A 115,343-nucleotide genomic window follows, 5' to 3' on the forward strand; every position below is an offset into this window, starting at 1 on the left:
TGGTACCTCCTTAGATATAAGATTTGGCGCTGTTGTCTTCCACAGAGAATCCGGCTGTGTAATCACGTAAATAGAAACGTCAGAGCGTTAACAAACTGATTAACAGTAATAGACGAAAAGCTGTGGTCTGAGTCACCTCGTACCAGTCAGAGCTGTAATAAAATAGACACAGATCCACAGCGCCTTAATAAATATATCAGATAGAGATTAGATTACCCAGTAGAACCTGGGAGAAAGGAAAAAATCCAATCATCAAAACTGATAATTGGATTATACGTAATTAAATGAGAAACTATAGTTACAAAGGAAAATGGGAAAAGCTACTGACTCCGGAAATAGTGAAAAAGCTAACTCTTATTAACGAGTTCAAAGGTGAGCAAAGATTATTCATTAAAGCCCACAAGGATGAATTAAAAGAACTATCAGAACTTGCAAAAATTCAGAGCACAGAGGCTTCAAATAAAATCGAAGGTATCTTTACCTCTGATGATAGATTTAAAAGCTTAGCACAGGCAAAAACAACTCCGAGAAATAGAAACGAGTCAGAAATTGCAGGATATCGAGATGTGCTTAATACGATTCATGACAGTTATGAATATATACCGATTAGTGCCAGTTACTTCCTGCAGTTACATCGAGATTTATATAAATTTGTTGCAAAAAATGATGTTGGTAAGTTCAAATCCAGTGACAATATTATTCGAGAAACGGATGAAAAAGGAAATGAGCGATTAAGATTTCGCCCGGTACCGGCTTGGGAAACACCGGCTGCTATTGATGAATTATGCAAAGCCTATGCGGATGCAAAAGAAGAGATTGATCCATTGATTTTAAATGCGATGTTTATTCTTGATTTCTTATGTATTCATCCATTTAATGATGGCAATGGAAGAATGAGCCGATTGTTGACTTTGCTTCTTCTATATAAAACTGGATTTATAGTTGGCAAATATATCAGTATCGAAAAAATTATAGAAGAATCAAAAGAGACCTATTATGAGGTGCTTCAGGATAGTTTAGTAGGCTGGCACGAGAATGAGAATGATTATAAGCCCTTTGTTAATTATATGTTGGGAGTTATAGTAAATGCTTATAAAGAGTTTGAATCAAGGACGGAACTTGTTACAAACCCGAATCTGACAAAGTCAGATCGGATTCGAGAGATTATAAAGGATCATATTGGAACGATTACGAAGGCAGAACTTTTGGAAATGAACCCGGATATAAGTGATACAACGGTTCAGAGAACATTGGCTAAGCTTCTAAAGAATAATGATATAAAGAAAATCGGTGGTGGACGCTACACGAAGTACACATGGAATACGGAGGAACAGTAAATGATTACAGGTGAATTAAAGAATAAAATCGATGGACTTTGGGATGTGTTTGCAGCAGGCGGACTTGTAAATCCATTGGAAGTAATTGAGCAGATTACATATCTTATGTTTATCAAAGATTTGGATGATGTAGATAAAAGAAAAGAAAAAGAAAGTGCTATGCTTGGACTTCCTTATAAAAGTATCTTTGCAGGTGAAGTAAAAATTGGAGATCGTACTATCGAAGGAACACAGCTTAAATGGTCTGTATTTCATGATTTTTCAGCTGGAAGAATGTATGCGATAATGCAGGAATGGGTATTCCCATTCATTAAGAATCTTCATAGCGACAAGAATAGCACATATTCTAAATATATGGATGATGCTATCTTTAAGTTTCCAACACCACTTCTTTTATCAAAGGTAGTAGATTCCCTGGATGAAATATATGAAATTATGAACTCTACTTTAGTCTTAGATGTTCGTGGTGATGTATATGAATATTTGCTTAATAAGATTGCATCTGCAGGAAGAAATGGTCAGTTTAGAACACCTCGTCATATCATCCGTATGATGGTAGAAATGGTAGAGCCAAAGGCGGATGATGTGATTTGTGATCCGGCTTGTGGTACCTCAGGATTTCTTGTTTCTGCTGCAGAATACTTAAAGGAGACTAAGAAAGAAGAAATCTTTTTTGATAAAGATAAAAAGGAACATTACATGAATTCCATGTTTAATGGTTTTGATATGGATAGAACCATGCTTCGTATCGGTGCTATGAACATGATGACACACGGTATCGACAATCCCTTTATCGAATATCGCGATAGTTTGTCTGATCAGAATGCAGACCATGATAAGTATTCATTAATCCTTGCAAATCCACCTTTTAAAGGAAGTTTGGATGCAGATGCTGTTTCCGGGGATTTGCTTAAGGTATGTAAGACAAAAAAAACAGAGCTTTTATTCTTGGCTCTCTTCCTTCGTATGTTAAAAGTTGGTGGAAGATGTGCATGTATCGTTCCGGATGGTGTACTTTTCGGTTCATCCAAAGCACATAAGGATATTCGTAAGCAGGTTGTAGAAGAAAATAGATTAGAGGCAGTTATTTCTATGCCTTCAGGTGTGTTCAAACCATATGCCGGAGTATCTACTGCTATTCTTATCTTTACAAAGACCGGTCATGGCGGAACAGACAATGTATGGTTCTATGATATGACTGCTGATGGTTACAGCCTGGACGATAAGCGTACACCAGTTAGTGAGAATGATATTCCAGATATTATAGAACGTTTCAAGAATCTGGATAAAGAAATTGATAGAGAACGTACTGATAAATCATTTATGGTTCCAAAGCAGGATATCGCGGATAATGATTACGATTTATCTATCAATAAGTATAAAGAAGTAGTTTATGAGAAGATAGAGTATCCGCCAACATCTGAAATTATGGCTGATATCCGTGAAATAGAGATGGAGATTGGCAAAGAGATGGATGAGTTGGAGAAACTCCTTAATATTTAGAAAGGAAAGGCAAGTCTTAAACAAATTGAGATTTGTCGAGGTAACGAGGAGTGCCGTTCCAAGGTGGCATACACGCGAGGGAAGCTTGCTTACCAAAGCGTGTATGCCATCTTGGAACGATAGTCCGACAGGACGCATGAGCATGAAGCCCGAAGGGCGGAATGCGAATGGGCACGATAGGTTACCGAGTGAGGGATGATAGATGGAGTATATTTTTGAAGAAGTTCTTGAAATAAAGAATGGTAAGAATCAAAAAGCTGTTGAAAACCCTGATGGTAAATATCCTATCTATGGTAGTGGTGGCATTATGGGGCATGCAGATGATTATATATGCGAACCAGATACAGTAATAATTGGTCGAAAAGGTAATATAAACAATCCTATATATGTTGATGAACCTTTTTGGAATGTAGATACTGCTTTTGGGTTACAAGCAAAAAAAGAAGTGTTAAACCCAAGGTATTTATTCTATTTTTGCAAAAAATATGATTTTGAGAAACTTAATAAAACGGTTACTATACCAAGTTTGACGAAATCAGATTTGTTAAAACTAAAAATAGCTATTCCAACTATAGATGAGCAATCTGATGTTGTAAAAAAGCTGATTAAGTTGGAAAGTGTGATTGACTTAAGAAAGCAGGAATTGAGCAAATTCGATGAACTCATCAAAGCCCGATTTGTCGAGCTCTTTGGTGATCCTGATATTAATTCTAAAGGATGGGACGAATGTCCATTATCAGAAAAGCTTGATGTCGTCGGAGGATATGCTTTTAAAAGTGACCAGTTTGATGAAGAATATGGTGTTCCAGTTCTCCGCATAGGGAATATAAATGCAGGTTATTTCAGACCGGTTAACTTGGTATTTTGGAAAGAAGATGATGCTTTGGAAAGATATGTCATGTATCCTGGTGATTTGGTTATGTCTCTAACAGGTACTGTTGGCAAGGACGATTACGGTAATGTATGTATCCTAGGTAACGAATACGAAAAATATTACCTTAATCAACGTAATGCTAAGCTTGAGATTAAAGATGGTATTGATAAATTCTATTTATCAGAGCTATTAAAATTTGAACAGATTAAGAAAAGATTAACTGGTATAAGTAGGGGTGTACGACAGGCCAATATTTCTAATAAAGATATTCTTAATTTAGTTGTGCCTATACCACCTATGGAGATACAAAATCAATTTGCCGAGTTTGTAAAACAAGTCGACAAATCAAAATTTGCAGTGCAGAAAGCATTGGATGAAACTCAATTACTATTTGATAGTTTAATGCAAGAGTACTTTGGATAAATAAAGACTATATAAGGATGCTAGAATCGCACGATTCAATATTATCGTGTGACGATTGAAAAATTGTAGTTGTAAGAGAAAGACGTAAGCCCATCTTCTTGACCTGTTGGTCAAGAAGCATCGCTCGCAGGCTCGCTTAATCAAAAATAGCCCTAACTTATACGCCTGTGGACATTGTGTAAGACGTCGAGTTGCGTATATTCGTAGCCAATGCAGTAGTGGTTGAAACAGGAAGCTCCGACTTCTATAAGTCGGAGTAGTTCACGATAAAAGAGTATTTGAAGAAAAAAGAATTATAACAAATTGAATGAGAATATTAAAAGTATGGAGAGGCTTGGAATTTAACAAATTGTTATTTGTTGCTGTAATTATATTCCAGAATAATCGACCAGGGAGATATTGAAATGAATGAATCAGAACTATATAAAGAACTTGGAATACTGACAAAGGATAAGAGCAAATGGGCAGAGAATATACAATACGTTTCATCTCTTCTCAATCATGAGTCTGCGAAGATACAGGCTAAAGCATTATGGCTGCTTGGTGAGATGGGCCTTGAATATCCTGATTCCATTCAAGATGCAGTGCCGATGGTTGCTTCATTCTGTGATAGTGAGAATGCTCTTTTAAGGGAGCGCGCGGTAAATGCACTTGGCAGAATTGGGAGGGGCAATTACAATTTGATTGAACCATATTGGTCGGATTTGTTTCGTTTTGCCTCTGATGACGAACCTAAAGTACGCCTGAGTTTTATCTGGGCTTCTGAAAATGTTGCTACGAACACTCCGGATATTTATGAGAATCATATGTCAGTATTCGAGTCACTCCTGCATGATATTGATGACAAGGTCAGAATGGAATCTCCAGAAATTTTTCGAGTACTTGGAAAACGCAGACCGGAGTTTGTCATTCCTTATATAGAGCAATTACAAAAGATGGCGGAAACAGATAGCAATCGAGTTGTTAGGATACACAGTCTTGGAGCAATCAAGGTGACAACGTCAAAGTAAGTTATATTTGAACGCAGTGTAAGCAATCCCCCGCTTCAAAAGCGTAAGCTTTAAGCGGGGGTATAAGCTTACTAGTGTCAGAAGGGGTTAAAGCCCCTTCTGACAGGTGGCACAAAGTGCCACTGCGTTCATGAGGAAGTAGCGAAGCGGATTCCGAATGTCCGCTTTAAGTTAATTGCACAACTTCAAGTTTACACGGCTGGGACCCTGCCGTTATAACAGGCCAAAATACATATATAGGAGGAATATTATTATGTGGAACATGATTTGGCCATTAGTGTTAATCGTCGGTTCAAACTGTTTTTACAACATCTGTACTAAATCAATGCCCGAGGGGACAAACACATTTGGCGCGCTTACGGTTACATATCTTGTCGGTGCAGTACTTTCAGCAGTACTGTTTGTGGTGAGCGTAAAACCAGCCGGCGTATTAAATGAAATCAGTAAGATAAATTGGACTTCGTTTGTTCTTGGATTGGTAATCGTTGGATTAGAGGCGGGATATGTGTTTCTGTATCGAGCCGGATGGAAAGTTAGTAATGGAGCACTGACAGCAAACATTTGTCTTGCAATTGCCTTGATAGTTATAGGTTTTCTTCTTTATAAAGAATCCATATCTATCAAACAAGTGGCAGGAATTGTTGTATGTGGATTTGGGCTGTTCTTAATCAATGGATAAGCGACAAATTCAAGTTTGCTGAAATAATTATATTCCAGCATAATAGACTAAGATAAACTGCGATTTGTTGAGCTCTTTAACTATTTATTTATAGTGTTACGGCATAATTGTGATGTTGCTAATTAAAGTTATATATGGAGATAATAGGATGAAAAATAAAGAACTTTTAAAGAGAGTAGGTTACGTTGTATTAATTTGTTTATCATTTTTTGTTGCTACATGGTATTTTTTTGAAAATAATAAAATCTGCACTATATGCTGGATTGCCATTGGTTCAAAAAATGTATATGATTTAGTCCACCGAATCAAAAATTCAAAGAAAGAAGATTAAGAAACAAATTCAAGTTTTTTGCCAGAAAGAAGTCTATAGAGGAACTGGTAGATGAATTGGCAGAATGTTGGTTAGAGCTGGAAACGTATCGTAGTCGAGATATATAAATGGGGTGGTTATATGATAACAAATTTTGATTATTTAAAAAAAGAGCCAAAGTTTAACAGGTTTGCTGATGTGGCGATTTCTGCGGAGCGAATTATTCTTATGGACCCGGAGGCTAGTATTATTAACAGTCGGCGTGCTATGGAATTTGCTTTAAAATGGATGTATTCCGTTAATAAGGAACTGGAGATGCCGTATCAGGATAATCTACAGAGTTTGATGAATGCGGAAGAGTATCGCCAGATTATCGGACCGGATTTGTGGAAACGAATGGACTTTATTCGTAGATGCGGGAATAACGCTGCACATAGTAGAAAGAAACTTGGACGGGATGAGGCAATGCTTTGCCTTGAGAATCTGTTTATTTATTTGGATTATATTACTTATTGCTATTCAGATTTATATGAAGAGCGAGTATTTAATCCAAATCTTATTACGGAAAGAGTAAAGAAAGCAAAGGAAAACCGTGAACAGGCGGAAGCTACAAAAATTGAACTCCAGAAGGAAATTGAAAGATCTGCACAAAAAGATATTGATTTACAGAAGCTTTTTGAAGAGAATGAGTCTTTGAAAGAGGCTTTGTCTACCCGTCGTTTGGAAAGGCAGCAGACTTATGTTCCAAAACCTCTTGATTTATCAGAATATAAAACACGTAAGATTTATATAGATTCTATGCTCATTGATGCAGGATGGACGGAGGGCAAGGATTGGGTTAATGAGGTAGAACTTCCTGGAATGCCAAATAAATCCGAAGTCGGGTTTGCGGATTATGTTCTTTATGATGATGCCCACAAACCACTTGCTGTTGTAGAAGCAAAGCGTACTTGTGTGGATGTAGCTAAGGGGCGTCAGCAGGCAAAACTCTACGCTGATATTTTAGAAAAAGAATATGGTAGGAGACCGGTTGTATTTTTGACAAACGGTTTTGATACAAGAATTATTGATAATCAGTATCCGGAAAGAAAAGTGGCGGAGTTTTATTCAAAGCGTGACTTGGAGAAGTTGTACAACCTTCAGTCTATGAAGACCAGTTTGAACCATGTTTTTGTAGATAAGGAAATTGCTGGACGTTATTATCAGGAAGCTGCAATTAAAGCTGTTTGCGATAGTTTTGATGATAATAATCGAAGAAAAGCACTTCTAGTCATGGCAACAGGTTCCGGTAAGACGAGAACTGTTATCGCTTTGTGTAAGGTTCTTTTGGATGCTGGATGGGTGAAGAATATTTTATTTCTTGCAGATCGTAATTCTTTAGTTACACAAGCAAAAAGAAGTTTTGTAAACTTGCTTCCGGATTTGTCATGTACAAACCTTTGCGAAGAGAAGGATAATTACAATTCCCATTGTGTTTTTTCGACGTATCAGACCATGATGGGATGCATAGATTCTGTTAAGGATAAAGAAGGAAAACTTTTTACAAGCGGACACTTTGACCTTGTAATCTGTGATGAGGCACATCGTTCAATCTATAATAAGTATAAAGATATCTTTACTTACTTTGATGCTCCACTGGTAGGCCTTACGGCAACACCTAAAGATGAGATTGATAAGAATACCTATGAAATTTTTGAACTGGATAATGGTGTACCTACATATGGATATGATTTGGCACAGGCTGTAAAGGACGGATATCTTGTTGATTATATGTCTGTAGAGACGAAATTAAAATTCATCGAACAGGGTATCAGCTATGCAGATCTTTCTGAAGAAGAGAAGGAAATCTATGAAGATACTTTTAAAGATGCATACGGAGATTTTCCTGAGAGAATTAATTCTTCAGCATTAAATACATGGCTTTTTAATGAAGATACCATTCGCCAGGTGCTTCATATTGTGATGCGTGATGCCTTAAAGATAAATTATGGCGAGAAGATAGGTAAGACAATTATCTTTGCAAAGAATCATTCCCATGCGGAAAAGATTTTGGAAGTATTTAATAAAGAGTATCCGAATCTTGCTAAGGGAGCAAATGGACAGGCTTTCGCAAAGGTGATTGATAACTATATGACCTATGCCCAAAGCGCAATTGATGAGTTCTCAGATGCAAAAAAACTTCCGCAGATTGCTATTTCAGTAGATATGCTTGATACCGGAATTGATGTACCGGAAGTTTTGAATCTTGTCTTCTTTAAGAAGGTTATGAGTAAAGCGAAGTTTTGGCAGATGATTGGTCGTGGTACCAGACTTTGCCCAGGACTTGTTGATGGAGAAGATAAGAGTAAATTTTATATCTTTGATTTTTGCGGAAATTTTGAATTTTTCCGAATGGGAGAAGGACGTCCAACAGCAAATATGATTGCACTACAGGGAGCGGTATTTAATCTGGAATTCCAAATTGCGTATAAACTGCAGGATATTAATTACCAGGTGGATCGTTTGATTGAGTATCGTAATCGTTTGGTTAAAATGATGACTGGAAAGGTTAAGGAATTAAATCGCGAAAATTTTGCCGTTCGTCAGCATATTAAGTATGTGGATTTGTATTCTGTTGAGAGTAATTATCAGAATCTTTCATATGAGGATACAAAATTAGTGCGTGAAGAACTGGCACCGCTGATTTTACCAGATAATGATGAGGCGTCAGCGGTTCGTTTTGATGCATTGATATATGGGATGGAATTAGCTCAGTTGGCAGGTCGTAAGTATGGTCGTTTAAAGTCAGACTTGTATGATAAAGTAGGCGGTATTGCGTCTGTAGCGAATATTCCGCAGATTTTGGCACAGAAGGATTTGATTACTAAGATTCTTCAAACAGATTATGTGGATCGTGCCGGCATCGATGATTTTGAACATATCAGAGAAAACTTGCGTGATTTGATGAAGTATTTGCCGAAGAAGAAATTTCGCTATGATACTGATTTCACAGATGATATTTTGGATACCCAGTGGAATGATTCTGAACTTGAAAATGATGAATTGAAGAATTATAAGGAGAAGGCTAAGTATTACATTCGTAAACATCAGGACAATATTGTAATTGCAAAGCTTCGTACAAACCAGCCACTCACACATTTTGATGTGGAATCATTGGAAGAAATCCTTTGGAAAGAAGTTGGTACTAAGGAGGATTACGAGAAGGAATATGGTCAAAAGCCTTTAGGTGAATTTGTCCGTAGTATCGTTGGAATGGATATGAATGCAGCTAAGGAAGCTTTTTCAGAGTTTCTTGAGGATACAAATCTGGATAGCAGACAGATTTATTTTGTAAATCAGATTGTAGAATATATCGTTCACAACGGTATGATGACAGACCTTTCAGTACTTCAGGAATCGCCGTTTACAGATCAGGGAAGTGTAGTTGATATCTTTACTGATTTGACGGTATGGACTGGAATCAGAAAGGTAATTGAGAAGATAAATGCAAATGCGGTAGCGTAAAAATGGCTTTATTATGGAGAGCTTACATCAAAGTTGCCTAGGATTTTTGAAAGATATCTTTAAAGAAGCAAATATTTTTAGAAAATAGAGATGAATACTTGATAGGAGCAGAATATAATGAAGTTTGAGTTATTACCGGTTGAAGACAAGGATTTGGCAGATTATAAACATGATAGTGGATAATATTGATAACCGGGAGTTCCTGCGTGAGCTGGTCGAGAGCATTTGGGAGGAACTGCCGGAGAAGAAAAAGAAGAAATAATTGCATTGGCAACTATTGCATCATTGGCGTAGTTATTTTTTGGGGTGGCACTTTTGCTCAATAGATTGAAGATTGTCACTTGTGCTCCACTGAGGATGCGGACAAAATCCTGGGTCAATTTTAAGTATAAATCAACATCATCCAACATCAGATAACATTGCAATTACCCTTATGTTATTGTATAATATAACGTGCTTTTTTAGAGCTTTTTACTAAAAAATGAGCCACCTGAATATAAAAAATTTTAGGCCATTATAAAATCGTTATTACCATGAATCTGTATGTTCATATTACAGAGGATGAAAAGCACAGAGAGATTGATCTCGTGGCTGACGCGTTAAAAGTGGTATAAAACTTGATGCGAAATTTAAAACCGTGGCACTCGATGTGGCACTCGGTCGAAAAGGCAAAACGCTCAAAGCCCGTAAAATCAAGGAAATTTAAAGGAGATATATAAGATATGAAACTAGGAATCGTAGGACTTCCAAATGTAGGAAAAAGTACATTATTTAACTCTTTAACAAAAGCCGGAGCTGAATCAGCCAATTACCCTTTCTGTACCATTGACCCAAATGTTGGAGTTGTAGCAGTACCGGACGAAAGACTGGATAAACTGGCTGCTTTATATGATTCAAAAAAAGTAACCCCTGCCGTTATAGAATTCGTTGACATAGCAGGTCTTGTAAAGGGAGCATCTAAAGGTGAAGGACTTGGAAACCAGTTTTTATCAAACATCAGAGAAGTAGATGCTATAGTGCATGTAGTAAGGTGCTTTGAAGATACAAATGTAGTACATGTAGATGGAAGCATTGACCCTATGAGGGATGTGGAAACTATTAATTTGGAGCTTGTTTTTTCCGATATAGAGATTTTAGAAAGAAGAAAAGCCAAGGTAGTAAAGGCTGCCCGCATGGACAAAACACTTCAAAAAGAGGAACAGCTTCTTGAAAAATTAATAAGCCATCTTGAAGAAGGAAAACTTGCCAAGTCATTTGTTTGCGAAGATGAAGATGAGGAAGAGATTTTATCTACTTACAACCTCTTGACCATAAAACCTGTTATTTTTGCTGCAAATGTAAAGGAAGAAGACCTTTCAAATGATGGAGAAAATAATGAAAATGTAAAGAAGCTTCGTGAATATGCCGCAACGGAAGGCTGCGAAGTATTTGTTATATGTGCCAAAATCGAAGAAGAGATTTCTGAGCTTGATGATGATGAAAAGGCAATGTTTTTAGAGGATTTAGGCCTTGCGGAATCAGGTCTTGATAAACTTATAAAAGCAAGTTATTCATTACTTGGACTTATTAGTTATCTTACATCAGGAGAAGATGAGACCAGAGCCTGGACAATCAAAAAAGGCACAAAGGCTCCACAGGCAGCAGGAAAGATTCATACAGATTTCGAAAGAGGATTTATCCGTGCAGAGGTAGTGAATTATGAAGATTTATTAAGCTGTGGTTCATTGGCGGCAGCTAAAGAAAAAGGTGTTGTAGGAATTGAAGGAAAGGAATATGTCGTAAAAGACGGAGATGTTATTCTTTTCAGATTTAATGTATAAGCAAAATATGAGGGAAAAATATGAAGTGTCCATTTTGTAACAGTTCCAATATAAGAGTATTGGATTCCAGGGGTAATGAGGACAATAATTCCATAAGAAGGCGTAGAATTTGCGAAGATTGCAATAAACGTTTCACTACTTATGAGACCATTGAAAAAATTCCGGTAATTGTCATAAAAAAAGATGAAACCAGAGAAGCTTATGACCGTTCAAAATTAATTGCCGGACTTTTAAGGGCATGTCATAAAAGGCATATCAATATTGACCAGATTAATCAGTTGGTAGAAAAAGTAGAAAACGAAATTTACAATTTAAGATGCAAGGAAATAGAAAGCAGAGCCATAGGAGATATGGTTTTAGATAAGCTTAAGGATTTGGATGCTGTAGCTTATGTAAGATTTGCATCTGTTTATAAAGAGTTTCAGGATATCGATTCCTTTATGGAAGAGTTGAAAAAAGTAAAAATGAAACAAAGCGATTAGACTACATATATATCTTTGGTACTAAAGTATTTTGAAAAAGATTCCGATATTTGTTACGTGAACGCGAAGGGATTATAAAATAAATAATACCTATTCATTATAAATTTTTGTAATTTTAGAAAGAAGTTGTTAACGTGAGAATTTCAGGAAGTAGTTTTAATAATCAATTTAATATGGAAAACATCAGAAATGCTCAAAAAGATACCCAGAACTTTAATGTGGGAGATGTAAACGAAACAGCTTCTGTAGAGATTAAGGTTCCGGAGGTATTCAAGAACGAGAGCCAGTCAGATGATAAGGATTTTCTTTATTCAAAAAAACGGGATAATCTGGATATAAGCAGTCTTTATCATTACAAAGAATTTGAACTGATAGGAAAGGACAGCGATATTTTCTTATTAGATAAGGAAAAATTCATTTCTGATGTAGCTAAAGACCAGGTACTTTCTTCATATCAGTATTTTGTACAATCAAGTAATATAGAAGGTAAGAATAATGCCTTCTCAAATAGTTTAGAAGATTTTATCATAAAATAAAAGTATAACATTAAAGATTTTTAAGCATAGCAAATTATTCTTGCTATGCTTTTTTCGTATAAAACTTATAAAAAAAATACCGATTAAAATGTTATATGGTTTGAAATTTAATAAATATAATAGTTTTATTAAACAGGGAGGAGCACAATGGAGAGTACAAAAAAATCTAGAAAAAAGAAAAAAATCGAGTCTAATGTATCATTTAAAGACAGTATAAAAACCAAACTTATTTTTATAATGATTCTTCTAGTAGCAGTTCCTTTAGCTATCGCTATAATAATCAGTTATAATAATTCAACAAACAAGGCACAAAATGACGCTTTGGAATTATTGAAATCTCAGGCAAATGAAGTGGAACTAGAATATTCAAATGTTATTAATCAGAATGTTGTAGCACTTTCTGCTTTTGCCAATGCAAAAAGTACAAAAGACTTTATTTCGAATTATGGTACTGACAAGCAGCTAGTCAGCGATGAAGAAATCTGGAATGAATTTGATAAAATAAATGAAAGTATTAACGATGGTAATACAAGTATTTCTATGTGTAAATCAAGTGGTGACCAACTTATTAGGGCAGACCACAAAGAAGGTTCTAGTATAGCTGATAGAGATTATTTTCAAGATTGTGTTTCAACAGGAAAGCCTGTAGTTTCAAATCTTGTCGTATCTAAAAGTACAGGAAACCGTGTAACGAATATTATTGTACCGATTTTTGATGAAACTGGTAAAAAAGTTATTGGAACCGTTCATAGATCATATAATCTTGCAAATCTTCATAATTTTTTAACTGAGCATGTAAGTGATGGTTATATTGTAGACAGAAATGCTATTGTTGTTGCCCATGCGCAATTTGAAATATCTGCTGATGATGAACCTTTGGATATGTCTTCGGCAGAGTATATGACATCTACTGAATCCTCAGGGCTTATAAGTATGGATTTTTCCGGAGTTAAAACACATTCTTCCTGGGTTAAAGAGCCGGTTTCAGGATTTATTGTAGCAGTATCCAAAACAGAAAACGATATAATGGTAGCTGCAAATAAAGCGGCGTTAATAGTTCTTATTATAGGAGCAATTCTTGTTGTTGTGGCTATTGGCTTATCATTTTTAATTGCAAAAAACTTTACTTCACCTATATATTCTGTTGAGAATGCTCTTAGTGGATTGGCAGATGGTCGATTTAAAAAGATTTTAGTTTTTAATAATCGAAAGGATGAATTTGGCGAAATAGTTCGTAGTACAAACTCTGTTATTGACAGATTAAGCAGTATTGTTGCATCAATTAAGAATTCTGCAATGACTGTTACTGATTCTTCTGAACAGTTAGCTGATATGACAAACCAGATTGCAGCCACTACCGCAACAGTTTCAAATGCGGTACAAGAAATAGCAACAGGTGCAATACAACAAGCAGAGGAGATTCAGTCTGCCGCTGATAATGTTGGTAAGATTACAGATGCTGTTGTAGGAGTTCAAAACTCTGCTGAAAATATGGAAAATCTTGCAGGTAAAATGAAGAAAGCCTCACAAACCTCCAGCAAATCCCTTCATAATTTGCAGGATTCTAGTGGTGATATGACAGCAAAAATAGAAGAGATAGCAAAAACAATTGCTGCTACCAAGGATGCTGTAACAAGTATTAATGAAAGTGTAGAAGGAATTTCAGGAATTGCGTCCCAGACAAATCTTCTTTCACTAAATGCATCAATTGAAGCAGCCCGTGCCGGCGAAGCAGGAAGAGGTTTTGCAGTTGTTGCCGAGGAAATCAGAAAGCTTGCTGATGACTCAGATAGTATGGCTCAAGACATCAGAAAACAGATGGATGTATTGTTAAAACAATCAGAGGCTGCAGTTGCCGCTGCGAATCTTGTAAAACAGGGTAATTTAGAGCAGCAGGAGGCTATCGGTGGAACCCTTGAATCAGTAAATGGTATGATTGAGGACATTGATGGTACTGTGGTTGGCGTTCATGATATTGCTGGTGGTGCTACAACCTGTGTTCAGTCTAATGATGTAGTATCAGATGCTATGTCATCACTTTCAGCGATTTCAGAAGAAAATGCAGCTTCATCAGAAACCACTGGGGCATCTGTTGAGGAACTTTCAGCTACAGCTACAACCCTTGCGATTTCAGCAGAAGAATTGAAAAAAATTGCAGTTAAATTAAGAACAGAAATCTCATTCTTTAAGGATGATACAGCAGAATAAAAATGATATTCTTTTAATTATAGAAAAAACTTGAAAAAAAACATTCTATATTATAAAATGATAAGGTATGTTTTGAAATTATCTTAAATAATTTTGTTGACCAAAACCTCCTTAAAGAGGAGATTTGGGTAGATTCGTAATAATTAAGGAGGAATATCTAAATGATATCAGCTGGTGATTTTAAAAACGGTATCACAATCGAACTTGATAATTCAATTTTCCAGATTATCGAGTTTCAGCATGTAAAACCTGGAAAGGGTGCTGCTTTTGTAAGAACCAAATTAAAAAATATAATTAGTGGAGGAGTTGTAGAAAAGACTTTCCGTCCTACAGAAAAATTCCCACAGGCAAGAATCGACAGAAAAGAGATGCAATATCTTTATTCAGATGGAGATCTTTACAATTTCATGGATATTGAAACTTACGAGCAGATTGCTCTTGATAAAGAGACAATCGGAGATGCTCTTAAATTTGTTAAGGAAAATGAAAATTGCAAGATTTGTTCCCACAATGGTAATGTATTTGCAGTTGAACCACCTCTTTTCGTAGAACTTCTTATAACACAGTGCGAACCTGGATTAAAGGGTGATACAGCTACAGGTGCTACAAAGCCTGCTGTTGTTGAAACAGGAGCTCAGGTTTTAGTTCCACTTTTTGTAAATGAAGGCGACACAATTAAGATTGATACACGTACTGGAGATTATTTATCAAGAGTATAAAAAATATAATTTGTTATAGACATTCCGGTTTTTCCGGAATGTTTTTTTTGCAAAAAAATAAAAAACAAATATTAAAACTTTCTTATATTTTCATGACTACTTCCTCAAATGTATAGATAGATAAATTTACAGCCGATAAAAATATTGATGATTTTACTGATTATATTAAAATAATTGGGAAGAGGATGAGTGTATGAAAGCTATAGCGGTACTTGCAGCAAACGGAAAAGTTGCCAAAAGAATCATTACCGAAGCAGTTAACAGAGGTCATTTTGTTATTGGCTATGGGATTCAGAAGAAAAACTATACGGATGCAAGAATCTATATTCAAAAGACTATTCTCGAAATGACTCCTAAAGATATGGAAGGTTTTGCAGTTGTAGTTGATTGTTACGGCCCTCAAAATCCCAGAAGTATCACAAGACACAGAGAAATAATCAATCATTTGTGCGATATACTTGCCGGTACGGATACTAGGCTTATTATAATGGGGGGAGCAGGCTTACTTTATTACAATAAAGCAACGGGCAAGATGCTGGCGGATGTTCCAAATTATCCAGAGCATAAAAAATACATTACAAAACAGATGGCAGCTGCATTAGAAGATTTAAAACAGAGAACGGATGTAAACTGGCTTTTTATAAATCCCGCCATAAAATTTATGGTGGAAGGTGAAAGAACCGGAAAATACATCTTGGCAGGGGATGAAATTAGACTGAATTCTAAAAGAGAATCAATTATTTCATATAAAGATTATGCAGTAGCAATGGTAGATGAAATCGAAAGATGCAGGTTTAACAGAGTAATGATTAGCGTTTTAAGAGAATAGAGAAAAATCCCTTTAGAAAAGCAAAGGCCAATCTAAAGGGATTTTTGTTTGGTTAGGTAGACACATAAATGTATTAACTATTTAGATAATTGTTGATTTTTGTTTGCTGTAGAAGCTTCTTCCATAATCAGAAACTTCCTCAGCCATCCATTTATTTTTTTTGTCGGTAATCGGATCGCCAATGGCACCTAAAGCACCGGCGCACCAGCAATAACCGCCACCCGGAGCGTATGCATCAATGGCATCCCTTACTGTCTGCTTAAATTCTTCTTCACCGATGTTAGGATCGGCAACTTTTCCTTCAAAGTCCCAGCCACCGCAGATAGCCAAAGAATTTCCATATTTTTCCTTAATAGCCTTAAGATCATTAGTGGTCTGAGCCGGGTTCCAGGCAACCACACCAAAATCAATCCAGTCGTCAATAAGGTCCTCACAACGGCCACAGCAGTGCATTTCAATAGGAATTCCACGCTTTCTTGCAACTTCTGCCTGTTTTGCATGAGCAGGTTTAATAATATCCCGATATGTTTGAGGTGAAATGAAAGGCGAAAGTTTTGTGGCTGTATCATCTGTAATATTTAAAACATCAACATTATAATAATCGATACATTTTTCAGCCACATCAACATAAAAATCAGCCATGTACATAATAAGTTCCTTGCATTCCTCCGGTTCTTCGCTTAAAGCACACAGGCCTTCAGTAAAGCCCATAAAAGCCATAAGTTCCTCAAAATAGCCAATGTTTAAAGCAAAAATAGTAGCTGTGTTTTTTTGGTCAATATCAGCCATTTCAAGATCTTTTTTTGCCATAGCCTCCCAGTCAACACCTGAAAGGTCAGGTGCTTTAATAACATCACGCCATTTTCTAATATCATCAAGAATAAACTGACCCGGCTTTGGAAGAGAGGCCATTCCTGTGCCTTCTGTAGCCACAAACTCTACTCCCCAGCAGTCAAAACCCCCTGTTGGTGTACGCTTTTCGTTTAAAACTCCCGGTCCTACATAGCTTGAAGCCAGTCGTTCAAGATCCTGAGGCATCATTCCCGGTAACTTTCCAAAGGAATAAGTTGGGACCCACTCAGGGCATTCACCCTTGTAAAGTCTTAGAAAGTTTTCCCTTTCCGTTAATTGTGCCATATTTAATACCCCCTTTTTCTTTATGCGGCCTTTACCCCCATAAATGCCTGCACTAATATTTCCTTTTCTTTACAAAATATTTTAGCACCGGGAAATTTTATTTAATATGTCATGGCAGAATAAAAATGCACATAAAATACAAATGATTTTTGTACGAAGAATACATTAAAATTAAAAACTACATTAATAAATAGATTTTAATTCCGAAAGATATATAGTAGAAGTTTATATAAAAATATTTGTTTTATAGTATTTCTATGCTATAATGATAGTTCGAAAAATAATCTAGACAGTATTTTGTAATCATAAGTGGTGGATTATTTTAAGACTTATCCGGGAAAAATGAAAAGGAGTATGAGTTATATGATAGGAGAAATATTTGATGACAATTATAATCTTATTAATCTGTTTTTTTTATTCAGCTTTTTAGGATGGCTTATGGAAACCATAGTTATTAAGGTACAGACCGGAGTTCTTGAAAACAGAGGCTTTGCAAAAGGTCCGTTTTGCATAATCTACGGTGTGGGAGCTTTTGGAGCCATGATCTTTTTTACACCAATCGCAAATAATACCCTGGCACTTTATATCGTGGGAGCGATTACTGCTACGACCTTTGAATATCTGGTTGCCAGATTAATGATAAGACTTTTCGGCGATTTCTGGTGGGATTACAGTTACAAAAGATTCAACTACAAAGGAATCCTTTGTCTTGAAAGTACCTTAGGATGGGGACTTGTGGCAGTCATCATAGTAGGATTTTTGTTTGACTATCTTTTAAGTCTTGTATCAAAAATGCCTATGGATATCGGAAAAGTATGTGCTTTGATGTTAATTATCGGATACGGCACAGACTTTTTCTTCAGCTACAAAAAATCCAGAAAAAATCATAAAGAAGAACTTGAAAATGAAGAAAATATTTCTGATAATAATGATAGAATAAGGTTACTTCATTTGTTCAAGTAAATAATGATGTGGGACCTTTAAGGTCCCTTTTTAATTGTATTGGAGGAAATAATGGGAATGCTTTCAGACTATCATTTACATTCTGATTTTTCGGCAGACAGCCAAGAAAAGCCGGAAAATCAGATTTTACAGGGAATAAAACTGGGATTAAAACATATGTGTTTTACGGACCATGTAGATTATGATTATCCTTTAGACGAGATATTTGAATTTGACATGGAAGAGTATTTTAACACCTTAAATGCCCTTAAAGAAAAATATAAAGACCAGATAGAAGTGCATATAGGAGTTGAGCTGGGACTTCAGCCTCACTTACAAGAAAGATATGACAGGCTTCTTTCGTCATATCCTTTTGACTTTGTAATCGGATCATCCCACGTGGTAAAGGGCTTTGACCCCTATTATGGTGAATATTATGAAGGAAGAACAGAATACGAGGCCTATCATGAATATTTTGAATATGTCTTAGAAAATATAATGGCCTTTGATAATTTTGATGTATATGGACATATTGATTATGTTGTAAGATACGGTCCAAACAAAAATGCTGATTATTCCTACGAAAAATATTCTGACATTATAGACAGGATACTTCAAAAGCTCATAGAAAAAGGCAAAGGAATAGAATTAAATACCGCAGGTTTTAAATATGGCCTGGGACATCCTAATCCCACTGAAAAAATAATTGAAAAATACAGGGAATTAGGAGGAAAAATTATTACAATCGGTTCCGATGGACATAAGACAGAGCATTTAGGTTATGACTTTGAAAAAGTGCCTAATATTTTAAAAACAAGCGGATTTAATTATTATAATGTATTTAAAAACAGAAAGATTGAGACTATTTTGCTGGATTCTTAAAGATTTCATTAGTGATTAATTTTTTTCGTTTAATTGATAATTTAGTAAAAAAGCCGAATTGCTAATATTTAATTTGTACTAAATGGAAAAATTACAATAAATGCTTACTAAAATAGGAGTTTTAACCGATACAATATACGTGGCATTGTTAGTTTTTTGACAATTCCAAAATTATATACTTAATTTTTATTTAATTTCACCTATTTTGCTTGAAAGTATAATAAAAGTTTTGTAAAATGATATCGGTTGGTTAGTTTTAATTTCTACACCAGTTTAAACAAATTTCTTATAGTTCACAGGAGGAATGAATTATGGCAGTTAGAGTAGCAATTAATGGCTTTGGACGTATTGGACGTTTGGCATTTAGACAGATGTTTGATGCAGAAGGATATGAAGTGGTAGCAATCAATGATCTTACAGATACAAAGATGCTCGCTCATCTTCTTAAATATGACTCGTCGCAGGGTAGATATAAACTTTGTGACAAGGTTTCTTATAAAGAGGATTCAATTGTTGTAGATAATAAGGAAATCAAAATTTACAAGGAAGCAGATGCTTCAAAACTTCCATGGGGAGATTTGAAAGTTGACGTTGTACTTGAGTGTACAGGATTCTATACCTCTAAAGAAAAATCAGAAGCCCATATTAAAGCCGGAGCCAGAAAAGTTGTAATCTCTGCACCTGCAGGAAATGATCTTCCTACAGTAGTGTATAATGTAAATCACAAAATCTTAAAAGCAGATGACACAGTTATCTCAGCAGCTAGTTGTACAACAAACTGCCTCGCACCTATGGCTGATGCTTTAAATAAATATGCACCAATTCAGTCAGGAATTATGTGTACAATTCACGCTTACACAGGTGACCAGATGACTTTAGACGGTCCTCAAAGAAAAGGCGACCTTCGTCGTTCTCGTGCAGCAGCTGTTAATATCGTACCAAACTCAACCGGTGCAGCTAAGGCTATCGGACTGGTTATTCCTGAGTTAAACGGAAAACTTATCGGATCTGCACAAAGAGTTCCTGTTCCTACAGGTTCCACAACTATCCTTACAGCTGTTGTTAAGAAAGCAGATGTTACTGTAGAAGGAATTAACGAAGCAATGAAAGCAGCAGCTAATGAATCCTATGGATATAATGAGGATCAGATTGTATCATCAGATATTGTTGGAATGACATATGGTTCATTATTTGATGCTACACAGACAATGGTATCTAAGATTGCAGACGATCTTTTTGAAGTTCAGGTAGTATCCTGGTATGACAATGAGAATAGTTACACAAGCCAGATGGTTCGTACCATTAAATATTTCTCAGAGTTAAAATAATTAATTACTGATTGGAAACTCATTGAAGGGGTTCGGATATTTTTATATAGCCGAACCCGTTTTGTCGCAAAGGAGATTTTAGTATGCTTAATAAAAAAACAATAGATGATATTGATGTAAAGGGCAAGAAAGTTCTTTGCAGGTGTGATTTTAATGTACCTTTAAAAAATGGAGAAATCACTGATACTAACAGAATTGTAGCTTCATTACCGACAATTAAAAAATTAAATGAAGGTGGAGCAAAGCTTATATTATGCTCCCATTTAGGTAAGCCAAAAGGAGAACCAAAACCGGAATTATCATTGGCTCCCGTAGCAAAAAAACTTTCTGAACTTTTAGGAAAGGATGTTGTATTTGCAGCTGACAATGAAGTAGTAGGTGCCAATGCGAAAAAAGCAGTTGAAGAAATGAAGGACGGAGATATTGTCCTTTTGGAAAATACAAGATATAGGGCAGAGGAGACAAAAAATGGCGAAGCCTTCAGTAAAGAATTAGCCAGTCTTTGCGATATTTTTGTTAATGATGCTTTTGGTACTGCCCATAGAGCACACTGTTCAAATGTAGGAGTTGCATCTTTGGCGAAAGTATCCGTTATTGGATATCTTTTAGAAAAAGAACTTAATTTCCTTGGAAATGCAGTTGATAATGCAAAGAGACCTTTTGTTGCGATTTTAGGTGGAGCAAAAGTTGCAGATAAATTAAAGGTAATTTCCAATCTTTTGGAGAAATGTGACACCCTTATTATTGGTGGTGGTATGGCTTATACTTTCTTAAAGGCTCAGGGATATGAAACAGGAAGCTCATTAGTAGACGACACTAAGATTGATTATTGTAAAGAAATGATTGAAAAGGCTAAAAGTCTTAACAAGAAAATGCTTCTTCCTATTGATACAGTAGTTGCCAAGGCTTTTCCGGATCCTATTGATGCTGATATAAGTGTAGATACCGTGGATGTAAAAAGCATACCTTCAGACATGATGGGACTGGATATTGGTGATAAAACCATTGAACTTTATGGAAACGAAATAAAGAGTGCCAAAACAGTCCTTTGGAATGGACCTATGGGAGTGTTTGAAAATCCTACCCTTGCAAAGGGAACAAAATATGTGGCAGAGGCTCTTTCAAAGATTGATGCCGTTACCATTATAGGTGGTGGAGATTCTGCCGCTGCCGTTAATCAGTTAGGATATTCAGATAAGATGACCCATGTTTCAACAGGTGGTGGTGCTTCTTTGGAATTCCTTGAAGGAGCAGAATTCCCTTGTCTTAAATTTGCACAGGACAGATAAAATAAATAAAATATAAAAATTATTATTTAATTGCCAATTAAATATAAAAAATATTTTAATATGGCCGAAATAATTATTAAGAAAGGGACATGGAAATAATTTCATGTTTAGTGAAAAAAATGGCAAGAAGAAAAATTATAGCTGGAAACTGGAAAATGAATAAGACTCCTTCTGAAGCTGTAGCTTTAGTAAAAGAGCTTATTCCATTAGTAAAAAATGACGAGGTAGATGTAGTTTTTTGTGTTCCTGCAATTGACATCATTCCTTGTATTGAAGCAGCTAAAGGAACCAATATAAACATCGGTGCCGAAAATATGTATTTTGAAGAAAAGGGAGCCTATACAGGAGAAATTTCCCCTGAGATGCTTACAGATGCCGGAGTTTCTTATGTTATTATAGGACATTCCGAAAGAAGAGAATACTTTGCGGAAACCGATGAAACAGTTAATAAAAAAGTTCTTAAAGCTTTTGAACATGGACTTACACCTATTATCTGCTGTGGTGAAACATTAACTCAAAGAGAGCAGAATGTAACCATAGATTTTATCAGACAGCAGATTAAAATCGCATTTTTAAATGTTTCAGCAGAAAATGCAAAGAAGGCAGTTATTGCCTATGAGCCAATTTGGGCTATCGGAACAGGAAAGGTAGCCACATCAGACCAGGCAGAGGAAGTTTGCAAAGCTATTAGAGATTGTATAAAAGAAATCTATGATGAAGCTACAGCAGATGCCATAAGAATTCAATATGGTGGAAGCGTTTCAGCAGCATCAGCTCCGGAGCTTTTTGCAAAAGAAGATATTGACGGAGGCCTGGTAGGAGGTGCGTCATTAAAGGCTGACTTTGGTCAAATAGTTAATTATAAATAGGAATAATTAATATAAAAAACAAAGATCCCTAAGGGGAGTTAATGATGGGAACTAAGCATATGCTTACAAAAAAAACTGTTGCAGCAAGAATACAGGTACTGATACCTTAAGGTGGTTACGGATTATTAAAAAAATAATTATTACTACCTGTCTGGACGTAGGAACCAAATCTTGTTGTAGCAGTTTTTCCCTTTTAAGAAAAAATTTAAAATAATTAATTTAAGTTAAAAATTTAACATTATTATCAGAGAATTTAAAAGCTTATCCGATAATATTTTTTAGTAGAGGAATAATATGTTTATTTTTAAGCAGAATGTGATAAGATATCTGTAACAAAAGAAAATAACTTATAAAAAAGATTTTATATGGGAAAGGAAAATGAGCATGAAAAAAACAACAGTTTTATTGATAATGGATGGTTTTGGATTAAATGAAAATCCAGAACATAATGCTGTATATTCTGCAAAAACCCCGAATCTAGACAATCTTATGAAAAATTATCCCTTTGTAAAGGGAAATGCCAGTGGATTAAATGTTGGTCTGCCGGATGGACAAATGGGTAATTCAGAAGTAGGTCATCTTAATATGGGAGCCGGAAGAATTGTCTATCAGGAGCTGACAAGAATTACAAAAGCCATAGAAGATGGAGATTTCTTTGAAAACAAGGTGCTTTTGGATGCCATGAATAATGTAAAGGAAAAATCTTCAGCTTTACATATTTTTGGACTTGTTTCTGACGGAGGAGTTCACAGCCATAATACCCATCTTTACGGTTTACTTGAAATGGCAAAAAGAAACGGTATAGAAAAAGTGTATGTTCATGCATTTTTAGACGGAAGAGACACTCCACCATCATCAGGAGCCGGTTATGTGGAGGAATTGTGTAATAAAATGAAGGAAATAGGTGTAGGAAAAATTGCCACCGTATCCGGAAGATATTATGCAATGGACAGAGATAACCGTTGGGAAAGAGAAGAAATAGCCTACAAGGCCATAGTAAAAGGCGAAGGAAAAACCCATACCGATGCTGTTGAAGCTATAAAGAAATCCTATGACGAAGGTGTTACCGATGAGTTTGTAGTACCGGTTGTTATTACTGAAAATGGTAAGGCTATAGCCAATGTAAATGATGGTGATTCAATAGTATTTTTCAACTTCAGACCTGACAGGGCAAGACAGCTTACAAGAGCATTTTGTGCCGATGATTTTACGGGATTTGACCGTGGAACCAGAAAAGATGTTAAATATGTATGCTTTACAGAATATGATGTTACAATTCCAAACAAATCTATTGCCTTTGAAAAGGAAACAATAATTAACACTTTAGGAGAATACCTTTCATCTTTGGGATTGACTCAGGCAAGAATAGCAGAAACAGAAAAATATGCTCATGTTACATTTTTCTTTAATGGTGGTGTAGAAGAGCCAAACAAGGCAGAAGACAGAATACTGGTAAATTCCCCTAAAGTTGCCACCTATGATTTAAAACCGTCCATGAGTGCTTACGAAGTATGTGACAATGTTACAAAATCAATTCTTTCAGGAAAATATGATGTAATAATTACAAACTTTGCTAACTGCGACATGGTAGGTCATACCGGAGTTGAAAAGGCAGCGATAGAAGCAGTTGAAACAGTGGATACCTGCGTAGGAAAAATATATAATGCCATAAAAGAAAACGGCGGAACCTTATTTGTTTGTGCAGACCACGGAAATGCCGAGCAGATGATTGATTATGAAACAGGTGAAAGCTTTACGGCTCATACTACAAATCCTGTACCTTTCATTCTGGTAAATTATGATAAAGATGTAAAATTAAGAGAAGGCGGATGCCTGGCTGATATTGCACCGACACTTTTAGAAATAATGAATATTGAAATTCCTAAAGAAATGACCGGAAAATCACTTATTGTAAAATAAATTCATGATAATAGGCTTTAACTCAGTTGGAATTTTTTCAACTGAGTTAAAACTTTTTGTGTTTAAGGGAGGAAAAATTGTGTCAAAAAAAGAATGTTTTTTTTACAATAGTAGTGATAAAGTTACTAAAATTGCAGGATATTGTTATATTCCCGATGGTGAAATAAAAGCTGTATTACAAATATGTCATGGTATGATGGAGTATCTTGAAAGATATGAAGAATTCATATTTTATTTGGTAGAGAAAGGCTTTATGGTGGTGGGAAATGATCATTTAGGTCATGGAAAAAGTATATTGGACAAGGAACATTTGGGATATTTTTGCCAGGAAAATCCGGAAAAAGTTCTTGTAAAAGACCATTATAATTTAAAGAAATATATTATTAAAAATATGGCTGACAAAGTAGATTTTAATAAAATTTGCTGGTTTAATCTTGGTCATAGCATGGGTTCATTTATTTTAAGAAGATATCTTACCCACTACGGAAATGAATGTGACGGGGCTATTATTATGGGAACGGGAAATGCAGACAAAACAAGTGTCACTCTTTCCATGTTTCTTTTAGATTCTATAGAAAAAGTAAAGGGTGGAATGTATAAAAGCAAAACCCTTAATTCTATAGCTATGTATGGTTTTTCAAAATATTTTAAAAATTCAAAGAGTTCAACCAGCTGGCTTACCCACAATACAGATGAGGTGAAAGCTTATATGAAGGATCCTTTATGTAATTATCTTTTTTCAGTAAATGGTTTTAAGACTATTTTGAAAATGCAGATAAATAATGAAAACAGAAAATCTCTGGAAAAAATCCCTAAGGATTTACCTGTATTTATAGTATCAGGAAGTGATGACCCCGTTGGAAAGATGGGGGTTGATCCTATTGATTTATTTCATCAATATAAAGACCTTGGAATAAGGGATATTTCCCTTAAACTATATGAGAACAGCAGGCATGAATTATTACATGATATTGATAAAGAAGAAGTTTATCAGGACTTATATGAATTTTTGGAAAGGCATAAAAATAAGTAAAATCAAGGTATTTACAAGAAAATATGTAGATGTTATAATCGACAGGGCAGATTTTTAACCGGTAAATGTATTGTATCATCAAGGGTTTATACCAAGGATGAATGATAGCAGGAGGTTTACACAAGTGAATAATATTTCAAAAAAGACTGTACGCATGGTTCAGCTTGCACTTTTTGCCGCAATCGTAGTATTGTTGGCTATGATACCGGGGTTAGGTTATATTCCGGTAGGAGCTATTAACGCAACCACAATCCATATTCCGGTAATCATCGGATCAATTTTATTAGGACCGATAGATGGAGCAATCTTAGGATTTGTTTTTGGATGTACAAGTCTTATCAATGCAACTTTTAACCCTGGACTTACTTCATTTGTATTCTCACCATTTTATTCTGTGGGAGAAATTCATGGAAGTTTTGCAAGTCTTATTGTTTGCTTTATTCCAAGGATTCTTATTGGAGTAGTTCCTTACTTCGTATTTAAGCTTCTTAGAAAAGCATTAAAAAATCTTAAGACCGGAGGACTTATTCCTTCACTTACAGTAGCAGGAGTAGCCGGATCTTTAACAAACACAATTCTGGTTATGGGACTTATCTACATCCTTTTCGGTGCTCAGTATGCACAGGCTCTTGGAGTAGAAACAGGCGCATTATTAGGATTGATAATGACAGTAGTATTTACAAACGGAATAATAGAGGCTATCGTTGCAGCCATAATTGCAACGGCTGTTTGCAGAGTATTCTTTAAATCACAAATCTTAAGTGATGAAGTGAGCATAAAAGGAAGTATGACTGCGAAAGCAAGATAAAAGGATATCAAAATAGGGATAAAATCTGCGCTAAGAAATTATAATATAAAATAAAAAATACATTTACTAAAAAAGCGTACAGCACCCTTAAAAGGAGGCTTGCGCTTTTTTCTTTGCTAAAATGACGGAAAATGATTAAAATATAATTATCAAAAAATTTTTATTGTTAGTGCAAATATTATATCCAAAGATTTATATATACAGGAGGGAGAAATGATTTTAGCTGTATCCATTGAAAATTCTGAAATTGTTATTGGTTGTTTTAATGAAAAAGAGCTATTGTTTAAAGAGTGTTTTTCAACAGATTTATTAAGAACTGATTTTGAATACGCAATGCAAATTAAAACATTGCTGGAACTTTATAAAATAAAACTTGATGATATAGAAGGTGTTATAATATCTTCAGTGGTTCCCCCTATGTATGAAAAAATAAAAAAATCCGTTCAAAAATTAATAAAAGCCCCTATAAAAACAGTGGGCCCGGGGATGAAAACCGGAATCAATATTTTAATGGACAATCCGGCTCAGATTGGAAGCGATATGATAACTATGGCTGTAGGAGCTTTAAAGAGTTTTCAACCTCCTATTGTTGTAATAAATCTCGGAACTGCAACTACTCTTTCCGTAATAGATGAAAAAGGAAATTATACAGGGGGAATGATAATGCCGGGAGTTCAGATTTCCATGGAGGCATTGGTGAAAAACACATCTCAGCTTCAAAAAATAAGCATGTCAAGTCCTAAAAAACTCATAGGAAAAAACACGGTACAATGTATGGAAAGCGGGATAATTACAGGACATGCCGCATCAATTGACGGTCTGATAGACAGAATAAAAAAAGAAAAACCAAATGAATATTCTCTGGTTGCCACGGGAAGTTTTGTAAACTGGATAATTCCTCATTGCGAAAACAATATTAAAATAGATGAAACTCTTTTATTAAGAGGTTTAAAGGTAATATTTGATAAAAACAGACGATAAAAAAATTGAAAAATGATAAATAAAAGGAAATAAAAAGATGTTAAAAGGTAAAACAATAATATTAGGTGTAACAGGAAGTATAGCAGCTTATAAAGCAGCAAACATAGCCAGTATGTTAGTAAAGCAACATGCAGATCTTACTGTTATTATGACAAAAAATGCTTTAAATTTCATAAATCCCATAGTATTTGAAACTTTGACGGGAAATAAATGCTTAATAGATACCTTCGACAGAAATTTTCAATATTCTGTAGAACATGTATCTCTAGCAAAAAAAGCCTCTGCCTTTGTAGTAGCTCCTGCATCAGCAGACATTATCGCAAAAATGGCCTATGGAATCGCAGATGACATGCTGACAACTACCATTTTAGCCTGCAATTGCACTAAAATAGTGGCACCTGCCATGAATACAAATATGTATTTAAATCCCATTACTTTAGAAAACATTCAAAAGCTGGAAAATCACGGTTTTAAATTTATTACTCCGGCATCCGGGATGTTAGCTTGTAAAGATGTGGGAATAGGAAAACTGCCTTCTGAAGAAGAAATTGTTGAAAGAATTTTATATGAAGTTGCATTAAAAAAGAAATTTGAAGGAAAAAAAATACTTATTACAGCAGGTCCCACAATAGAAGCCATTGACCCTGTCAGATTTATTTCAAATCATTCTACGGGAAAGATGGGATTTGCACTTGCAAAAATGGCATCATTTATGGGAGCTAATGTTACCTTGGTAAGTGGTAAGGTTAATCTGAAAACGCCTTATGGTGTGGAAAGAATAGACATTGAAAGTGCAAAAGATATGTATGAGTCTGTGGTTAGTCGATTCGAGGAATATGATATTATTATAAAAGCAGCAGCAGTAGCAGATTATACCCCGGCACATTACAGTGATGAAAAAATAAAAAAGAAAGACAGTGATTCTGCTTTAGCGCTGGTAAGGACAAAGGATATTTTAAAATATCTTGGGGAACATAAAAAAGAAGGACAGTTCATATGTGGATTTTCCATGGAAACAGAAAATATGTTAGAAAATTCTAAGGAAAAACTTCTAAAGAAAAATGCAGATATGATTGTTGCAAACTCCATAAAGCAGGAGGGAGCAGGCTTTGCAGGTGATACCAACATAGTCACAATAATAAGTAAAGATGAAGTCGTAGAACTTCCGATACTTTCAAAGGAAGAGACTGCCCTTGAAATTTTATATAATATAGAAAAACATCTTGCAAAATAATTTAATGTATGATATCATGATGAAGGTTGTGAGCATGTAGTAGGTGTGTGCGTGTTCCAATTTTATATTCTTATAAGAATATGAGTCAAAAAGAGGTTCGGAGGTGTGAATTAGTTAAATGATAAGAACAATACTTTCAGTTATTTTTATGTTAATATGTGTAGCACTTACAGTAGTTATTCTTATGCAGGAAGGAAAGACAAATGGCCTTGGTTCTCTTGGTGGAGGCATGAGCAATATGGATACATACTGGAGTAAAAATAAAAATCGTTCTATGGAAGGAACCATAGTAAAAGTTACAAGAGTTCTTGCAGTTTTATTTTTCGCTCTTGCTATCGTATTAAATCTTAGTGTTATCGGATAAAGACAAATAAAAGACTTATTAACCCCTCAGTTTTTGAGGGGTTTTCTTAATAATAGGACTTACTCTTTAATAGGATAAAGGAGGAAATATTGGATAAAAAGGAATATAGTAGAAGAAAAAAAATCATTTACAGTTTCATTTGTGATAAACTTTATACTCCTATGAAACTGAAAGAATTATGTATTTTTTTTGGTATAAATAAAGACGGTAGAGACAGCTTTAAAGAAATGTTAGATGAGCTGTGCCTTGATGGAAAAATAGAACTTACAAAAAGAGGAAAATATGTAAAAGCCAAAGAAAAAGAGATAATCGGAACCTATATCCAAAATCCCAGAGGCTTTGGTTTTGTTGAATTTGAGGAAAGTGAAGAGGATATTTTCATTCCTCCTGATGAAATAAATGGTGCCTTTAATAAGGATAAAGTAGTAGTAAAAATTCTTTCTTCTCCTGAGGGAAAAAGAGTTGAAGGAAGTATAGTTCGAATAGTAGAAAGAGCTATTATAAAAGTTGTGGGTGTTTTTCAAAAGAGTAAAAATTTTGGCTTTGTAATAGCTGATAACAAGGCTTTTTTAGAGGATATTTTTATACCAAAGGAAAAATGCAATGATGCCAAAAACGGGGATAAAGTGCTTGTGAAACTTACTTCCTATGGAGGTAATAACAAAAAGCCTGAAGGGGCAATTATAGAAATTCTTGGAAAAGCAGGTGACAAAGGTGTAGATGTTCTTTCTATATTAAAGGACTATGATGTACCTGTTGAATTTCCTGAAAAAGTTTTAAATCAGGCAGGGCGTGTATCAAAAGGTCTTTTGGAAGAAGATATGTATGAAAGAAGAGACCTTCGTGATATAATGATGGTTACAATAGACGATATTACCGCCAAAGATTTAGATGATGCAGTTTCACTAAGTTTTGACGGGAAGTATTATGAATTGGGCGTGCATATTGCAGATGTTACCAATTATGTTCAGGAAAACTCTGCTCTTGATAAAGAGGCTTTAAAGAGGGGAACCAGCATTTATCCTGTGGATAGGGTAGTTCCGATGCTTCCCCCGGTTCTTTCTAATGGTATCTGTTCCTTAAATGAAGGAGAGGATAGATTGGCTTTAAGCTGTCTTATGAAAATTGATACAAATGGAAGTATATTAGATTCAGAGATAGTAGAAAGCGTAATAAATGTAGATAGAAGAATGACCTATGTAAGCGTTTCTCAGATTCTTGAGGGAGATGAAAACGAAGCCTTAAAATATAGGGGATTTGTGGAAATGTTTAAACAAATGTCTGAATTATCTGATATACTTAGAAGGAAACGACATGACAGAGGTGCCATTGACTTTGATTTTGCTGAAGCAAAGATAATTTTAGATGAAAATGGAAAAGCAAAAGATGTTATTACCTATGAAAGAACAAAAGCGTCAATGATAATCGAAGATTTCATGCTGGCTGCAAATGAAACTGTTGCAGAGACTTTTTATTGGCAGGAGCTTCCTTTTGTATATAGAAATCATGACAAACCGGATAATGAAAAGCTTAACTTTTTAGCTTCCTTCATTGGAAATTTTGGCTTTTCGATGCATATTGGAGAAGAGGTTCATCCAAAGGAAATTCAAAAATTAATGGATAAAATTGAAGGCTGTGAGGAGGAAGCTTTAATAAAAAGACTCACCCTAAGAAGTATGAAGCAGGCAAAATATACCACTTCAAACAGTAATCATTTTGGACTTGCAGCTAAATATTATTGTCATTTTACCTCGCCAATCAGGAGATATCCGGATTTACAGATTCATAGAATAATAAAGGAATGCTTAAGAGGAAAGTTAAATGATGCCAGAAAGCTTCATTATGAAAATATATTGGATGAAGTTGCAGCAAAATCCTCAAAAGCCGAGAGACAGGCTGAAGAAATAGAAAGAGAAGCCGTAAAAATGAAAAAAGCCGAGTACATGAAAAAACATATTGGCGAAGAATACGAAGGCGTAATCAGTGGAATGAACCGGGTTGGTATTTATGTGGGACTGGAAAATACCATTGAAGGAATGATACATGTAAATGATATGATAGATGATTATTATGAATTTTATGAAGACAGATATGAAATGGTAGGAACCGGTGGAGGCCGTTGCTACAAATTAGGCCAGAAAGTTAAAATAATAGTAAGTTCAGCTGATACACATTTACGAACTATTAATTTTGTATTTGCCGGGTAAAGGGAAAAGAGCTAAAAAAAGATTAGAACATTCCTTTTAAAAAAACTATAATACAATGGAGGTTATGATGGAAAAGAAAAAAGATTCAAATAAGCTTATTGCCAACAACAAAAAAGCTTTTCATGATTATTTTATAGAAGATAAGTATGAGGCTGGTATTGAGCTTCATGGAACAGAAGTAAAATCCATGCGAATGGGTAAATGCAGTATTAAAGAGTCTTTTATAAGGATAGAAGACGGTGAAGTTATAATATACGGCATGCATGTAAGTCCCTATGAAAAGGGAAATATATTTAATAAAGACCCTTTAAGAGCAAAAAAACTCCTTCTTCACAAAAAAGAAATATTAAAAATAGAAGGGAAAATAAAAGAAGCAGGATACACTCTTGTTCCCTTATCTGTTTATTTTAAGGGAAGTCTTGTAAAGGTAAGTATAGGAATAGCAAAAGGTAAAAAACTATATGACAAACGTCAAGACATTGCCAAAAAAGACCAAAGGCGTGAAGCTCAAAGGGATTTCAAGATTAGAAACCTTTAAATACTTAAAAAATAGTAGCCTGGAACTTTTACGTTCCAGGCTTAGTGATTTTTAGAAAAAGTAATATGAGATAATTAATTATCCAAACATTTCTTTTGACATTTTGTCGATTTCTTTGTCAACAGCCGGATATACTTCCGGGAAAGTTGAAAAACTAAGTCCGTGGGATGTACATGGAATAAAGTATAATTTTCCACAATCCCTGCAAAGCTGGTCTGTTTCTTTGGCGATTATTTCCTGTGACCAGTCAGCTTTATCCACGATACCATTATCAATACCTCCCATGAAAGTGATATCTTTTCCGTATTCTTTAACTAATGAAGGTAAATCATTTACTGACATGCATCCTTGCCATACATCTATTCCCATTTCAATCATAGAAGGCACTAAAGTTGCAGAATAACTGTCATTGTGGTGAATGATAAGTTCAATGCCATGTTCATGATAATAATTGTAAACTTTTTTATAAGGTTCAAGATAAAATTCTCTAAACATATCTACACTTAAAAAGGTTGACCTTTGTGTCCCCCAATCATCATGGTGGAAGATGGCATCCGGTTTCATATATTTACAGATTTGTTCAGCATATTTTAATTCCCAATCAGTAATATATTCAATAAGTTCATGCATAGCTTCAGGCTCTTCATAGAAATTAATAAGAGTATTTTGAATTTCGCATAAATAATGACACATTTCAAAAATACCAGGGGCCACAAAAGCAGCTACAAATTTTTCTTTTCTGTCAACCTTGGCTGCTTCTTCCTGGCAGGTTTTCCAATCAGCTTCTGTATAATTTATATCAGGAGCTTTTACATACTCTCTCCATTTTGTGATATCAGGGCATACAAGATGCTCTGGATCATGCATTGGGAATGCACCTGGAGTGCCCGCCGGCCACGCATTGTAATATCCCCATCCACATTTTACAGGATCATCTCCTGGCTTTTCAGGCATGATCGGATACTGTAAATGATAGGGTGAGGATAATAAAATTTCCAATGCCTCGTACTGTTTTACGAATCGATCCGGATTACCGCCTTTGATAACTTCCATCATGTTTTCTCTTGGTGTTAACATAATTTTTCCCTCCAATTCATCAAAAATGACTTACACAAATACAAAATGTGTAAAAATTCGCTGATACTATTTAACCCCTTGAAAATAGCTTATATAAGGATTATATTATATGAATATAAAGAATGTAAATTCCGTAAAAATAAGGAATTAAAAATGAATATTAGTATATTTTATAGGAATAAAAAAGTGGAATATGAAGATACCGGTTATTTTAATAAAAGACAATCTTGACATCAAATTAAAATCAGATAAATACATATTAGATAGCAATCCCAAATGCTATTTTCAGGCAATGCCTTATGAGAAAACTATAGATTTAAACGATGATACCATCTATATAATAAAAAAAGATGAGTTAAGTGGTGAGATAGAAAATAAATGTCTTATAGTTATTGGACAGCCTTCTGAACATATTTTTGATAATAACGAAGTGTTTTACACTACGGATTGTATAGACAAGTATGAATTGTTTTCGAAAATAGCTTTGATTTTTCTTCATTATAACAAATGGGAGGAGGAACTTAATCAGGTCTTAAAACACAGTAGGTCTTTTAATGCTTTATTTAGAGTGGCAAGAGAAGAATTTGGAAACTCTATGTTTATGCATGACAATGATTTTTATGAGCTAGCTTGTATTGACAGAACAACTAAAGAGGCAAGCTGGGGATATGATGAATTAAGTGGAAAGTACTATCTTCCGGAAGAAATATTAAATGATTTTAAAGTAAATAAGGATTATCTTTTTTCAATGACAACTAAAGGTCCTTCTCTATTTCCAGCGACTACTTTTGGCTATAGAATAATTTATCAAAATCTGTGGATAGAAGGAGAATATAAGGGCAGAATATGTATAAATGAGGTATTTAGAAAATTTAAAGACAGTGATTACTTTTTACTGGGATTTTTTACAAATATTGTAATTCAAGGACTAGAGATGCCTGGATATAGACTTACCAGTACACAGTATTCTATTTCAAGATTTCTTATTGGGATAATCGAGGATAAAAATTATGGTAAAATGGCCATGGACTCGGTATTATTAAAACATGGATGGGCAGCCAATGACAGCTACTTATGTGTGTGCTTTTTTGTTAATGAAAGAGACAGCCACACCCACTCTGTCCAATATCAATGTAACCGTTTAGAAAGCAGATTTCCTCATTCTTGTGCATTTTCTTATAAAGATAATATAATTATGGTTTTAAATATAACATTGGCAGAAACTACGGTAACTGCTTTTAAAAGTCATATAGGAGTATTTTTAAGGGAAGGGCTGGTGAAAGCCGGAATCAGTAGGGAGTTTCATAATCTTAATAATATAAAATATTATTATAATCAAGCAATTTGCGCCTTTGAAACAGGAATAAAACAACAAGAGGCATTTTGGTCATATTCCTTTGAAGATTACGTAACAGATTATATATTACAAAATGCCTTGGAAAAATTTCCGGCAAAAATGTATGTAAATGAAAAAATATTAAAGTTAGAAGAATATGATAAAAATCATTCTGCCGGCCTTTTTAATACCTTTAAAATATATCTGGAAAATGAAAGAAATATTGCAAAAACAGCCAGAGAACTGGATATACATAGAAGCACTCTTTTATATAGAATATCTAAAATAGAAGAAATAACAAAACTTGATATAGAAGATGAACAAATACGCTTTGAATTAAGATTGTCTTTTAAGTTACTGGAAATGGAAAGAATGTAGAAAAAGCATAGATTTAATTTTATCAGAAACTAAAAATACAGAAATTCGTTTTACAAAATGAAAGAGTAAAGCAATGATACTGTGATTAAAGATTAGAGAAGAATAATGGAAACAAAGAAGTATTAAAAAAATATATAAGAACATATTTACATTTTATACCCAGTATGATATAATGTCTAACTGCGGTATGCAAATCTCTTAGGGCTAGTAAAGGTTTCGACGGGGGTTATGCAGCTGGTGAAGCGAGTCGCATGCGATGCGTTAAATGGCAAAATTAAATTTAAACGCTGAAGATAATTTAGCAATCGCTGCCTAATTTTGGCAGTAGTCGGTTCTAATGCACCTACACATTAGATAACCGGCTTCGACTATGTAGGAAACGACATTGTTAAAGCTTTGAAACAATGGGCGTATTATGAAGCTACTAAAGTTACAAGGATGTTTGCTTTCGTGTGATGGAGGGAATGTAAAAGAACAAACTACACTCGTAGAAGAACAGGGAATTGGCCTTCGGACACGAGTTCGACTCTCGTCTAGTCCACTATTATAAAAAACATTGGAAAATATGTTGAAGATGCTATTTGCCAATGTATATGAAATTCAAAAAAATAGTCTTAAAGTTAATTTTTATTTAATTTTAAGACTATTTTTTTAATAATATTTTTTTTAATGATTAGCGAAAACAGCTTGACATATAGATATCAAAATGATATCATTAACATATCTTAAAAAACAGAATAGATATCAAGTGATGTGTGTTAAGAAAAATCATTTAGGAAAAAAGAATAGAAGGATATTTCAAAGAAATTGATAGCTGTTTCACTAGAAGAACTATTGGAGTTTTCTTCACATTAATCATATTAGATGTCGTTCTTATATTATTGACCTGCTTGTTATAAAATGTAGGATAATTTTTTAAAAGATTTTTTATTATTCCTATTTTTTGATATCAGGTAAATAAATGTTTAAGGAGGATGATTTGTATGAAGGAAATTATATTAAGTGGTAAGAAAAATGGAATGGCAGTATTATTAATTACTTTTTTACTGTATGTGGCAGCTATTATAGGAACTGTTGTAGTTGCAACTTCAGGAAATCCCAAAGATGTTTCTGGAGGAATGATAGTGCTTATTGTTTGCATTGTTTATATGAGTATAGGATGGTTTCCTCTTATCGGTTTAAAAGTTATAAAACCTCAAGAAGCGCTGGTTCTTACTTTGTTTGGTAAATATATTGGAACCTTAAAAGAAGAGGGATTTTATTTTGTAAATCCTTTTTCTACAGGCGTAAATCCTGCTGCTCATACTAAATTAGGTCAAAGCGGCGATGCATCAGGCAACAAAGGTTTAAAAATCAGGGCAGATGACATAGATATAGAAGCAGTTTCGTTAGGAAAAAAAATATCATTAAAAGTAATGACTTTAAGCAACAGCAAGCAAAAAATCAATGATTGCCTTGGAAACCCTATAGAGATTAGCATTGCAGTTACCTGGAGAGTAGTAGATACAGTAAAAGCAGTATTTAATGTGGACAATTATAAAGAATTTCTTTCTTTACAATGTGATTCAGCTTTAAGAGATATTGTTAGAATATATCCTTATGATGTAGCTCAAAATGTTGATACTACAGGGGATGGACAGGCTGATGAAGGAAGTCTTAGAGGTTCAAGTGAAGAAGTAGCTATGAAGATTAAAGAAAAAATTCAAAGGCAGGTTGTAGAAGCGGGTATCGAAATAATAGATGCCAGAATTACTTATCTTGCTTATGCACCTGAGATTGCAGCTGTTATGTTACAGCGTCAGCAGGCTAGTGCAATTGTTGATGCCAGAAAGATGATAGTTGATGGTGCAGTAGGAATGGTTGAAATGGCACTTGACAAACTTAAAGAGGAAGAAGTCGTTGATCTTGATGAGGAAAGAAAAGCAGCGATGGTTTCTAATCTTTTGGTGGTATTATGCGGCAGTCATGAGACACAGCCTATAGTTAATGCAGGAAGTTTGTATTAATATATGGCCAAAAAACAGGTTCCACTTAGAATTTCAGAAAAATTATATGATGCCATAGCCGCATGGGCAGAAGATGATTTTCGTTCAATAAATGGTCAAATTGAATATCTTTTAACAGAATGTGTTAAACAAAGAAAAAAAGATGGTAAATATGTATCCGAGCACTTAGATGAGCCACCGGAACTTGATATAAAATAATATAAAAAACAGATTAAAAAATCCCCTATCGGGGGATTTTTTTTATTATGTGTCGTGACACAGTTGAGCTCGCGAAGCGTGCGAAATAGAAACCACCCGCTATGCGGGTGCGCGGTGTTTGTTATACAAAAAAATCACCTTTCCGCTATAATTTTGGATGTTCAAGTCTAAATTATAACGAAAGGAAAGGTGATTTTAATGGCCAATAAGGCAAATAGTTTAGCACACACTAAATGGATGTGTAAATACCACATAGTGTTCACTCCAAAGTATAGGAGAAAAATAATCTAAAATCAATATAAGGTAAGCATACGAGATATCTTAAAACAACTTTGCGTATACAAAGGAGTAGAGATTATAGAAGGGCATCTAATGCCAGATCATGTGCATATGCTGGTCAGTATACCTCCGAAACTAAGTGTTTCACAGTTTATGGGGTATTTAAAAGGGAAAAGTGCATTGATGATATTTGATAAGCACGCAAACTTGAAGTATAAATTTGGAAATAGACATTTTTGGGCAGAAGGATACTATGTGAGCACAGTAGGACTTAATGAGGCAACAATAAAGAAGCATATTCAGGAACAGGAAAAACATGATATAGCAATGGATAAATTGAGTGTGAAAGAGTACGAAGACCCCTTCAAGGGGTAGCCGGTATTACAAACGCCCTTTTAAGGGCTGTGACGAGTCAAAGGCGTTAAAGGCTTGAACAAAGTGAAAGCCAGCGTCTTTAGGCGCTGGCCGGTAACGGCCCCTTATAGGGGCGAGCAAACCACCCGTTGGACGGGTGGCACAAAGTGCCACTGCGTTCATGAGGAAGTAGCGAAGCGGATTCCGAATGTCCGCTTTACTCTTCCAAAAAATATCTTTCACAGGTATAGCTTTTAAGCTTTTGTAAGTGTTTAATAAGTCATGAATCTTTAGGAAAATCTGATACCAGGTCGTCAAAGGAATAAACCAAATCTTTGGATCTATTATATAAAGAAATTCCTTTAGATGTTGGAGTTACGTCATTTGTAAGTTTTGAAAACAACTTGTCACCTGGCTTAATAAAGAAGAGATAAAAAAGCAAGTTGGAAAAAATTTCTTTGTATACAAGGGTGATTATAGGGCGATAATAGTTGACCTGGAGGTGAATAAAGTAATAGCAGCTCTTTATCCAAAGAGAGTGGAACTTAAGCTATAAAAAACGGGGGACTCGTCAGTCCCCTTAATAATTAATTACTGCTTTTGTCTGATTTTTCAGTATTTTCATTATAAGTGTCATTTTCCGGGTTTTTTTGATTTTCAACCGGTTTATTGGTATCGTCATCTTCAAATTTTATGAAAATATTATTATTTTTGTAGTCGCCGGCTTTTCGTCTAAGCCTTTCATTAATAAATTCGGAATTGGAATAGCCGTTTACTATCATAACAAGACCTAAGGCCAATAAAGTAACAGTTAATAAAGCGGCAGGAATTTTAACAGACAGTTTTTCAATATCCTGTGCGATTAAAATACCTCCACAGCCTAATATTACAAATAATGAGCCAAAAACCAGTAAAAAAACAGTTTTTAAAATATCTTTCATAGTTCTTTCCTTTATTAAATAAATTATTATAGAAAAATTATAAATAAAAGAAACAATTATAGCAAGAAATTCGGATGGATTTTCCCTCGAAAGCAAATAATTTAAGAAAAACTTGCAATAAAGAGACAGAAACATTATAATAAATTTTGTGCTTCGATGGCTCAGTTGGTAGAGCAACGCATTCGTAATGCGTGGGTCGCCGGTTCAAGTCCGGCTCGGAGCTTTTATGTTGCCAAAATGATGTGTTTTCGCATTATTATTTAGAAGATTATACTCGCATATCGTTTTTAATATGGTAGAGCGAGTATTTTTTTGAGTATACGGACACAGTTCTATAGTTTTAGTAAAGACAGAAAGCAGACATTAGATGGCTTTTTGCTGGTATTATGTAAAGAGGTATTTAAATGAAAAAATTAATTGAACAAATATTAAAATTTGGTGCAGTAGGTTTCTTATGCTTTTTTATAGATTATGGTATAATGGTCTTACTTAAAGAAGTTTTTGGCGTAAATTATCTTGTTGCAGCTACAATTTCTTTTGTAGTTTCAGTTATATTTAATTATGTACTAAGTATTACTTTTGTATTTGTTGCTGATAAAAATGCAAATAAATTTAAGGAAATGGTAATTTTTGTTATATTCAGCGCAATAGGTCTTTTACTAAATGATGCTATTATGTGGGGCCTTGATAAGGTAGGAGTATTTTATATGCTCTCTAAAATAGTAGCAACCGGAATTGTTATGGTATATAATTTTATTACAAGAAAGCTTTTTATCGAAAAAAGATGAAGATAATAAAGGAACTTTAATATGAATAATAGTAAAAAAGTTTTTAAATATGATTTTTGGGCTAAATTTGGCTTGGCTTTGTTTTTATATGTTTCAATAGCCATTGCCTTTAGCTCCATTCCAAACACCAGGGTTTATCCTAAAGTAGTAGCTTCTCTTATTACTATCGATGGAGAAAGCGATAATAGTCGAAATTCTTTTTTATATGAAGACGGATTTTTAAACAGAAGTGCAGAAAAAAAACTCCTGGTAGATGCGGTCACTGTTTCAGGACATTCTTCCATATATTCAGGACTTGAAGTGAATTCAAATTTTGAAAGCTGGCAGGGGAATCTTTTTATCACAAAGTTTTTTTTATGCTTTTTTAATATAGTCCGAATCAGATATATCTTTAAATTATTTTTGTATCTTTGTATTGCCATTTTAATATCAATACTCATTAGAAAAACAGATTTTAGTTTTACGGTTTGTTATGTAATGGCTTTATTTTCGATGAATTTTTCAGAAGTATGGTTTTCATTTTTAGCATATTATAATATATTATTTATGGTAATTGCTGCTATTTTTGCCCTTTACAATTTTGAAAGAATAAAAAGTGACAAATGCTTTATGAGAGGTTTCTTATTTTATACAGGCTCCATTGCCTGCTTTATCGACCCGTTTAATGCGCCTTTTTTATCCTTGTATTCTGTGGGGAGCATTATTCTTTTTGATGCATTAAAAAATGATTACTTTGAGCGGGTTTTCGATTCACTTAAGTTTATGTTTAAGATTATTCTTTTCTGGGGCATGGGCTATTTTCTTACCCTTTTGGCAAAATGGATTATTGTTTCAATTTTATACAAAGAAAATATTATTTTTAAAGGATTCGCCAGAGTGGGAGAGAGGATTACCAAAGATTTTATTAATGAAATATGCACTAATGTAACTATTTTTGCTGAAAATAATGACATAGGTAAAAAAATATTACTTGCAACCATGGCGATTTTACTTTTGGTATATCTTTTCCTTTTTATTATGGGAAATAAAGGATTAAAACCACTTATTAAAGCCTTACCTATGCTTGTATTTGGACTAATTGCTCTGGCTTTCAGTGCATTTTATAATATCAACTATACTTGTTTTAGAATAGTTGGTTTTTCATTACTTTGCATATTGACATTTGCAATTTTCACCATTGATTTTGATATGCTTAAAAAAAGGATTCATTACATGGTTAAGGGAGAAATGATTTAATGTATATTTTTATTGCATTTTTTATGATAATACTATATTGCTTTCTATACTATATGGTAGGAAGCCTTGCTGATTATTTCTTAAAATTAGAACAAAAAGGTATTATGTTAAAAACTGTAATCGGTTTTTTTACTTATAACATGATTTTTGCAATTTTTGCCATTCCGGTAAAATGCCTGTTATTACCTTTGTCTACTCTTACTCTAATATGGGTTTTGGTTCTTGCATTTTTATTGCTGCAATTTATTATATTCTTAAGAAAAACTGCATTTAATGACTTGAAAAAAGCTATTGAATCCTTTAACGAAAATAAATTACTCTTTTGTATATTTTTTATTCTTATAGGATTGCAGGTAATGATTTTAAATTTCTGTGATGCAAGTAATGCCATCTGGGATGAGGCCTATTATATTGGAACAGTTTCCACAGATGTTTATACAAATACCATAAATCAGTTTAATCCTGAAACGGGCTATATTTTAAAATCTCTGGATGCCGAGTATATGTTTGAATGTTATCAGAATCATTCTTCTGTAATGTGCCAGATTTTTAAAATACCGGCCTTGATTGAAGTGAAAACGGTTATGACCTCCATAATAGTTTTTATCTATAATTTTATATTTTTTAATATTGGAAAACACTTATTCAGGAAGGATTTAAAAAAGATAAATGTCTTCTTGGCTTTATTGTTTTTAATAAATATTTTCAGCTATAATCTTTACACTGCATCAGAGTTTTTTGTTTTCAGAACCTGGGAAGGAAAGACTATATGTGCAGTACTTACCTTTAATATCTTTATATATTATTTTATGAAATATATAAAGAATTTTCATGACAGGAAGGCAGTGATTTCAAGCCTTTTATGCGGGTTTGGAGGAATGGCGATTAACATGTCGGGGATCTTTTTGCTTCCTGTATTGCTTTTTGCCCTGTATTTTCCTTTTGTTATAAAAAAACGTTCGGTAAAAGTATTTCTTGATATGGTAATTTTAATGATTCCTCCGGTGTTGTTTATGGCCGGATATCTGGCATTTACACATTTTTTTACAATTACCATAGGTTAGAGGTGGAAGAAAATGAGTGTGACAATTAAAGAATATGGTAGTGATTTTATATATGGCGTGTTTGATATGGCTTTTGAAGGAATAAGGCCTTATCTTTTGTTGTATTTTATTGGAATATTACTGCTTATTATATATAAAAAGGATGATTTAAAATCTGTTTTTTTACATCCAATTATAGCGTTATGTCTGACAGCCTATAATCCCTATATAATGTTTTATGTCATGGAAAAAATAAATTTGGAAATCCGATTTGCCAGAATGTTTTGGATAATTCCATTAGCTTTGTTTATGGCATATCTTTTGACCTCTTTAATATTTTCAGTTTCAAAGTTAAGCTTAAAGATATTAGTGGCTGCCATGTCCGTAGCTTTTGTGGCAATAGCCGGAAATCTTTCCAGTGATGGTACAAATATTGCTACTAATATATATAAGCTGGACAATGAATCCTTACAGGTTCATGATCTGATAAAAGAAGATTGTGGAAAAGATAAAGAAGCGGTGTTACTTGCTTCAGAAGCCGGATTATACAGAATAAGGGAACTTGATCCTTCTTTAAAGATGGCTCTTGAAAGAAGTTATGTCAGAACTTTCGAATATACTGATGATGAGCAACTTCAAAGGCTGATTGAAAAGAAGAATTATTCAGGGCTTTTGGCAACTACCGTGCGATTTGGGATAATTTTTGATGAAGTATTATTTAGGGAGAGCATAGCAAAAAAACAGGTTGATTATTTAGTTATAAATCAAAAACTTCAACTGGATGATTATTTTTGGAGTCTAGGATATACAAGACTTGGTACTACAGACAATTATAGTGTTTTTAAAATTGTTTCATAAATTATGAAAATTTAATAACAACTTTTGCTAACAAGCGTATAGAAAGGCAGTATTATGAAAATAAAAGCAATTATATACTTTTTGATGTTTATTGTTTTGGGAATGTGGATGTTAAACTTTAATGTTTATGCTGAATCAGACAGCGAAGATGGCGAGGAAGTAGAAATAAAAGAAATGGCTGTATATTTAACTACTGAGTCTATTTTTGACGGAAGGGTTAATGACATATATGCAGGTTTAACCCAGGCGGGAGCAGAACAATTCTGGGATGTTACCTATATTGATGAAATTAGGGAAGATGATATGGAAGATACCATATCAAAGTTTTGCGAAATGGGATTTTCACTTATTTTTTTAAGCGGAAATAAATACAATGACCTGGTTATTAAGCTGGGAGAAAAATATCCCCTTACATATTTTTGCCTTTTAAATGGGACAGCCTGCGGCTATAACTATTTTTCAATCATTTCAGCACCTCCTTTGTATTCTGCGAGATATACAGGCTATGAGGTGATAGGTTTTGATAAGGCTGTTATAAGCAAATCTCTTAATAAAAAGAAGGAAAGAGAATTTAGAAGTTTTATGGCTATAAATGATAACCGTTACAGTCTTGAAAATAATACCGTGTATTACAATGATTATTTGAATTCATATGTATTTATCAGCAGTCAGTCTGATTTTTATAAAATGATATCAAGAGCCCTTAGACTTTTTGATAAGGGAAAATTTTCTTACTTTATAGCGGTAGTTTAAGGAAGAAAAGATAATAAATGCACATATGCATAAATTGCAAAAAGTGAAAAGTATAAAAATGAAATGGTAAAATAAGAGGGATTTTTGGTATTTATTTAAACTTTGTTAATCGCTTAACTAAATTTGAATATAATATACCACGATATTGCATGAAAATAAGGCGTTTTGTATCATAGGTACAATAACAAATTATTGTAAATATATTATTTTACTATTTTAAAAAAGGCTTAAAATCAAGACTTTACTAATTGAAAAAATGTGATGTAAAGAATGAGAGAGTTATTTATAGTATAAAGATATTGAATAAAATTAGTGTTTGTATCTATAGCACTAGGGTTACAAAAATAACAAACTATTCTTGTTAAAAATCACAAAACAAACAACTTGATATGAATATTTAAGTGTGATAATCTTAATATAGCATAAAAAATATTTAAAAACAGTATGGTAATTATGAACAATTTACAAATTGAAAATAAAAAATTGCACAAGATAGTTTCCGTTTTGCACTTAAGAGTATTGCACAGTAAAGAATACAATTCTAAATTATTAAAAAATTATTAGGTTAAAAGGAGAAATATACAATATGGATGATATAGCTGTGTTAATACCTTGCTATAACGAAAGTAAAACTATCGAAAAAGTAATAACAGATTTTAAAAATGCACTCCCTGATGCTGTTATTTATGTTTATGACAATAATTCCTCTGACGGTACAGATGAGATTGCCAGAAAAGCTGGAGCTGTTGTTAGATATGAACATATGCAGGGAAAGGGAAATGTTATTAGAAGAATGTTCAGGGAAATAGATGCCAGATGCTATATAATGACAGATGGTGATGATACTTATCCGGCTGAATACGCTCCAAGTATGGTAAAAAAGGTTTTGGAAAGAAATGTGGATATGGTAGTTGGGGACAGACTTTCTTCTACTTATTTTACAGAAAATAAAAGACCTTTTCACAATTTTGGAAATTCCCTTGTAAGAGGAAGTATAAATGTACTTTTTAAAAACGATATAAAGGACATAATGACCGGTTACAGAGCTTTCAGTTATGAATTTGTAAAAACTTTCCCGGTTTTATCAAAGGGATTTGAAATTGAAACAGAAATGAGTATTCATGCTGTTGATAAAAATATGTTCATTGAAAACGAGATTATTGAATACAGAGACAGACCTGATGGAAGTGTTTCTAAGTTAAATACTTATTCTGATGGTTTCAAGGTTTTAATGACCATTGCCAAATTATACAGAACCTACAAACCACTGGGCTTTTTTGGTATTGTTTCTCTTGTTCTTGCTGCACTTTCCGTTGGATTTTTCATTCCTATTTTTGTGGATTATGCCCGCACAGGAGTTGTTGAGAAAATTCCAACACTTATAGCTTGTGGTTTTACCATGATAGCAGCATTACAATCTGTTTTTTCTGGATTAATTTTACATACTATGTTGCAAAAAAACAGACAGGATTTTGAAAAATATTTGAATGAAGTAAATGACAAAAAAAGAGAAAAGTTAAGCAAATAGATTTTTGATATGCGAATTTGTACTTATTTCAGAGATTAGAAGACTTTTTACAAACTTTGGAAGTATAAATAGGTTGGGACAAAACCCGAATAGATTGCCATGATACTGTTAAGTCATAGTTTTTTAGTTTACCCGGGCTGAAAAACAAGTGATATACAATATAAATTATTTTAAAGAAAGGGGTTTTTTTTATGAACTCACCAGCAGAGGTGGCAAAAAACTATTTGAGTATTGGTAAAGGAAAATCCAATACTCCAATTCCAAACATGTTCCTTTTAGCTTTTATGGCAGGAGCTTTTATAGCATTTGGAGGTATTTCATCAACAACAGCAGCAGTAAGTATTCCACTTGCATCAGTTGCTAAACTTGTAGGAGCCATGATCTTCCCAGGAGGACTTGCTATGGTTCTTATTGCCGGCAGTGAATTATTCACCGGTAACAATCTTATTATCATTCCTGTACTTAACAAAGATACTACAGCAGGAAAATGCCTTATGAACTGGCTTGTTGTATGGCTTGGAAACCTTGTAGGCGGAGTAGCAGTAGCAGGTTTATGTGTCGCATCCGGACAGGTTTCACTTTTTAACGGTGCTCTTGCAACATCCGTTATATCTACTGCAGTAGGAAAATGTTCACTTTCTTTCGGACAGGCTTTCTTAAGAGGTATAGGATGTAACTTCCTTGTATGTATCGCGGTTTGGATGTCATTTGCAGCTAAAGATGTTGTAGGAAAGATAGCAGCTATTTATCTTCCAATCACTATCTTCGTTTTATGTGGATTTGAGCATAGTGTTGCAAATATGTATTACATTTCAGCAGGACTTTTCTGTAAAGCAAATGAAACATTTGCAGCAGCTGCTACAGAAGCAGGAGTAGATATGACAAATCTTACAGTAGGTAATTTCTTTGGAGCAAATCTTCTTCCGGTTACCTTAGGAAACATAGTAGGTGGTGCAATTTTTGTAGGATGCATTTACTGGTTCTGCTACATCAAAGGCAAAAATGTACATGCTGAATAATATCAGAATGATTTTGAATAATTAATTCATTATATTAATAAATAATTACTTTTAGTTCACAGTGGGCCATGCCTTAACTGGCATGGCCCGTAATTTTCCCGGGTATAAAAATTTAATTAGACTATTTGACAGACTTTGGTTAATGTGCTTAAGTTTGTTGAAAATCCACAAGTTGTTAGTGGTATTGCTATATAAAATTAATAAAAACATAGAACATTGATAAAAAATTAACAAAAACATATTATGTTTCAAGCTATTTTTTATAAAAAAAGTCAAAAAACTTTTGAAAAAAATTGGCATATTGATAATAAATGTGTTATAATATCTAAAGATGTTTGGATTAAATACCCGTTCTATCCAAGTATTAATTAGTCTGTTTTAATAATATTTACGCTTTGCGCACGCTAAATGTGTACAGATTGAATAATTGTTTAAAACAGATATGTCTGGATTACCAGAGTGATTTTTTAAGGAGGTTTATCAAATGAGCGCTGAGAAAAAGAAAGTTCCTGCATTTAAGGGAACAAAAGAACAGGAAGAGCAGCTTTATAAGCTTATTGATTCTGAAAGGAACGACAGAGGTCCTTTAATGCCTGTACTTGAAGGGGCACAGAACATTTACGGTTATCTTCCTCAGGAAGTTCTTGAGATTATTTCTGAAGAACTTGGTGTACCTATGGGTAAAATCTACGGTATTGTTACTTTCTATTCATTCTTCTCACTTAATCCAAAGGGTGATGTAAGATTGTCAGTTTGTCTTGGAACAGCTTGCTATGTTAAGGGTTCTGGAGACATATTCGAAAAAGTTAAGAGTCTGTTAGGAATTAATGGTGGTGAATGTACAGAAGATGGAAAATTCTCACTTGATGACTGCCGTTGTGTAGGAGCTTGTGGTCTTGCACCGGTTATGACTGTAAATGACGAAGTATATGGACGACTTACTCCTAAGGATATTGAAGATATTCTGGAAAAATACAAATAATTTTACAATTAAAAATTTTTGAAACTTTTTGTTTATAAAAAGCAATTTAACTATGTATCCTACAAGTGGCGTTGGTTGTCTGCAGAGTTTTGTTTTGAGCAGATTTAAAAAGAACGGGCAAATTAGTTATTTGTTGGGGTAAAAGCTTGAGCTTTTTACATAGTATTTTTTACCAGGGTAACGTCAATATTAGGAGAACCCTGAAAGATTCTTTTGAAAACAGTTTATTGTTTATCCGTTAATTAAGGCCAGATAAAAGATGAGAGTCTTACTGGGTAATTATGACGAAGAATGGAGGAAAAAGCATGAAATCTCTTGAAGAATTAAATGCTATAAGAGATCAGTACAGAGGAATCGTGGAATTCCGTGATGAAGAAGCTGTAAAGAGTGGTACTGAAAAAATTAGTGACAAATATGAAAAGCAGATTTTAGTCTGTGGTGGAACCGGTTGTACATCTTCCGGTAGTAAAAAGATTATTGATAAATTCCATGAAGAATTAAAAGCTCGTGGAATGGATGAAAAGATTAATATCGTTATGACAGGATGCCATGGTCTTTGTGCCTTAGGTCCTATCGTAATCGTATATCCTGATGCATGTTTCTATTCAAGAATATCAGCAGATGATATTCCGGAAATCGTAGAAGAGCATCTTGTTAAAGGTAACATTGTAAAGAAATTCTTATATGAAGAGACAATTGTTGGTGATGATATCAGAAGTCTTCATGAAACAGATTTCTACAAACATCAGCATCGTGTTGCTCTTAGAAACTGTGGAGTTATTAATCCTGAAATTATCGAAGAATACATCGCAAGAGACGGATATCAGGCACTTCATAAAGTTCTTACAGAACTTAAACCTGAAGATGTTATCCAGATTCTCTTAGACAGCGGACTTAGAGGACGTGGTGGTGCAGGATTCCCTACAGGAATGAAATGGAAATTCGCTATGGGAAATAAGGCAGATCAGAAATATGTATGCTGTAATGCCGACGAAGGTGACCCGGGAGCATTCATGGACCGTTCCGTATTAGAGGGAGATCCACATGTTGTTCTTGAAGCTATGACTATCGCTGGTTATACAATTGGAGCTAACCAGGGTTATATTTATGTTCGTGCTGAGTATCCTATCGCTATTGAGCGTCTTAACATCGCAATCAAACAGGCTAGAGAAGCAGGAATGCTTGGAAAAGATATCTTCGGAACAGGCTTTGATTTCGATATTGATTTAAGACTTGGTGCAGGAGCATTCGTTTGTGGTGAGGAAACAGCTCTTATGACTTCTATCGAAGGAAACAGAGGTGAGCCACATCCAAGACCACCATTCCCTGCTGTTAAAGGTTTATTCCAGAAACCAACCATCTTAAATAACGTTGAGACATGGGCAAATATTCCTCGTATTATCCTTCAGGGAGCAGAATGGTTTGCGTCGATGGGTACTGAAAAATCAAAAGGAACAAAAGTATTTGCTCTTGGTGGAAAGATTAACAACGTAGGTCTTGTAGAAATTCCAATGGGTACAACTCTTCGTACAATTATTGAAGAAATCGGTGGAGGAATCCCAGGTGGCAAGAAATTTAAGGCTGCACAGACAGGTGGACCTTCAGGTGGATGTATTCCAGCTAGTCTTATTGATACACCAATTGACTACAACAACCTTCTTGAGATTGGTTCAATGATGGGTTCAGGTGGACTTATCGTTATGGATGAAACTGACTGTATGGTAGATATAGCTAAGTTCTTCCTTGAGTTTACTGTTGATGAGTCATGTGGTAAGTGTGCACCATGTCGTATCGGTACAAAGAGACTTCTTGAGTTACTTAACCTCATCACATCAGGTAAAGCAACTATGGATGATTTAGATCGTCTTGAGAAGCTCACAAAGACAATTTCACAAAATTCACTTTGTGCACTTGGTCAGACAGCTTCTAACCCTGTTATTTCAACACTTAGATACTTCAAAGATGAGTATATTGCTCATATCGTTGATAAGAAGTGTCCAGCTGGAAAATGTAAAGATCTTATTTCATACTACATTGATCCAGATAAATGTATCGGATGCGGACTTTGTAAGAAGAACTGCCCTGCTGATGCTATTACAGGTGAGAAGAAACAGCCACATGAAATCGATACAATGAAATGTATTAAATGTGGTACATGTATTGATAAGTGTAAGAAGGATGCTATTTACAAGAAATAATTTCACTTTCCGACAAGGAGGAAGATATAAATGATTAATGTTACCATTGATGGAAAGGCTGTAGAAGTCGAAGAAGGCACTACTATACTACAGGCTGCCGAAAAAGTGGGCGTTAAAATTCCTACTTTATGTTATATTAAAGAGTTAGATCCTGAAGCTTCATGTAGAATGTGTATGGTTGAAATTGAGGGTATGCCAAAGCTTGTTACTGCTTGCTCATTCCCATGTGCTGACGGAAATGTTATATATACAAAGAGTGATAGAGTTATCGAAGCTCGTCGTGGAGTTCTTGATCTTATGTTATCAAATCATCCACAAAAATGTTTCTCATGTGTTAAAAATGGAGAATGTAAATTCCAGGATCTTTGCTATGAATATGGAATCAAAGAGACAACATTACCTGGTGAAATGATTGAAAAACCAATTGATGATACAAACCCATTCTTCACATTCAATCCAAATCTTTGTATTCTTTGCCATAGATGTGTTAATACATGTCAGAAGATTACAGGACGTGGAGCAATCGGTACTTCACAGCGTGGATTTAGATCTGTTATTTCAACACCATTTGGAACAGATTGGTATGACAGCAACTGCGAATCTTGTGGAAACTGTGTACAGGCTTGTCCTACAGGAGCTCTCGTTATGAAACGTCGTGAGCATTATCGTCCATGGGAAGTTAAGAAAGTTCTTACAACATGCCCACACTGTGCTACAGGATGCCGTTACTATTTAGTAGTTAAAGATAATAAGATTGTTGACGTAGAAGCTGCAGAAGGAGCTTCAAACAGAGGACTTGTTTGTGTTAAAGGACGTTCAGGATCATTCGATTTTGTTCATTCAGGAGACCGTGTAAAATATCCTCTTATTAAGAACAAAGAAACAGGAAAATTCGAGAGAGCTACATGGGATGAAGCTTTAGACTTAGTTGCTTCTAAATTTATGGAAATCAAGAAGAAATATGGTTCAAATGCACTTGCAGGATTTGCTTGCTCTCGTTCACCTAACGAAGATATCTACATGATGCAGAAACTTGTACGTTGTTGCTTTGGAACAAACAATGTAGATAACTGTGCTCGTGTTTGCCACTCTGCATCAGTTGCAGGTCTTGCTATGACACTTGGTTCAGGTGCCATGACAAATACCATCTATGATATAACACATGATGTAGATGTAATTATGCTTGTTGGTTCAAACCCTGAAGAAGCACATCCAGTTGTTGGTATGCAGATTCGTCAGGCAGTTCAAAAGGGAACAAAACTTATCGTAGTTGACCCTCGTGATATTGACCTTGCTAAACATGCAGATATTCATCTTAAATTAAGACCAGGTACAAACGTTGCATTTGCAAACGGTATCATGAATGTAATCATTTCTGAAGGTCTTGTTGACAAGAAATTCGTTGAAGAAAGAACAGAAGGCTATGAGAAATTAGCTGAAATCTGTAAAGATTACACACCTGAAAAGGTTGCTGAGATTTGTCACTTAAATGCTGATGATATCAGAAAAGCAGCTCTTATGTATGCAAAAGCTGAGAAAGCTCCAATCATCTACTGCTTAGGTGTAACAGAGCATTCAACTGGTACAGAAGGCGTTATGTCTATGTCAAACATCGCAATGATGGTTGGTAAATTAGGTAAAGAAGGTTGTGGAGTTAACCCACTTCGTGGACAGAACAACGTTCAGGGTGCTTGTGATATGGGTGCACTTCCTACTGACTTCCCAGGATACCAGAAGATTAAAACAGAAGGTGTCGTAGAAAAATTCGAAAAAGCTTGGAATACACAGTTAAGTCATGAAGTAGGTATGACTGCTACAGAAGTATTCCCAGCTGCTATAGAAGGAAAAGTTAAAGGTCTTTATATCTATGGTGAGGACCCTATCGTAACTGACCCTGATACACATCATGTAATTAAAGCTCTTACAAGCCTTGACTTCTTCGTAATGAACGAATTATTCATTACAGAAACAGCTCAGTATGCAGATGTTATCCTTCCGGGTGTATCATATGCTGAAAAAGAAGGTACATTCTCAAATACAGAAAGACGTGTACAAAGAGTTCGTAAAGCTGTTGAATTAGAAGGTGAAATGAGATTAGATACAGATATCTTCATCGACCTTATGAATCGTATGGGATATCCTCAGCCACACCTTACATCAGCTGAGATTATGGATGAGATTGCATCTCTTACACCAAGCTTTACAGGTATCAGCCATGCAAGACTTGATGCACTTGATGAAGAAGAAATCAAGAAATCAATCCAGTGGCCATGCCCTGAAAAAGATCATCCTGGAACACCAATTATGCATGTTGGTAAGTTCACAAGAGGACTTGGTTGGTTCTATCCAGCAGAATACATTCCTTCACAGGAACAGCCGGATGACGATTATCCAATCATCCTTATGACAGGACGTATCCTTTATCACTACACAACAAGAGCCATGACAGGTAGAACACCTGGACTTATGCAGATTGCTGGACATTCATTCATAGAGATGAATACAAAGGATGCTGAGAAACTCGGTGTTAAGAATGGTGATAAAGTAAAAGTTTCATCACGTCGTGGTGAGATTCAGTCTACAGCAAGAGTAAGTGATAAGGTATCTCCTGGAGAATCCTGGATGCCATTCCATTTCCCTGATGGAAATGCAAACTGGCTTACAAATGCAGCACTTGATAAATATGCTCGTATACCAGAGTATAAAGTTTGTGCTATTAAGATTGAAAAAGCTTAATAATATAGTAATTTGATAATTTTAATTCAGCCCGGAAGCAGGGGGGACTTCCCTTACTTTCGGGCTGTCTATATTTTTAGGAGGAAGCATGAAAGATAATTATCCTATTTCAGTAAGTGTTGAAGAAGGTATAGACTTAATATTAAAAGAAACAAAAATAATATCTATATGTACCGAATCCGTTGAAAATCTTGATGGAAGGGTACTTGCTAAAGATGTAGTATCAAAGGAAAATATTCCTCCTTTTCGAAGATCACCTTTAGATGGCTATGCAATGCGTTCTGAAGATATTAAGCAAGCCTCCAAAGAAAATCCGGTTACTTTAAAAATAATAGAAGAAGTTCCGGCAGGTCATGTTGCCACTAAAGCTATATCCAAGGGAGAGGCTATAAAAATACTTACAGGAGCTACAATTCCCGACAGTGCGGATTGTGTAATCAAATTTGAAGATACAGAATTTGATTCTGAAAAAGTAACAGTTTTTGCACCATTAAAATCTGGTCAGAATGTTGTTCCGGCAGGTGAAGATGTTAAAATTGGAGATATAGTTGTAAAAAAAGGTACAAAATTGACACCTTCCCAGGTTGGACTTCTGGCAGGTTTAGGATGTGACAAAGTTGAAGTATATAAAAAGCCTTCAGTTACCCTAATTAGCACTGGTGATGAACTGGTAGAAGTAAGAGAAGAGTTAAAGCCGGGAAAAATCAGAAACAGCAGTGCGTATAATCTAAATTCTATCTTAGAAAGAAGCGGACTTAATTCTAAGATGTACGGTATTGTTAAAGATACCACACAAGAAATCGGTGATGCCATAAAAAAAGCCTTTGAAAGTTCAGATATGGTTATAACAACCGGTGGTGTATCAGTAGGAGATTATGACAAAATTAAAGATGCAATTTCCTATATTGGAGGAAAAATCATCTATTGGAAAACAAAGATGAAACCGGGTTCAGCATTTTTGGCTGCAACTTATAATGATAAATTATTCTTTGGCCTATCCGGAAATCCGGCTGCTGCGGCTGTTGCTTTACATATAGTTTGTATGCCGGCTATCAGAAAAATGTGTGGAATTGAAGAATATCAGCATAAAGTGATACAAGTACATACATTAAGTGACTTTAAAAAGAAAAGTCCAAACAGAAGATATATTCCGGGAAAACTGGTTATAGAAAATGGAAAGGCTTGCATTTTAACTGCCGAAAGCCAGGGAAATGGAATGCTAAGCCCGTTAAATAATTGTGATATAATAGCCAATATAGAGGCGGGAAATACAGGCATAGAAAAAGATACTCTTTTAGATGCGGTTTTCATATTTAGATAAGGTGAGAAAATGAACATTAGTGCAGGAGTTTTAGCAGGTGGAAAAAGCAGTCGCTTTGGAGATGATAAAGCGCTGGCAATTTATAAAAATACTACTTTTTTAGAGCATATTGTTGAAAAATGTAGGGAGAATTTTTATAAAGTTTATGTTTCTGTGGGAGATAAGAATAAATATAAGCAGTTTCCGTTTGAATTTGTAGAGGACGAAATCAAAGGTTATGGCCCCTTGGGCGGAATTTATGCTCTTTTAAAAAAATGTGAGACAGATTATATTTTTATTATGCCTACGGATATGCCTTTAATAGATATAAATATTTTTTCTGCTTTAAAAGAAAAATGTAATAGCGATGAATATGATTGTATTGTTATTAAATATAAAGGTAAACCTGAGCCTTTATGTAGCATTTATTCAAAAAAATGCATTCCTGTAATTGAAGAACTGATTAAGGAAAATATAGGAAAGCCAAGGCTTATCTTTGAAAAGGTAAATACCTGTTACTTAAATCTTGAAGATATTAATTGTGACTCTAAAGCAATTAATAATATTAATACAAAGGAAGAATTCAATAAGATAATTGAATAATTATCCATATCATGGATATGAGTGATGTGACTTAGGATAGACATGTAAGTGAATATAAAAAAATTTATTAAAAGTGCGAGGTTTTGTTATGAAGTTAATAAAAACAGAAGATGCAGTAGGACATGTATTATGTCATGATATGACACAAATTATTCCTGGAGAATTTAAGGGTGCAAAGTTTAGAAAAGGACATATTGTAACTGAGGAAGATGTTCCGGTTTTATTGTCAATGGGAAAGAGAAATATCTACATCTGGGAAAAAAATGAGAACATGCTCCATGAAGATGAAGCAGCTAAAATCCTTTATAAGATTTGTGCCGGTGATAATTGCCAGGTAAAAGGAGAAATAAAAGAAGGAAAAATCACTGTTGCGGCAAGTTGCGATGGTCTTTTAAAAATTGATAAAGATGCGTTAAACAGAGTTAATGCTCTTGGTGAAATGATGATTGCCACAAGACATGGGGATTTTCCGGTAAAGAAAGGTCAGGAACTGGCAGCTACAAGAATAATACCTTTAATTATTGAAAAAGAAAAAATGGATAAAGCTATAGAAGTAGCAGGAGATACTCCAATACTTGAAGTTTTGCCATTTAAAAAGAAAAAAGCAGGTATTGTTACAACAGGTAGTGAAGTTTACACAGGAAAAATTAAAGATGCCTTCGGCCCTGTTATTAGACAAAAATTTGCTGAATACGATATCGAAGTTTTAGGACAGACTATTACAGATGACTCCGCTGAAATGACAACAAACGCAATAAAAGCATTTCTAGATCAGGGAGCTGATATGATAGTTTGTACTGGAGGAATGAGTGTGGATCCTGATGATTTGACTCCAACTGCAATTAAGGCTACAGGTGCAAAAATAGTATCTTATGGTGCACCGGTACTTCCAGGGGCAATGTTCCTTATTTCATACCTGGGAGATATTCCAATAATGGGACTTCCGGGTTGTGTAATGTATTCGAAAAGAACAATATTTGACCTGGTTCTTCCAAGAGTTATGGCCAATGATCCTATCACAGTTGAAACCCTTTCAAAATACGGAGAAGGCGGTCTTTGTTTATCCTGTGATAATTGTACTTTCCCGAATTGCGGATTTGGTAAATGTTAATATGAGTAATTTGCAAAGTGGTTATCAAATACTTTAACATAAGGAAAATGTAAATAAATGGAAAAAATAAAATCAATTTGTGCATTTTATAACTTAACAAAAAATTCTTTAAAAAACAAAAGAACTTTGGTGCTGTATTTAGATGGATTGGGATATTATCTTTATAAATATGCATATAAAAAAAATGCCCTAAATTTTACATCCGCCCATTTTGACATTTTCCCTCAATGGTCGTTAAAAAATGCAGTGACAAATCCCAATATGGCGGCAATGATAAGTGGGAAAAATTCGGAATATACCGGAATATATTCACGAAAAGATCATATTTTAAATGTTGCTACCATATTTGATGAAGGCTATGATCAGGTGATTTTAGAAGGTGACACCATAATATTAAACACTACACAAAGACCTATTCTTCATGTTAAATCCAAAGTAAAAACTGTAGATTTCGGAGTTTTTTCTGATACTTTAAAGGCCATAGAAGAAGGAAAATATTTTATATTTTCTCATTTTAATGAGATTGATGATTATTGTCACACTTATGGACCTTATAGTGAAGAAGTATTAGGCCAAATAAAAAAAACAGATTGCTATATTGAAAAAATATGCAAAAATTTCTCGGGGAATATACTTCTTGTAAGTGACCATGGTGTTCATACTCAGTTAAATGAGAAAAATGAACAATTTGGTATACATGGAAATGTATTCGTGGAAGAATATGAGTCTTTTGAAGAAATTGACCCCGATTTGCCGGATAAAATACAAAGCACAAAAAATGCAGAAGATAAAAAAATGTATTTAGAAGACCATTTATCATTATACGGATATTTAAAAAATGAAAATAGAAATTAATAAAGACAGTAAAGTACAAATTATTAATATAACACTGCCAAATGATAAAAAATATGAATTTGAAGGTTACGAGGTAAAAGATTTACTTAAAGGTTTTCAAATTGAAAATTATGTAGAATTTAGCAGTAATGATGGAGTTGTTATAGCTCTGGCTTTAGACGAGATTATGGAAGATAAAAATGTATATCTTGTCACAAAAGAAAATGGAAAAGATATATTGCCAAAAGGTTCATATCGTCTGGTAATATCCTCGGATGAGTATTGCAGAAGATGGACGAAGGGAATTGTTTCCGTGGATTTATACTAGGAGGTTTTTGAAATGAAAATTTGTACAGTGGTGGGAATAAGGCATTCAGGCAAAACGACGGTAGTGACCTCATTAGTATCAGAATTAAAAAAAAGAGGATATAAAGTTGCAACAGTAAAAAGCATCTTTTGTCCAACATTTTCACTGGATAAAAAAGGAAGCAATACTGATAAGCATCGTCAGGCAGGGGCTGAGATAGTTGTTGCGAAGGCGAAATATTCAACAGCTTTTATGTATTCAAATCCTTTATCAGATGATGAAATATTTTCAAAAGCAGACAATGTTGATTTTTTGATTCTGGAAGGAAACTACGGGGTAAAAGTGCCTCGTATTGTCTGTGCCCACGAAAATAATGATGCATCCTTTAGAATTAATGATGAAACAATAGCCGTTTCCGGTGTATTTGCCAATAAAAATATAAAAGAATATCAGGGAATTAAAGTTATAAATGCACTTGAAAATATTAATGAGCTGGCAGATGTGGTTGAAAAAATACCTGAAGTTACATTGCCGGTGGATAAACTTGAACTTCCCTCTGAAGTGTCAGAATTTTGCAAACATAATTGCAATCATCATAAAGTTTGCAAGGATGATGAGGCTGTAAAAGAAGAATTAGAGGTGGAAAATTCAAAAGTTAAACATATTTTTTTGACGGGAGAGAAAAAAATCGGAAAATCAACACTTTTAAATAAGATAGTGGAAAGACTGGAAGAACCTTACAGCGGTTATCAGACACGACCTTATGAAATAGAAGGACATTTAAAAGGCTATTATTTCCACAGCATCAAAGAAAGAGAAGAATTTGAAAATGACTGTCCGATTTCTGTTCGTATCAAAAAACAGGGAAATTTTCCGGTTTTTGAAACCTTTGAAAATCTTGGTGTAGAAACATTAAAGGATTCTTTGGCGGATAATGACATTTTAATAGCTGATGAACTGGGAAAACTGGAGCGAAAAGCTGAAAAATTTCAGGAACAGTTTTTCAGAAATCTGAAAAATCAGCGAATGATATTGGGGGTAATTCAAAAGACTAAGGCAGCTTTTCTTGATGAAATTCTTAAAAGAAAAGATGTAAAAGTCTATGAAGTAACTATGGAAAACAGGGATTTCCTGGAGGATGAAATAGTTCAAAACATTAAAAACTTGGGAATTAAGATAAAATAGTTGATAAATTATGCACTTTATTATAAGGAGGAAGTATGTTAGACTCATATAATAGAAATATCGATTATCTGCGAATATCAGTAACAGACCGTTGTAATTTGCGTTGTATGTACTGTATGCCGTCAGAAGGAGTTGAGTTTCTTAATCATAATGAAATACTTAATTATGATGAAATAATTAAAGTCTGCCAGGCGGCAGTAAAGCTAGGTTTTAAAAAAATAAAGATAACAGGAGGAGAACCACTGGTTCGAAAGGACGTTCTCGGTCTGATTAAAGATATAAAATCCTTGGAAGGGATTGAAAATATAACGATTACAACTAATGGTGTTTTACTGGCTGAAAACATGGAAGGTCTATACAAGGCTGGTATTGATTCCATTAATGTAAGTCTTGATACCTTAAACAGAGAACTTTACAAGCAAATCACAAGAAGAGACGAGCTTGAAAATGTAAAAAAAGGTCTTTTAGAAGCTTTGAAATATCCATCAGTAGCCCTGAAGGTAAACTGTGTACCTATGGGACTGGAAGGACAAAGCCTTACGGATGTGGCTGCTTTAGCAAAAGAATATCCAATTCATGTCAGGTTTATAGAGATAATGCCTATTGGATGGGGAAAAAATTACAGGTTCTTAAGCGAAGAGGAGATTAAGGATCTTATCGTAAAGGAATTTGGCCTTGATGAGATGGTTTTGTATAAAGAAAAGCTTGGAAACGGACCTTGCAGGTATTATAAAGCTGACGGTTTTAAAGGAAAAATCGGGTTTATAAGTGCTATCAGTCATAAGTTTTGTGGAGATTGTAATAGAGTTAGACTTACCTCTACCGGATTTTTAAAAACCTGCCTTCAATATGATACGGGTATGGATTTAAAGGCAGTCTTAAGAAACGGATTTGGTGATGAGGAAATGTTATTAGAGACCATAAAAGAGGCTATTTATAAAAAGCCTGACGGTCACAGATTTTTAACTACAGACATAAAAGATGAGAATATCCTTGGAATGAGCCAGATAGGTGGTTAATTACGGGAATGATTTATGTAGTATTTTTTGCCTTGCTATTAATTATTTTTATAGCAAGGCTGATTTTTTTGTCAAAAAAAGAGAAGGAAAAATTAAAAAAAGAAATCAAAGAAAATTTTGGTAAAATTAAGGAAAATAAACATTCTTTAGAGCAATTAGAAGAAATAAAAACCTTTTTTTATTCAAAGAAAGATGATAAAAGTCTTGATGATATTACCATAAATGATTTGGATTTTGATGAGCTATTTAAAAGAGTAAATATGACCTATTCTTTTGCCGGAACAGAATATTTATACTATCTTTTGGCAAAACCTTTGTTAGAAGATACTTTATTAAATAAAAGGATTTCTTTGCAGGATTACTTTGAAAAAAATGAAAGCTTAAGAAGCAATATATTGTACAGGTTTGCAACCTTAGGTAAGATTAAAAAATATTCATTTACAAAATCTTTCGATTTGTTTTTGGGATCAGAAAAAATAGATTGCAAAATAGATATACTAATGGATATGTTACTAGTTATTTCCATGATTATAATTCCAATAAATCAAAGCTATGGTGTAATATTTTTAGTTTCCGTTTTATTGTTTAATATTTTTACATATTTTTTAAAAAAAGCTAAAATGGAACCCTGCCTTTACTGCATGAGATATGTAGTGAAATTATTGGATTGTACGAAAGATACAATAAAAGAGTATGATAAATTCTCTGAGAAAAACGCTTATATGGACGAATTAACAAGTACTCTTAAGAAAGACTTGAAAGAAACAAAAAATATAGGGAAAAACTCTTATTTACTCCTTCAGGGAAGTAATACTGTATCAGGAGATCTTTCAGAAGTATTTCTTGACTATGTTAGAATGATATTTCATATTGATATAATTCGGTTTTCTTTTATGCATAAGAAAATAATAAGTAAGAAGCATAATATAGATAATATTTTTGAGACCATCGGAATTATTGATTCCAATATAGCTCTTGCTTCTTTTAAAGCTTCTCTTATATATGCTTCAAGACCGGATATAAAAAATAACAAGGAAGAAATAGAAATAAAAGAACTATATCATCCTTTATTACAATCACCGGTATCTAATAGTTTTAAGGAAAGCAGACCTGTTCTTATTACAGGTTCAAATGCATCCGGAAAATCCACATTTTTAAAGGCCGGTGCCTTAAATGTTATTTTTTCACAAACAGCCGGCATTTCGTTTACAAAATATTATTCCGGTGCTTTTTACAGGATTTATACATCCATGGCCATTAAAGATAATATTTTTACTCAGGAAAGCTATTATGTATCCGAGATTAAATCTCTAAAAAGAATTATAGATGCAGATTATAAGGAACCTGTTATCTGCTATGTTGACGAAGTCTTAAGAGGAACAAATACTATTGAGCGTATAGCTGCAGCATCAGTAATTTTGGAAAATATGGCTAAGAGAAATATAAGGTGTTTTTGTGCAACCCATGATACGGAATTATCTATGCTACTTGCCAATGTGTACTCAAATTATTATTTTTCTTCGGAATTATCCGAAAATAATATTACATTTGACTATAAACTGAAGAAAGGTCATTCATCTACCCGTAATGCTATAAAACTGTTGGCACTTATGGGGTATCGTGACGATATAATAATGAGAGCAGAGGAAAATGCAGAATTTTTTGTTAAAACAGGAAAATGGAAACTTTAACTTTTAATCCAGCTTGTACGGAGGATATTTGAATGAATAATACTGTTGCTGATAAAAACTATATCAGCGGTAAGATGAAAATAAACATCGATAATGGTGAGATAGTAGAATGTGATAAAGAGCTAAAGCAGATATTTGGTATCCATAAGGGCTACAGCCTTTTAAAAGAGGTTAATCTGTTTGATCCGGTTAAAATTACTCTTAATGATATATTAAATGCATCTGTATTTTCACAGTTAGAAAGCGGATACAAGGCTTTTACTCGCAATATTCTTAAAGATACAAACGGCGAAAATACTAAATGCTACGAGTATGTTGAGATAGTTGCTCAGGAAAATGGAACGGAAATATATGCAGTAGTCACCCTTATTTTTTATTTAGACAATAAAGAAGTTATTAAAACTGAAAAGAAGATTGAGTATGGTGACATTCCGGATGTATTTTCTGAAGAAGTAGAGATACCAATAGGGGTTTTGGAAAAAGACTTTGATGGTGATATAAAAGTTGTTCGTGCCAACAGAGAATTTTACAGAATTTTAGGTTTTACTGACGAAAAAGAATTCAATGACAGTTGTGATGGTTATCTTCGAAATACCATGATTTTACTTGAATACATGGATTTTAAACGCTTTTTTGAAAAGCCTTTTGAAGAAATGGAGATTAAAAATCTAGAAGCCAGAATAGAAAATAACAGTAATGATATTTTTAAGTGGGTTAAATTCAGAATTGTTTCCGGAAACAAAAGAGACGAATATTTTCGCTATATAGCTGTTGTTTACGATATTTCCAAAACAAAAAAACTGGAAGAGCAGGTAAATATATTTGTAACCAGCAATGAATATGGAAAATTTCAAAAAGATGTCCAGTATGAATATGATGTTAAAATGGATGTTTTCAGAATTCCAATGTATGGTGAAAAAAAGAAAGAATATCTTTCAGTGCATAATTTCAGGGAAAAGAAGCGTTGGAGATTTTACATAGAAAGAAATGACTGGGTAAGGTTTGAAATAAATCTTGAAAAGGCTGTAAACGGGCATTTTTACGGAAGTGAAGTTTATGGAATATCTTTATTTAATGAGTCGGTTGTAGAAAATTGTAGGGTTTACGGCAAGCTTATAATGGATTCTCAATCAAGGGTTACTAAAATAGTAGGTCGTATAGTAAATATAGAAGCCGAAAATGAAGCCAAGAACCGACTGATGGAGAAATCCAAGATAGACCCTATAAGCGGACTTTACAATAAATACCATGTTTCTCAAAAGATTAACAAGATTCTGCGGGAAAAAACCAATAAAGAAAGTGACGCATTTTTACTGGTAAGAATTGATAATTACCAAAAATTAAATGATGTGTTCGGCAGTATTTTTATAAACGCATTGGTTCAAAGCATTGGAATAGGTCTGGGAAACCTTTTTAGAAAAGATGATATAATGGGAAGAGTCAGCAAAGACCTCTTTGTAATATTTATTAAGGGGCTTTCTAGGGATATTGTTCTTTCCAGAGCTTCAGAAATAAACAATCTTATAAAAAATATATGTAATAGTGGTAATGAAAACTTTGACGGTTCTAAAAACGAACTTTTAATAAGTAACAGCATTGGTATTGCCTATTCGGATTCTAATCTTGAAAGATTTAAAGAGTTGTTGGAAAAAGCCTATATTGCTCTGGGATTTTCCAAGAAAAATATACAAAACCGAGTAATTGAATATGGACAGTATATGTTGGGCAGCTATGTGGAATTACCGGACTTTGATGATGAGGAATTTTATCAGATTGAGACTTATGACAAGGACTTTATTTCTTATGCTTTTAATCTTTTAGTTAATTACAGTGATATAAAAATTGCAGTTAATTCTCTAATTGAAAGGATTGGAAAGCGTTATAACCTTTCATGTGTATTTATTTTGGAAAATTTCCCATCCAAGCAAAGAATAGAAGCGTCAAATCTTTGGAATAATGGATATTTTGACATAAATATAGATGATGTTTCCTTTAATTTTAAGGATTGGAGAGATGTTAACGGTCGTTTTGACGAAAGAGGAGTAATAGTTTTTGACAACTATAAAAATGTAAATGATATAGCCTGTTTAAAAAGAATTGTGGGAAATAAAGCCATGGTGATTTGTGAATTAAACAGGGTGGATAAAGCAGATGGATATGCTATTTTTGTTGACAGACGGGACGAATATAAGTGGCAGGATTATGAAATTGATTCCTTCCATGAAATCTCAAAGGTTTTAAATGTATTCAATCAGCTGGATATTCAAAAGCACATAAACGAAGAAAAGATTAATGAATTATCTCAAAAGGATTCATTAACCGGACTTATGAATATTAATGCCTTTAAGGAAAGAGTAGAAGAAATAATAAAGAAAGATTATAAACCGGGAAAATATGCAATAGTATATTCTGATTTTAATGATTTTTCTTATTTCAACGATAATTTCGGACATATAGCAGGAGATGAAATATTAAAACGTTTTTCAAGAATTTTATCTAAAAATGTGGATACAATTGCCTGCAGGATTTATTCGGATTATTTTTTGACATTTGTAAAATTTAATACGGAAGAATTTTTGAAAAACAGAATTTCAGAAGTCAACAGACTTTTTGCTGCCGATTTAAAGGCAAATTATCCGCAAATAGACTTCAGACTTTCTACAGGTCTTTATATATTAACTGAAGAAAAGGAAGAAGTAGACCTTGATACTGCCATAGACAATGCCAACCAGGCAAGAAAAAATTGCAAAGCAAGGAAAGCTTTGTACATAAAATACAATGATGAAATGCGAAGAATTAGACAATTTGAGCAAAGCCTAGTTGTGGGACTTAATGATGCCATTAAAAAAGGAGAGTTTTGTTTGTACCTTCAGCCTAAATTTTTACTTGGAAGTAATGAAGTAATAGGAGCTGAAGCCTTAGTAAGATGGCATCAGGAGGATGGTACCCTTCATTTTCCGGATGAATTTATACCAATTTTTGAAAGAGTTGGACATATTATTGAGATTGATTATTATATTTATGAACAGGTTTTAATGAGTTTAAAGAAATGGAAAAAAGACGGCAAAAAGCTTATACCTGTTTCGGTTAATTTTTCAAGAGTACATTTTTATTACGAAAACTTTGTTGATGATATTTCAAAACTTGCAAGCTTTTATGATGTTGATTACAACCTGATAGAAATAGAAGTTACGGAAAGTTCCTTTAATGACAATGTAGATAAAATGTTAGAGGTTTTTGAAAAACTTAGAGCCCTTGGTTTTAAAATTGATATGGACGACTTTGGTACAGGCTATTCTTCATTAAGCATGCTTATAAATGCACCGGTTGATATAGTTAAAGTTGATAAGAGCTTTATGTTTGACGAAAACAGCGATAAAGGGAAAAAATATGTAAGACAGATTGGCGGTCTTATTCAGGCTGCTGACAAGCAGGTTATTTTTGAAGGAGTAGAAACAAAGGAACAAGAAAAGTTTTTGCTTGATTGCGGATACGAGATGGCACAGGGATTTCTCTTCGACAGACCTATTTGTCTTAAAGAGTTTGAAGAAAAATACATTTATTAACAGTACAATACTTGAAATGAAAAAAACACTGTGATATTATAAAATATAATGAAAATTATGTAAATTGTCACAGTTTATTGTTAGATGACATAGTATTGATTTTACTATTTTTTAGAAGCTTTAAATGCTTTATTTAAGCCATTGTGGCAGTCAATTACGGATTATTTTAGAGAAATCTGAATAACAGGTCAAGTTATGAGTAAATACTCTATAAAGAATATAATAATAAAGAGGAGGGAAATTCATGGCGGCAAATCTTGGAACATTTTTTATCTATGTACTTGCATATTTAATACTCATGCTGGTTCTTTGTGTTATTGGTTTTGTAGGTATTAAAATTGGAGTAGCTCTTCGTAAATCAAAGAACGCAAAAGAAGAATTAATGATCGAAACTGCAAAGAAACGTTCTGCAAGTTAGAGCATTAGAAAGATAATAATATCTATTCTTTTAAAATGTCTTGCTGTGATTTTTTCGCAGCAGGCATTTTTCTTGTAAGAAATAAAATATATATTTTGGAGGATAAAATGAAACCATACGGAGTAAATGAATTAAGAAAGATGTTTTTGGATTTTATGGAATCTAAGGGACATCTTGTTATGAATAGTTTTTCATTAGTACCACATAATGATAACAGCCTTCTTCTTATAAATGCAGGAATGGCACCATTAAAGCCATATTTTACAGGTCAGGAGATTCCACCTAGAACAAGAGTTGCCACTTGTCAAAAATGTATTCGTACAGGTGATATCGAAAATGTAGGAAAGACAGCAAGACATGGAACCTTCTTTGAAATGCTTGGAAATTTCTCCTTTGGTGATTATTTTAAAGAAGAAGCCATTGAATGGTCTTGGGAATTTTTAACAAAAGTAATAGGACTTGAAGAAGACAGATTATATCCTTCCATTTATCAGGATGATGATGAAGCATTTGATATCTGGAATAAAAAAGTAGGTATAGCAGCAGACAGAATTTATCGTTTCGGTAAAGAGGATAATTTCTGGGAGCATGGTGCAGGTCCATGTGGTCCATGCTCAGAAATATACTATGACAGGGGTGAAGAATACGGATGTGGAGAGGACTCCTGTGAAGTAGGTTGTGATTGTGACAGATATATGGAAATCTGGAATAATGTATTTACCCAGTTTGAAAATGACGGAAAAGGAAATTATGAGCTGTTAAAACAAAAGAACATTGATACAGGAATGGGTCTTGAAAGGCTTGCAGTTGTTGTACAAAATGTCAGCTCAATTTTTGATGTTGATACCATAAAAGACCTTCGTGACAGAGTTTGCGAAATTGCCAATGTCACATATCAGACAGATGAGAAAAAGGACATTTCCATAAGACTTATTACAGATCATATTCGTTCAGCTACATTTATGATTTCAGATGGAATCACACCTTCAAATGAAGGAAGAGGATATGTTCTTAGAAGGCTTATCAGAAGGGCTGCCCGTCACGGCAGACTCCTTGGAATAAAGGGTACATTTTTAAATAATCTTTGTAAAACCGTAATAGCAGGTTCAAAAGACGGATATCCAGAATTAGAAGAAAAATCAGTATTCATTGAAAAAGTATTAATTCAAGAGGAAGAACAGTTTAACAAGACTCTCGATCAAGGGTTAAATATTTTAAATGGATATAAAGAAGAACTTGTAAAAAATAATGAAAAAGAATTAAAGGGTGCTGATGTATTCAAATTATATGATACTTATGGATTCCCGTTAGATCTTACAAAAGAAATATTAGAAGAAGATAATATTTCAGTAGATGAGGAAGGCTTTAAGGAGTGCATGGAAAAACAAAGACAGACAGCCCGTGCAGCCAGAAAAACCTCTAACTATATGGGAGCTGATGCTACTGTATATGAAGAATTACCAAAAGAAATGTCCAGTGAGTTTACAGGATATGAAAAAACCACAGATACTTCAAAAATTATAGCATTAGTAGAAATATCTCAGGACGACAGTAAGAAAGATGAGATAGTTCAAGCTTTGACAGATGGTCAAAAGGGAAGCATTATAACTGAAAAAACACCTTTTTATGCTACAAGTGGTGGTCAGGAAGCAGATACCGGAATCATAAAATCAGCCAACGGAGAATTTGTTGTAGAAGATACAATAAAAGCCGTAGGACAAAAAATAGTTCATATTGGATATATGAAAAGCGGTATGTTAAAAACAGATGATGAAGTTACTCTTACAATTGACCTTGATAAGAGACTTGCAGCCGGAAAGAATCATTCAGCTACTCATCTGTTACAAAGAGCTTTAAGAGATGTACTTGGTGAGCATGTTCACCAGGAAGGTTCTAATGTAAATAAGGACAGATTAAGATTTGACTTTTCTCACTTTGCCCCTATGACAAAGGAAGAACTGGAAAAAGTAGAAAAAATTGTTAATGAGAAAATAAGTGAAGGTCTTGATGTTGTTACAGATATAATGAATCTTGAAGATGCCAGAAAAACCGGAGCCATGGCGCTTTTTGGTGAAAAATATGGTGATAAAGTTAGAGTTGTTAAAATGGGAGATTTCTCTACAGAGCTTTGTGGAGGTACTCATGTTAAAAACACTTCTACCATTGGAAACTTCAAGATAATTTCAGAATCAGGTATAGCAGCCGGCACAAGGAGAATAGAAGCTATTACTGCAAATGGTGTATTGGAATATTTTGCAAATATTGAAAAGCTTTTAGAAAAAGCATCCGGATTATTAAAAGCTACACCGGATAATCTGTTAAATAAGTTAGAAGGTCTTATTGAACAAAATAAGGAACTTCATGCAGAAAATGAATCCCTTAAGAGTAAGGCTGCAAAAGATGCCTTAGGCGATGTAATGGACAATGTTGTTACCATTAATGGTGTTAAATTACTGGCAGCTTCTGTCGATGATGTAGATATGAACGAATTAAGACAATTAGGTGATTCTCTTAAGGAAAAGCTTAAAGAAGGTGTAATAGTTCTGGCATCTGCAAAAGATGGAAAGGTAAATCTTGTTGCTATGGCTACAGAAGAGGCTATGAAAAAAGGAGCTCATGCAGGCATGCTTATAAAAGCTATTGCAACATGTGTCGGCGGTGGCGGCGGTGGACGCCCACAGATGGCACAGGCAGGAGGTAAAAACCCTGCTGGAATAAAAGATGCTATTGTTAAAGCTTCTGAAGTGTTGAAAGAACAGATTGGGTAAAAAATTACTTGACTATGATGAACTTTGTGATATAATATAGTTTAGTGCAATAATAATACCCAATCAGTTGTATTGTGCACAATCCGCAACTGGAGGGAGGTTAGGTGTGAGTCAATGTCAAATGTAATCGTAAAAGAAAACGAATCTTTAGATAGTGCTTTACGTAGATTCAAAAGAAGTTGTGCTAAGGCCGGCATTCAGCAGGAAATTCGTAAGAGAGAACATTATGAAAAACCAAGCGTAAAGCGTAAAAAGAAATCTGAAGCAGCAAGAAAGCGTAAATATAACTAATAAAGTGAAAACTTTTAACTGCAATATCCTCGATTCTATATGAGTCGGGGATATTTTTTTACTTTTAAAACTAAAAGAGAAATATTATCTGTTTCAGATGGGACAAATAAAATTAAACTTATGACCTGTTATTTTATCATAGAAATTCACAATTTTCTCTTACATTCTGCAAAATTTATCAAAGTAATTAATATAATATGTGCGATTAGTATAAAATAAATTTGTGAAAAAATACTAAAAAATCATATGAGTCAATATACAAAAAAATAGAAACAATACTGTCGCTTATGGTTTTATACAGATAAGAAAATGTGTTAATATAAAGGTCTAAATGTGAATACTCACCTTTAGAAAAAAGGAGATAAATCCCTGAAAACAGGGATAGCAGGAGAAATTTTTTATGAAACATATTATAAAGTTAATAACCAGAAGAATTGTTTTTGCAGCATTCGCTTTACTGATTCAGATAATCTGGGGTGTTGTATTAATGTATCAATTCCAAAACTATAACACCTATTTTTCAATATTTTTTGACATTTTAGCCTTATTAATTGTACTTAGAATTTTGAATAAATGGAATAATCCTTCTTACAAGCTGGCTTGGGCTGTTCCCATATTGGCTATTCCGGTTTTTGGTATTACTATTTATCTGCTTTTTGGCAGATCAGGACTTACAAAAAAGAAGAGAAGGCGTTTAGAGGCAGTTCACCAGATATTTAAGGCGAATTTACACCAAAACAAAAAAACCATTCAGGAAATAAGCAATATGGATATGGGTATAAAAAGACAGGTGGACTATATCTATAATTTGTCAGATTTTCCAATATATAAAAATACAGCACAAAGGTATTTTCCAACTGGAGAGGCAATGTTTGAGTCTCTAATAGAAGATTTGAAAAATGCCAAACATTTTATTTTTCTTGAATACTTTATAATAGTTGAAGGAAAAATGTGGAATACCATATTGGATATTTTAGAAGAAAAAGCTTCGGAAGGCCTTGATATAAGACTTATATATGATGATTTCGGATGCAATCAGCTACCTGCCAGATACTATAAATCATTGCAGGCAAAAGGATTAAAGTGTGCAGCCTTTAATCCAGTCAGACCGGTTTTGTCCGTTGTGCAAAATAACCGTGACCATAGAAAGATACTTGTAATAGACGGAAAAGTAGGTTATACGGGAGGGGTAAATCTTGCTGATGAATATATAAATGAAATTGTAAGATTTGGCTATTGGAAGGATGTTGGCATTAGGATAGAAGGAGATGCAGTGGCGAATTTTACTGTAATGTTTCTTGAGATGTGGCATTATATTACAGGAATTAATGAAGATTATATGCAATTTGACACACAAAAATATCTAAATGGGCAAATTGCAGCAGAGGGATTCGTACAACCTTACGCAGATTCACCCTTTGACAGGGAAACAGTTGGTGAAAATGTATATATGAATATAATAAATAAGGCAAAAAATTATGTATATATTTGCACACCGTATCTTATTATTGACAATGAAGTGATGACTGCGCTGACATTAGCGGCAAAATCCGGTGTAGATGTAAGAATAATTACACCGGGAATTCCGGATAAAAAGATGGTTTTTTTAATGACACAGTCTTACTACGAACAGCTAATCAGTGCCGGCGTTCGTATATTTCAGTACAAAAAAGGCTTCGTTCATGCTAAGTCTTTCGTGTGTGATGACGAAATTGCCACTGTTGGTTCCATAAATTTAGACTATAGGAGCCTATATATGCATTTTGAATGCGGAGTTTATATTTATCACTCAAGTGTTGTTTCAGACATAAAAAACGACTTTCTTACTACATTGCAGGATTGTGAAAATATCACATTGGATTTTTGCAGAAAGCGTAATTGGATACTTAAAACATTTCAGGCAGTACTTAGACTAATCGCACCACTCTTTTAAAAATCGTTTCCAAATTTTTCCAATAAAATGGGGAGTTTTTAGAATTACTTATCAAGATAATATATGCTATACTAATTTTAGTTTTATATTATCTTTTTTTTATACATTTTTAAAGATTATAAGATAATTAGAAAAAAGCTTTACATTTATCAGAACATTCTGTAAACTGTACAATAGGCATAGATCCTTGAGTGATTCGCACAACATTGTATGCTAATCCAGGAACGGGAAATTGGGGGTCTATAATGTTGGGGCAGGTGTGGAGCTATGAAAATACTATAGATGGAGGTGTCGAGCGGGGAATAATTAAAAAGCAAGAGTAACCGGTAAACTATATTTTTTTTGTGAAAATGTGTTAAAAAACTAACGGGATTGTCAAAAAAATAGTGATAAAATTTGTGCTTAAAGCCTTGAAAATACTGACTTTGGTATGAATTACACTAAATGGCATTACTAAAGCAACAAATTAATGTGCAATTAAAACAAAAACAAAAAGATTTTGTATATAGTATGGTACATTCATTATGCTAAACGAACAAAGACTTGAAGGCTAACAAGTCTTAACACAATATTTAGAGTATAGGAGGAAATGCATTATGGCAAAATCAGACATTGAGATTTCACAGGAAGCAGAATTAAAAGACATCAGGGAAGTTGCTAAAACTTTAGGTTTGACAGAAGACGAGCTTGAGCTTTACGGAAAATATAAAGCTAAGATCGACTATCACATCGGTGAGAACAGACTTAAAAATGGCGGTAAAAAAGGTAAACTTATCCTTTGTACAGCTATTAATCCTACTCCAGCTGGAGAAGGAAAAACAACAACAACCGTTGGTGTTGGTGATGCACTTTCAAAATTAGGAAAGAAAGTTGTTATCGCATTAAGAGAGCCTTCATTAGGACCTGTATTTGGTGTTAAAGGTGGAGCTGCCGGCGGTGGATATGCTCAGGTAGGACCAATGGAAGACATCAACCTTCACTTTACAGGAGACTTCCACGCTATCGGAGCTGCAAACAACTTACTTGCAGCAATGCTTGACAACCACATTTATCAGGGAAATGCACTTGATATCGACACAAGAAGAATCATCTGGAGAAGATGCGTTGACATGAATGATCGTCAGTTAAGAAACATTGTCAACGGATTAGGAGGAAAAGCTCAGGGTGTACCTAGAGAAGACGGATTTGATATAACAGTTGCCAGCGAGATAATGGCTATATTCTGCTTGGCTTCTGATATTGATGATTTAAAAGCAAGACTTGCAAGAATCATTGTTGCATATTCAAGAAAAGGTGAACCTGTTACAGCAGGACAGTTACATGCAGAAGGTGCTATGGCAGCATTATTAAAAGATGCTTTAAATCCAAACCTTGTACAGACTCTTGAAGGAACACCTGCTTTTGTACATGGTGGACCATTCGCTAACATCGCTCATGGATGTAACTCAGTAATTGCTACCAAGACAGCTTTAAGCTTTGGTGATTATGTTATAACTGAGGCTGGATTCGGTGCTGACCTTGGTGCTGAAAAATTCCTTGACATCAAATGCCGTATGGCAGGTTTAAGACCTGATGCAGTTATTATCGTTGCTACAATCAGAGCTCTTAAATACAATGGTGGAGTTCCTAAGGATGAAACAACAAAAGAAAATCTTGACGCATTAGAGAAAGGTGTACCAAACCTTCTTAAACATGTTGAGAATATTTCAAAAGTTTACAAACTTCCTTGTGTTGTTGCTCTTAACAGATTCGTATCTGATACTGATGCAGAAATTGAACTTGTTACCAAGAAATGTAAAGAACTTGGAATCAATGTTACCCTTTCAGAAGTATGGGGCAAAGGTGGAGAAGGTGGAATTGAAACCGCTAAAGAAGTTATCAGACTTTGCGAAGAAGAATCTAATGAAAACTTCGAATTCTCTTATGAAGTTGATAAGCCACTTAAAGAGAAAATTGAAACAATTGCTAAGAGAATCTATGGCGCTGGTAATGTTACATACTCAAAAGCTGCAAGTGATGAATTAGCAAATCTTGAAAAACTTGGATTTGGCAACGTTCCGATTTGTGTAGCTAAGACACAGTATTCATTATCTGATGATGCTAAACTTCTTGGTAGACCGGAAGGATTTACAGTAAATATCCGTCAGGTAACATTCTCAGCTGGTGCTGGATTCGTAGTTGCAATCGCAGGAGATATTATGAAGATGCCAGGTCTTCCAAAAGTTCCTGCAGCAGAGAAGATTGATGTTACTTCAGAAGGAATGATAACAGGATTGTTCTAATTAAACAGACATTGTTATAGCTCTAAAATATATATTCATTCAGGGAGAGGGCAAAATGCCTTCTTCCCGAATGGTAAAAAAATGATGAAATAATTATCAAAGAAGGTAAAAGTATTTAGTAACTAAGAGGTATTTTTAAATGTGTTAACTAGGGTCGATTTATAGATGACACAGATTTTGAGAGGTTAGAATATGGAATACATAAATTTAAGTGCAAAAGAATTTGTCGAAAAAACATTCTCAAAAGAGCCAGTTCCTGGTGGCGGTGGCGTGGCAGCTATCGTAGGTGCACTTGGTGCAGCATTAGGTGGCATGGTTTGTAACTTAACTACCGGAAAGAAAAAATATGCGCAATATCAGGCTGACATAGAAAGAATCACTGAACAAGCACAAAAACTTCAGGATGATCTCCTTTCATATGTGGATCAGGATGCACAGAATTTTCTTCCATTATCCAAGGCATATGGTTTGCCAAAAGATACTGAAGAAGAAAAGAAACATAAGGACGAAGTATTACAGGCAGCTTTAAAAGAAGCAATAAAAGTTCCAATTTACATTGTTAAAACATGTTATGAGACAATTAAACTGGAAGAAGAACTTGCAGAGAAAGGTTCAATGCTTGCAATATCAGACGTAGCTTGCGGAATGCTTTGTTTAAAAGCAGCTATCAGAAGTGGCTGGATGAACGTAGTCGTAAACTTAAATACAATTAGTGATAAAGAGTATGTTGAGAATGTGACAAAAGAATTATTACCTTTGTTAAAAGAGGGAGAGGAAATTTGCGACAGAACATACAAAGTTGTTGCTGAAAAATTAAACGCGCCTAAGGAGGATTAAAAAATGAGTGCAAAAATATTAGATGGAAAAGAAGTAGGACAGGCAATCAAAGACAGATGTAAAAAACAAGTTGAAGAATTAAAAGCTAAAGGAATTACACCAAAGCTTGGAATCATGAGAGTTGGAGCTAAAGGACCAGACCTTCAGTATGAAAAAGGTGCTATAAAGTCAATGAACGAGTGCGGTGTAGAAGTTGAAGTATTTGAAATGCCGGCTGATATCACTCAGGAAGATTACATTAAGAAAATGCAGGAAGTAAATGCAAACAAAGATATCCATGGTATCCTTGCATTTAGACCTCTTGACAATATTGATGAAAACAAAGCTATCAATGAAGTAATGAGTCCTGAAAAGGATATTGATGCTTGTACATCAATCAATATGGGTAAAATGCTCTTAGGTGATCCTACAGGATTATATCCTTGTACTCCAAGCGCAGTTATGGAAATTCTTGATTACTATAACATTGATGTTAAAGGAAAAGATGTTTGTGTAATCGGAAACTCAAATGTTGTTGGTAAACCTGTTGCTGTTTTACTTACAAACCGTTTTGCAACAATTAAAGTATGCCATGTTTATACAACAGATACTAAAGAAAAATGTAAAAATGCTGATATTATCGTTACAGCTTGTGGTGTTCCTAATCTTGTTAAAGCAGAGCAGGTTAAACCAGGAGCAATCGTAATTGACGTAGCAATCTGTCGTGTACCGGATCTTGATGAAAACGGAGTTCAAAAGACAAATCCTAAGACTGGAAAACCTGCTATGAAGACAGTAGGAGACTGTGCACCAGACGTTATGGAAGTTGCAGGAATGCAGTCACCAGTTCCAGGTGGAGTTGGTTCTGTTACATCTTCAATCCTTGCTTCAAATCTTATCAAGGCTTGCAAGATTCAAAATGGTATTCCGTTAGAATAATAAAGTAATAATTTAAAAATAGTTATCTTCTATGTGCTCTGGAATTTACATTCGCGCTTTTGTATGTGATTCCGGCAGTACATGGAGGATGTGTGAGTTTTATGAAAATTCAAAATAAATATGTATAAAATTTAAGGAGGAAACCTAGCTATGATTATTACGAAAAAGAAGCCAATAGAAGAAGTAATGGCTAGTCTTGAAGGCGTAAAAAAAGTTGGTATAGTAGGATGCGGTAGTTGTGCTACAGCCTGCGAAACAGGTGGTGCAACACAAGTAGAAGAATTAAAAAAATATCTCGAAGAAAAAGGCTTTGAGGTTGTAGGAACGGTTATTCCTGATGAATGCTGTCAGAAACTTCTTGTAAAGAAAGAAGTAAAAGTTTTCAAAGATAACCAGCCGGAAGCTATTGTCTGTATGTCCTGTGGTAATGGGGTTCAGACAGTAGGATTAAATGTAAACATTCCAGTTTATCCTTCAAGTGATACTCTTTTCCTTGGAATGGGAGAAAGAGTTGGAAAATTTGTTGAAAACTGCCGTCTTTGCGGACAATGTGTACTTGCAAGTACAGGAGCAGTTTGCCCTATTACAAAATGTGCTAAATCACTTGTTAACGGTCCATGTGGTGGCCAGAAAAATGGTAAATGCGAAGTTAACCCGGATAATGATTGTGCATGGATTCTTATTCATGACAAACTTAAAGAACTTGGACAGCTTGATAAATTGAAAGAACAAAAACCTGATAAAGGATATTCTGCAGTTTATTATCCAAGAAGATACAGTGCAAAGGAGGATAACTAAAATGAGCGAATTACAAAAGGCTTTAGAAAGTGGAAAATTTGCAGTTACCGCAGAAATGGCTCCTCCTAAAGGATATGTTTTTGACGAGATGCTTGAAACTGCTCAGTTATTAAAAGGAAAAGTTCATGGAATTAATGTTACAGATATGCAGTCAGCATGTCTTAAGGCTTCATCAATTGGTCTTTGTATCAAATTAAAACAGGCAGGATTAAATCCAATTCTTCAGATGACAGGACGTGACAGAAGCCGTATGGCTATCATGGGTGATTTCCTTGCAGCTGCAGCATTTGGTATAGATTCAATGTTAGCACTTACAGGTGACCATACAGTAGTTGGAGATTGTAAAGAATCCAAACCGGTATTTGACCTTGATTCAGTTGGTATTTTACAGATGCTTACAGACATGGAAGAATCCAATAAAGACTGCGGTGGCAATGATCTTGCTGAACCAGCACCAAAATTCTATAAAGGTGCATCAGTTACTCCGGTTTATGATCCGGTATTCCTTCAGATCAACAAATTAAGAAAGAAAGTTGAAGCTGGAGCAAAATATGTTCAGACACAGGGTATATTTGACATAGAAAACTTAAAGAGATTTATGGATGAAGTAGATAAGGCTAATATCGATGTTAAGATAATGGCTGGTATTATTCCTCTTAAAGCAGCTGGAATGGCTAAATTCATGAATGCAAATGTTCCTGGTATTGATGTTCCTGCAGATCAGATCCAGAAGCTTGCTGATGCAGCAGCAGAAGGAAAAGAAAAAGGAATCAAAGGACTTCCTGTAAAAGTTGGTATCGAATTAGCAGCTGAAATGGTTGCTGAAATCAAAGCTAAAAACATCTGTCCTGGTGTTCATATCATGGCTATCGGAGCAGAAAAGAATGTTCCTACTATCCTTGAAAAAGCAGGCGTAGATATCAGCAAAGAGTAGTATAAGTAGTAATACTTATCGTAATAAAAACAGCTCTCGAAAGAGTGATTTTGAGAGCTGTATTAATTTAGGAGGTAGAAGATTGAAGATAACAGTTATCGGCGGCGGTCCTGGTGGATACGAAGCAGCTATTTATGCAGCTAAAAAAGGTGCAGAAGTAGTTTTAATTGAAAAAGATAAAGTTGGTGGTACATGCTTAAACAGAGGTTGTATCCCTACAAAGGCATTTCTTGCTTCTTATGATGCTTATGAAGCAGTTGAGAAAGCAAAAGATTTTGGTCTTTTAGATGTAAATGAACCAAAGGTTGATTATCCTGCAATTTTAGCAAGAAAAAATAAAGTAATGTCAAGCCTTGTAAAAGGTATTGAATTTTTATGCAATCAAAATAAAGTAACCCTTATTAATGGAATGGGTGAAATTAAAGATAAAAATACTATTGAAGTAACAAAATCAGACGGATCAAAAGAAACAGTTACTACAGACTATATTATTCTTGCTACCGGTTCAGTTCCTGTTTGCCCACCTGTATTTAAGGTTGACAGAAAAAGAGTTGTAACTTCTGATGAAATCCTTGACTTTGAGCAGGCTCCAAAATCACTTATATTAGTAGGTGGTGGAGTTATCGGATGCGAAATCGGACAGTTCCTTGCTAAAATGGGAACTCAGGTAACAGTTGTAGAGGCTCTTCCAAGACTTATGGCTACAATGGATGAGGATGTAAGTAAACAGATTTCTCGTCAGTTTAAGAAAGAAAAAATTAAAATGGTTACCGGTGATGGAATTGCAGAAGTTAATCCTGCAGATGACCATGTTGATGTTAAGCTTTCAAGTGGAAAAGAATTATCAGCAGAATATGTACTTGTTGCAATTGGTCGTGCTCCATTTACAGCAGGTGCAGGTCTTGAAAATGTAGGCGTTGAAATGGCTGAAAGAGGTAGAGTTAAAGTAAACGAGTATCTTCAGACAAATGTAGATAATATCTATGCTATAGGTGATATTATACCATCAGCACAGCTTGCACATGTTGCAAGTAAAGAAGGTATAGTTGCAGTAGACAATATCTTTGGAGCTAAAAAGGTAATGACCTATCATGCAGTTCCTGGATGCGTATTTACAAATCCACAGCTTGCATCAGTAGGTAAACTTGAATGGCAGCTTGAAAAAGAAGGCAAAGAAGCAGGAAAAGACTTTAAGACAGGAAAATTCGAATTCAAAGGTCTTGGAAAAGCCCAGGCTTCAGGACATATTGCCGGCTTTGTAAAAGTAATTGTTGATGCTGACGATGTACTTATCGGTGCTGAGATTGTTGGAGCAGGTGCGTCAGATATGCTTCAGGTTCTCACAACAGCAATTCAGCTTAAACTTACTGCAAAAGAAGTAGGAGATTCTATTTTCCCTCATCCAACAATGTGTGAGGCTATTATGGAAGCTCTCCATGATGTACATGGTTTAAGTGTACATAAAGCTTAAAGAATAATTCTAAATATACGGGTAGCATCCTGTATATTGTTATGATAAAATTATAACAAAAGTAAAATAGCCTGAAAATTTACTATTTTACTTAATAAAATCAATTAGATATATTGGTTTTAAAATAATGTATTGCAAAGGAGAAAGAAAATTATGGCATATCCAGCAGATTTAAAGTACACAAAGGAACATGTATGGGTAAAAGTTGACGGAAACAAAGCTAAATTGGGAATTACATCTTATGCTGCAGAGCAGCTTGGTGATGTACTTTTCGTAGATCTTCCTGAAGAAGACACAGAGTTTTCAGCAGGAGATAAATTCACAGAAGTTGAGTCTTCAAAGACTACTTCAGAAGTACCAATCCCTGTAACCGGAAAGGTTGTAGCAGCTAACGAAGATCTTGATGATTCACCGGAAGGTATCAACGAAGATGCATATGCAGCTTGGATTGTAGAAGTTGAATTAAGCAATCCTGCAGAAGTTGATGGATTACTTTCAGCTGCTGATTATGAAGCAGGTCTTGAATAAGAATAAGATTCAACATTATGTGTAAAGTTAAAGCTTTTTGCTTTTGATTTATTGCTTGCACTATTTATCAAAAGCTATGTTTTTTGATAAATTTTTTATTATTCCTTATTTATAATAATGCAAAAACAGGAAGGACTTCAATTTAATATTGGAGTCCTTTCTGTTGAAAAATATTTAATTTTCAATGCTATCAGGAAACATTATTTTAACGATAAACCATTGTTTATTACATTCTATGTCAATGCTTCCGTCATATTTTTTAACAATGCCTTTCATGCTTTTTATTCCAATTCCATGCATGGAAGAATCATCTTTAGTAGTTATAAAATCACTTCCTCTTTGAACCGGTGAATTTCCGTAGGTATTCATGATTTTAATTATCCAGAAACACTTTACTTTTTTACAATATATTCCTATGGAAGGGTGCTCACAATCTATTGTATTTTCAAGGGCATTGTCCAGGGCGTTTCCAAATAATGAACAGATATCCAGAGAGGAAATCGTTGTATTTGCAGGAAATATGACATTAACAATGAAATCGAAGTTATAATTCTTTGCAATTCGCATTTTTTCGTTAATAATCGCGTCTAGAATTTTGTTTCCGGTATGACAATAATTAATCCGTGTTTTTACAGTTCCAATCATTTCATCTAAGTCATCCAAAAGATCTTTGGAATTATTGTCAATAACCATGGAACGAATGGCTATAAGGGAATTTTTTAAATCATGGTTCATTTTCTGTAATTCTTCCCTGGTAGCCTTATCTTCGTCATAAGCTTGCTGTATAACAGTATTGGTAAGCTTTATCCTTTCAAATTCCAGTCGTTTTTCGTCCTGTTTTTTTTGAATAATCAGATGTAGTATTATAATTATGCTTAAAATATTTGTGATTAATAGAACGATAATAGCAAGTATCATACGCAGTCACTCCAGTAAGAAAGGAATTTTTTCTTAAATTCGACCTTTCTTGTACGGCTGATATATAATTGTGTACCATTATCCAGTAGAACAGTATTATTTTCCAGTTTGTTTACATAACGCAAGTTTACAATACAGCCACTGTTTATCCATGCGAAATTATCAGGATTACAGGAAGCGTACAGTTCCTTCATGGTTTTTCTGATAATAAAAGTACCTGTATTTTTCATATGAATAATCAGTTTTCTATCTACTAATTCAAAATATACGATGTCTTTTTGTGCTATTTTTTTAATGTAGTTTTGGGTAAGGAGCATGATAAATTCATCCTCGTTTTCCCTTTCGATGATCTTAAGGGCACTTTCTATGGCTTCAGGCAGTTCTGTATCCATATGAGACTTTCTGATATATCTGAAAGGACTTAATTTTATGGCTTCATAAACATAGTTAGAATATGCTGTTAAAAATATGAGAAAATAATTATCATAATCAAGGGAAGCAATAATTTTTGCTATATCAAAACCGCTGTTTTCAGGCATATCAATGTCTAAAAATATCATGTGAAAATCCATGCGACCTGTTTTTAAATCTTTAATAAGTTCTGTAGAACTTGTATAAGCATTGATCCAGAAATCGAAATTTGATTTTGAACTTATTTGCGATAACAATTGTTTGACTTCCTGGATAATGTTAACATTGTCATCACAAAGAACAATATTTAATTCTCCTTTATTTGCATCTTTGCTCATAAATGTTTTTCTCCTAAATATATATGTGCTTTCGTAAAATATAAAATAATATTTTACACTTATCATATTATTATAAAGATTATTGACTAAACTTGCAATTCTTTTTAAGACTTATATGTGCAAATGATATAATGACATATGTATAATTAATTAAGTGTATTGACAAATATAAGTATATGCATTAAGGTTAGAAATTTAACTATATTGACAAATCAGAATTATTGATATAAAGTTTAAATGATTGCGTGAAGGAGAAAAGAATGTTACTATCTTTGGTTAGACAGGCAGTTATTATTAAAACCAATATGCCCTTGTCAAAACTTCTTGGAAATTACGAATATATGTACAGCATAGGTTTGCTGAGTAAATTGTCTAATATTTCAATAGAACCTGATATTAATGAAAATATGGCTAAAAAAGCATTTGAAGTGGCTGAAAACTTTAAGCCATCCAATGACAATGAAGAAAAGCTTCGCTCATTGATACTGGAATATGAAATCACTGATAAAAGAGATAAAGATATGGAAACTCTTTTTGAAATGGGCAAAAACGAGGAGAACCCCTGGAAAGTATAGGAGAGAAAATTGGATTTAGCATTTAAATTAGACGCTTTTGAAGGACCTTTGGATCTTTTATTACATCTTATACAAAAGAACAAGGTGAAAATTACAGATATACCGATAGCTGAAATCACAAGGCAGTATTTACAATATATAGAGGATATTTCCTATATGGATTTGGAACTTGCCAGTGATTTTTTGTATATGGCAGCAAAGCTATTGGAAATTAAATCGGCCATGCTTTTACCTAAGAAGAATGAAGAGGGAGAGGAGATAGACCCTAGACAGGAGCTGGTTTCCAACCTCTTAGAATACAAATTATATAAATATGTATCAAGAGAACTTGATTACAGATTTAAAAATGCTGAGCCTGTTTTATATGGAAAAGGCGCTATGCCAAAAGAGGTTTTAGAATACCGGCCGGAAATAAAAACAGAAGAATTGTTTGAAGATATGAATTTGTATGATTTATTTTCTACTTTTAAGATGCTTTTACTTAGAAGTGATGAAAAGATTGACCCTGTCAGAAGCAAGTTTGGTAAAATTCCTAAAGAAACAGTTACCATGGCAGAAAAACTTGACGAATTAAGAGATTTTGCCAAAAAGAGAAATAAATTCAGATTTTCAGAATTTGTAAAAAATGATTATACAAAGATGGATATTATAGTGTCCTTTATCTGTCTTTTAGAACTGGTCAGAAAGGGAAAACTTCTGGTATTACAAAATGAAATGACAGATGATATTCAAATATCAATTGTAGAAGAAAGTGGTGCAGATATTGAATAATGATGTAATCTTTTGTGCAGTGGAAGCAGTTTTGTTTGCCGTCGGGGGAAGCGTGTCAAAGGAAAAACTGTCCTACGCGCTGGATTTAAGTGTAAGAGAAGTTGAACACATAATGGAGGAGGTTATTTTTCGTTACAATGTCGAAAACAGAGGAATACATGTAATCAAAGTTGGAAACGGATATCAGCTTTGTGCAAAGCAGGAGATGAACGAATATCTTTTGAGGGTTGTAAAGCAACCTAAAAAGCCTAATTTATCAAATGCATTGCTGGAAACCTTGTCAATTATTGCATACAAGCAGCCATGTACCAGAACTCAGGTCGAAAAAATACGTGGTGTATCAAGTGACAGTGCCATCAATAAGCTGATTGAATATAATTTAATTGAAGAAAGGGGTAGGTTAGAAACACCTGGCCGACCAATTTTATTTGGTACGACAGAGGAATTTTTGAGATCATTTGGCATTTCCTGTGTTGAGGAATTGCCTGAGTTTGAAGAAGACCTGATAAAGGAATTCAAAAAACAAGCCGAAGAAGAAATAGAAGAAAGTATTGATATTTAGGCGGTTTGCTATTAATTACTATTAATAGAAAGGGGAAAAGTTAATGAATGCTGAAACAAGAAATAGTCTTATTGCTATAGGTGCAGATATAGAAGGAACAATGGATAGATTTCTTAATAATGAGGAGTTGTATGTAAAGTTTTTAAAGAAATTTTTGGATGATGAAAATTTTTCAATATTGGAAAAGAGCTTAAAAGAAGCAAATTATGATGATGCTTTTAGTAGCTCACATACTTTAAAGGGAGTAAGTGCAAATCTGGGTCTTAATGGCCTTACGGATGCGGTTAGTCCTCTGGTAGAGAAATTAAGAGCTAAAGATTTTAATGATTTGGATTCAATGTTTGAAAAAGTATCTGAAAAGTATCATGCTTTTATAGATGTGATAAAGACCATGTAGATAATTTAAAATCCTAAGCGTTGGAATAAAGCTTTAATCGGCCTTATTTCAACGTTTTTTATTTGTCGGGTGACTTCTTATTTAGCTTAAAATACCCTCTTATCGGCTATTGGTTTAAATCTGATAAGAGGGTATTTTTTATGGGGTCATATTAACTTTATACTATTTAACAAAATCACCGGATTTAATTGTTCTGTTTAAAAGTTTCAGCTCCATGGTGATAAATATTGTATTCATTGTAAATGATAAGGCATCACTTATAGGATATGAAATCATAATTCCTGTTAATCCCAAAAATCTCGGTATAATTAAGAGACATGGTATAAGGAATAAGAACTGTCTTGAAAGTGAAAGCCAGATGGCATTTTTGGGTTTTCCAACAGCCTGGAAATATGTAGATGTAAGTATCTGCACAGCCATAAGTGAAATAAGGATTGTCATGTATCTAAAGCAGGTTACGGCAAATTCATTGTAAAGATCATTTTCCTGTCCGAAGATGGATACGATTTGCATTGGAAATGCCTGAATAACAATAGTTCCGATTATTCCTATGGTTGTTCCAACAACAGCTGTTGTTTTAAATATTGATTTAACTCGTAAAAGTTTTTTAGCACCGTAATTAAATCCAAACAATGGCTGGGTAGCTGTACAAAGTCCTAATACGATTGACATCATAATCTGATTTACTTTCATTACGATACCGAAGCATGCAAGAGGAATATCTGCACCAAATTTTGAAAGTGCACCGTAATGTGTAGCAGTATTATTAAGTATAATCTGTACTGCTAAAACAGTTAACTGATTTATAAAAGCAGAAACACCAAGTGAAAGAATTTCCTTGATAATGGATAATTCAAGTTTCATGTTGGCAACTTTAAATTTTACAGTTTTAGTTCTTCTTAAGTAAAAAAGGCAAACAATGAATGTAACGCCCTGACCGATGATAGATGCTAAAGCAGCTCCGCCAACACCTAAATTCATTCCAAAAATAAAAATCGGGTCAAGGATAATATTGGTAATACAACCTGCTAACATGGCAAGCATGGATACTCCCGGTGAACCGTCAGCACGAATCATATCACTTAACATAATACCCATGGTAGTAAGTGGAAATCCTAGGATGTAAATACGGCTATAGGAAATAGCAAGTGGTAATACATCTTCAGTTGAACCAAATACCATAAGTAATGGTTTATTAAACAATTCTGCTAAGATAAGTAAGGTAAAACCGGCTATAATAGCCATTGTTAAACCGTTTCCGATAACTTTTTCAGCTCTTTCTCTTTTGTCTTTTCCTAAATAAAGACTCATATTGGCAGCAGAACCTGCTGAAATCCAAAGAGATACAGCTAAAAGAAAGATGATAAAAGGAAAGGCAACATTGGTTGCGGCATTTCCAAGGTGTCCAACACCCTGACCGATAAAAATCTGGTCTACAAGGTTGTAGATTGAATTAACCAGCATGGATATAATGCTGGGAATGGAAAATTTTAAAAGTAATTTTCCGATTTTTTCAGTACCAAGAATGTTATTTTCTGTACTAACAACTTCTTTTTGCATTTTATTCTCCTCCGTTTATTTTTGTGTTTTAAGAGCTAAAACACTATTTGGTTTTGCATAGTTCGTCGCACTTTAAAAGGTTATAATTTATTCTTTCCAGAAAAGAATAATAAATAGAAAGTTCTTCATCTGAAAAGCCTTCGAATTTGGCGAGTTCACCCTTTTCAACGACAGATTTTACTGCCAGGGCTCTTTCGTATCCTGAAACTGACAGGGTAACTTTTGAATAGCGTGAACTTTTTGAGGGATCATCTTGTGTGCGACATACATAACCATCTTTTTCCAGACGCTGTATAGATTTAGCGACTGAGGCACGACTTACATGTAACTGTCTTGCCAGCTCTGCCTGGGTGGATTCACCTTTTCTTAATAGTAAGTTAATAATAGGAACCTGCTTATAGTGTATGCCACAGGTTTCAAACTCCAGAAAGCGCTGGTGGGATTCAAGAAGGTCATTGTAACGTTCCAGTTTAAATATTCTATCTAGCATGAAATCCTCCTAAAAGTGTTAATCGGTTGACACGCAAAGAATAGTATATATTTAAAGATAATTATTGTCAATATATATGTTTAAAGATAATTATTGTCAGTATATATATTTAAAGACAATTATTGCCAGTGTATATATTTAAAAAGACAATTATTGTTAGTATATATATAAAGAAAATTATTGTCAGTATATATATTTAAAGATAATTATTGTCAATATATATAAATAAAGAAATTTCTTGAAAAGTATGTATTAAATAATTGACAAAGAAATATCAAATTATTATAATTTAATCTGTGAGATAGAGAATATTTTGCCTCTTTTACTGAAGTGACAAAATATTCATTCATTTAGTTAAGGAGGAAGAAAATGGCACTATTAGACAGAATTTTTGCCGGCGCCGACGCAGTTTATGGATTAACTGTCGGTGCAATTGATGATGCAATCGCAAAGTATGGAGAAGAAAAGGCAATTGCTTTTCCAGACACAGCTTACAGTTTACCAATTTACTATGGTGTAACTGGAACAAAAGTAAAGACTTTAGGGGAGCTTAAGAAAGCAACTGAAACACTCAAGGCTTTAAACACAAGAGAGCCACAGCTTCATGACGGATTAATGTCAGGTGTAGCTACAGCTCTTGGAGCAGAATTTCTTGAAGTATTAAAATACATTGATAATCCTACTCCATATGAAGAACCTTGCTCAGGTCACCTTCCGGATGCTATTATCCGTGACATGGGTGTACCGCTTGTTACAGGAGATATTCCTGGTGTTGCTGTTGTTGTTGGAACAGCTCCTACAGCTGATGAAGCTGCAGCACTTATCAAGAGCTATCAGGAACAGGGTCTTTTAGTAACTTTAGTTGGCGGATGTATTGACCAGGCTATTGAAAAAGGCGTAAAACTTGGATATGGATTAAAGGTTGTACCTCTTGGTAAAGACATAACAGCCGTAGCACATGTTGTATCTGTTGCTGTTAGAGCAGCACTTATCTTCGGTAACATCGAACCGGGTAATGCAAACGGACTTATGGAATATACAAAAGAAAGAGTTCCAGCATTCGTAAATGCATTCGGTCCAGTCGATGATGTTACATTAACAGCAGGAGCAGGAGCAATCGCTCTTGGATTCCCGGTTATCACAAATGATTCAAATAATATCGATGCAATTCCACAGACACTTATTGTTCAGCCGGAAGTAGACAAATTTAATGCTACATCCCTTGAAGCTCGTGATATCAAGATTAAGATTACAAAAATTGATATTCCTGTTTCTTATGCATCAGCTTTCGAAGGTGAAATTATCAGAAAAGCTGATATGCAGATTGAGGCTGATGGTTCAAGAGTAGACTGCTTCGAGTTTGTTCAGATGAAAGACTTAAACGAAGTAGAAGACCATAAGATTACAGTTGTTGGTAAAGACTTTGATGAATTTGAAGTTGGTGAAAAAATCAGCATGGGTATCATTGCACATGTTGCAGGAAAAGCAATGCAGTCAGACTTCGAATCAGTATTTGAAAGAAAATTCCACTCATTCTTAAACTGTATCGAAGGACTTATGCATACAGGACAAAGAGACCTTATCAGAGTTCGTGTAAGCAAAGATACATTTAATCAGGGATTCAGAGCTAAACACATTGGTGAAGTAATCTACGCCAAATTAAAGAGTGAGTATGACACAGTTATTGATAAATGTGAAGTATTCGTATATACAGATGCAGACCAGGTAAATGACCTTCGTCATAACCTCGTTATCCCTACATTCAACGCTAGAGATGCTCGTATCGGAAACATGACAGACGAAAGTGTAGACGAGTTCTATACATGTATCCTTTGCCAGGCATTCTCACCTTCACATGTATGTATCGTTACACCAGAAAGACTTGGACTTTGCGGTGCTGTTTCATGGTTAGATGCTAAAGCAACACATGAACTTCAGCCAAACGGACCTAGCCAGATCGTTAGAAAAGACCACTGCATCGATGAAGTAGTTGGACGTTACGAAGAAGTAGATGAAGCAGTTAAGAAATACTCACAGGGTGCATTAGAGCATGTTACATTATACTCAATCATGGAAGATCCTATGACAAGTTGTGGATGTTTCGAGTGTATCTGTGGTATTGAGCCAATGTCAAACGGTGTTGTAATCGTTAACAGAGAGCATGTTGGAATGACTCCTATCGGAATGACATTCTCAGAACTTGCTTCTATGACAGGTGGTGGAGTTCAGACACCTGGATTCATGGGACATGGAAAACACTTCATCGCTTCCAAGAAATTCATGAAAGCAGAAGGTGGACTTGAAAGACTTGTATGGCTTCCTAAGAAGTTAAAAGATGAAGTTGCAGATGCTATCAATAAGACTGCTAAAGAACTTTATAACATTGATAACTTCGCTGATATGATTGCTGATGAAACAATCGCAGAGGACGGAGAAACATTATTTAACTTCCTTACAGAAAAAGGACATCCAGCTCTTAATATGGAACCTATGATGTAATATAAGTTAGAAAATTTCATAAACTAAAATAAAAAAGGAACTGCGTGCAACTGGTTCGGTCAATCTGCATGTGGTTCCTTTTGCGTGTTTTATAATATGTAAAAGGTCGTTCTTGACAAATTCCTGCCTGATTTTATAATGGAAACAGATGTTTTTTTATAAGAACATCATTAACTTTAAGGAGTGAAAGAAAAAATGAATTATAAATTGTTTTTAGGACCTGTTTTAGGTGCTGCAATAGGCTATTTTACAAATTATTTAGCAGTTAAAATGCTATTTTATCCAAGAAAAGAAGTATATTTATTTGGGAAAAAACTCCCTTTTACACCGGGAGCTATTCCTAAAGGAAAACCAAGACTTGCAAAAGCTGTGGGAAATATTGTGGCTGGCAGTCTTTTAACAAAGGACGATTTAAAAGAAAGATTAAACAGTCCGGATTTAAAAGGAAAGATTATAAAGAATATAAATGAAAAAATGTCAATTTCCATAAAAGAAGCCGGGGTAAAACTGGCAGGCTCCAAGCAGGATTTTGAAAATTCCCTACTTACAATCCAGCATAGTTTAAGTATGGAGGTAGTTGATACCCTAAAAAAAATTGACATTGGAAAAATTATTGCTGAAGAAGGAAGTCGCATTTTAAAAGAAAAAACAGAAGGAACAATGATATCAATGTTTATTTCAGATGAACTGATTCAATCTTTTACAGAACCTATTGGAAGTGAAATAGAAAGATTTATTGATGAAAGAGGTTATGATTATGTTTCTCCTGTTGTTACAGAAAAAATCGATGACCTGACTATGCTTTCTATATCTCAGATAGGAGAGAAGTTTGAAATAAGCCAGGATAGAGGTGAAAAACTTATAAGTGAAGAGATAGATTATTTGTTTGAAAAATATATTGATATTATTTTTGAGAAAATAAATATTGCTGAAATAGTTGAGGAAAAAATTAACTCAATGGATGTGATAGAATTAGAAAAAATGGTATTGGAAGTTATGAAAAACGAGCTTGATACCATAGTAAATCTGGGAGCTTTAATAGGATTTATCTTAGGCTTATTAAATATTTTGATTAATATATTATAGTTTATTATTAAAAGCGAGTCTAAAGAAAGGAATGGTCATGTCAAATAAATGACCGGTAAATAACATGGTAAAAGAAAAACTGAATAAATTAAGAATAATGATGCTGGAAAACGGCATAGACATATATTATATACCTACAGATGATTTTCATGCGTCAGAATATGTAGGAGAATACTTTAAATCAAGACAGTTTATTTCCGGCTTCACAGGATCTGCCGGAAAGGTTTTGGTAACAGCGGATGAAGCTTTTCTGTGGACAGACGGAAGGTATTTTTTACAGGCAGAAAAAGAACTAAGGGATAGTTCCATTCAACTTATGAAAATGGGTGAAAAAGGTGTTCCAACTATAGAAGAATTCCTTGAAAAACGTTTAAAATCGGGAGGTTGCCTTGGATTTGACGGAAGAGTAGTTGCTACCTCTTTTATAGAAAATCTTCTGAAAAATCTAAAAGATGTTGACATAAAATATGATAGAGATTTCATTGATGATATCTGGAATAACAGACCACCTCTTTCAAAGGAGGAGGCATATCTACTGGATGAAAAATATTCAGGAGAATCTTCTGAATCAAAGATAAAAAAAATCAGAGAAGAAATGTCCAAAGAAGGGGCTGATTATCACGTGATTACCAGCCTTGATGATATTGCATGGATTTTAAACATTAGAGGAAATGATGTATTATGCAATCCTGTAGTTTTATCCTATCTTGTTATTTCAATGGATAAGATTTTCTTTTTTGCCAATAAAGAAGCCTTATTAAAGGTAAAACCGGACAATGTTGAAATAAGAGATTACGAAGATGTTTATTCCTTTGTAAAAAATTTAGATAAAAACTCAAAAATACTTCTGGATAAGGATACTGTGAATTATGCAATTTATAAAAATATCCCTCAGGATGCCCTAATTATAAATAAAGTCAATCCTTCAACTTATTTAAAAGCTGTTAAAAACCCAATAGAAGTAAAAAATATGAAGGAAGCACATATAAAAGACGGAGTTGCAGTTACCAAATTAATGCATTACATAAAGATAAATGCTGGAATTACGGAAATGAGCGAGTTAAGTCTTGTTGATGTGTTGGAATCATACAGGAAAGAACAAAAAAACTATCTTGGACCAAGTTTTGAGCCTATTGTTTCCTGGGGAGATCATGGAGCAATTGTTCATTATTCTCCTGATGAAAAATCCAATGCAACTCTTACAACGGGAAGTTTTCTACTGGCGGATACAGGTGGACAGTATTTAGAGGGAACAACAGACATCACAAGAACAATTGCGGTTGGAAGTGTTTCTAAGAAGATGAAAAGAGATTTTACTCTTGTTTTATGTGGAAATCTGGAACTTGCAGCTGCGAAATTTAAGTATGGATGTGTTGGAGCAAATCTGGATTATCTTGCAAGGGGACCTCTTTGGGAATATGGAATGGACTATAATCATGGAACCGGTCACGGCGTTGGATATTTACTAAATGTTCATGAGGGTCCAAATAGTTTTAGATGGAAGGTTACTAAAGATACAAAACATTGTGTATTTGAAGAAGGTATGATTACTTCTGATGAACCTGGCCTTTATATTACAGGTGAATATGGCATTAGATGTGAGAATTTAATGGTTTGTAAAACCACTGGCGAGAATGAATATGGAAAATTCATGGAATTTGAAACTCTTACTATGGTTCCATTTGATTTAGATGCAGTAGACACGGCGTATATGACTGACAGACAGGTGGCACTTTTAAATGATTATCACAAAAAGGTTTATGAGAACATTTCACCTTATTTAAATGAAGAAGAAAAAGATTGGCTTAAGGAAGCTACCAGACCAATAGAAAAATAATAACACTTATTGTTTTTGCAATCTTCAATATGTATTCACTAAGGCATCACTGAGTAAAACTATATTTCTCCTAGGAAATACCCATACGAGGAGATGGTTTAGTGGATACTTTGAAAAAATTTGTAATAATTCCTGCATGTATGGCCAATGAAAATTTAGTAAATCTTGTAAATAAGATTTCAAAGGGCAAGAGTATAAATATCATAGTAGTTGATGACGGGAATCGTCCCGAAACTAAGGTGTATTTTGATAAAATAAAAAATAAAGCCTCTGTAATATATCATATGGAAAAAAGAGGCAAGAAAGCGGCTGTTAAAACCGCTCTTAATTATATAAAAAACATATATCCGTTAAATTGTTTGATAATTATATTGGATCTAAATATAGATTACAGTTTAGATGATATCATAAAGGTCTTTGAATGTCTTGAAGAAAATACAGATGCTGTAGTTTTAGGTCTTAGAAATAAGCATGATAATATTTCCTTTAAAAATGGATTAGCAAAAAGTGTTGTAAAAAGTCTAATTAGATTTCTAAAAAGAAAAAAAGTTTTTGCTGTTCAAAGTGATATAAAAGGCTTCAGCAACAAAAATCTACAATTTATGTTGGATACAATAGGTGAAAAACAGGATTATGATTGGGAGATTTTTCTAAAATCATCTAGGGATAATAAAAAAATAATCGAAGTTGAAATAGAATCCCAAAATCAAAACAAAACCAGATACAATTTAAAGGCATTAATTAATTCTATAAAAGCTTGTTTTTAAAACAAAAGCGAAAAATAATGCTTTAATTAGCCTGATTTTTCAGCGGGATTATTTATAGTTCAGGAGAAAATATGGAGAATAGAAACTATCAAAAAGAATTGGATAAAATAATTGAAATAAATCAAAAGGAGGGAAAGATTCCCTCTTTGCTTTTACACAGTTGTTGTGCACCCTGCAGTAGCTATTGTCTGGAATATTTGAATCCTTATTTTAAAATAAAGGATTTCTTTTACAATCCTAATATTTCTCCAAAAGAGGAATACGAAAAAAGGGTAAGGGAATTAAAACGACTTACTAATGAAATGCCTTTAAAAAATCCTGTAGAGATAATTGAAGGAAAATACGACCCTGACAGTTTTTTTACCATGGCAAAGGGAATGGAAAATTTACCGGAAAAAGGGGCTAGATGCTATAAATGTTATGAGCTTCGTCTTAGGGAGTCGGCAAAAATGGCAGCCAGACTAAAGACAGATTATTTTACAACAACTCTTTCCATAAGTCCCCACAAAAATGCAAAGTGGCTAAATGAAATTGGGGAAGAACTGGCAAAACAATACGGAGTAAAATATCTGCCGTCAGATTTTAAAAAGAAAAACGGTTATAAACGCTCAATAGAATTGTCAAAAGAATATAATTTGTACAGACAGGATTATTGTGGCTGTATATTTTCCAAAAAAGCCAAAGATATGTATATTAAAGAATCTTGTTAAAGAAAAGAATATATGATAGACTTGAACCCATGGTTTGTTATTAGCTTATCACATTTAAGGGATAATTGAGAATAATAGAGTTTACAGTGTTGAATGCACAGGAGGAATGTAGTATGTGTGGAATAAGTGGCTTTGTAGGAAAATGTGATGAACCTCAAAAAGTTCTTGAGAATATGATGAATAAAATAATTCACAGAGGGCCTGATAGTGAAGGTATGTATCTTTCATCACCGGCTGCTTTGGGGTTTAGAAGATTAAGTATAATTGACCTTAATAATGGTACACAGCCTATGAAAAATGAGGATGGAAGTCTTATTGTTACATTTAATGGTGAGATTTATAATTACCAGGTTTTAAGAGAAGATCTTATTAAAAAAGGTCATGTTTTTTCAAACCACTCTGATACAGAGGTATTGCTTCATGGTTATGAAGAATATGGTAAAGAACTTGTTAAAAAATTAAGAGGAATGTTTGCCTTTGTAATATGGGACGAAAAGACCAAGACCTTATTTGGAGCCAGAGATTATTTTGGAATAAAACCTTTCTATTATGCAAATACAAATGGAAGTTTTATTTATTCCTCAGAGATTAAATCAATATTGGCTCATCCGGCTTATGAAAAAGAGTTTAATCCAGATGCTTTAGAAGCGTATCTTTCATTTCAATACTCAGTTTTACCGGAAACATTCTTTAAAGGAATATTTAAATTGCCACCGGCTCATTGCTTTACTCTCAAAGATGGAAAATTAGATATTGAAAGATTTTGGGAGCCGGTTTTTGAAGAAGACGAGAAAAAGAGCGTAGAAGAGGCGATTGAAGATATAGATAAAGTAATGGCTGACTCAGTAAAACATCATATGATAGCTGATGTTGAGGTAGGTTCTTTACTTTCAAGTGGAGTTGATTCAAGCTTTGTTGTTTCAAGATTTAACGGAGCAAAAACCTTCTCTGTAGGTTTTGAAAATGATAATTACAACGAAGTTGCCTATGCGGAACGCTTCACAAATAAAATGGGAATAGAAAATGACAGACATATAATTGATTCAAAAGAATATTTTTCAGTTTTGGATGATGTGGCTTATTATATGGATGAACCATTAGCAGATGCTTCATGCGTTGCCCTTTATATAGTGGATTCAATGGCTGCCAAAAAGGTAAAAGTGGTTCTTTCAGGAGAAGGAGCAGATGAATTCTTTGGAGGATATAATATATATCATGAACCTGTTTCACTAAGACCTTTTAAAGTCCTTCCAAAGGGATTAAAGAAAGGAATAAAGAAATGGGCGGAAAGATCCAATATCAACTTTAAAGGAAAAAATTATATAATAAGAGGATGCACACCATTAGAAAAAAGATTCATTGGTAATGCCAAAAGATTTTCAAGAAAAGAAGCTAATCAGATTCTAAAAAACGGTGTAAAAAAAGAAAACAACTTCCCATTTTCAATTACCGAGCCTTTATATAAGAGAGCAAAGGGTTCTGATTTTGCAAAAATGCAGTATATTGATATAAATTTATGGCTTATTGGGGACATATTATTAAAGGCTGATAAGATGAGTATGGCTCATTCCTTGGAATCCAGAGTTCCGTTTTTGGATGTGGAAGTATTTAATGTTGCAAGAAAATTACCTTCTTATTGTAAGATTCATAATAAAGTTACAAAATACGCTTTCAGACAGGTCGCAGAAAAGTATATTCCGTCAGAAGTGGCAGAAAAGAAAAAATTAGGATTCCCTATACCTATTGCAAGATGGTTAAGAGAGGACAATTATTATAATATGGTCAAAGGATACTTTGAAAGTGATTATGCGGCTAAATTCTTTAAACAAGAGGAAATTATGAGATTTCTTGACAATCATAAAAAAGGTATAAAAGACGAAAGTAAGAAAATTTGGACAATTTTTATGTTCTTAAAATGGTACGACATTTATTTCAATAATAATTATGTTGAGAAAGGTGGTAAATAAATGGCACAGCTTTGGGGAGGACGCTTTACAAAAGAAACCGATAAACTGGTTTACAATTTTAATGCATCCATTTCATTTGATAAAAAATTAGTTAAGCAGGATATAACAGGAAGCAAGGCACATGTTGCCATGCTTTCCAAACAGGATATTCTTACAAAAGAAGAAGGAGAAGTAATTCAAAAAACATTAGATGAAATCTTAGAGGAAGTTCTTTCCGGAAAACTTGAAATTACTGACGAGTACGAGGATATTCATAGCTTTGTAGAAGCAAATCTTATAGAAAGAACCGGAGATACCGGGAAAAAACTTCATACAGGACGCAGCAGAAATGACCAGGTTGCTCTTGATATGAAACTTTTTACAAGAGATGAAATAGACGAAACAGATGAACTTTTAAAGGGACTTCTTAATACAATATTTCAGATAATGAAAGACAATTTGGATACCATTATGCCAGGCTTTACTCATTTGCAAAAGGCTCAGCCAGTTACTTTGGCTCATCATATGGGAGCTTATTTTGAAATGTTTAAAAGAGACAGAGACAGACTTAAAGATACAAAAAGAAGACTTAATCTTTGTCCTTTAGGTTCTGGTGCCCTTGCAGGAACAACATATCCTTTGGATAGAGATTATACAGCTTCTCTATTAGGCTTTGACGGACCGACTTTAAATAGTATGGATTCAGTTTCAGACAGGGATTATCTTATAGAATATTTATCTGACCTTTCATTAATTATGATGCATTTAAGCAGATTTTGTGAGGAAATAATCACCTGGAATACCAATGAATATCGTTTTGTTGACATAGATGATTCCTATAGTACCGGAAGTTCTATTATGCCACAAAAGAAAAATCCTGATATTGCAGAGCTTGTAAGAGGTAAAACCGGAAGGGTATATGGAGCATTAATGTCACTTCTTACAGTAATGAAAGGTATTCCTCTTGCATATAATAAAGATATGCAAGAAGACAAAGAATTATCATTTGATGCCTTTGATACTGCTAAAGGATGTCTTGCTTTATTTGACGGAATGCTTAAAACCATGAAATTTAATAAGGAAAATATGAGAGCGAGTGCTGCAAAAGGCTTTACTAATGCCACAGATGCAGCAGATTATCTTGTAAATAATGGAGTTCCTTTTAGAGATGCTCATAGTATAATAGGACGACTTGTTCTTTATTGCATAGAAAAAGAAAAATCCATTGATGAATTATCATTGGAAGAATTACAAAACATAAGTGATGTATTTAAGGAAGACATATTTGAAGCAGTAAATTTAAAAACCTGTGTTGATAAAAGACTTACCATTGGAGCACCGGGAAAACAGGCCATGGAAAAAGTTTTGAATATTTATTCAGAATATTTGAAAAAATAACTTGAAAAATTTTTCTAATCGTATATACTAGAATACATTGAAATATCAAAGACAAATGTATGCGACACAAAGACAGAAAGGGACGGTATAATGAGTGAAAAATTGAAAGTTGGAATTTTAGGTGCGACAGGTATGGTTGGACAGCGTTTTGTAACACTTATGGAAAATCATCCTTGGTTTGAAATCAGTGTATTGGCAGCAAGTGCCAGAAGCGCCGGAAAAACTTACAAAGAGGCTGTTGGCAATCGTTGGAAAATGACTACACCAATTCCTAAGGAAGTTGAAAATATGGTAGTCAAAAAAGTGGAAGAGGTTGAAGAAATATCTTCCCAGGTTGATTTTGTATTTAGTGCAGTTGATATGTCTAAAGATGAAATCAGAGCAATAGAGGAAAGATATGCTAAAGCTGAAACACCTGTAGTTTCTAATAATTCAGCTCACAGATGGACACCGGATGTTCCAATGGTTATTCCTGAGATTAATCCTGAGCATTTCGAAATTATTAAATATCAAAAAGAAAGACTTGGAACCAAAAGAGGATTTATAGCAGTAAAACCTAATTGTTCGATACAAAGCTATACACCGTTTTTAGCTGCTGTAAAGGAATTTAATCCAACTACAGTTGTAGCAACAACCTACCAGGCTATTTCAGGAGCAGGAAAAACTTTTAAAGACTGGCCAGAGATGGAGGGAAATATTATACCATTTATCTCAGGTGAGGAAGAAAAAAGTGAACAGGAGCCGTTAAAGATTTTTGGAAATATAGAAGATGGAGTTATTAAAAAAGCGGTTTCTCCGATTATTACTACTCAATGTATCAGGGTTCCTGTTTTGAATGGACATACAGCAGCTGTTTTTGTGAATTTTGAGAAAAAACCTACAAAAGAGCAGTTGATTGAAAAAATAACAACCTTCAAGGGATTCCCACAGGAGGAAAATCTACCAAGTGCACCGAAGCAGTTTATTCAATATCTTGAAGATGATAACAGACCACAGGTTACACTTGATGTGAATTTTGAAAATGGTATGGGAGTTTCAATTGGAAGACTTAGAGAAGACAAATTGTTTGATTATAAATTCGTAGGACTTTCACACAACACTTTAAGAGGTGCTGCCGGAGGTGCAGTGCTTTGTGCTGAAGCTTTAAAAGCTAAAGGATACATAACAAAGAAATAAGTTAAATTAAAATATTTTTTGCATCTGGCATCATTTCTATTTAGGGATGATGCTTTTGCACTGAAAAGAGGAGAATATTGAACAAAGCATTATATATTGCAGAAAAGCCAAGCGTTGCTAAAGAATTTGCCAAGGCAATAAAAGATAATTTTTCAAACAAAGACGGTTATATGGAAAGTGAAAACAGTATCGTTACCTGGTGCGTTGGCCACCTGGTTACCATGAGTTATCCGGATGCCTATAATCCGGAATTGAAAAAATGGACTCTGGAAACACTTCCCTTTATTCCTGAAGAATTTAAATACGAGATTATTCCACAGGTTTCAAAGCAGTTTAAGATAGTAAGTAGACTATTAAACAGAGAAGACGTTTCTACAATATATGTTTGTACTGACTCAGGAAGAGAAGGAGAATATATTTATCGTCTGGTAGCTCAAATGGCAGGAGTAAAGGATAAGGAGCAAAAGAGAGTATGGATTGATTCCCAGACAGAAGAAGAAATATTAAGAGGTATAAAAGAGGCAAAAGATATTTCGGCCTATGATGATTTGTCGGATGCGGCTTATTTAAGGGCAAAAGAAGATTATCTTATGGGAATAAATTTTTCCAGAGTACTATCCTTAAAATATGCTGGTGGAATAACATATTACCTTCAAAAAAAATACAGTGCCATTTCAGTAGGAAGGGTAATGACTTGTGTATTAGGAATGGTAGTCAGAAGAGAAAGAGAGATAAGAAACTTTGTCAAAACCCCGTTTTATAAGGTAAATGCATCTTTCCAATGCGATTTTGATGAAGAAAATAATGAATCTTTCCTGGAGGGAGAATGGAAAGTTCATGAAAATTCAAAATATTTCAATTCTCCAAAATTGTATAAAGATAATGGGTTTTTAGAAAAAGATACTGCTAAAGAACTTATAGACTATCTGCAGGAAGATGATGAGGTAATTGGAAAAGTAATATCAAAATCATCTAAAAAAGAAAACAAAAACCCTCCTTTACTTTATAATTTAGCCGAACTGCAAAATGAATGTTCAAGATTATTTAAAATAAGTCCGGATGATACTTTAAAAGTTGTACAGGAATTATATGAAAAGAAACTTGTAACTTATCCAAGAACAGATGCCAGAGTTTTATCCACGGCCATAGGAAAAGAAATACATAAAAATATTAAGGGGCTTTTAAACATAGATTATGCCAACAGTTACGCTAGATGGATATTAGAAAAAGAAAAATATAAAAATATCAATAAAAGCAGATATGTTAATGATAAACAGATAACTGACCATTATGCCATAATTCCTACAGGTCAGGGTTTTAATGCTTTAACTTCAGTATCAAATCTTCACAGGAATGTGTATGAAGTAATTGTAAAAAGATTTTTAAGCATTTTTTGTCCTCCGGCGGTGTATCAGAAAAATGCACTTGTAATTGCCGTTAGAGACGAAAACTTTCATATTAATGAAAAAATACTGGTTTCAGAAGGATACTTAAAACTTCTTGATTATACATTTATTGAGGAAAAAAAGAAAAAATCCCAGGATGAATGTTTTATATCAGCGGATGTTATGGCAAAAATAAAAAAAGGTACCACACTTAAGGTAAATGGATTTGCAATAAAAGAAGGAGAAACAACCCCGCCAAAAAGATATAATTCAGGTTCAATGATTTTAGCCATGGAAAATGCAGGAAATCTTATTGAAGATGAGGAATTAAGAGCGCAAATAAACGGAAGCGGTATCGGAACTTCAGCTACAAGGGCAGAGATACTCAAAAAACTTGAAAATATTGCTTATATATCATTGAATAAAAAGACACAGATTATCACGCCAAGTCAAATGGGTGAAATGGTATATGATGTGGTAAATGCTTCAATCAGGTCACTTTTAAATCCGGAACTTACTGCAAGCTGGGAAAAAGGACTTACTATGGTGGCAAATGGTGAAATTTCAAAAGAAGAATATATGGATAAACTTACAAAATTTGTAACCATGCATACATTAAATGTCAGAAATCAAAACAATTCTTATTATTTAAGAGGACAATATGACTTGATTGCAAATTATTATCAAAAGTCAGGTAAAAATGAAAAAAAGAGTAATACAACAAAATCAAATAAAGAAAACAAAGGAGTATAAAAGATGGACGAATTTAAAATAGAAAATATGTTGGATTTAACAAAAACTATTGCTAAGGAATTATTTAATGGATATGTTTATCCATGGGAAGTATTGCCGGAAATAGGAGATTTTATTAAAAAGATTGGCCCTACTTTAGACCCTGAAGTATATGAAAAAAGAGAAGGAGATGTATATATTGCAAAATCTGCCGAAGTATTTCCATCTGCCTATATTAAAGGACCTGCAATTATCGGCCCTGATACTCAGGTAAGACATTGTGCTTTTATCAGAGGTAATGCAATAGTAGGTTCAAATTGTGTTGTAGGAAACTCTGTAGAGCTTAAAAATGTAATATTATTTGACAATGTACAAACTCCTCACTACAACTATGTAGGTGATTCGATATTGGGCTATAAAGCTCATATGGGCGCAGGTTCCATCACCTCCAATGTAAAATCTGACAAAACTTTGGTTTGTGTAAAAAATGGTAATACGGTTTTAGAAACAGGATTAAAGAAATTTGGAGCTATTCTTGGAAATAATGTGGAAATAGGTTGTAACAGTGTGTTAAATCCAGGAAGTGTAATAGGAAAAGGCTCCAGAGTATATCCCCTTTCAATGGTAAGAGGATGTGTAAAAGGTGATAGTATATATAAAAAATCCAGTGAAATAGTCGAAATAAAAATGTGAATGCATTAACAAATACTAAAAAATATCTACAATTCCGTATTATTTATACCAAATATCTACAATTTGAGTAATAGTATGTAGACAAAAGATATTTTATATGAGAAAATCTAAAATGTGTATGGCAAGTCAGGAATTAACTATATAATTTTAGGCATTGCTCACGTATATTAAGCGTGTGAAAAACGTAAAGTTTCGTTTTGGGAAAACAAGATACAGACAAAAGAAAGGGGTATATAGAATGATATACACAAAAGAAATTGAAAACATGTGTCCTGTTGCTCAGGGTGTACATCATGGTGCAGCACCTATACCTGAAGAAGGAAAATGGGTGCCGGTTAAAGAAGTAAAAGATATTTCAGGATTTACTCATGGAATTGGATGGTGTGCTCCTCAGCAGGGATGCTGCAAGCTCACCCTTAATGTAAAGGATGGAATCATTGAAGAGGCATTGGTTGAAACTATTGGTTGTTCAGGAATGACCCATTCTGCCGCTATGGCTTCGGAGATTCTTCCGGGACTTACGGTACTTGAAGCAATGAACACAGACCTGGTATGCGATGCGATAAATACAGCAATGAGAGAGTTGGCTTTACAGATTATTTATGGTAGAAGCCAGAGTGCATTCTCAGAAGGCGGACTTTCAGTAGGTGCCGGCTTAGAAGATCTTGGTAAGGGACTTCGTTCACAGATTGGAACAATGTATGGAACAAAGAAAAAAGGTCCTCGTTATCTTGAGATGGCTGAAGGCTATGTTACAGGTATTGCTCTTGATGAAGACGATGAAATCATAGGTTATCAATTTGTAAATCTTGGTAAAATGACTGATTTTATTAAAGATGGTGACGATGCTAATACTGCATGGGAAAAGGCAAAAGGACAATATGGTCGTGTAGACGATGCAGCTAAAATCATTGATCCGCGTAGAGAGTAAGGAGGAGTAAAAACATGGCATTATTTGAATCATACGAACGTAGAATCGATAATATTAATAAAGTTTTAAATAGCTATGGCATTTCTTCATTAGAGGAAGCAGAAAAAATCACAAAAGATGCCGGACTTGATGTTTATAATCAGGTAAAATCAATCCAGCCGATTTGTTTTGAAAATGCATGTTGGGCATATACAGTTGGGGCTGCCATTGCTATTAAAAAAGGTGCTAAAAGAGCAGCAGATGCAGCAGCAGCTATTGGTGAGGGACTTCAGGCATTTTGTATTCCAGGTTCAGTAGCTGATAGAAGAAAAGTTGGTCTTGGACATGGAAATCTTGGCAAAATGCTTCTTGAAGAAGAAACAGAATGTTTTGCTTTCTTAGCTGGACATGAGTCATTTGCAGCTGCAGAAGGTGCAATAGGAATTGCAGAAAAAGCAAATAAAGTAAGACAAAAACCTCTTAGAGTTATCTTAAACGGTCTTGGAAAAGATGCTGCAAAGATTATTTCAAGAATTAATGGCTTTACATTTGTTGAAACAGAAATGGATTATTATACAGGAGAGGTAAAAGAGGTATATAGAAAAGCTTACTCCAACGGACTTAGAGCAAAGGTAAATTGCTATGGTGCCAATGATGTAACAGAAGGTGTTGCTATAATGCATAAGGAAAATGTTGATATTTCCATTACAGGAAATTCAACAAATCCTACCCGTTTCCAGCATCCTGTTGCAGGTACTTACAAAAAAGAACGTCTTGAGCAGGGAAAGAAATATTTCTCAGTAGCATCCGGTGGTGGTACAGGTCGTACTCTTCATCCTGATAATATGGCAGCAGGTCCTGCTTCATACGGTATGACAGATACCATGGGACGTATGCATTCAGATGCTCAGTTTGCCGGTTCTTCATCAGTTCCTGCTCATGTTGAGATGATGGGACTTATCGGAATGGGTAATAACCCAATGGTTGGTGCTACAGTTGCAGTAGCAGTTTCCATAGAGGAAGCATTTAAATAATCAGAAAATAGTTTAAAGCATATCTTATAAATATATGGTCATCCATTTATACTAAAAGTATTTTGGGATGGCCGTATTTTTTGCAAACAAAACTTTGTAATTGTAAGAAAAAATAATAAAAAACCGAAATATATTATGTATAGGAATATATGATTTTTAGTAATTGTAATAGAAATAAATCAACAAAAAAATCATAATTATTATGCAAAAAACGTTTAAAATCAACGGATGAGGGAGAGGTTATGAATTCTTTTAAGAAACATAGCTTAAATGAAGCTATAAAAAAAATGTTTTCATTATCGGAAGATGTTGCTTCAAGTGAAGATATCAGAGAAAGAATAGTCAGTGCAGGTAAGATAAGCGGAACAAACATGGTGATTATGATGTGTGCCATGCTTATCGCTTCTGTAGGATTAAATACAAATTCTATACCGGTAGTAATAGGAGCCATGCTTATTTCCCCATTAATGGGGTCTATTTTGGCTATAGCCTATGGTACTGTGTCCAATAACAGCTTTATGATTGAAAAGCATTTGGCTGGTTTTATTTTCCAGATAATTATAAGCGTATTTACCGCGACGATTTATTTTAGCTTATCGCCTTTAAAAGAAGTTACTGAGCAACTCTTTGCCAGGACAAGTCCCAGCTTTTATGATGTAATTATAGCTATTGCCGGGGGTATAGCCGGTATGGTGGGACAAACCAGAAAAGACAAGGCAAATAATATTATTCCCGGGGTGGCTATAGCAACAGCCCTAATGCCACCTTTATGCACCTGTGGCTATGCAATAGCCAACTGGAAACTTAAAATGCTTTTAGGTGCATTTTATCTTTTCACGATAAATGCATATTTTATATATTTATCTTCGTGTATAGTTCTTGATATTATAGGTACTCAAAGAATCAGAGAGCTATCCTCAAAAGAAAAACAGGAGAGAAAACGCAAAATGTTAAGAAACACTTTAATTGTCCTCTTACCATTGATATTGATTGCATATTCTCTCGTTCATCATTAAGGTTTTCGCTTAAAATTCGTAAAGCGGACATTCGGAATCCGCTTCGCTACTTCCTCATGAACGCAGTGGCACTTTGTGCCACCTGTCAGAAGGGGCTTTAACCCCTTCTGACACTAGTAAGCTTATACCCCCGCTTAAAGCTTACGCTTTTGAAGCGGGGGATTGCTTACACTACGTTCAAAACATAGTTATTGAAGACTTTTATGACAAAAAGTGTAAGAAAATCTTAATATTCAATGATTTGTCTTTTATTTTAATGAAAAAAGTTATATATTAAGTATCCGGGGAATCTTTTTGCTGTCTGTTTTACGCAAAACTACAGACAGGATATAGAAAAGAAGGAAGGAGACTAAAATGGAAACAGTTTTATATCATATTGTTACCTGGATATCTATAATACATGACAAAATTAATACTTTAAATGATGCATATGAATATAATTTTTCAGATAAGCAGTTACATTTTTTGGTTATTGGTATACTGGGGATGATACTTATTTTTTTAATTCATCCCTTGTTTTTATCCCTGGCTAAGTCAAAACATATCATGGCAATAACATGGATTTATGTTTTTACCCTTATTATTGTTGTAAATTTTGCCATTGAAATAGGTCAGGGAATTACCCATACCGGGACAATGGATTTTGAAGATATTGAATTTGGATTGTTAGGATTCGTAGTATTTTTTGCTGTATTTGATGTATTTAGATTGGCAATTCATTATATTGTCAGACTTATCAATGGAAATTTAGGGGATGATTAAGGAAAAAATGCTAATTATGTAAATATAAGTGATATTTATGCAATTTACCCAAAGGCATAATAATCTATGATAAAATTTTGATGTCAGCATTTGAATAATTTATATCATTCTTTATTGACTCGTTAGTCTTCGGCGCTGTGAATAAAGAAATGATATGAGAGTGTATATCATGTGATGGACTTGATTCTTACTTTATTTAGTATGTTACTCACCACTCAACGCTTGACACCATTGAAGTAAGAATAGTTTCTTATATGGTATAACTCTCAAGGAATATGCAATTGTCGGCGGAATTTGGCATGAAAATGAAAAATTTGGTCGACAATGCCGGATATTCCTTTAAAATTTGAAAGTTAAGTAAACTTCATATATATTACTTCAAAAGATCTAAATTCAACCAAAGAAAGCTTCCTTTGAGGTACATGTCCTGTGTACCGGTAAAAAGGAGCTTTTTTTGTTGTGTTTTTTTCTAAGTGCACCGATAATACTTATGTGTGAAATAATCATTATTTTCCTGGAGGTTTTGTACATGGATAATAAAGAATTTTTACAGACAAATAATAAAGATAAAAATAAAGAAGTTTGCAATGATTTGGTTCAGCTTAAAGAAGCGGTTTCCAAGTTAGAAGAATACAGAAAAAATGTAGAAAGCGGTTTCCAAAATGTAAATGAGCAAATAGAAGTTTTAAAATCTGACATGGAAAAGGTAATGAAAACTTATAAGAAGATTTCGAAAAAAATAGAAGATTTTGAGAAAGATAATGTCAATGTTGAGGATATTATTGCCAGGATAAAATCATTAGAAGAAAGTTTAAAAGATTTTGAATCAGGGCGATTAGATGAAATAGAAGAACGGCTTGAGGAAATAGAAACACATAAGAGAAATGAAGACAAACTTCCTGAGTTTTGGGGAGGTTACGAAAAACAAAGCCCCTACGATGGAGATTATTTGGACGATGAGGAAAATTTCGATTTGGAATAAGTAGTCTGATTATACATTACCAAACAGATAAATAGCAGATTTAAAAATGTCCACATTATAAATATAATTAATTGATGAAAATATTAAGACACTTCAAAAAATTGGAAATATAAGTTATAATGAGTTAGACTTGGGATGTTTTAAGGAGGAACTAATTAGGGATGATAAGAAAGGTATTTGGTTTTATTATTTTTATCATTTTAATTGTTTTTATAATAAAGGGATATTTTGAATTTAAGGGTAGTTCCAGATTTGTAGATCATTATATTAATGAATGTTACTCAGTCACAGAGATTGATTTACATAAGATGATTCAGGCAGTCCATAGAGGCTGCTTTTAGTTTAAAATAATATTGATAGAAAATTTGATTTAAAAAATGTGAAAGGGCGTTTGAGCGTGGATAAAAATATAAAAAATTTTATTGAAAGCAGTAATTTAATGAATTTTCAGAATCTTTTAGGGAGAAAGAAGGAACTTAATCAGTTGGAATGCTGGTTAATGGATTCAAAAAAGAGATGCATTTTTATTACTGGGAAGGAAGGGTTTGGAAAAACAAGCTTAATAAAAAGCTTTTCCTTATCTCATAAAGATAATCTGGATGGAATAATATATTCACATCACTCAAAAAATATTAAAAGTATTATAAGAGATGATGAAATTATAAATATCCACGGTGTAAAAAAAATATCAGAAGAAAATGATAGGGAGTATTTTAAAAGAAAAAGTACTGTTTTAAAGAAAATTCTTAATGAAAAAAAGGTTTTACTTATTATAGATGACTATGAAGGTGATTTTGATGATGAGCTTAAGCTGCTTATAGAGTTTGGCTTTAAAACTGTAATTATTTCAAAGGATATTTCAACTGATGACCAGGAAGAAATCTTAAAAATAGGGGCATTAGATGATATAAATGACTTATTGAGTCTATATGCCTACAATAACAATAAAAGTATTTCGCAGACAGAAAAACCTTATGTAGAAAATATAATAAACTCTTTAAAGGGGCATTCTTTATTGATTTCCTTAATGGCAAAGCAAATTAACCTGTCCCATATAACTTTAGAAGAGGCAGCTGATATTGCAATGGAAAATGAACTGGATTTGGAGGATCCCCTTTTATTTATGGAGACCACGGGACGGATAATTGATAAAATGTTTAAAATAAGCCGTCTTTCTAAAAATGCCATGGCGGTTTTAAAGGTAATATCCCTATTTTATCTGGATGGAGCTGATAGTAAGCTTATTATGGAAGCCCTTAATTTAGAGAATGAAAAGGAATTATTATTACTTGAAAAAAATGGCTTTTTGGAAATTGAGGACAATAAACTTATGCTTCATCCCCTTATTCTGGAAAATATTAGAAACCGGGAATGGAAGGATTTTTATTATGAAAAAGCCACTGATTTAATGACATTTCTTTATTATGGTATTTTTAATAATAATCCTGTTTTAAAGTATCCTGAACTCTTGTGCAGCCTTGAGTTTAAAGGATTTGAGAATGATAATCTGTTTTCTAAAATTAAAGTTAATACAGTAAAAGGACTGGAGATTGTTGCAGATACTGTCTATGACCGATTGGGCCAAAATAAATTATTTAAAGGAAAATTATCAAATAATAACAACAAATATATAGATAAAATTGATGAGGAAAGCCTGAACAAATATATTGATTTAGCAAAGACAGTTTTGGATATTTCTGGCAGATATGAAGAAAAATTTGTTCATCAGGGAATTTTTGGAAATTTATTATATATAGTTTTATTAAATACAAAAGATTCTGAATTTATCATTGACGGTGTAAACGAGATTTTTAAAGATGTTGCTTATTGTAATCCTATTGCAGTAATGGTGCTTTTTGATAAGCTTTTGGAATGCTATTTGCATAAAGGGGATTTGATAAATGCTGTTAAAACAATTGACAGGGCAGCAGATTATGTGGATGTCCATCCTTCACACCATGTTTTAGGAATGTATTTTTATCTGGAAGCAAAATACTACGATAAGGTTATTTCAGATGATTATAGTGGTGGGCTTGAAAATGGCTATATTTTGGAAGCATTATACAATAATGATTTAGCAATAGTGCATATGGAAAAATCCTTTGAAACAGGAGCAAAGGAGCTTCTTTTGGAATATTACCTTGATAAAGCTACAACTCTTATAAAAGCAAATGCAAATAGCAAGTCAGGTCAAAGAGAAATAAAAAGATTACTGGCAAGGTCTTCAAGGATTGTTAAAAACTACATTGAACCCTATTCAGAAATGAGATATGTATATAGACTTACAATGGCATTATATTATACCTATATTGACAAAAATGTAGAAAAAGTTCATACATTTGCCAAAAAGGCCAAGGAGCTGGCTTTAAAGCTTTACAGTAAAGATTTGGATGTGATTGATAAGGTATTTTTGACCAGTGCAAAGATAATGTTGGAATGTGGCGACATAGTAAGATGCCTTGATAATATTGATAAAGCATTGACATGTTGCGATAAACATAAAGATATAGAATTGTATAATAAAAAATGGGAAAAACTATTGGAATATAAAGAAAGTGTTATAGCAACAATCAGAGGACAGGGGTAAGTCCTTTGGGGGAAGGAGAAGATGAAATGTCTATTTTAGGTGGAATTATGGTACCTCATCCTCCGCTAATTATACCGGAAGTAGGTAAGGGAGGAGAAAAGCAGATAGAAAAAACAAGAAAAGCCTATGAGGAAGCGTCTAAATTCATAGCAGAACTTGAACCGGAAACTATAGTGTTAATTTCTCCTCATAGCGTAATGTATGCAGATTATCTCCACATTTCTCCGGGATATGAAGCTAAGGGGAATTTATCAGCATTTGGGGCAGGACAGGTTAAGTTTAGTGTCAGATATGATTCGGAATTTTCAAACAGATTATGTGAACTGGCAGAGGACTTTTATATACCTGCCGGATATCTGGGAGAAAAGGATAAAAATTTAGACCATGGAAGTATGGTGCCTTTGTATTTTATTCAAAAGCAATACAGTAATTTTGAAATGGTTCGTATAGGCATTTCAGGAATTTCTCTGGAGGAACAATATCAGTTTGGAAGCCTTATAAAAAGAGCATCAAAAGAATTAAACAAAAAAGTAGCCATTGTTGCAAGTGGAGATTTATCCCATAAATTAAAACATGACGGTCCTTACGGTTTTGACGAGGCAGGCCCTGTTTATGATGAAAAAATAATGAATGTAATGGGAAGGGCTGCTTTTGAAGAATTATTGGAATTTGACCCGGTTTTACTTGAAAAATCAGCGGAATGCGGGCACCGTTCTTTTGTAATAATGGCAGGAGCTTTTGACAAACTTAGCATAGACACAACCGTTTATTCCCATGAGGATGTTACAGGAGTGGGATATGGTGTTTGCAGTTTTAGAGTATTGGGCACAGATGAATCCAGGGATTTTTTTACCCGACATGAGAAAAAAGAAGAAAAAAAGCTGGCTGACAGAAAAAGTAATGAAGACGAATACGTATCCTTAGCTAGATTAATTATAGAAAATTATGTTGATAAGGGTGAATTAATGGATTTACCGGGGAACCTGCCTGAGGAAATGTATGAAAATAAGGCAGGCGTCTTTGTAAGTCTTCATATGAGAGGTCAGCTAAGGGGATGTATTGGCACAATATGTCCCACAACTGATTCTGTAGCTGAAGAAATATGCCAGAATGCCATAAGTGCTTGTGCAAGAGATCCAAGGTTTAATCCTGTTACAAAAAACGAGTTGAAATATTTAGAATATTCTGTAGATGTATTAGGTCAGCCGGAAGATATTTCTTCAACAGGGGAGCTTGATGTAAAAAAATATGGTGTAATAGTTACAAAAGGTAGCAGGAGAGGTCTTTTACTTCCTGATCTTGAGGGAGTAGACAGTGTTGACGAACAAATCAGTATTGCAAAAAGAAAGGCCTCTATTGGTGAATATGAAAAAGATGTAAAATTGCAGCGATTTGAAGTTATAAGACATTATTAAAATGGGGGGATGATAATGATGGAAAATTGCTCAAAACCTTTAAAATCAACAGATAAGGCAACCTGCCCCGTTTGTTTTAGACATTGTAGATTAGGGGAAGGACAAAGGGGATTTTGTCATGGAAGAGTATGTAAAGAGGGTGAAGTGGTGGCCCAAAACTATGGTGAAATTTCCTCTCTATGCCTTGATCCCATAGAAAAGAAACCCCTTAAAAGATTTCATCCAGGAAGTAAAATTTTATCAGTGGGAAGTTATGGTTGTAACTTGTCCTGTCCATTTTGTCAAAATTATGAGATTTCCTTTTCCTGTAATAAAAATCCCCCAAAAATTCCGACAAAATATATTTCACCGGAGGAATTGTGTTATCTTGCAGTTTCAAAGGTACCGGTAAATAATATTGGTCTGGCATTTACCTATAACGAGCCTCTAATCGGGTACGAATATGTAAGAGATTGCGGAAAGCTTATTCATAAAGCAGGTTTATTAAATGTTTTGGTTACCAACGGCACATGTGAAATTGAAATATTAGAAGAAATTCTTCCTTTAATTGATGCTATAAATGTTGATTTTAAAGGTTTTTCTTCAAATTTTTATAGTGAATTTTTAGGTGGAAATATTGACCAGACCATGAATTTTATAAAAAAGGCTTCGGAAAAATGTCATGTGGAAATTACTACTTTGATTATTCCCGGATATAATGATTCAGATAAAGAAATGGTAGATATTTGCAAATGGATAGCTTCTTTAAAAAACGGTGAGAATATTCCTTACCATATTTCAAGATTTTTCCCAAGAAATAAAATGAAAAATGTTAATGCTACAGACGTGGAACTGGTTTATCATTTGGCAGATATAGCAAAACAAAATTTGAAGTATGTTTACGAAGGAAACTGTTGATGGTTAATTATAAGTAAGTTCTTCTTGCATTTTTACTTCTAACATCCCCAAAAACCCTGTGTAATTGAGAAAATATACCAATAGAGAACAAATCGTTGATATGTAAAAAATAGTAAGATATACTAGTTAAACAAACAGAGTAAGTCTAGACTAACTACTGTGCTTCACAAAAGTGCTGTTAGAAAAAGGACTATCAAACAAAGGGAGGATATTATATCTATGAAGAAAAATATCAAAAACAGTATATCTAAAGTGTTGGCATCGTCCCTGTCAGTGGCAATGCTTTTCACTCAAATGACACCGGTGGCAATGGCACAAACACTTTCCAAAGGACCTGAAGAAAATACAAATCTTCTTGTAGACTATAACAAAGAAAACATTGCAGATTTAAATGCATATGCTGTCAATGAGTCGTCTGAAAAAGTTGTATATGCACTTATGAATATTCCTTATGATAAATTTTATGAAAATGAAGGAAAAAATGCTGTAAGTGTAGAAGCTGTATCTTCAGCTACCCTGACAAAAACAAGAACCAGTCTTTCAAATGGTTCATATCATGTTAATTCAGATGGTTCAGATATTACAGGTATTATTTATCCTGTAAAACTTGTAGATGTAAACCTTGAGGGTAAAACTCAGATTACTGACGAATCCTCTGTATCAATTACCATATCTCAAAGGGGAACTACATCAACTACTGAATATAAAGGAAAAGATGCTTTATTTGAAGCTGGTAGCTATTCCTATTATGTATTAAGCGAAGAGCCTTCATATTACAAAGAAGTAATTCAAAATAAGGATGGCAGTCTTTCCTTCGGAAAATCATCTGCTACAGTTAAAAATATTAATGCTACAGCTACATTTTCCACTTCTTCAAGATATGGTGATTATCAATTAAACCTTTCAGCAGATGCCCTTTTTGGAAATGATGCTGATAATAAAGCAATTACAGATGTGGTTTATGGTGTTGCAGTTAATACCACTGACGGATATTCATATGGAATGCGTCATGTAGAAAACATCTGGAGACAAAAAGAAATTGCATGGAGCGCTGGTTTTACAACTCAATCTCATGGTTGCAACCTTTCTTACCGTCCTTATGAGTCAATGATGGGAAAAACTATTTCAAGCGTGACTTATTATACAGAAGATGGTGTATTTAATTTAGATATCGATGATGTATATGTTCCAGTTAAAACAAATGCTACAGTTTCTGTGGATACTGCACCTGCAAAAACAGGAAGTACAAATGTAAAATTTGAAAATCTTCCTAAGGATTTTTCACCTGTTTATGAAATAAAGGGACTTGAAAATAGTTCTGTTTCAAACGGTGTATTATCATATACAGATGCACCTAATGGAGAATATACTCTTAAAGTTACAGATGGAAATAATAAATATGCATCTATTTCAACAACTTTTACTCTTTACAGTGAAACACCATTATTATATGACGACAATGAAACAGCTTTAGTAAAAACTGACAGTGCATCAACTGATGATTTTTCAAAATATATCGGAGCAATAAAGTCTGTAAAGGTGGGAGAGCAAAGCTATAGTACTTCAGGCCGAGGAGCAGTTACAATAATTAAAGAAGACGGAACTTTTGATTTAACTGCTACTGCATTTTCAGATAACGCACTGGTATATGATGTTACTATTGTTGCAGCAGGTTACCAGGATTATTCCTTTAAATTAAATCTGGCTACAGCTCTTAAAAATGAAAATGTAACTGTTTCAGGTGAAAGCTTTACTTATACAGGTCTTGACATTGAACCAGAAGTTACTGTTGTAAATAAAGAGGGAGAAAAACTTAAAAAAGATACAGATTACACAGTAAAATATATTGATAATAAAAATGTTTCTGATAAAGCAGTTGTCGTAGTTGAAGGAATGGGATTATATAAAGGAATTGTTGAAAAAACATTTACAATTAATCCTTTAAAATTAACAAAGTCAAATGTAAAATTGTCAAAACAGTCAGTTACTTATAATGGAAAGGTTCAAACACCGAAGATAACTGTTAAAAATGCTGAAAATAAACAATTGGTTAAAGGAAAAGACTTCACTGTTGTTACTTCAAAGACAGCAAAGAATGCCGGAAAATATACTTATATAATCAAAGGTAAGAACAACTATACTGGAGAGATAAAAGTTACATATGAGATAAAAAAAGCTTCTCAGAAAATAACAAATGTTACTAAATCAAAAACTATTGCATATAAGAAAGTTGCCCAAAAAGCTCAAACATTTAATCTTGTGGCAAAAGCAGCTTCAAAGCTGACCTATGTAAAAGTAAGTGGTAACAAGAATATTCAGATTTCAAAGAGCGGTAAAGTAACAGTAAAAAAAGGTCTTAAGAAAGGTACATATAAGATAAAAGTAAAATTAACTGCTGCAAAAACAAGTAATTATAACGCAGCTACAAGCACAAATACAATAACTGTAAAAGTTAAATAAGCTCATAATTATTCTATAATTTAGGAAGCCGGTTATTTAGCCGGCTTCTTTTTGTACCCTATGGAAAATAAATGTGTTAAACTAAATATTGGTGCAAGGCACTAAAATGAACAAATTTAAATTTGGAGGAAATAATGAATATTTTAGCTTATGTACTGGTATATTTGAGTTTTATGAATGTGGTGGGGCTTGTAATTATGGGAATTGATAAATACAAAGCTTTGAAGGATGCATGGAGAATTCCTGAAAAGACGCTGTTTCTCATAAGTTTGTTCGGTGGAAGTGTAGGAACCTGGTCAGGTATGTATATGTTTCACCATAAGACTAAGCACTGGTATTTTGTAATAGGAATGCCTGTTATTATGCTTTGCCATATAGCAATTGCCCTATATGTTTATTTTAATCTAATTGCTTAAAAATCTTTTGTGACGCTGATTATAAAATTATCGGTAGAAAGAGGTATCCGCCAATCCTCGATTTGGGAATGGCGGATAAGCAAATGAAAGTCAAAAATTCTATCAATACTGTTAGTAGTAGAAAAACTCTAATTAATCTCTTATATTGTGACATACTTTGGATATGATTCCCATAGAGAATAATACTTATTTAGATTTATTTTTTTAAATGTTCTTATTCTGACATAATATCTGGTTTTAGATTTAAGTTTATCAATGGTAGCTTTGGAAGCTGTCTTATTTTTTATTACAAGAGTTTTAATATTTTTATTAAAATTTTTGCTGGTGGAATATTGTATTTCATAGCCTGAAACCATTGATTTTAAACAATTCCAGCTTATTGTAAGTTTTCCGGATTTAGCAGTTGCTTTTTTGATGCTTGTGGCAGGTGGCAAAATTTTAAAGGTTGCTTTTAGATTTCCGGAATAATTTCCTTTTAAAGTGGCTGTAACCGTAGCCTTTCCAACATTTACATTAGAAGAATATTTTAAAGTATACCAAGTAGATTTTAAAACTTTACCCTTTGAATCCTTTATTGTAACCTTTGGTTTTAAAGCTTTTTTGGTAAAAGTAATATCCCTGCTTGAAACTTGTATCTTATTGGCTTTGTAGATTATGGTTTTATTTAAAACCTTATTACATACTTTGCATTTTTCTAAAATATAACCATCCGTCTTAGTTGTGGCTTTTTTAATGATTTTTTTACAAATATGTGGTGTAACTTTTAAATCCCAGCTTCCCGTTGATAATCCTGTGGAAAAATTTCCCTGATTTTTCTTAGTATCATAAATAAAAGCCTGACAGTCATAGCAGGATGCTTTAATAACGATTTTTATCGATGAATTATTTACTAATGTAAATTTACTGTCTTTATTTATGTTTAGGATAATAGCATCTTTTCCTGTGTTTTTTAAGGATTTTGGGATATTTATATATTCTAAATAGTTGTTATTTATGGCTTCGTTAAAAATATTAAATACGCCATTGGGAATAGAGTAGCTTTCACCTTTTTTTTGGGAAGGATAGCAAATAAGAGTGCTCATATCTGCATTATACAAAATGGAATTGTCTGATTTTAAACCAACATTGTCTTCGGAAACTTCAATATTTTTAAGTTTTGGACAGTTTGCAAAGGGATTATTTTTTATGGTAAATGTTTCTAAAGTTGAATCTCCGTCAAAATAAACATTTTCAAGGGAAGTATTTTTGCTAAAAACCCCTTCACCTATTGACTCTAAATAGGCAGGAAGGTAAAGAACTGTAATATTTTGACATTGTGAAAAAGAATAATCCCCTAATTTTCTTAAGGCGAATGAGAATGAAAAATCAGAAAGATTAGTACAATTATAAAAGGCATAGTCGTTAATTGTATTTACCGATTTGTCAATTTCAATGGATTTTAGAAAAGTACAGTCTTTAAAGGCAGCTGCACCAATGTTTGTAACTGCTTTATTTACTATCAGGGTTTTTATATTTGAAATATATTTTTTCCAGGGACATGGATGATAATCATATGAAGCTTCGTTAATAAAATCCCACATTTTACCATTTCCGGATATTGTTAGAAGCCCATTATCAGTAAGCTCCCAGGTTAATTTATCTCCGCATTGTCCTGAATCTATTATGTTTGTTCCAGCTTTTACTCTTAAAAAATTAAATGACAAAAGCTGGAATAAAATAAATAAAAATGTCAAAGCTTTTATCAGACTGTTTTTTTTCTTCATTTTTTACATTAACCTTCCTTTTTATCCTGTATTTTATAGAAATCATATATATCCTGAATATTGATTTCTAATCTTTTAAAAGAATTATCCTTTTTACTGTAGCCTGTGCAGATACAGTTATTATACCTGTAGGTGCAGTAGCAGTGGGAACTGTTTTCGTCTAAGGTATTTATTTTTGTAAGTTTTGCTATTAGTCCTGAGCCTGAATACTTGGTACAGGCCTCTTTTCTTGTCCAGCATTTAAAAAATCTTTCGTTTTGTAAGTCATTAGAAACCTCGTTAATATAATCAAGTTCTTTTTCGTGAAAAACCTGTTCACAGACAATTAATGGTGCTTTTTTGATAATTTCTATATCCACACCAACATCATCTAAATCGCTGATTCCCAGTAATATATTTTTTTCACAATGGGAAAAATTAAAATGCAAATCATTATTATTTAAAATATAGGGTTTTTTATTTCTCTGACTGAAAAAAATTATTTCTTTAGGAGTAGTATTAAGTCTTTTTGAGATAATCATTCGACTTAATAAATCTGCATAAAGGCTTAAAACCTTATCTTTATCAAAATGATAGGAAAGAATGCGTTTTTTTCTTTCGTCACCTACAAAGGAAATAAGCTTTTCTTCTTTTTCTCCCCAGGTATTATCCGGAATAGTAAGATTGTATAATTCCATTTTTTGCTCCTGAAAATTCTAAAAATTTCTTTGTTAATAAATATAACATTTATCCTGCATATAATAAAGTAGGCAAATGCTATAAAAAAACAGGAACCGCAAAAATTCACGATTCCTGATTATATAATATTAGATATAAATGATTATTCAAATTTGTAATTGCTTACCACATTATCAAGATCTTCTGAAATCTCCAGCTGTTTAGCTGAAATATCATTAATATTGTTTACTTCTGAGGCGACAGTTTCAACATTATCAAGAATTGTTTTGCTGTCTTCAGCAGCAGATTGGGAAGCAGTTGCAATATTATTAATTGCATTGGATACCTGTTCCATAGTAGTTTTTAATTGTCCTGATATTTCTGCCAGGTAGGAAGCAAGTTCTTCAATGCTTGTTGCATCTTCTTCGTATTGAGTTGATACATCAATAAGAGATTTATAGTCTGGTGTAACATGCTCATTAATAAAATTAATAAGCTCACTGGAATCTTTAGAAAGTACACTAACTGATTCTCTTACCTTGGAAACTGTTCCTTGAATATTAGAAACGGTATCAGAGGTTTGATTGGCAAGATTTCCAATTTCGCTGGCAACTACTGCAAATCCCTTGCCGTTTTCCCCGGCTCTTGCAGCTTCTATTGAAGCATTCAAGGACAGGAGAGTGATTTGTTCAGCAATATCTGAAATTATAACTGCCATGGAATCAATATCATTTACGACCTTTGAATTGTCAATACTAGTCTCAAGCCTTTTTTGGAACTGTTCTGACAATTCCATTGCATTATTAAAGGATTCCACAGAAGATTCTCCAACTTTTTTAGCTCTGACTTTTATTTCCTTGGACATGGTCTCAGAATCTGAGGCCTTGTTGGATAATTGTCCAATGCTTGACTTAACCTCTGCAACAGAGGAAGTAAGCTGTTGTGTTGTGGCAGAATTATCCATCATTGCTGATGAGATAGTCTGTATGGCTTCTCTTATTTCGTTGAAGCTGCTGTCTAATTCATTAACGGCAGATTTTAAAATATTACAGTTTTCGCTGATAGTTTTTGAATTATCAGAAATTAAGCTCATTTCTTCTTTGTTTGAATCCAGCATTTCATTTAATGCATCTGTCATTTCGCCTACTTCGTTTCGACTCTTTATCTTTACCTTATCAATAGATAAATCTCCATTTGACATGGCTATAGACATATCCTTAACTATGGATATTGGTTTTGAAATGCTTTTAGCCTGCAGGTAAATTGATAATGATAAAAGCGCAATAGCAATAATACATACAATAATATTAACATTAATTTGTCTGTATGTATCTGCAAATAATTCTTGCTGAGGTATGCTTAACATTAATATCCACTGGTAATCGGTAAAACGTTTAAAGAATACAATTTGTTTAGCTCCATTTCTGGAGTTTCTAAAACTTCCGCTAAGATTATTTTCGTTTTCAATATATTCTGCATGTTCTTTTAATCCGTCTATATCTGCAATATTTACTGTCAAAATATCTTCTTTATCATCTGAACTTAACATAAAACCATCCCAGGATATTAATGTTGCATAACCACTCTCACCTATCTGGATTCCATCAATAATTTCCTGAATGAAACTCATATCAATATCAGTATTAACGGCACCTATAAAATTACCGTCATTATCAAGAATCGGGACAATATATGAAGTCATTAAAATTCCGATAGCGGTATCGGTATAGGTTTCTGTATAGGTAGGTTTTTTTGTCTCCTTGGCACTTTGATACCAGGAAGTTTGAGTATAATCATAATCTTCCCCCAAGTCGGTAAGTTCGATTTTTCCATCTTTTTCTGCAAGATAGTAGTATGGTTTTTCTACTTTTTTTGCGGCATCTGATTCAAGGAAAAATCCCAAAGCAACAATACCGTCATTATCTTTAATGGTTCTTTCCATACTTTCTATACAGGAGTTTATTTCTACACTATCATTGGATGACAGGATAACCCCAAGTAAATCAGCTGTTGCTGAAGTGGTGTTTTCAGCAGCATGCATTTTTGATGACAGTTTGGCTGACTCGGCTTGTAATTCTGCCATTACAGCTTGAGTTTCAAGTTTATCAGTATTTTGAATAGATAAATAGGTAGCTACGGAAACTAATACTATAAATCCCAATATTGTAATGGGGAGAACAGATAATAACAGTTGAAATAATATTTTCCCTCCAGTCTGTTTAGTTTTTTGGGGTTTTTCGCTTTTATTTTTGTTTTTAAACATCCTTATTTCATCCTTTCCCTTAAATATATAAATTAGGTATTGTTTTACCATTTAATAATCTATTGAACTTTAAATACCTTAACCATTTCTGTCATATGTGATGCCTGTCCGGAAAGTTCAACGCTGGATGCTGCTGTTTCTTCAGAAGCAGCGGTATTAGAACGAACCACATCAGAAATATTATGAATTTCATCCTGAATAGTAGTAGATGAGCTGGCCTGAGACGCAGTATCATCGGAAATTGTTCCAAATGCTTTGGAAATCTGTTCAGAATTTGCAACTACTTTATTTAGTATTTCGGCAGTATTATCTGCATAGCCTTTAGCCACATTTATGGATGCAATGCAGGTTTCTATCAATTCCGCAGTCTTTTTTGATTCTTCAGAACTTCTATATGCCAGTTCTCTGACTTCTTCTGCAACAACGGCAAATCCTTTACCGTTGGCACCTGCTCTTGCAGCTTCTACTGAGGCATTAAGAGAAAGAAGATTAGTCTGGAAGGCAATGTTATCTATGGCGCCTACGATAGCGGAAATATCATTAGACATTTTTTCTACTTCATTTACAGCATCAAGTAATAAATTCATATCTTCATTTCCTTCTCTGATAAGGTCATCTAATTGAGAAAGTTCTTTGCTTACCAATGTACAGTTTTCAGCATTACTGGTTATTCTGCTGACAATATCTTCTATATTTTCTTCTAAGGTGGCAATCGAAGAAGCCTGGGCAGTAGAGCCTGATGAGAGAGAAGATGCCGCCTGGGAAAGCTGACTTGAACCAATCTCAACCTCAGATGCTGCCGATTGTACTTCTTTTAATAAATTGCTTAATATTGATTTAACTGAATTTACAGACTTAGACAATTCATTGTATTCTCCCGGATATTCCTTCATATCCTCAACAGTTAAGTTTCTCTTTGAAATTTCTCCAAGTATTTTATTAACGTCACCTATAATACTTTTAAGAGTCTTGTGCATTTCCACAACAGTATTTTGCAGTAAGCCGACTTCACTTCGACTTTTACTCTTTTTTAGCTTAACATCAAATTCACCCATGGAAAGACTTGAAAGAATTTTAATGGAATCACTAACCGGTTTTAATTGAATTCTGATTATTACAAAAATTATAACAATGAATATAACAGTTAATATGCCTATTGTAGACAGAGCTGTAAGAGAAGCCTTAACTGTTTTGTTTCTTATCAGAGATTCGTCAAAAGTGGTACCTACAGTCCATCCCATGTCACCTACTGCTGCAAAAGAAACACTTTTTAATACCCCGTCGTAGTCAGTAAACTCAACAAAATTACCTTCTTCAAGATCCAGGTCAAAAATGTCAGTAAATATAGTATTTCCATCAGTTGTTGGAAGAAAATCTTCATTATAATGGGATACCACACTGTTATCAGAAGCCAAAAGGAAAGATTTTGTTGTAGGATCGGTATTAACACTTTCCATATATTCTGTCATGGATGATATAGTTATATCTGCCAGGATTACACATTCTCTGTTATTTATCTTAAAGGCCTTGCATATTGATATAACCATTTTTCCTGTAGTTGCATCTGTATATGGATCTGTTATAACAAAATCGTTTGTTTTAACTGCCTGTTTATACCATGGTCTTTCGGTTGGGACAATATCAGATTTTGAATTATCTG

The 115,343-nt window shown here is 33.9% G+C and carries 95 protein-coding genes, 1 tRNA gene, 1 other RNA gene and 1 pseudogene (1 of these 98 running past the window's edge); 87 read left to right on the top strand and 11 right to left on the bottom strand.

The features are described 5' to 3' along the window. Nucleotides 1-284 precede the first annotated feature (284 nt). The 13 genes from BM153_RS00005 to BM153_RS00075 all read left to right on the top strand — a co-directional run bounded on the left by BM153_RS00005 (nucleotide 285) and on the right by BM153_RS00075 (nucleotide 16,234). Nucleotides 285-1,337 (top strand): Fic family protein, encoded by a 1,053-nt coding sequence (locus tag BM153_RS00005; RefSeq protein ID WP_092869731.1) that lies wholly within the window; start codon nucleotides 285-287, stop codon nucleotides 1,335-1,337. Further along, a complete protein-coding gene (locus tag BM153_RS00010; protein ID WP_092869732.1) occupies nucleotides 1,338-2,840 on the top strand; it encodes a type I restriction-modification system subunit M in 1,503 nt (500 codons plus the stop codon). It begins immediately after the preceding gene. Nucleotides 2,841-3,042: 202 nt separating this feature from the next. After that, nucleotides 3,043-4,137, top strand: a complete 1,095-nt coding sequence (locus BM153_RS00020) for a restriction endonuclease subunit S (protein WP_092869734.1) — start codon at nucleotides 3,043-3,045, stop codon at nucleotides 4,135-4,137. Nucleotides 4,138-4,541: 404 nt separating this feature from the next. Continuing rightward, entirely contained in the window at nucleotides 4,542-5,147 is a 606-nt protein-coding gene (locus tag BM153_RS00025) for a sister chromatid cohesion protein PDS5 (RefSeq protein WP_092869735.1), read from the top strand. Between the two features lie 253 nt (nucleotides 5,148-5,400). Then, nucleotides 5,401-5,826, top strand: a complete 426-nt coding sequence (locus BM153_RS00030) for an EamA family transporter (protein WP_092869736.1) — start codon at nucleotides 5,401-5,403, stop codon at nucleotides 5,824-5,826. A 148-nt stretch (nucleotides 5,827-5,974) separates the two neighbouring features. Next, a complete protein-coding gene (locus BM153_RS00035; RefSeq protein WP_092869737.1) occupies nucleotides 5,975-6,157 on the top strand; it encodes a hypothetical protein in 183 nt (60 codons plus the stop codon). Between the two features lie 120 nt (nucleotides 6,158-6,277). Further along, on the top strand, nucleotides 6,278-9,640 hold the full coding sequence (locus BM153_RS00040) for a DEAD/DEAH box helicase family protein (RefSeq protein ID WP_092869738.1): 3,363 nt from the start codon (nucleotides 6,278-6,280) through the stop codon (nucleotides 9,638-9,640). A 722-nt stretch (nucleotides 9,641-10,362) separates the two neighbouring features. Beyond that, nucleotides 10,363-11,460 carry a redox-regulated ATPase YchF gene (gene ychF / locus BM153_RS00050; RefSeq protein WP_092869739.1) on the top strand — a complete coding sequence of 366 codons (1,098 nt, stop codon included), beginning with the start codon at nucleotides 10,363-10,365 and terminating at the stop codon, nucleotides 11,458-11,460. 20 nt (nucleotides 11,461-11,480) lie between these two features. Continuing rightward, a complete protein-coding gene (nrdR, locus tag BM153_RS00055) occupies nucleotides 11,481-11,942 on the top strand; it encodes a transcriptional regulator NrdR (RefSeq protein ID WP_092869740.1) in 462 nt (153 codons plus the stop codon). A gap of 134 nt (nucleotides 11,943-12,076) precedes the next feature. Further along, nucleotides 12,077-12,478 carry a hypothetical protein gene (locus tag BM153_RS00060; RefSeq protein ID WP_143088249.1) on the top strand — a complete coding sequence of 134 codons (402 nt, stop codon included), beginning with the start codon at nucleotides 12,077-12,079 and terminating at the stop codon, nucleotides 12,476-12,478. Between the two features lie 147 nt (nucleotides 12,479-12,625). Then, nucleotides 12,626-14,686, top strand: a complete 2,061-nt coding sequence (locus tag BM153_RS00065) for a methyl-accepting chemotaxis protein (RefSeq protein ID WP_092869742.1) — start codon at nucleotides 12,626-12,628, stop codon at nucleotides 14,684-14,686. Between the two features lie 161 nt (nucleotides 14,687-14,847). Beyond that, complete coding sequence (gene efp, locus BM153_RS00070; RefSeq protein ID WP_092869743.1) at nucleotides 14,848-15,405, top strand: elongation factor P; 558 nt, start codon at nucleotides 14,848-14,850, stop codon at nucleotides 15,403-15,405. A gap of 193 nt (nucleotides 15,406-15,598) precedes the next feature. After that, a complete protein-coding gene (locus BM153_RS00075; RefSeq protein WP_092869744.1) occupies nucleotides 15,599-16,234 on the top strand; it encodes an NAD(P)-dependent oxidoreductase in 636 nt (211 codons plus the stop codon). 81 nt (nucleotides 16,235-16,315) lie between these two features. Here the strand turns inward: BM153_RS00075 and BM153_RS00080 are convergent, their stop codons facing one another. Then, nucleotides 16,316-17,371: a uroporphyrinogen decarboxylase family protein gene (locus BM153_RS00080; RefSeq protein WP_092869745.1), complete on the bottom strand. Its 1,056-nt coding sequence runs from the start codon at nucleotides 17,369-17,371 to the stop codon at nucleotides 16,316-16,318. Nucleotides 17,372-17,734: 363 nt separating this feature from the next. Between BM153_RS00080 and BM153_RS00085 the strand changes: the two genes are divergently transcribed. The 13 genes from BM153_RS00085 to smpB all read left to right on the top strand — a co-directional run bounded on the left by BM153_RS00085 (nucleotide 17,735) and on the right by smpB (nucleotide 31,766). Then, a complete protein-coding gene (locus BM153_RS00085; RefSeq protein ID WP_092869746.1) occupies nucleotides 17,735-18,334 on the top strand; it encodes a putative ABC transporter permease in 600 nt (199 codons plus the stop codon). Nucleotides 18,335-18,391: 57 nt separating this feature from the next. Then, a complete protein-coding gene (locus tag BM153_RS00090; protein ID WP_092869945.1) occupies nucleotides 18,392-19,195 on the top strand; it encodes a histidinol-phosphatase HisJ family protein in 804 nt (267 codons plus the stop codon). A gap of 311 nt (nucleotides 19,196-19,506) precedes the next feature. Continuing rightward, complete coding sequence (gene gap, locus BM153_RS00095) at nucleotides 19,507-20,523, top strand: type I glyceraldehyde-3-phosphate dehydrogenase (protein ID WP_092869747.1); 1,017 nt, start codon at nucleotides 19,507-19,509, stop codon at nucleotides 20,521-20,523. A gap of 83 nt (nucleotides 20,524-20,606) precedes the next feature. Next, nucleotides 20,607-21,812 carry a phosphoglycerate kinase gene (locus tag BM153_RS00100; RefSeq protein ID WP_092869748.1) on the top strand — a complete coding sequence of 402 codons (1,206 nt, stop codon included), beginning with the start codon at nucleotides 20,607-20,609 and terminating at the stop codon, nucleotides 21,810-21,812. 119 nt (nucleotides 21,813-21,931) lie between these two features. Then, on the top strand, nucleotides 21,932-22,681 hold the full coding sequence (tpiA, locus tag BM153_RS00105; RefSeq protein ID WP_092869946.1) for a triose-phosphate isomerase: 750 nt from the start codon (nucleotides 21,932-21,934) through the stop codon (nucleotides 22,679-22,681). A 384-nt stretch (nucleotides 22,682-23,065) separates the two neighbouring features. Continuing rightward, the gene (gene gpmI / locus BM153_RS00110; protein WP_143088250.1) at nucleotides 23,066-24,601 is read left to right on the top strand and encodes a 2,3-bisphosphoglycerate-independent phosphoglycerate mutase; all 1,536 of its coding nucleotides are present in this window, start codon (nucleotides 23,066-23,068) and stop codon (nucleotides 24,599-24,601) included. A gap of 79 nt (nucleotides 24,602-24,680) precedes the next feature. After that, a complete protein-coding gene (locus BM153_RS00115) occupies nucleotides 24,681-25,634 on the top strand; it encodes an alpha/beta fold hydrolase (RefSeq protein WP_177205513.1) in 954 nt (317 codons plus the stop codon). A 97-nt stretch (nucleotides 25,635-25,731) separates the two neighbouring features. Continuing rightward, on the top strand, nucleotides 25,732-26,442 hold the full coding sequence (locus BM153_RS00120; RefSeq protein ID WP_092869751.1) for an ECF transporter S component: 711 nt from the start codon (nucleotides 25,732-25,734) through the stop codon (nucleotides 26,440-26,442). A 213-nt stretch (nucleotides 26,443-26,655) separates the two neighbouring features. Continuing rightward, nucleotides 26,656-27,423 (top strand): type III pantothenate kinase, encoded by a 768-nt coding sequence (locus BM153_RS00125; protein WP_092869752.1) that lies wholly within the window; start codon nucleotides 26,656-26,658, stop codon nucleotides 27,421-27,423. A gap of 37 nt (nucleotides 27,424-27,460) precedes the next feature. After that, the gene (coaBC, locus tag BM153_RS00130; RefSeq protein ID WP_092869753.1) at nucleotides 27,461-28,657 is read left to right on the top strand and encodes a bifunctional phosphopantothenoylcysteine decarboxylase/phosphopantothenate--cysteine ligase CoaBC; all 1,197 of its coding nucleotides are present in this window, start codon (nucleotides 27,461-27,463) and stop codon (nucleotides 28,655-28,657) included. A 118-nt stretch (nucleotides 28,658-28,775) separates the two neighbouring features. Beyond that, nucleotides 28,776-29,021, top strand: a complete 246-nt coding sequence (gene secG / locus BM153_RS00135; RefSeq protein WP_092869754.1) for a preprotein translocase subunit SecG — start codon at nucleotides 28,776-28,778, stop codon at nucleotides 29,019-29,021. A gap of 89 nt (nucleotides 29,022-29,110) precedes the next feature. Beyond that, a complete protein-coding gene (gene rnr / locus BM153_RS00140; protein ID WP_092869755.1) occupies nucleotides 29,111-31,228 on the top strand; it encodes a ribonuclease R in 2,118 nt (705 codons plus the stop codon). Nucleotides 31,229-31,295: 67 nt separating this feature from the next. Next, nucleotides 31,296-31,766, top strand: a complete 471-nt coding sequence (gene smpB / locus BM153_RS00145; protein WP_092869756.1) for an SsrA-binding protein SmpB — start codon at nucleotides 31,296-31,298, stop codon at nucleotides 31,764-31,766. A gap of 78 nt (nucleotides 31,767-31,844) precedes the next feature. Here the strand turns inward: smpB and BM153_RS00150 are convergent, their stop codons facing one another. Continuing rightward, the gene (locus BM153_RS00150; RefSeq protein WP_092869757.1) at nucleotides 31,845-32,843 is read right to left on the bottom strand and encodes a uroporphyrinogen decarboxylase family protein; all 999 of its coding nucleotides are present in this window, start codon (nucleotides 32,841-32,843) and stop codon (nucleotides 31,845-31,847) included. Nucleotides 32,844-33,036: 193 nt separating this feature from the next. Here BM153_RS00150 and BM153_RS00155 point away from each other — a divergent pair, with 193 nt between their 5' ends. The 5 genes and pseudogenes from BM153_RS00155 to tnpA all read left to right on the top strand — a co-directional run bounded on the left by BM153_RS00155 (nucleotide 33,037) and on the right by tnpA (nucleotide 37,415). Continuing rightward, nucleotides 33,037-34,557 carry a PucR family transcriptional regulator gene (locus BM153_RS00155; RefSeq protein ID WP_092869758.1) on the top strand — a complete coding sequence of 507 codons (1,521 nt, stop codon included), beginning with the start codon at nucleotides 33,037-33,039 and terminating at the stop codon, nucleotides 34,555-34,557. A gap of 201 nt (nucleotides 34,558-34,758) precedes the next feature. Continuing rightward, nucleotides 34,759-35,101, top strand: a transfer-messenger RNA (tmRNA) gene (gene ssrA, locus BM153_RS00160). 439 nt (nucleotides 35,102-35,540) lie between these two features. Further along, on the top strand, nucleotides 35,541-36,563 hold the full coding sequence (locus BM153_RS00165; protein ID WP_092869759.1) for an SPFH domain-containing protein: 1,023 nt from the start codon (nucleotides 35,541-35,543) through the stop codon (nucleotides 36,561-36,563). 3 nt (nucleotides 36,564-36,566) lie between these two features. Continuing rightward, nucleotides 36,567-36,761 carry a type II toxin-antitoxin system antitoxin gene (locus tag BM153_RS00170; protein ID WP_092869760.1) on the top strand — a complete coding sequence of 65 codons (195 nt, stop codon included), beginning with the start codon at nucleotides 36,567-36,569 and terminating at the stop codon, nucleotides 36,759-36,761. Between the two features lie 198 nt (nucleotides 36,762-36,959). Further along, nucleotides 36,960-37,415: pseudogene (gene tnpA / locus BM153_RS00175) on the top strand (IS200/IS605 family transposase). Between the two features lie 566 nt (nucleotides 37,416-37,981). Here the strand turns inward: tnpA and BM153_RS00180 are convergent. Beyond that, the gene (locus BM153_RS00180) at nucleotides 37,982-38,335 is read right to left on the bottom strand and encodes a hypothetical protein (protein ID WP_092869761.1); all 354 of its coding nucleotides are present in this window, start codon (nucleotides 38,333-38,335) and stop codon (nucleotides 37,982-37,984) included. Between the two features lie 150 nt (nucleotides 38,336-38,485). On the opposite strand from BM153_RS00180, the gene BM153_RS00185 reads away from it, so the two are divergent. From BM153_RS00185 to gcvH, 31 genes are all read left to right on the top strand, one after another. Next, nucleotides 38,486-38,558, top strand: a tRNA-Thr gene (locus BM153_RS00185). A 181-nt stretch (nucleotides 38,559-38,739) separates the two neighbouring features. Beyond that, nucleotides 38,740-39,123 carry a GtrA family protein gene (locus BM153_RS00190; protein ID WP_092869762.1) on the top strand — a complete coding sequence of 128 codons (384 nt, stop codon included), beginning with the start codon at nucleotides 38,740-38,742 and terminating at the stop codon, nucleotides 39,121-39,123. A 21-nt stretch (nucleotides 39,124-39,144) separates the two neighbouring features. After that, a complete protein-coding gene (locus BM153_RS00195; protein WP_092869763.1) occupies nucleotides 39,145-40,359 on the top strand; it encodes a hypothetical protein in 1,215 nt (404 codons plus the stop codon). Further along, nucleotides 40,359-41,423, top strand: a complete 1,065-nt coding sequence (locus BM153_RS00200; protein ID WP_092869764.1) for a DUF6077 domain-containing protein — start codon at nucleotides 40,359-40,361, stop codon at nucleotides 41,421-41,423. Before BM153_RS00195 ends, BM153_RS00200 begins: the two co-directional genes overlap by 1 nt. A gap of 12 nt (nucleotides 41,424-41,435) precedes the next feature. Beyond that, nucleotides 41,436-42,260, top strand: a complete 825-nt coding sequence (locus BM153_RS00205) for a hypothetical protein (RefSeq protein WP_092869765.1) — start codon at nucleotides 41,436-41,438, stop codon at nucleotides 42,258-42,260. Nucleotides 42,261-42,314: 54 nt separating this feature from the next. Beyond that, nucleotides 42,315-43,013, top strand: coding sequence for a BMP family ABC transporter substrate-binding protein (locus tag BM153_RS00210; RefSeq protein WP_092869766.1), 699 nt, complete (start codon nucleotides 42,315-42,317; stop codon nucleotides 43,011-43,013). Nucleotides 43,014-43,599: 586 nt separating this feature from the next. Further along, nucleotides 43,600-44,541, top strand: coding sequence for a glycosyltransferase family 2 protein (locus tag BM153_RS00215; RefSeq protein ID WP_092869767.1), 942 nt, complete (start codon nucleotides 43,600-43,602; stop codon nucleotides 44,539-44,541). A 191-nt stretch (nucleotides 44,542-44,732) separates the two neighbouring features. Further along, nucleotides 44,733-45,560, top strand: coding sequence for a formate/nitrite transporter family protein (locus tag BM153_RS00220; protein WP_092869768.1), 828 nt, complete (start codon nucleotides 44,733-44,735; stop codon nucleotides 45,558-45,560). 484 nt (nucleotides 45,561-46,044) lie between these two features. Continuing rightward, entirely contained in the window at nucleotides 46,045-46,542 is a 498-nt protein-coding gene (locus tag BM153_RS00225) for an NADH-quinone oxidoreductase subunit NuoE family protein (protein WP_092869769.1), read from the top strand. Nucleotides 46,543-46,847: 305 nt separating this feature from the next. Continuing rightward, complete coding sequence (locus tag BM153_RS00230) at nucleotides 46,848-48,740, top strand: NADH-quinone oxidoreductase subunit NuoF (protein ID WP_092869770.1); 1,893 nt, start codon at nucleotides 46,848-46,850, stop codon at nucleotides 48,738-48,740. Between the two features lie 30 nt (nucleotides 48,741-48,770). Then, entirely contained in the window at nucleotides 48,771-51,476 is a 2,706-nt protein-coding gene (gene fdhF, locus BM153_RS00235; protein WP_092869771.1) for a formate dehydrogenase subunit alpha, read from the top strand. An 88-nt stretch (nucleotides 51,477-51,564) separates the two neighbouring features. Further along, the gene (locus BM153_RS00240; protein WP_092869772.1) at nucleotides 51,565-52,797 is read left to right on the top strand and encodes a molybdopterin molybdotransferase MoeA; all 1,233 of its coding nucleotides are present in this window, start codon (nucleotides 51,565-51,567) and stop codon (nucleotides 52,795-52,797) included. A 9-nt stretch (nucleotides 52,798-52,806) separates the two neighbouring features. After that, nucleotides 52,807-53,379, top strand: coding sequence for a molybdenum cofactor guanylyltransferase (locus BM153_RS00245; protein ID WP_092869773.1), 573 nt, complete (start codon nucleotides 52,807-52,809; stop codon nucleotides 53,377-53,379). Nucleotides 53,380-53,467: 88 nt separating this feature from the next. Beyond that, a complete protein-coding gene (locus BM153_RS00250; protein WP_092869774.1) occupies nucleotides 53,468-54,490 on the top strand; it encodes a molybdopterin-binding protein in 1,023 nt (340 codons plus the stop codon). 57 nt (nucleotides 54,491-54,547) lie between these two features. Continuing rightward, nucleotides 54,548-55,345 carry an alkaline phosphatase family protein gene (locus BM153_RS00255; RefSeq protein WP_092869775.1) on the top strand — a complete coding sequence of 266 codons (798 nt, stop codon included), beginning with the start codon at nucleotides 54,548-54,550 and terminating at the stop codon, nucleotides 55,343-55,345. Continuing rightward, nucleotides 55,329-55,652: a hypothetical protein gene (locus BM153_RS00260; RefSeq protein WP_092869776.1), complete on the top strand. Its 324-nt coding sequence runs from the start codon at nucleotides 55,329-55,331 to the stop codon at nucleotides 55,650-55,652. The genes BM153_RS00255 and BM153_RS00260 overlap by 17 nt, the downstream gene beginning before the upstream one ends. A 12-nt stretch (nucleotides 55,653-55,664) precedes the next feature. Next, nucleotides 55,665-56,816, top strand: coding sequence for a molybdopterin-guanine dinucleotide biosynthesis protein B (mobB, locus tag BM153_RS00265; protein ID WP_092869777.1), 1,152 nt, complete (start codon nucleotides 55,665-55,667; stop codon nucleotides 56,814-56,816). Nucleotides 56,817-56,851: 35 nt separating this feature from the next. Continuing rightward, nucleotides 56,852-57,835 carry a GTP 3',8-cyclase MoaA gene (gene moaA / locus BM153_RS00270; protein ID WP_092869778.1) on the top strand — a complete coding sequence of 328 codons (984 nt, stop codon included), beginning with the start codon at nucleotides 56,852-56,854 and terminating at the stop codon, nucleotides 57,833-57,835. An 8-nt stretch (nucleotides 57,836-57,843) separates the two neighbouring features. After that, nucleotides 57,844-59,526, top strand: coding sequence for a MutS-related protein (locus tag BM153_RS00275; protein ID WP_092869779.1), 1,683 nt, complete (start codon nucleotides 57,844-57,846; stop codon nucleotides 59,524-59,526). 32 nt (nucleotides 59,527-59,558) lie between these two features. Beyond that, nucleotides 59,559-63,092 (top strand): EAL domain-containing protein, encoded by a 3,534-nt coding sequence (locus BM153_RS00280; RefSeq protein ID WP_092869780.1) that lies wholly within the window; start codon nucleotides 59,559-59,561, stop codon nucleotides 63,090-63,092. Nucleotides 63,093-63,336: 244 nt separating this feature from the next. Further along, nucleotides 63,337-63,510, top strand: a complete 174-nt coding sequence (locus BM153_RS13565; RefSeq protein WP_177205515.1) for a hypothetical protein — start codon at nucleotides 63,337-63,339, stop codon at nucleotides 63,508-63,510. 107 nt (nucleotides 63,511-63,617) lie between these two features. Then, nucleotides 63,618-66,278, top strand: a complete 2,661-nt coding sequence (gene alaS / locus BM153_RS00285; RefSeq protein ID WP_092869781.1) for an alanine--tRNA ligase — start codon at nucleotides 63,618-63,620, stop codon at nucleotides 66,276-66,278. A 114-nt stretch (nucleotides 66,279-66,392) separates the two neighbouring features. Continuing rightward, nucleotides 66,393-66,569 carry a 30S ribosomal protein S21 gene (gene rpsU, locus BM153_RS00290; protein WP_092869782.1) on the top strand — a complete coding sequence of 59 codons (177 nt, stop codon included), beginning with the start codon at nucleotides 66,393-66,395 and terminating at the stop codon, nucleotides 66,567-66,569. A gap of 400 nt (nucleotides 66,570-66,969) precedes the next feature. Continuing rightward, nucleotides 66,970-68,502, top strand: a complete 1,533-nt coding sequence (gene cls / locus BM153_RS00295) for a cardiolipin synthase (protein WP_092869783.1) — start codon at nucleotides 66,970-66,972, stop codon at nucleotides 68,500-68,502. A 596-nt stretch (nucleotides 68,503-69,098) separates the two neighbouring features. Beyond that, on the top strand, nucleotides 69,099-70,784 hold the full coding sequence (locus tag BM153_RS00300; protein WP_330391935.1) for a formate--tetrahydrofolate ligase: 1,686 nt from the start codon (nucleotides 69,099-69,101) through the stop codon (nucleotides 70,782-70,784). Nucleotides 70,785-70,976: 192 nt separating this feature from the next. Next, complete coding sequence (locus BM153_RS00305; RefSeq protein WP_092869785.1) at nucleotides 70,977-71,621, top strand: cyclodeaminase/cyclohydrolase family protein; 645 nt, start codon at nucleotides 70,977-70,979, stop codon at nucleotides 71,619-71,621. 3 nt (nucleotides 71,622-71,624) lie between these two features. After that, nucleotides 71,625-72,539 carry a bifunctional 5,10-methylenetetrahydrofolate dehydrogenase/5,10-methenyltetrahydrofolate cyclohydrolase gene (locus tag BM153_RS00310; protein WP_092869786.1) on the top strand — a complete coding sequence of 305 codons (915 nt, stop codon included), beginning with the start codon at nucleotides 71,625-71,627 and terminating at the stop codon, nucleotides 72,537-72,539. 150 nt (nucleotides 72,540-72,689) lie between these two features. Beyond that, a complete protein-coding gene (locus tag BM153_RS00315; RefSeq protein ID WP_092869787.1) occupies nucleotides 72,690-73,337 on the top strand; it encodes a methylenetetrahydrofolate reductase C-terminal domain-containing protein in 648 nt (215 codons plus the stop codon). A gap of 1 nt (nucleotide 73,338) precedes the next feature. Further along, nucleotides 73,339-74,271, top strand: coding sequence for a methylenetetrahydrofolate reductase (locus BM153_RS00320; RefSeq protein WP_092869788.1), 933 nt, complete (start codon nucleotides 73,339-73,341; stop codon nucleotides 74,269-74,271). 82 nt (nucleotides 74,272-74,353) lie between these two features. After that, nucleotides 74,354-75,742 carry a dihydrolipoyl dehydrogenase gene (lpdA, locus tag BM153_RS00325; RefSeq protein WP_092869789.1) on the top strand — a complete coding sequence of 463 codons (1,389 nt, stop codon included), beginning with the start codon at nucleotides 74,354-74,356 and terminating at the stop codon, nucleotides 75,740-75,742. Nucleotides 75,743-75,895: 153 nt separating this feature from the next. Then, on the top strand, nucleotides 75,896-76,270 hold the full coding sequence (gene gcvH, locus BM153_RS00330) for a glycine cleavage system protein GcvH (RefSeq protein WP_092869790.1): 375 nt from the start codon (nucleotides 75,896-75,898) through the stop codon (nucleotides 76,268-76,270). Nucleotides 76,271-76,444: 174 nt separating this feature from the next. On the opposite strand, the gene BM153_RS00335 is transcribed toward gcvH, so the two are convergent. Both BM153_RS00335 and BM153_RS00340 read right to left on the bottom strand, forming a co-directional pair. After that, a complete protein-coding gene (locus BM153_RS00335; protein WP_092869791.1) occupies nucleotides 76,445-77,188 on the bottom strand; it encodes an ATP-binding protein in 744 nt (247 codons plus the stop codon). Further along, nucleotides 77,185-77,937 (bottom strand): LytR/AlgR family response regulator transcription factor, encoded by a 753-nt coding sequence (locus BM153_RS00340; RefSeq protein ID WP_177205516.1) that lies wholly within the window; start codon nucleotides 77,935-77,937, stop codon nucleotides 77,185-77,187. Before BM153_RS00340 ends, BM153_RS00335 begins: the two co-directional genes overlap by 4 nt. Before the next feature lie 260 nt (nucleotides 77,938-78,197). On the opposite strand from BM153_RS00340, the gene BM153_RS00345 reads away from it, so the two are divergent. Genes BM153_RS00345 through BM153_RS00360 form a run of 4 tightly spaced genes read left to right on the top strand, consistent with a single transcriptional unit; the run spans nucleotide 78,198 to nucleotide 80,242 of the window. After that, nucleotides 78,198-78,512 (top strand): DUF3837 family protein, encoded by a 315-nt coding sequence (locus BM153_RS00345; protein ID WP_092869793.1) that lies wholly within the window; start codon nucleotides 78,198-78,200, stop codon nucleotides 78,510-78,512. Nucleotides 78,513-78,521: 9 nt separating this feature from the next. Further along, nucleotides 78,522-79,283, top strand: coding sequence for a segregation and condensation protein A (locus BM153_RS00350; protein ID WP_092869794.1), 762 nt, complete (start codon nucleotides 78,522-78,524; stop codon nucleotides 79,281-79,283). After that, entirely contained in the window at nucleotides 79,276-79,845 is a 570-nt protein-coding gene (scpB, locus tag BM153_RS00355) for an SMC-Scp complex subunit ScpB (protein ID WP_242949042.1), read from the top strand. The genes BM153_RS00350 and scpB overlap by 8 nt, the downstream gene beginning before the upstream one ends. Before the next feature lie 43 nt (nucleotides 79,846-79,888). After that, nucleotides 79,889-80,242 (top strand): Hpt domain-containing protein, encoded by a 354-nt coding sequence (locus tag BM153_RS00360; protein ID WP_092869795.1) that lies wholly within the window; start codon nucleotides 79,889-79,891, stop codon nucleotides 80,240-80,242. Between the two features lie 162 nt (nucleotides 80,243-80,404). On the opposite strand, the gene BM153_RS00365 is transcribed toward BM153_RS00360, so the two are convergent. Beyond that, nucleotides 80,405-81,802, bottom strand: coding sequence for an MATE family efflux transporter (locus BM153_RS00365; RefSeq protein WP_092869796.1), 1,398 nt, complete (start codon nucleotides 81,800-81,802; stop codon nucleotides 80,405-80,407). Nucleotides 81,803-81,845: 43 nt separating this feature from the next. Next, nucleotides 81,846-82,292: a MarR family winged helix-turn-helix transcriptional regulator gene (locus BM153_RS00370; protein ID WP_092869797.1), complete on the bottom strand. Its 447-nt coding sequence runs from the start codon at nucleotides 82,290-82,292 to the stop codon at nucleotides 81,846-81,848. 369 nt (nucleotides 82,293-82,661) lie between these two features. On the opposite strand from BM153_RS00370, the gene acsB reads away from it, so the two are divergent. The 21 genes from acsB to BM153_RS00475 all read left to right on the top strand — a co-directional run bounded on the left by acsB (nucleotide 82,662) and on the right by BM153_RS00475 (nucleotide 109,000). Beyond that, nucleotides 82,662-84,791 carry an acetyl-CoA decarbonylase/synthase complex subunit alpha/beta gene (acsB, locus tag BM153_RS00375; protein ID WP_092869798.1) on the top strand — a complete coding sequence of 710 codons (2,130 nt, stop codon included), beginning with the start codon at nucleotides 82,662-82,664 and terminating at the stop codon, nucleotides 84,789-84,791. A 195-nt stretch (nucleotides 84,792-84,986) separates the two neighbouring features. Continuing rightward, on the top strand, nucleotides 84,987-85,877 hold the full coding sequence (locus BM153_RS00380) for a DUF445 domain-containing protein (RefSeq protein WP_092869799.1): 891 nt from the start codon (nucleotides 84,987-84,989) through the stop codon (nucleotides 85,875-85,877). A 64-nt stretch (nucleotides 85,878-85,941) separates the two neighbouring features. After that, entirely contained in the window at nucleotides 85,942-87,714 is a 1,773-nt protein-coding gene (locus tag BM153_RS00385) for an aminopeptidase P family protein (protein WP_092869800.1), read from the top strand. A 101-nt stretch (nucleotides 87,715-87,815) separates the two neighbouring features. After that, nucleotides 87,816-88,481: a glycosyltransferase gene (locus BM153_RS00390; RefSeq protein WP_092869801.1), complete on the top strand. Its 666-nt coding sequence runs from the start codon at nucleotides 87,816-87,818 to the stop codon at nucleotides 88,479-88,481. 71 nt (nucleotides 88,482-88,552) lie between these two features. Further along, nucleotides 88,553-89,191 (top strand): epoxyqueuosine reductase QueH, encoded by a 639-nt coding sequence (locus tag BM153_RS00395; RefSeq protein ID WP_092869802.1) that lies wholly within the window; start codon nucleotides 88,553-88,555, stop codon nucleotides 89,189-89,191. A 113-nt stretch (nucleotides 89,192-89,304) separates the two neighbouring features. Next, nucleotides 89,305-91,158, top strand: a complete 1,854-nt coding sequence (gene asnB, locus BM153_RS00400; RefSeq protein ID WP_092869803.1) for an asparagine synthase (glutamine-hydrolyzing) — start codon at nucleotides 89,305-89,307, stop codon at nucleotides 91,156-91,158. Further along, nucleotides 91,159-92,535, top strand: a complete 1,377-nt coding sequence (argH, locus tag BM153_RS00405; RefSeq protein ID WP_092869804.1) for an argininosuccinate lyase — start codon at nucleotides 91,159-91,161, stop codon at nucleotides 92,533-92,535. Nucleotides 92,536-92,625: 90 nt separating this feature from the next. Beyond that, entirely contained in the window at nucleotides 92,626-93,711 is a 1,086-nt protein-coding gene (gene asd, locus BM153_RS00410; RefSeq protein WP_092869805.1) for an aspartate-semialdehyde dehydrogenase, read from the top strand. A gap of 77 nt (nucleotides 93,712-93,788) precedes the next feature. Then, nucleotides 93,789-95,849 (top strand): DNA topoisomerase, encoded by a 2,061-nt coding sequence (locus tag BM153_RS00415; RefSeq protein WP_092869806.1) that lies wholly within the window; start codon nucleotides 93,789-93,791, stop codon nucleotides 95,847-95,849. A gap of 3 nt (nucleotides 95,850-95,852) precedes the next feature. Next, complete coding sequence (locus tag BM153_RS00420; RefSeq protein WP_092869807.1) at nucleotides 95,853-96,521, top strand: acyltransferase; 669 nt, start codon at nucleotides 95,853-95,855, stop codon at nucleotides 96,519-96,521. A gap of 238 nt (nucleotides 96,522-96,759) precedes the next feature. Continuing rightward, nucleotides 96,760-97,452, top strand: coding sequence for an iron-sulfur cluster assembly scaffold protein (locus BM153_RS00425; protein ID WP_092869808.1), 693 nt, complete (start codon nucleotides 96,760-96,762; stop codon nucleotides 97,450-97,452). Nucleotides 97,453-97,466: 14 nt separating this feature from the next. Beyond that, nucleotides 97,467-98,465 carry a GGGtGRT protein gene (locus tag BM153_RS00430; RefSeq protein ID WP_092869809.1) on the top strand — a complete coding sequence of 333 codons (999 nt, stop codon included), beginning with the start codon at nucleotides 97,467-97,469 and terminating at the stop codon, nucleotides 98,463-98,465. Between the two features lie 242 nt (nucleotides 98,466-98,707). Continuing rightward, complete coding sequence (locus BM153_RS00435) at nucleotides 98,708-99,481, top strand: TIGR00341 family protein (RefSeq protein ID WP_092869810.1); 774 nt, start codon at nucleotides 98,708-98,710, stop codon at nucleotides 99,479-99,481. Nucleotides 99,482-99,835: 354 nt separating this feature from the next. Next, nucleotides 99,836-100,243: a hypothetical protein gene (locus BM153_RS00440; RefSeq protein WP_092869811.1), complete on the top strand. Its 408-nt coding sequence runs from the start codon at nucleotides 99,836-99,838 to the stop codon at nucleotides 100,241-100,243. Nucleotides 100,244-100,772: 529 nt separating this feature from the next. After that, nucleotides 100,773-101,225 (top strand): hypothetical protein, encoded by a 453-nt coding sequence (locus tag BM153_RS00445; protein ID WP_092869812.1) that lies wholly within the window; start codon nucleotides 100,773-100,775, stop codon nucleotides 101,223-101,225. A gap of 161 nt (nucleotides 101,226-101,386) precedes the next feature. Next, nucleotides 101,387-101,566: a hypothetical protein gene (locus BM153_RS00450; protein ID WP_092869813.1), complete on the top strand. Its 180-nt coding sequence runs from the start codon at nucleotides 101,387-101,389 to the stop codon at nucleotides 101,564-101,566. Nucleotides 101,567-101,622: 56 nt separating this feature from the next. Next, nucleotides 101,623-103,812, top strand: a complete 2,190-nt coding sequence (locus BM153_RS00455) for an ATP-binding protein (RefSeq protein WP_092869814.1) — start codon at nucleotides 101,623-101,625, stop codon at nucleotides 103,810-103,812. 26 nt (nucleotides 103,813-103,838) lie between these two features. Next, on the top strand, nucleotides 103,839-105,227 hold the full coding sequence (gene amrA / locus BM153_RS00460; protein WP_092869948.1) for an AmmeMemoRadiSam system protein A: 1,389 nt from the start codon (nucleotides 103,839-103,841) through the stop codon (nucleotides 105,225-105,227). A gap of 15 nt (nucleotides 105,228-105,242) precedes the next feature. Beyond that, nucleotides 105,243-106,124 carry an AmmeMemoRadiSam system radical SAM enzyme gene (amrS, locus tag BM153_RS00465; protein WP_242949043.1) on the top strand — a complete coding sequence of 294 codons (882 nt, stop codon included), beginning with the start codon at nucleotides 105,243-105,245 and terminating at the stop codon, nucleotides 106,122-106,124. Between the two features lie 219 nt (nucleotides 106,125-106,343). Then, a complete protein-coding gene (locus BM153_RS00470; RefSeq protein WP_092869815.1) occupies nucleotides 106,344-108,584 on the top strand; it encodes a hypothetical protein in 2,241 nt (746 codons plus the stop codon). A gap of 134 nt (nucleotides 108,585-108,718) precedes the next feature. Next, nucleotides 108,719-109,000, top strand: a complete 282-nt coding sequence (locus BM153_RS00475) for a DUF1294 domain-containing protein (protein ID WP_092869816.1) — start codon at nucleotides 108,719-108,721, stop codon at nucleotides 108,998-109,000. Nucleotides 109,001-109,140: 140 nt separating this feature from the next. Here the strand turns inward: BM153_RS00475 and BM153_RS00480 are convergent, their stop codons facing one another. From BM153_RS00480 to BM153_RS00495, 4 genes are all read right to left on the bottom strand, one after another. Beyond that, nucleotides 109,141-110,763: a leucine-rich repeat protein gene (locus tag BM153_RS00480; protein WP_092869817.1), complete on the bottom strand. Its 1,623-nt coding sequence runs from the start codon at nucleotides 110,761-110,763 to the stop codon at nucleotides 109,141-109,143. 8 nt (nucleotides 110,764-110,771) lie between these two features. Continuing rightward, nucleotides 110,772-111,440, bottom strand: a complete 669-nt coding sequence (locus tag BM153_RS00485) for a 4'-phosphopantetheinyl transferase family protein (protein WP_092869818.1) — start codon at nucleotides 111,438-111,440, stop codon at nucleotides 110,772-110,774. A 143-nt stretch (nucleotides 111,441-111,583) separates the two neighbouring features. Continuing rightward, on the bottom strand, nucleotides 111,584-113,683 hold the full coding sequence (locus BM153_RS00490) for a methyl-accepting chemotaxis protein (protein WP_177205517.1): 2,100 nt from the start codon (nucleotides 113,681-113,683) through the stop codon (nucleotides 111,584-111,586). A 59-nt stretch (nucleotides 113,684-113,742) separates the two neighbouring features. Continuing rightward, nucleotides 113,743-115,343, bottom strand: partial view of a methyl-accepting chemotaxis protein gene (locus BM153_RS00495; RefSeq protein WP_092869820.1) — the 3' portion only. The gene runs 376 nt beyond the window's last position; the window shows 1,601 of its 1,977 coding nt (coding positions 377-1,977); the start codon falls outside the window, past its right edge; it ends in the stop codon at nucleotides 113,743-113,745.

The organism is Acetitomaculum ruminis DSM 5522, assembly GCF_900112085.1.
GTDB classification, from domain to species: domain Bacteria; phylum Bacillota; class Clostridia; order Lachnospirales; family Lachnospiraceae; genus Acetitomaculum; species Acetitomaculum ruminis.

Bases quoted from the DNA above. Each gene is read 5' to 3' on its own strand.
- BM153_RS00005 (WP_092869731.1), top strand. From the start codon at position 285: ATGAGAAACTATAGTTACAAAGGAAAATGGGAAAAGCTACTGACTCCG.
- BM153_RS00010 (WP_092869732.1), top strand. From the start codon at position 1,338: ATGATTACAGGTGAATTAAAGAATAAAATCGATGGACTTTGGGATGTG.
- BM153_RS00020 (WP_092869734.1), top strand. From the start codon at position 3,043: ATGGAGTATATTTTTGAAGAAGTTCTTGAAATAAAGAATGGTAAGAAT.
- BM153_RS00025 (WP_092869735.1), top strand. From the start codon at position 4,542: ATGAATGAATCAGAACTATATAAAGAACTTGGAATACTGACAAAGGAT.
- BM153_RS00030 (WP_092869736.1), top strand. From the start codon at position 5,401: ATGTGGAACATGATTTGGCCATTAGTGTTAATCGTCGGTTCAAACTGT.
- BM153_RS00035 (WP_092869737.1), top strand. From the start codon at position 5,975: ATGAAAAATAAAGAACTTTTAAAGAGAGTAGGTTACGTTGTATTAATT.
- BM153_RS00040 (WP_092869738.1), top strand. From the start codon at position 6,278: ATGATAACAAATTTTGATTATTTAAAAAAAGAGCCAAAGTTTAACAGG.
- ychF (WP_092869739.1), top strand. From the start codon at position 10,363: ATGAAACTAGGAATCGTAGGACTTCCAAATGTAGGAAAAAGTACATTA.
- nrdR (WP_092869740.1), top strand. From the start codon at position 11,481: ATGAAGTGTCCATTTTGTAACAGTTCCAATATAAGAGTATTGGATTCC.
- BM153_RS00065 (WP_092869742.1), top strand. From the start codon at position 12,626: ATGGAGAGTACAAAAAAATCTAGAAAAAAGAAAAAAATCGAGTCTAAT.
- efp (WP_092869743.1), top strand. From the start codon at position 14,848: ATGATATCAGCTGGTGATTTTAAAAACGGTATCACAATCGAACTTGAT.
- BM153_RS00075 (WP_092869744.1), top strand. From the start codon at position 15,599: ATGAAAGCTATAGCGGTACTTGCAGCAAACGGAAAAGTTGCCAAAAGA.
- BM153_RS00080 (WP_092869745.1), bottom strand. From the start codon at position 17,371: ATGGCACAATTAACGGAAAGGGAAAACTTTCTAAGACTTTACAAGGGT.
- BM153_RS00085 (WP_092869746.1), top strand. From the start codon at position 17,735: ATGATAGGAGAAATATTTGATGACAATTATAATCTTATTAATCTGTTT.
- BM153_RS00090 (WP_092869945.1), top strand. From the start codon at position 18,392: ATGCTTTCAGACTATCATTTACATTCTGATTTTTCGGCAGACAGCCAA.
- gap (WP_092869747.1), top strand. From the start codon at position 19,507: ATGGCAGTTAGAGTAGCAATTAATGGCTTTGGACGTATTGGACGTTTG.
- BM153_RS00100 (WP_092869748.1), top strand. From the start codon at position 20,607: ATGCTTAATAAAAAAACAATAGATGATATTGATGTAAAGGGCAAGAAA.
- tpiA (WP_092869946.1), top strand. From the start codon at position 21,932: ATGGCAAGAAGAAAAATTATAGCTGGAAACTGGAAAATGAATAAGACT.
- gpmI (WP_143088250.1), top strand. From the start codon at position 23,066: ATGAAAAAAACAACAGTTTTATTGATAATGGATGGTTTTGGATTAAAT.
- BM153_RS00120 (WP_092869751.1), top strand. From the start codon at position 25,732: ATGAATGATAGCAGGAGGTTTACACAAGTGAATAATATTTCAAAAAAG.
- BM153_RS00125 (WP_092869752.1), top strand. From the start codon at position 26,656: ATGATTTTAGCTGTATCCATTGAAAATTCTGAAATTGTTATTGGTTGT.
- coaBC (WP_092869753.1), top strand. From the start codon at position 27,461: ATGTTAAAAGGTAAAACAATAATATTAGGTGTAACAGGAAGTATAGCA.
- secG (WP_092869754.1), top strand. From the start codon at position 28,776: ATGATAAGAACAATACTTTCAGTTATTTTTATGTTAATATGTGTAGCA.
- smpB (WP_092869756.1), top strand. From the start codon at position 31,296: ATGGAAAAGAAAAAAGATTCAAATAAGCTTATTGCCAACAACAAAAAA.
- BM153_RS00150 (WP_092869757.1), bottom strand. From the start codon at position 32,843: ATGTTAACACCAAGAGAAAACATGATGGAAGTTATCAAAGGCGGTAAT.
- BM153_RS00155 (WP_092869758.1), top strand. From the start codon at position 33,037: ATGAAGATACCGGTTATTTTAATAAAAGACAATCTTGACATCAAATTA.
- BM153_RS00165 (WP_092869759.1), top strand. From the start codon at position 35,541: ATGAAGGAAATTATATTAAGTGGTAAGAAAAATGGAATGGCAGTATTA.
- BM153_RS00170 (WP_092869760.1), top strand. From the start codon at position 36,567: ATGGCCAAAAAACAGGTTCCACTTAGAATTTCAGAAAAATTATATGAT.
- BM153_RS00180 (WP_092869761.1), bottom strand. From the start codon at position 38,335: ATGAAAGATATTTTAAAAACTGTTTTTTTACTGGTTTTTGGCTCATTA.
- BM153_RS00190 (WP_092869762.1), top strand. From the start codon at position 38,740: ATGAAAAAATTAATTGAACAAATATTAAAATTTGGTGCAGTAGGTTTC.
- BM153_RS00195 (WP_092869763.1), top strand. From the start codon at position 39,145: ATGAATAATAGTAAAAAAGTTTTTAAATATGATTTTTGGGCTAAATTT.
- BM153_RS00200 (WP_092869764.1), top strand. From the start codon at position 40,359: ATGTATATTTTTATTGCATTTTTTATGATAATACTATATTGCTTTCTA.
- BM153_RS00205 (WP_092869765.1), top strand. From the start codon at position 41,436: ATGAGTGTGACAATTAAAGAATATGGTAGTGATTTTATATATGGCGTG.
- BM153_RS00210 (WP_092869766.1), top strand. From the start codon at position 42,315: ATGAAAATAAAAGCAATTATATACTTTTTGATGTTTATTGTTTTGGGA.
- BM153_RS00215 (WP_092869767.1), top strand. From the start codon at position 43,600: ATGGATGATATAGCTGTGTTAATACCTTGCTATAACGAAAGTAAAACT.
- BM153_RS00220 (WP_092869768.1), top strand. From the start codon at position 44,733: ATGAACTCACCAGCAGAGGTGGCAAAAAACTATTTGAGTATTGGTAAA.
- BM153_RS00225 (WP_092869769.1), top strand. From the start codon at position 46,045: ATGAGCGCTGAGAAAAAGAAAGTTCCTGCATTTAAGGGAACAAAAGAA.
- BM153_RS00230 (WP_092869770.1), top strand. From the start codon at position 46,848: ATGAAATCTCTTGAAGAATTAAATGCTATAAGAGATCAGTACAGAGGA.
- fdhF (WP_092869771.1), top strand. From the start codon at position 48,771: ATGATTAATGTTACCATTGATGGAAAGGCTGTAGAAGTCGAAGAAGGC.
- BM153_RS00240 (WP_092869772.1), top strand. From the start codon at position 51,565: ATGAAAGATAATTATCCTATTTCAGTAAGTGTTGAAGAAGGTATAGAC.
- BM153_RS00245 (WP_092869773.1), top strand. From the start codon at position 52,807: ATGAACATTAGTGCAGGAGTTTTAGCAGGTGGAAAAAGCAGTCGCTTT.
- BM153_RS00250 (WP_092869774.1), top strand. From the start codon at position 53,468: ATGAAGTTAATAAAAACAGAAGATGCAGTAGGACATGTATTATGTCAT.
- BM153_RS00255 (WP_092869775.1), top strand. From the start codon at position 54,548: ATGGAAAAAATAAAATCAATTTGTGCATTTTATAACTTAACAAAAAAT.
- BM153_RS00260 (WP_092869776.1), top strand. From the start codon at position 55,329: ATGAAAATAGAAATTAATAAAGACAGTAAAGTACAAATTATTAATATA.
- mobB (WP_092869777.1), top strand. From the start codon at position 55,665: ATGAAAATTTGTACAGTGGTGGGAATAAGGCATTCAGGCAAAACGACG.
- moaA (WP_092869778.1), top strand. From the start codon at position 56,852: ATGTTAGACTCATATAATAGAAATATCGATTATCTGCGAATATCAGTA.
- BM153_RS00275 (WP_092869779.1), top strand. From the start codon at position 57,844: ATGATTTATGTAGTATTTTTTGCCTTGCTATTAATTATTTTTATAGCA.
- BM153_RS00280 (WP_092869780.1), top strand. From the start codon at position 59,559: ATGAATAATACTGTTGCTGATAAAAACTATATCAGCGGTAAGATGAAA.
- BM153_RS13565 (WP_177205515.1), top strand. From the start codon at position 63,337: ATGGCGGCAAATCTTGGAACATTTTTTATCTATGTACTTGCATATTTA.
- alaS (WP_092869781.1), top strand. From the start codon at position 63,618: ATGAAACCATACGGAGTAAATGAATTAAGAAAGATGTTTTTGGATTTT.
- rpsU (WP_092869782.1), top strand. From the start codon at position 66,393: ATGTCAAATGTAATCGTAAAAGAAAACGAATCTTTAGATAGTGCTTTA.
- cls (WP_092869783.1), top strand. From the start codon at position 66,970: ATGAAACATATTATAAAGTTAATAACCAGAAGAATTGTTTTTGCAGCA.
- BM153_RS00300 (WP_330391935.1), top strand. From the start codon at position 69,099: ATGGCAAAATCAGACATTGAGATTTCACAGGAAGCAGAATTAAAAGAC.
- BM153_RS00305 (WP_092869785.1), top strand. From the start codon at position 70,977: ATGGAATACATAAATTTAAGTGCAAAAGAATTTGTCGAAAAAACATTC.
- BM153_RS00310 (WP_092869786.1), top strand. From the start codon at position 71,625: ATGAGTGCAAAAATATTAGATGGAAAAGAAGTAGGACAGGCAATCAAA.
- BM153_RS00315 (WP_092869787.1), top strand. From the start codon at position 72,690: ATGATTATTACGAAAAAGAAGCCAATAGAAGAAGTAATGGCTAGTCTT.
- BM153_RS00320 (WP_092869788.1), top strand. From the start codon at position 73,339: ATGAGCGAATTACAAAAGGCTTTAGAAAGTGGAAAATTTGCAGTTACC.
- gcvH (WP_092869790.1), top strand. From the start codon at position 75,896: ATGGCATATCCAGCAGATTTAAAGTACACAAAGGAACATGTATGGGTA.
- BM153_RS00335 (WP_092869791.1), bottom strand. From the start codon at position 77,188: ATGATACTTGCTATTATCGTTCTATTAATCACAAATATTTTAAGCATA.
- BM153_RS00340 (WP_177205516.1), bottom strand. From the start codon at position 77,937: ATGAGCAAAGATGCAAATAAAGGAGAATTAAATATTGTTCTTTGTGAT.
- BM153_RS00345 (WP_092869793.1), top strand. From the start codon at position 78,198: ATGTTACTATCTTTGGTTAGACAGGCAGTTATTATTAAAACCAATATG.
- BM153_RS00360 (WP_092869795.1), top strand. From the start codon at position 79,889: ATGAATGCTGAAACAAGAAATAGTCTTATTGCTATAGGTGCAGATATA.
- BM153_RS00365 (WP_092869796.1), bottom strand. From the start codon at position 81,802: ATGCAAAAAGAAGTTGTTAGTACAGAAAATAACATTCTTGGTACTGAA.
- BM153_RS00370 (WP_092869797.1), bottom strand. From the start codon at position 82,292: ATGCTAGATAGAATATTTAAACTGGAACGTTACAATGACCTTCTTGAA.
- acsB (WP_092869798.1), top strand. From the start codon at position 82,662: ATGGCACTATTAGACAGAATTTTTGCCGGCGCCGACGCAGTTTATGGA.
- BM153_RS00380 (WP_092869799.1), top strand. From the start codon at position 84,987: ATGAATTATAAATTGTTTTTAGGACCTGTTTTAGGTGCTGCAATAGGC.
- BM153_RS00385 (WP_092869800.1), top strand. From the start codon at position 85,942: ATGGTAAAAGAAAAACTGAATAAATTAAGAATAATGATGCTGGAAAAC.
- BM153_RS00395 (WP_092869802.1), top strand. From the start codon at position 88,553: ATGGAGAATAGAAACTATCAAAAAGAATTGGATAAAATAATTGAAATA.
- asnB (WP_092869803.1), top strand. From the start codon at position 89,305: ATGTGTGGAATAAGTGGCTTTGTAGGAAAATGTGATGAACCTCAAAAA.
- argH (WP_092869804.1), top strand. From the start codon at position 91,159: ATGGCACAGCTTTGGGGAGGACGCTTTACAAAAGAAACCGATAAACTG.
- asd (WP_092869805.1), top strand. From the start codon at position 92,626: ATGAGTGAAAAATTGAAAGTTGGAATTTTAGGTGCGACAGGTATGGTT.
- BM153_RS00420 (WP_092869807.1), top strand. From the start codon at position 95,853: ATGGACGAATTTAAAATAGAAAATATGTTGGATTTAACAAAAACTATT.
- BM153_RS00425 (WP_092869808.1), top strand. From the start codon at position 96,760: ATGATATACACAAAAGAAATTGAAAACATGTGTCCTGTTGCTCAGGGT.
- BM153_RS00430 (WP_092869809.1), top strand. From the start codon at position 97,467: ATGGCATTATTTGAATCATACGAACGTAGAATCGATAATATTAATAAA.
- BM153_RS00435 (WP_092869810.1), top strand. From the start codon at position 98,708: ATGAATTCTTTTAAGAAACATAGCTTAAATGAAGCTATAAAAAAAATG.
- BM153_RS00440 (WP_092869811.1), top strand. From the start codon at position 99,836: ATGGAAACAGTTTTATATCATATTGTTACCTGGATATCTATAATACAT.
- BM153_RS00445 (WP_092869812.1), top strand. From the start codon at position 100,773: ATGGATAATAAAGAATTTTTACAGACAAATAATAAAGATAAAAATAAA.
- BM153_RS00450 (WP_092869813.1), top strand. From the start codon at position 101,387: ATGATAAGAAAGGTATTTGGTTTTATTATTTTTATCATTTTAATTGTT.
- amrA (WP_092869948.1), top strand. From the start codon at position 103,839: ATGTCTATTTTAGGTGGAATTATGGTACCTCATCCTCCGCTAATTATA.
- amrS (WP_242949043.1), top strand. From the start codon at position 105,243: ATGATGGAAAATTGCTCAAAACCTTTAAAATCAACAGATAAGGCAACC.
- BM153_RS00470 (WP_092869815.1), top strand. From the start codon at position 106,344: ATGAAGAAAAATATCAAAAACAGTATATCTAAAGTGTTGGCATCGTCC.
- BM153_RS00475 (WP_092869816.1), top strand. From the start codon at position 108,719: ATGAATATTTTAGCTTATGTACTGGTATATTTGAGTTTTATGAATGTG.
- BM153_RS00480 (WP_092869817.1), bottom strand. From the start codon at position 110,763: ATGAAGAAAAAAAACAGTCTGATAAAAGCTTTGACATTTTTATTTATT.
- BM153_RS00485 (WP_092869818.1), bottom strand. From the start codon at position 111,440: ATGGAATTATACAATCTTACTATTCCGGATAATACCTGGGGAGAAAAA.
- BM153_RS00490 (WP_177205517.1), bottom strand. From the start codon at position 113,683: ATGTTTAAAAACAAAAATAAAAGCGAAAAACCCCAAAAAACTAAACAG.